Annotated in this window: 92 protein-coding genes and 1 pseudogene (2 of these 93 only partly in view); 48 read left to right on the top strand and 45 right to left on the bottom strand. The window is 55.1% G+C overall.

What is annotated here, in order from left to right:
• The 8 genes from FE788_RS02750 to paaX form a co-directional block, all read right to left on the bottom strand.
• Window positions 1-655 carry the beginning of a leucyl aminopeptidase family protein gene (locus tag FE788_RS02750; RefSeq protein WP_210414108.1) on the bottom strand. The gene continues 770 nt to the left of window position 1, outside the view, so 655 of the gene's 1425 nt are visible here — the first part of the coding sequence; the start codon lies at window positions 653-655; its stop codon lies off the left edge, out of view.
• 136 nt (window positions 656-791) lie between these two features.
• Window positions 792-1493 carry a hypothetical protein gene (locus tag FE788_RS02755; protein ID WP_138379199.1) on the bottom strand — a complete coding sequence of 234 codons (702 nt, stop codon included), beginning with the start codon at window positions 1491-1493 and terminating at the stop codon, window positions 792-794.
• 260 nt (window positions 1494-1753) lie between these two features.
• A complete protein-coding gene (gene paaE / locus FE788_RS02760; protein WP_138379200.1) occupies window positions 1754-2836 on the bottom strand; it encodes a 1,2-phenylacetyl-CoA epoxidase subunit PaaE in 1083 nt (360 codons plus the stop codon).
• Between the two features lie 96 nt (window positions 2837-2932).
• Window positions 2933-3451: a 1,2-phenylacetyl-CoA epoxidase subunit PaaD gene (gene paaD, locus FE788_RS02765; RefSeq protein ID WP_138379201.1), complete on the bottom strand. Its 519-nt coding sequence runs from the start codon at window positions 3449-3451 to the stop codon at window positions 2933-2935.
• Between the two features lie 5 nt (window positions 3452-3456).
• Window positions 3457-4221 (bottom strand): 1,2-phenylacetyl-CoA epoxidase subunit PaaC, encoded by a 765-nt coding sequence (paaC, locus tag FE788_RS02770; RefSeq protein WP_138379202.1) that lies wholly within the window; start codon window positions 4219-4221, stop codon window positions 3457-3459.
• A gap of 47 nt (window positions 4222-4268) precedes the next feature.
• Window positions 4269-4574, bottom strand: a complete 306-nt coding sequence (gene paaB / locus FE788_RS02775; RefSeq protein WP_138379203.1) for a 1,2-phenylacetyl-CoA epoxidase subunit PaaB — start codon at window positions 4572-4574, stop codon at window positions 4269-4271.
• Between the two features lie 109 nt (window positions 4575-4683).
• Entirely contained in the window at window positions 4684-5679 is a 996-nt protein-coding gene (paaA, locus tag FE788_RS02780; RefSeq protein WP_138379204.1) for a 1,2-phenylacetyl-CoA epoxidase subunit PaaA, read from the bottom strand.
• Window positions 5680-5816: 137 nt separating this feature from the next.
• The gene (gene paaX / locus FE788_RS02785) at window positions 5817-6737 is read right to left on the bottom strand and encodes a phenylacetic acid degradation operon negative regulatory protein PaaX (RefSeq protein ID WP_138379205.1); all 921 of its coding nucleotides are present in this window, start codon (window positions 6735-6737) and stop codon (window positions 5817-5819) included.
• 181 nt (window positions 6738-6918) lie between these two features.
• On the opposite strand from paaX, the gene paaI reads away from it, so the two are divergent.
• A complete protein-coding gene (paaI, locus tag FE788_RS02790; RefSeq protein ID WP_138381268.1) occupies window positions 6919-7383 on the top strand; it encodes a hydroxyphenylacetyl-CoA thioesterase PaaI in 465 nt (154 codons plus the stop codon).
• Between the two features lie 78 nt (window positions 7384-7461).
• A complete protein-coding gene (locus tag FE788_RS02795; RefSeq protein ID WP_138379206.1) occupies window positions 7462-8445 on the top strand; it encodes an amidoligase family protein in 984 nt (327 codons plus the stop codon).
• 6 nt (window positions 8446-8451) lie between these two features.
• Here the strand turns inward: FE788_RS02795 and FE788_RS02800 are convergent, their stop codons facing one another.
• Window positions 8452-10026 (bottom strand): TerC family protein, encoded by a 1575-nt coding sequence (locus tag FE788_RS02800; protein ID WP_138379207.1) that lies wholly within the window; start codon window positions 10024-10026, stop codon window positions 8452-8454.
• A 598-nt stretch (window positions 10027-10624) separates the two neighbouring features.
• On the opposite strand from FE788_RS02800, the gene FE788_RS02805 reads away from it, so the two are divergent.
• The 9 genes from FE788_RS02805 (at window position 10625) to FE788_RS02845 (ending at window position 29335) form a co-directional block, all read left to right on the top strand.
• Window positions 10625-12328, top strand: a complete 1704-nt coding sequence (locus FE788_RS02805) for an autotransporter assembly complex protein TamA (RefSeq protein ID WP_168190232.1) — start codon at window positions 10625-10627, stop codon at window positions 12326-12328.
• Entirely contained in the window at window positions 12328-16731 is a 4404-nt protein-coding gene (locus FE788_RS02810; protein WP_138379209.1) for a translocation/assembly module TamB domain-containing protein, read from the top strand. Before FE788_RS02805 ends, FE788_RS02810 begins: the two co-directional genes overlap by 1 nt.
• Before the next feature lie 150 nt (window positions 16732-16881).
• Window positions 16882-19686: a winged helix-turn-helix domain-containing protein gene (locus FE788_RS02815; RefSeq protein ID WP_138379210.1), complete on the top strand. Its 2805-nt coding sequence runs from the start codon at window positions 16882-16884 to the stop codon at window positions 19684-19686.
• A 162-nt stretch (window positions 19687-19848) separates the two neighbouring features.
• On the top strand, window positions 19849-21294 hold the full coding sequence (locus tag FE788_RS02820; protein ID WP_138379211.1) for an amidase: 1446 nt from the start codon (window positions 19849-19851) through the stop codon (window positions 21292-21294).
• Complete coding sequence (locus tag FE788_RS02825) at window positions 21295-22401, top strand: class II histone deacetylase (RefSeq protein WP_138379212.1); 1107 nt, start codon at window positions 21295-21297, stop codon at window positions 22399-22401.
• A 255-nt stretch (window positions 22402-22656) separates the two neighbouring features.
• Window positions 22657-25005: a TonB-dependent receptor gene (locus FE788_RS02830; RefSeq protein WP_138379213.1), complete on the top strand. Its 2349-nt coding sequence runs from the start codon at window positions 22657-22659 to the stop codon at window positions 25003-25005.
• Window positions 25006-25071: 66 nt separating this feature from the next.
• On the top strand, window positions 25072-26826 hold the full coding sequence (locus FE788_RS02835) for an amidohydrolase (protein ID WP_168190233.1): 1755 nt from the start codon (window positions 25072-25074) through the stop codon (window positions 26824-26826).
• Window positions 26827-26897: 71 nt separating this feature from the next.
• Window positions 26898-27542 carry a GntR family transcriptional regulator gene (locus tag FE788_RS02840; protein WP_138379215.1) on the top strand — a complete coding sequence of 215 codons (645 nt, stop codon included), beginning with the start codon at window positions 26898-26900 and terminating at the stop codon, window positions 27540-27542.
• A 98-nt stretch (window positions 27543-27640) separates the two neighbouring features.
• Entirely contained in the window at window positions 27641-29335 is a 1695-nt protein-coding gene (locus FE788_RS02845) for an AMP-binding protein (protein WP_138379216.1), read from the top strand.
• 133 nt (window positions 29336-29468) lie between these two features.
• Here FE788_RS02845 and FE788_RS02850 read toward each other — a convergent pair whose 3' ends face one another.
• Window positions 29469-30602 (bottom strand): acyl-CoA dehydrogenase family protein, encoded by a 1134-nt coding sequence (locus FE788_RS02850; RefSeq protein WP_138381269.1) that lies wholly within the window; start codon window positions 30600-30602, stop codon window positions 29469-29471.
• A 346-nt stretch (window positions 30603-30948) separates the two neighbouring features.
• Between FE788_RS02850 and FE788_RS02855 the strand changes: the two genes are divergently transcribed.
• The 4 genes from FE788_RS02855 to FE788_RS02870 all read left to right on the top strand — a co-directional run bounded on the left by FE788_RS02855 (window position 30949) and on the right by FE788_RS02870 (window position 35055).
• Entirely contained in the window at window positions 30949-31719 is a 771-nt protein-coding gene (locus FE788_RS02855; RefSeq protein WP_138379217.1) for a LuxR family transcriptional regulator, read from the top strand.
• Between the two features lie 489 nt (window positions 31720-32208).
• Entirely contained in the window at window positions 32209-32442 is a 234-nt protein-coding gene (locus FE788_RS02860; protein WP_138379218.1) for a hypothetical protein, read from the top strand.
• Between the two features lie 105 nt (window positions 32443-32547).
• A complete protein-coding gene (locus tag FE788_RS02865) occupies window positions 32548-33216 on the top strand; it encodes a lasso peptide biosynthesis B2 protein (protein WP_168190234.1) in 669 nt (222 codons plus the stop codon).
• Between the two features lie 12 nt (window positions 33217-33228).
• Entirely contained in the window at window positions 33229-35055 is a 1827-nt protein-coding gene (locus FE788_RS02870; protein ID WP_138379220.1) for an asparagine synthase-related protein, read from the top strand.
• Here the strand turns inward: FE788_RS02870 and FE788_RS02875 are convergent.
• The 7 genes from FE788_RS02875 to FE788_RS02905 all read right to left on the bottom strand — a co-directional run bounded on the left by FE788_RS02875 (window position 35010) and on the right by FE788_RS02905 (window position 45157).
• Window positions 35010-36050: an alpha/beta hydrolase family protein gene (locus FE788_RS02875; RefSeq protein WP_138379221.1), complete on the bottom strand. Its 1041-nt coding sequence runs from the start codon at window positions 36048-36050 to the stop codon at window positions 35010-35012. The two genes, FE788_RS02870 and FE788_RS02875, sit on opposite strands and share 46 nt — an antisense overlap.
• A gap of 107 nt (window positions 36051-36157) precedes the next feature.
• The gene (locus FE788_RS02880; protein ID WP_210414110.1) at window positions 36158-36781 is read right to left on the bottom strand and encodes a TolB family protein; all 624 of its coding nucleotides are present in this window, start codon (window positions 36779-36781) and stop codon (window positions 36158-36160) included.
• A 37-nt stretch (window positions 36782-36818) separates the two neighbouring features.
• Complete coding sequence (locus FE788_RS02885) at window positions 36819-38996, bottom strand: Atxe2 family lasso peptide isopeptidase (protein WP_138379223.1); 2178 nt, start codon at window positions 38994-38996, stop codon at window positions 36819-36821.
• A gap of 129 nt (window positions 38997-39125) precedes the next feature.
• On the bottom strand, window positions 39126-41870 hold the full coding sequence (locus tag FE788_RS02890; protein WP_168190235.1) for a TonB-dependent receptor: 2745 nt from the start codon (window positions 41868-41870) through the stop codon (window positions 39126-39128).
• A gap of 334 nt (window positions 41871-42204) precedes the next feature.
• Window positions 42205-43227 (bottom strand): FecR family protein, encoded by a 1023-nt coding sequence (locus FE788_RS02895; RefSeq protein ID WP_168190443.1) that lies wholly within the window; start codon window positions 43225-43227, stop codon window positions 42205-42207.
• Window positions 43228-43310: 83 nt separating this feature from the next.
• Window positions 43311-43883, bottom strand: a complete 573-nt coding sequence (locus tag FE788_RS02900) for an RNA polymerase sigma factor (protein WP_168190236.1) — start codon at window positions 43881-43883, stop codon at window positions 43311-43313.
• A 575-nt stretch (window positions 43884-44458) separates the two neighbouring features.
• Window positions 44459-45157 carry a LuxR family transcriptional regulator gene (locus tag FE788_RS02905; protein ID WP_138379227.1) on the bottom strand — a complete coding sequence of 233 codons (699 nt, stop codon included), beginning with the start codon at window positions 45155-45157 and terminating at the stop codon, window positions 44459-44461.
• Between the two features lie 446 nt (window positions 45158-45603).
• Between FE788_RS02905 and FE788_RS02910 the strand changes: the two genes are divergently transcribed.
• From FE788_RS02910 to FE788_RS02965, 12 genes and pseudogenes are all read left to right on the top strand, one after another.
• Window positions 45604-47106 (top strand): alkaline phosphatase family protein, encoded by a 1503-nt coding sequence (locus FE788_RS02910; protein ID WP_138379228.1) that lies wholly within the window; start codon window positions 45604-45606, stop codon window positions 47104-47106.
• Window positions 47107-47432: 326 nt separating this feature from the next.
• Window positions 47433-48350, top strand: a pseudogene (gene cysD, locus FE788_RS02915) (sulfate adenylyltransferase subunit CysD); the annotation flags it as partial.
• Entirely contained in the window at window positions 48350-50284 is a 1935-nt protein-coding gene (gene cysN, locus FE788_RS02920; protein ID WP_138379230.1) for a sulfate adenylyltransferase subunit CysN, read from the top strand. The pseudogene cysD and the gene cysN, both read left to right, overlap by 1 nt.
• A gap of 214 nt (window positions 50285-50498) precedes the next feature.
• Window positions 50499-50993: a flavin reductase family protein gene (locus FE788_RS02925; protein WP_138379231.1), complete on the top strand. Its 495-nt coding sequence runs from the start codon at window positions 50499-50501 to the stop codon at window positions 50991-50993.
• A 47-nt stretch (window positions 50994-51040) separates the two neighbouring features.
• Window positions 51041-51655 carry a glutathione S-transferase family protein gene (locus FE788_RS02930; RefSeq protein ID WP_168190237.1) on the top strand — a complete coding sequence of 205 codons (615 nt, stop codon included), beginning with the start codon at window positions 51041-51043 and terminating at the stop codon, window positions 51653-51655.
• Between the two features lie 36 nt (window positions 51656-51691).
• Complete coding sequence (locus tag FE788_RS02935; RefSeq protein WP_138379233.1) at window positions 51692-52948, top strand: MgtC/SapB family protein; 1257 nt, start codon at window positions 51692-51694, stop codon at window positions 52946-52948.
• 59 nt (window positions 52949-53007) lie between these two features.
• Window positions 53008-53667 carry a Crp/Fnr family transcriptional regulator gene (locus FE788_RS02940; protein WP_138379234.1) on the top strand — a complete coding sequence of 220 codons (660 nt, stop codon included), beginning with the start codon at window positions 53008-53010 and terminating at the stop codon, window positions 53665-53667.
• A 293-nt stretch (window positions 53668-53960) separates the two neighbouring features.
• The gene (locus FE788_RS02945) at window positions 53961-54173 is read left to right on the top strand and encodes a YgaP family membrane protein (protein WP_138379235.1); all 213 of its coding nucleotides are present in this window, start codon (window positions 53961-53963) and stop codon (window positions 54171-54173) included.
• A gap of 1 nt (window position 54174) precedes the next feature.
• A complete protein-coding gene (locus FE788_RS02950) occupies window positions 54175-54378 on the top strand; it encodes a YgaP family membrane protein (RefSeq protein WP_138379236.1) in 204 nt (67 codons plus the stop codon).
• Window positions 54379-54413: 35 nt separating this feature from the next.
• Entirely contained in the window at window positions 54414-57056 is a 2643-nt protein-coding gene (locus tag FE788_RS02955; RefSeq protein WP_138379237.1) for an efflux RND transporter permease subunit, read from the top strand.
• A complete protein-coding gene (locus FE788_RS02960; RefSeq protein ID WP_138379238.1) occupies window positions 57053-57850 on the top strand; it encodes an outer membrane lipoprotein-sorting protein in 798 nt (265 codons plus the stop codon). Before FE788_RS02955 ends, FE788_RS02960 begins: the two co-directional genes overlap by 4 nt.
• 47 nt (window positions 57851-57897) lie before the next feature.
• Window positions 57898-59310, top strand: a complete 1413-nt coding sequence (locus tag FE788_RS02965) for a hypothetical protein (RefSeq protein WP_138379239.1) — start codon at window positions 57898-57900, stop codon at window positions 59308-59310.
• 333 nt (window positions 59311-59643) lie between these two features.
• Here the strand turns inward: FE788_RS02965 and FE788_RS02970 are convergent, their stop codons facing one another.
• Both FE788_RS02970 and FE788_RS02975 read right to left on the bottom strand, forming a co-directional pair.
• On the bottom strand, window positions 59644-60210 hold the full coding sequence (locus FE788_RS02970) for a cob(I)yrinic acid a,c-diamide adenosyltransferase (RefSeq protein WP_138379240.1): 567 nt from the start codon (window positions 60208-60210) through the stop codon (window positions 59644-59646).
• 89 nt (window positions 60211-60299) lie between these two features.
• Complete coding sequence (locus FE788_RS02975; RefSeq protein ID WP_138379241.1) at window positions 60300-60491, bottom strand: twin transmembrane helix small protein; 192 nt, start codon at window positions 60489-60491, stop codon at window positions 60300-60302.
• 1175 nt (window positions 60492-61666) lie between these two features.
• Here FE788_RS02975 and FE788_RS02980 point away from each other — a divergent pair.
• Both FE788_RS02980 and FE788_RS02985 read left to right on the top strand, forming a co-directional pair.
• Window positions 61667-62785, top strand: a complete 1119-nt coding sequence (locus FE788_RS02980; RefSeq protein WP_138379242.1) for a saccharopine dehydrogenase — start codon at window positions 61667-61669, stop codon at window positions 62783-62785.
• 36 nt (window positions 62786-62821) lie between these two features.
• Window positions 62822-63997: a saccharopine dehydrogenase family protein gene (locus FE788_RS02985; RefSeq protein ID WP_138379243.1), complete on the top strand. Its 1176-nt coding sequence runs from the start codon at window positions 62822-62824 to the stop codon at window positions 63995-63997.
• A gap of 254 nt (window positions 63998-64251) precedes the next feature.
• Here the strand turns inward: FE788_RS02985 and FE788_RS02990 are convergent, their stop codons facing one another.
• Complete coding sequence (locus FE788_RS02990) at window positions 64252-65895, bottom strand: acyl-CoA dehydrogenase family protein (RefSeq protein WP_138379244.1); 1644 nt, start codon at window positions 65893-65895, stop codon at window positions 64252-64254.
• A 12-nt stretch (window positions 65896-65907) separates the two neighbouring features.
• Window positions 65908-67218 (bottom strand): crotonyl-CoA carboxylase/reductase, encoded by a 1311-nt coding sequence (gene ccrA / locus FE788_RS02995; RefSeq protein WP_138379245.1) that lies wholly within the window; start codon window positions 67216-67218, stop codon window positions 65908-65910.
• A 319-nt stretch (window positions 67219-67537) separates the two neighbouring features.
• Here ccrA and FE788_RS03000 point away from each other — a divergent pair, with 319 nt between their 5' ends.
• The 4 genes from FE788_RS03000 to FE788_RS03015 all read left to right on the top strand — a co-directional run bounded on the left by FE788_RS03000 (window position 67538) and on the right by FE788_RS03015 (window position 71463).
• Window positions 67538-69520, top strand: coding sequence for a protein meaA (locus tag FE788_RS03000; protein ID WP_138379246.1), 1983 nt, complete (start codon window positions 67538-67540; stop codon window positions 69518-69520).
• A 44-nt stretch (window positions 69521-69564) separates the two neighbouring features.
• Window positions 69565-69957 (top strand): MbcA/ParS/Xre antitoxin family protein, encoded by a 393-nt coding sequence (locus tag FE788_RS03005; protein WP_138379247.1) that lies wholly within the window; start codon window positions 69565-69567, stop codon window positions 69955-69957.
• Window positions 69929-70645, top strand: a complete 717-nt coding sequence (locus FE788_RS03010; RefSeq protein ID WP_138379248.1) for an RES family NAD+ phosphorylase — start codon at window positions 69929-69931, stop codon at window positions 70643-70645. Before FE788_RS03005 ends, FE788_RS03010 begins: the two co-directional genes overlap by 29 nt.
• Window positions 70646-70716: 71 nt before the next feature.
• Window positions 70717-71463 carry an alanyl-tRNA editing protein gene (locus FE788_RS03015; RefSeq protein ID WP_138379249.1) on the top strand — a complete coding sequence of 249 codons (747 nt, stop codon included), beginning with the start codon at window positions 70717-70719 and terminating at the stop codon, window positions 71461-71463.
• Between the two features lie 122 nt (window positions 71464-71585).
• On the opposite strand, the gene FE788_RS03020 is transcribed toward FE788_RS03015, so the two are convergent.
• The gene (locus FE788_RS03020) at window positions 71586-72062 is read right to left on the bottom strand and encodes an aminoacyl-tRNA deacylase (protein ID WP_138379250.1); all 477 of its coding nucleotides are present in this window, start codon (window positions 72060-72062) and stop codon (window positions 71586-71588) included.
• 457 nt (window positions 72063-72519) lie between these two features.
• Between FE788_RS03020 and FE788_RS03025 the strand changes: the two genes are divergently transcribed.
• Complete coding sequence (locus FE788_RS03025; protein ID WP_138379251.1) at window positions 72520-73719, top strand: CDC27 family protein; 1200 nt, start codon at window positions 72520-72522, stop codon at window positions 73717-73719.
• 74 nt (window positions 73720-73793) lie between these two features.
• A complete protein-coding gene (locus tag FE788_RS03030; RefSeq protein ID WP_138379252.1) occupies window positions 73794-74210 on the top strand; it encodes a hypothetical protein in 417 nt (138 codons plus the stop codon).
• A gap of 96 nt (window positions 74211-74306) precedes the next feature.
• On the opposite strand, the gene acs is transcribed toward FE788_RS03030, so the two are convergent.
• The 4 genes from acs to mnmC2 all read right to left on the bottom strand — a co-directional run bounded on the left by acs (window position 74307) and on the right by mnmC2 (window position 79011).
• Entirely contained in the window at window positions 74307-76250 is a 1944-nt protein-coding gene (gene acs, locus FE788_RS03035; RefSeq protein WP_138379253.1) for an acetate--CoA ligase, read from the bottom strand.
• Window positions 76251-76353: 103 nt separating this feature from the next.
• A complete protein-coding gene (mnmC1, locus tag FE788_RS03040) occupies window positions 76354-77637 on the bottom strand; it encodes an FAD-dependent 5-carboxymethylaminomethyl-2-thiouridine(34) oxidoreductase MnmC1 (protein WP_138379254.1) in 1284 nt (427 codons plus the stop codon).
• Window positions 77622-78110: a GNAT family N-acetyltransferase gene (locus FE788_RS03045; RefSeq protein ID WP_138381270.1), complete on the bottom strand. Its 489-nt coding sequence runs from the start codon at window positions 78108-78110 to the stop codon at window positions 77622-77624. The genes mnmC1 and FE788_RS03045 overlap by 16 nt, the downstream gene beginning before the upstream one ends.
• Before the next feature lie 157 nt (window positions 78111-78267).
• Window positions 78268-79011 (bottom strand): tRNA (5-methylaminomethyl-2-thiouridine)(34)-methyltransferase MnmC2, encoded by a 744-nt coding sequence (gene mnmC2, locus FE788_RS03050; RefSeq protein WP_138379255.1) that lies wholly within the window; start codon window positions 79009-79011, stop codon window positions 78268-78270.
• A gap of 215 nt (window positions 79012-79226) precedes the next feature.
• Here mnmC2 and FE788_RS03055 point away from each other — a divergent pair, with 215 nt between their 5' ends.
• From FE788_RS03055 to FE788_RS03070, 4 genes are all read left to right on the top strand, one after another.
• Complete coding sequence (locus tag FE788_RS03055) at window positions 79227-80735, top strand: aldehyde dehydrogenase family protein (RefSeq protein ID WP_138379256.1); 1509 nt, start codon at window positions 79227-79229, stop codon at window positions 80733-80735.
• 165 nt (window positions 80736-80900) lie between these two features.
• A complete protein-coding gene (locus tag FE788_RS03060) occupies window positions 80901-81485 on the top strand; it encodes a hypothetical protein (RefSeq protein WP_138379257.1) in 585 nt (194 codons plus the stop codon).
• A gap of 142 nt (window positions 81486-81627) precedes the next feature.
• Complete coding sequence (locus tag FE788_RS03065) at window positions 81628-83946, top strand: S8 family peptidase (RefSeq protein WP_138379258.1); 2319 nt, start codon at window positions 81628-81630, stop codon at window positions 83944-83946.
• A gap of 52 nt (window positions 83947-83998) precedes the next feature.
• Entirely contained in the window at window positions 83999-84265 is a 267-nt protein-coding gene (locus FE788_RS03070; protein ID WP_138379259.1) for a hypothetical protein, read from the top strand.
• 17 nt (window positions 84266-84282) lie between these two features.
• Here the strand turns inward: FE788_RS03070 and FE788_RS03075 are convergent, their stop codons facing one another.
• Complete coding sequence (locus FE788_RS03075; RefSeq protein WP_138379260.1) at window positions 84283-86517, bottom strand: EAL domain-containing protein; 2235 nt, start codon at window positions 86515-86517, stop codon at window positions 84283-84285.
• 132 nt (window positions 86518-86649) lie between these two features.
• On the opposite strand from FE788_RS03075, the gene FE788_RS03080 reads away from it, so the two are divergent.
• From FE788_RS03080 to FE788_RS03100, 5 genes are read left to right on the top strand one after another with little or no spacing between them, the layout of a single operon-like run.
• Window positions 86650-86904 (top strand): sulfurtransferase TusA family protein, encoded by a 255-nt coding sequence (locus FE788_RS03080; RefSeq protein ID WP_138379261.1) that lies wholly within the window; start codon window positions 86650-86652, stop codon window positions 86902-86904.
• A gap of 18 nt (window positions 86905-86922) precedes the next feature.
• Window positions 86923-87330, top strand: coding sequence for a SufE family protein (locus FE788_RS03085; protein WP_138379262.1), 408 nt, complete (start codon window positions 86923-86925; stop codon window positions 87328-87330).
• A 32-nt stretch (window positions 87331-87362) separates the two neighbouring features.
• Window positions 87363-87794 (top strand): group III truncated hemoglobin, encoded by a 432-nt coding sequence (locus FE788_RS03090; RefSeq protein ID WP_138379263.1) that lies wholly within the window; start codon window positions 87363-87365, stop codon window positions 87792-87794.
• A 23-nt stretch (window positions 87795-87817) separates the two neighbouring features.
• The gene (locus FE788_RS03095; RefSeq protein WP_138379264.1) at window positions 87818-88303 is read left to right on the top strand and encodes a PaaI family thioesterase; all 486 of its coding nucleotides are present in this window, start codon (window positions 87818-87820) and stop codon (window positions 88301-88303) included.
• The gene (locus FE788_RS03100) at window positions 88300-88743 is read left to right on the top strand and encodes a PaaI family thioesterase (protein ID WP_138379265.1); all 444 of its coding nucleotides are present in this window, start codon (window positions 88300-88302) and stop codon (window positions 88741-88743) included. The genes FE788_RS03095 and FE788_RS03100 overlap by 4 nt, the downstream gene beginning before the upstream one ends.
• On the opposite strand, the gene FE788_RS03105 is transcribed toward FE788_RS03100, so the two are convergent.
• Complete coding sequence (locus FE788_RS03105; RefSeq protein WP_168190238.1) at window positions 88733-90823, bottom strand: ATP-binding protein; 2091 nt, start codon at window positions 90821-90823, stop codon at window positions 88733-88735. The two genes, FE788_RS03100 and FE788_RS03105, sit on opposite strands and share 11 nt — an antisense overlap.
• A 202-nt stretch (window positions 90824-91025) precedes the next feature.
• Complete coding sequence (locus tag FE788_RS03110) at window positions 91026-92036, bottom strand: ChaN family lipoprotein (RefSeq protein WP_138379267.1); 1011 nt, start codon at window positions 92034-92036, stop codon at window positions 91026-91028.
• Window positions 92037-92155: 119 nt separating this feature from the next.
• Here FE788_RS03110 and FE788_RS03115 point away from each other — a divergent pair, with 119 nt between their 5' ends.
• Both FE788_RS03115 and FE788_RS03120 read left to right on the top strand, forming a co-directional pair.
• On the top strand, window positions 92156-93163 hold the full coding sequence (locus FE788_RS03115) for an NADP-dependent oxidoreductase (RefSeq protein ID WP_138379268.1): 1008 nt from the start codon (window positions 92156-92158) through the stop codon (window positions 93161-93163).
• A gap of 66 nt (window positions 93164-93229) precedes the next feature.
• Window positions 93230-94135 (top strand): HlyD family secretion protein, encoded by a 906-nt coding sequence (locus FE788_RS03120; protein ID WP_168190239.1) that lies wholly within the window; start codon window positions 93230-93232, stop codon window positions 94133-94135.
• A 7-nt stretch (window positions 94136-94142) separates the two neighbouring features.
• On the opposite strand, the gene FE788_RS03125 is transcribed toward FE788_RS03120, so the two are convergent.
• Together FE788_RS03125 and FE788_RS03130 are read right to left on the bottom strand one after the other, a co-directional pair.
• Window positions 94143-95405, bottom strand: a complete 1263-nt coding sequence (locus FE788_RS03125) for a BaiN/RdsA family NAD(P)/FAD-dependent oxidoreductase (RefSeq protein ID WP_138379270.1) — start codon at window positions 95403-95405, stop codon at window positions 94143-94145.
• Window positions 95341-96756 carry a DEAD/DEAH box helicase gene (locus FE788_RS03130; protein ID WP_168190240.1) on the bottom strand — a complete coding sequence of 472 codons (1416 nt, stop codon included), beginning with the start codon at window positions 96754-96756 and terminating at the stop codon, window positions 95341-95343. The genes FE788_RS03125 and FE788_RS03130 overlap by 65 nt, the downstream gene beginning before the upstream one ends.
• 246 nt (window positions 96757-97002) lie before the next feature.
• On the opposite strand from FE788_RS03130, the gene FE788_RS03135 reads away from it, so the two are divergent.
• Window positions 97003-97356, top strand: coding sequence for an MmcQ/YjbR family DNA-binding protein (locus FE788_RS03135; RefSeq protein ID WP_138379272.1), 354 nt, complete (start codon window positions 97003-97005; stop codon window positions 97354-97356).
• A 133-nt stretch (window positions 97357-97489) separates the two neighbouring features.
• Here the strand turns inward: FE788_RS03135 and FE788_RS03140 are convergent, their stop codons facing one another.
• Window positions 97490-99274, bottom strand: coding sequence for a DUF885 domain-containing protein (locus FE788_RS03140; protein WP_210414112.1), 1785 nt, complete (start codon window positions 99272-99274; stop codon window positions 97490-97492).
• 91 nt (window positions 99275-99365) lie between these two features.
• Window positions 99366-101129, bottom strand: a complete 1764-nt coding sequence (locus FE788_RS03145) for a DUF885 domain-containing protein (protein WP_138379273.1) — start codon at window positions 101127-101129, stop codon at window positions 99366-99368.
• A gap of 233 nt (window positions 101130-101362) precedes the next feature.
• On the opposite strand from FE788_RS03145, the gene scpA reads away from it, so the two are divergent.
• Window positions 101363-103504 (top strand): methylmalonyl-CoA mutase, encoded by a 2142-nt coding sequence (gene scpA / locus FE788_RS03150; RefSeq protein WP_138379274.1) that lies wholly within the window; start codon window positions 101363-101365, stop codon window positions 103502-103504.
• Window positions 103505-103969: 465 nt separating this feature from the next.
• On the opposite strand, the gene FE788_RS03155 is transcribed toward scpA, so the two are convergent.
• The 12 genes from FE788_RS03155 to FE788_RS03210 form a co-directional block, all read right to left on the bottom strand.
• The gene (locus FE788_RS03155; RefSeq protein WP_138379275.1) at window positions 103970-104269 is read right to left on the bottom strand and encodes an SCP2 sterol-binding domain-containing protein; all 300 of its coding nucleotides are present in this window, start codon (window positions 104267-104269) and stop codon (window positions 103970-103972) included.
• A gap of 75 nt (window positions 104270-104344) precedes the next feature.
• Window positions 104345-105136 carry a hydroxyacylglutathione hydrolase gene (locus FE788_RS03160; RefSeq protein ID WP_138379276.1) on the bottom strand — a complete coding sequence of 264 codons (792 nt, stop codon included), beginning with the start codon at window positions 105134-105136 and terminating at the stop codon, window positions 104345-104347.
• Between the two features lie 51 nt (window positions 105137-105187).
• A complete protein-coding gene (locus tag FE788_RS03165) occupies window positions 105188-105475 on the bottom strand; it encodes a DUF2849 domain-containing protein (protein ID WP_138379277.1) in 288 nt (95 codons plus the stop codon).
• 160 nt (window positions 105476-105635) lie between these two features.
• Complete coding sequence (locus tag FE788_RS03170; protein ID WP_168190241.1) at window positions 105636-106778, bottom strand: PAS domain-containing sensor histidine kinase; 1143 nt, start codon at window positions 106776-106778, stop codon at window positions 105636-105638.
• A gap of 385 nt (window positions 106779-107163) precedes the next feature.
• On the bottom strand, window positions 107164-107769 hold the full coding sequence (locus FE788_RS03175; RefSeq protein WP_138379279.1) for a TadE/TadG family type IV pilus assembly protein: 606 nt from the start codon (window positions 107767-107769) through the stop codon (window positions 107164-107166).
• An 11-nt stretch (window positions 107770-107780) separates the two neighbouring features.
• Entirely contained in the window at window positions 107781-108425 is a 645-nt protein-coding gene (locus FE788_RS03180; protein ID WP_138379280.1) for a TadE/TadG family type IV pilus assembly protein, read from the bottom strand.
• 72 nt (window positions 108426-108497) lie between these two features.
• The gene (locus tag FE788_RS03185) at window positions 108498-109469 is read right to left on the bottom strand and encodes a type II secretion system F family protein (RefSeq protein WP_138379281.1); all 972 of its coding nucleotides are present in this window, start codon (window positions 109467-109469) and stop codon (window positions 108498-108500) included.
• A 2-nt stretch (window positions 109470-109471) separates the two neighbouring features.
• Window positions 109472-110452 carry a type II secretion system F family protein gene (locus FE788_RS03190; protein ID WP_138379282.1) on the bottom strand — a complete coding sequence of 327 codons (981 nt, stop codon included), beginning with the start codon at window positions 110450-110452 and terminating at the stop codon, window positions 109472-109474.
• Window positions 110453-110505: 53 nt separating this feature from the next.
• Window positions 110506-112233, bottom strand: a complete 1728-nt coding sequence (locus tag FE788_RS03195) for a TadA family conjugal transfer-associated ATPase (protein WP_210414114.1) — start codon at window positions 112231-112233, stop codon at window positions 110506-110508.
• 6 nt (window positions 112234-112239) lie between these two features.
• The gene (locus FE788_RS03200; RefSeq protein ID WP_168190242.1) at window positions 112240-113496 is read right to left on the bottom strand and encodes a CpaE/TadZ family protein; all 1257 of its coding nucleotides are present in this window, start codon (window positions 113494-113496) and stop codon (window positions 112240-112242) included.
• Between the two features lie 10 nt (window positions 113497-113506).
• Entirely contained in the window at window positions 113507-114127 is a 621-nt protein-coding gene (locus FE788_RS03205; RefSeq protein ID WP_138379284.1) for a CpaD family pilus assembly protein, read from the bottom strand.
• 12 nt (window positions 114128-114139) lie between these two features.
• A protein-coding gene (locus FE788_RS03210) for a type II and III secretion system protein family protein (RefSeq protein WP_168190243.1) crosses the window boundary here: on the bottom strand, window positions 114140-115343 show its 3' portion. The gene runs 251 nt beyond the window's last position; the window shows 1204 of its 1455 coding nt (coding positions 252-1455); its start codon lies beyond the right edge, outside the window; its stop codon occupies window positions 114140-114142.

The following is a 115343-nucleotide window of genomic DNA, read 5'->3' on the forward strand; positions in this document are numbered from 1 at the left end:
TCTCCGCTGCCCGCCCCACGGTGTGGATGGCGTTATAGCCCTTGTTCAGCAATGCTTCTCCGACCGTTACGTCATAAGCCGCCCCGAACCGTCCGGCGATTTCTTCGGCCACGGCCGCCAGGTCGTCCGGTCCCATATCACAAGTGGGGGTGTTGACCAGATCCCGGACCAGAAAGGTGCCGCGCACCACACTGGCGATCCGCCCTGTATCGGTAGCCTCCGGAAGCACAAGGCGTACACTTTCGGCGGGTTTTTCCGGCAGATAACGGTTAAATTGATACCGTCCCAGGGCCCAGCCGAGGGCGGCATGATACAGGGCATGTTCATCAGGCGCTTGGTTGAGGTGGGACGCCAGATGATAATCCCCCGCCGGCAGGGCAGCGGACAGGGCGCCAAAGGCCCAGGGGTCGGCGCTTTCTTTTCCTTCGCCCAGTCCCAGGACAACCCCGTCGATACGGCCGTCCGGCCCGGCAAATTTTAGGACCGCATAGCGGCTGGCAGTAAAGTCGTTGGCGGTGACCCAGTTCTGCCGCTCTGCCGGCAGGGCGGCAAACCACGCCTTGAAGGTGCTTTTGCTGACGGTGGTGATGGGAATGCTTTTCCCGGTGGCCTGGGTGAACAAGGAGGATAACTCTTCTAGATGCGCGTTGACCACGACAGTGACCTCATTTTGTTTTAGCTGAAGGAATAAGTGTCGTCATGTTTTTCGTATTTAGGAGTGAATTGCGTCGATCTCATCACAATTCACTCTATCACCACAACTTACTCTACAACTTACTCTGGCTCTTCGCTCACTTTACATCACAAACCAGCAATGACACGTCGGCGAAGCTGCGGCGGCCTTCGATAATGCTGAACCGGTATTCCTTGTCTCCGAGCACCAGGCTGTGAAAAATCGGCAGCACGCCGCTGGCGTCTTGGCTTTCTCCGCCGGGCAGGGTAAAGGTTACGGTCACCGGTTTTGTGGGATCATACCAGGCTTCCGGGTTTCCGTCTTCATTGAGGGTCGGGCTGCCGCTGCCGTTAATGGTGATCAGGCCGCGTTCAAAGCTGATGCTGCTGGCGTCTGCGGGACTGACAATGGTGCCGATGCGAAAGCGTTTGGCTTCGGATTGCGTGCCGCAACTTTGTTTTGCGGTGAGGCCGCCGATGAGACGTGCCATGCGGGCCACGTCCACCCCATCTGCGGATTTCTGATTGACCACTTCGAGAAGGTCCCGCACGTCCTGGTCGGGAATCAGATCTTGCAATTGTTGCAGCATGGCAGTGGTTGTGCCCAGTTGTTTGCGCAGGTCTTCATTTTCTGCCAGCACCTGGTCATGTTTGGACTGAAGAAAATGGAAATTCTGTGCCGCTATTTCCTGCCCCGTGTCAAAAGAAAGATACCCTACGCCACTGATCACGGCAATGAACAGAACCAGTTTGATCATCGCCCACATGCGGGCGGCGCGTCGTTTTTGCAGTTCTTTTTTGCGGGCCAGACCTAAAGACATTTTGATGGTATGCTCCGGTTTTCTTGAAAATGTGCCCTAATGTGAAAAAACTGACCGGGGGATGCAAGTTTTTTTATGAGGGGCAAAGATTTTTAAGCTCCTAATAAAGCTTTTTAAGCTCTTAATAGAGAAAATAACGGGAAAGAGGGGTAGAAATGTCATTGCGAGACGCGTCCGCGACGAAGCAGGCTACCCTGAATGAAAACCTAGAGTGAATTGGGCCACCCTATGCGCAATTCACTCTAAAGTATAAGTATCGTTTAGCGGTGATCGAAATCCACCACCACCTTGTCGGTCAGCGGATGGGACTGGCAGGTCAGAATGAACCCAGCTTCCAGTTCGTCTTCCTCCAGGGAATAGTTCACATCCATATTGACCTTGCCTTCGACCAGTTTGGCCCGGCAGGTACAGCACACCCCGCCCTTGCAGGCATAAGGCAGGTCCGCGCCCTGTTCAAGGGCGGCATCCAGGATGTTGGTTCCGTCCATCTCCAGTTCAAATTCGGTGCTGTCCCCATCGAGAATGATGGTGACCTGGGCTTTTTGCCCGGACAGATCCTCCGCCCCTTCTTCATGGGCTTTCTGGGTGCCTTTCTTGACGGATGGCGAGGTGAACAGTTCGAAATGAATGTGTTTTTTGTCAACGCCCCGGCTTTGCAGCATGTCGGAAATCTCGTGGATCATGGTTTCGGGGCCACAGATATAATATTCATCCGCACCGCCGGCAGGGATCAGCTTGTCCATGATGGTGGCCGCCTTTTCCTTATCAATGCGGCCCTGGAACAGCTCGACTTCGCTGTCTTCGCGGCTGAGGATGTTGATCAGGTTAAAACGTCCGATATAGGTGTTTTTCAGGTCCACCAGGTCTTCACGGAAGATAATGTCCTTGCGGGTTTTGTTGCCATAAACCAGGGTAAAGGTGCTTTGGGGTTCATAGGCCAGGATGGTCCGGATGATGGACATCAGCGGCGTAATGCCGGAACCGGCTGCAAACCCCACATAATGGTTTTCATGTTCCGGATCCAGTTCCGTGTAGAAATTGCCCATGGGGGTCATGACGTCAATTTCGTCGCCTTCCTGCAGCGTTTCATTGGCGAAGCAGGAAAACATGCCGCCTTTGACTTTTTTAACTGCCACGCGCAGCTCGTTGTCAAATAGGCCGGAACAGATGGAATAGGAGCGGCGGACATCCTCGCCGTTGATCAGGGTCTTAAGTGTCAGATATTGGCCCTGGATATAACGATATTCTTCGCGAAGGTGTTCCGGCACGTCAAAGGCGATGGACACGGTGTCTTCGGTTTCCCGCCGGATATTGGCGATCTTGAGTTTATGAAATGTCGGCATAACAGAATCCCTGAGCTTGATGTTCAGACGTCAGTTCCGGCGCCGCCCATGGGCGCCGACGCATCCTTATACATTATGGCTTATACATTATGGGTTTTATATACATTTGAAATAATCGAACGGTTCCTTGCAGTCGAGACACCGGTACAGCGCCTTGCAGGCGGTGGAGCCGAACTCGCTGATCTGTTCGGTGTGATTTGATCCGCAATGAGGGCAGTCCACTTCCTTCTGGCCGCCGAACAGAACCTTTTTATTGCTGGTGCTTTTTTCTGGCGGGGCAATGCCAAACTGGCGCAGTTTTTCGCGGCCGCTTTCGGTCATCCAGTCGGTGGTCCAGGCGGGCGCAAGCACGGTCTTGATCCGGTGATTTTTCAGGCCATGATTGTTGAGTGTGGCGCGGATCTCTTCCTCCAGCATATACATGGCGGGGCAGCCGGAATAGGTGGGGGTGATGGTGACGACCAGTGTGCCGTCATCTTCAAAGCTCACCTCCCGGGCAATACCCAGATCAACAATGGATAATACCGGAATTTCCGGGTCCTTCACTTCTTCGAGAAGGGCCCAGATTTCCTTTTCCGTCTTCGGGGAACCGTGATGGGCTTGCGGGGTGGTCATGGCGTTTACCACTTGCACCCTGGATAGCGCCGCTGCATATATTGCAGTTCGCTGAGGATGTAGCCCATATATTCGCTGTGGCGGCCTTCTTTGCCCCCGGACTGCATCCAGTTGTTTTCTGGCCGTTTGAGCGTAGCTTCAGCGAGCACTTCGTCCACGATGTCATCCCAGTCCGCCTTGAGCGCCTCGGTGTCCACGGCCACGCCGCTTTCTAGCAAACGTTTTTCTACATCGGTCATGGTGAACATTTCACCGGTGAACATCCAGACATCATTCACGGCTTTCTGGGCCCGTTCATGGCTTTCTTCGGTGCCGTCGCCCAGTCGGATCAGCCATTCACTGCTGAACCGCAGATGATATTTGACTTCTTTCAGCGACTTGGCGCCGATGGCGGCCAGTGTTTCGTCACTGGACTCGCTGAGTTTTTCATAAAACAGCTTGGCGAAGGCGCTGTAGAAAAACAGTTTCGCCATGCTATAGCCCCAGTCTTTGTTGGGCATTTCGGTAATCAGCACATTGCGGTAGTCCATTTCATCGCGCAGGTAAGCCACATCGTCTTCGGTTTTCCCTTCACCTTCCACTTCGGCGGCATAGGTGAACAGCTCCCGGGCCTGGCCGATATAGTCCAGCGCGCAGTTGGACATGGCGACATCCAGTTCCAGGGTTGGCGCCTTGTAACACCATTCAGAAAGCCGGTGTCCCATAATTAGCGCATTATCCCCCAGATGGGTGGCGTATTTGACAAGATCTGTTTTGGCTGCTTCAGTCATTTCACTATCTCCCGATATATCCGCATCAAGGTTTATATTGTGCGGGCTCACATTTTGCCCACTTCCTTGGGGATGTCGTAAAAGGTCGGATGACGGTAAATTTTGTCGTCAGCCGGTTCAAACAGACTGTCCTTGTCTTCCGGTTTGGATGCCGTGATGGCCTTGGAAGGCACAACCCAGATGCTCACCCCTTCGTTACGACGGGTATAGACGTCGCGGGCGGCTTCGATGGCTGTTTCCGGGTCCGTCGCATGGATGCTGCCCACATGTTTGTGGTCCAGACCGGCCTTGCTGCGGATGAATACTTCATAAAGGGGCCATTCCTTGTCATGGGAATTCGGTTTTGTCGTCATGATCTTAGATCCTTAATCCTGTGTCAGTCTCGTTGCGCTTACTTGCCGCGATACCGGGCGTTACTGGGGCCCTTTCTCAGGCCCTTTCTCAGGCCCGTCTGAGGTATATTCAGGCGGCTTCGCGTTTCTTTTTCTGTTTTTCGGCATAGGCGAGGGCGGCTTCGCGCACCCAGGCGCCTTCTTCATGAGCGCGGATGTGGTTTTCCATGCGCTGTTTGTTACAGATGCCGTTGCCGTTGATCACATTCATAAATTCTTCCCAGTCAATCTCGCCGTGATCATAATGGCCGGTTTCTTCGTTCCATTTCAGGTCCGGATCCGGCAGGGTAATGCCCAGATATTCGGCCTGGGGCACGGTGGCGTCGATGAATTCCTGACGCAGCCGGTCATTGGATTTGCGTTTGATTTTCCATTTCATAGACTGGGCGGAATGTTGTGAATCCTTGTCGCTGGGGCCAAACATCATCAGGGCCGGCCACCAGAACCGGTTGACGGATTCCTGAACCATGGCTTTTTGTTCGTCGCTGCCGCGGACCAGGGACAGCAGAAGTTCATATCCCTGGCGCTGATGGAAACTTTCTTCCTTACAGATGCGGATCATGGCCCGGCTGTAGGGGCCATAGGAGCACCGGCTTAAGGAGACCTGGTTGGTGATGGCCGCGCCATCCACCAGCCAGCCGATGGTGCCTATATCGGCCCAGGTGAGCGCCGGATAGTTGAAGATGGAGGAATATTTGGCTTTGCCTTCATGCAGTTGCCGGATCATCTCGTCCCGCGAGATGCCAAGGGTTTCCGCCGCGCTATAGATATACAGACCGTGACCGCCTTCATCCTGAATTTTGGCCAGCAGAATCGCCTTGCGCCGCAAGGACGGGGCCCGGGTCAGCCAGTTGCCTTCCGGCTGCATGCCGATGACTTCGGAATGGGCATGCTGGGACATCTGCCGGATCAGGGTTTTCCGATAGGCTTCAGGCATCCAGTCCTGGGGTTCAATCTTGATGTCGTCGTCGATCTTTTTCTGAAACAGTTCCTCCAGTTTGGCTTCGTCCTCGCTGGTGGGGTCAGCCAGTTTGATCGGCTTCTGAATGGAAGTATCTCCGTACATTTTTGGTGGCCTCTCCATAAGAATTTAAACAATCCGGTGATCGGGGTGTCGGTGTTTAATATGTTACATAAAATTATAAAAATCAATACAAAATGTATCACTTTGACATATGATTGATTCTAAAAGGAAAATGTTTCCTATATGCCGCCAAAACGACGGAAAAACTCAGCCCCCGGGGCGGGAAGCGGGCCGTCGGCGGTTTCCAGAGTCGCAGAAAAATATTGTTCCGAGGCGCTCAGCAGCAGCCGGTAGATATTGCGGCACAGCTGATGGGCGGCGGTGCCTTCCCAGTGTGCCGGCAGCAGTTGCGTGGGCAGCAGCGGGTCTTTGAGCAGGATTTTCCGGTATTCGTGAATCATGAGGATCCTGAGCAGCGCGCATTCTTCATCCCGCGGCAGCGGTCCCTTGCGCAGGGCGTGATAGACGGGCCGGTAACGACTCAGAAAATCCTGATACAGCTGTCCCAGTTCCTCAAGGTCCCAGCATTCATGCACCAGGGTTTCCAGTGCCCGGCCGGACGTCATGTCATGCCGCGCCTTGGTCAGCAGAATCACGTCCTCATGAATATCGAGCAATTCGAGGGTCTGTTTCAGGGCCGGGAAATCCGGCAGGGGATGGGCCATCAGGCCGGAGGAGACAGTACCGAACCCCAGCCAGCCCAGTTCCTTGCGGGCCGCATCCCGCTTTTGTTTCAGGTGTTGGGGCAGGATCACCAGACACCAACTGCCGTCCCAGTCGATAAGCGGGCCGGCATAAATGCGCGGCGTGGCGTTCTGAAACCGGCGCCGGCCGCTGTCAGTTAGGCTGTAATAACTTTTTCGCCCGATCTGGGTGGCGCTGAGCCAGCTGTCCTTACTGAGGCGCGAGATGGTGGTTCGCACCAGTCGATCGCTGAGCCCCAGCGGCTCCAGGAAACTGATCAGGCTGCCCAGCCACACGGTGCCGCCACGAGGGGCGATGACATCTCCGTAAACCGTGATGATCAGTGATCCGGCGCGGATCGGTTGCTGGCGGTGAAAGTCATCAATCAGTTTTTTTAATTGCGGGTTGCCTGACATGTTTTTATTCTTATCTGGGTAAATATATACATTTATTTTTTTATGAAACGATATTTTGTATCACTTTGCGTGGGGGTGCACAATGGCGGAACAGAACACGGGGGCGGAACAGAACACGGGGGCGGAACAGAACACGGGGGCGGAACAGAACACGGGGGCGGAACAGAACACGGAAGCAACGATGAAAGAGGATGCACAGCCGACGCAGGATGCCTTGGCCTTTGCCCGGCAGGTGGCGGAGGCCATGTATGAAAAGGATATCGCCGCCCAGAAGATGGGCATCAAACTGACCAAAGTCGGTCCCGGTTACGCGGTCATGACCATGCCGATCCATGAGGATATGCTGAACGGCCACAGCATTTGCCATGGGGGGTATATCTTCTCCCTGGCGGACACGGCCTTCGCCTTTGCCTGCAATACATCCAATATTACGACCGTATCTTTGGGGTGCAATATTACGTTTCTGGCGCCGGCGCGGGCGGGGGATCTGCTGACCGCTGTGGCGGAAGTGCAGAGTCAGGCCGGGCGCACCGGAATCTGCGATGTGACCATCACCAATCAGGACGGCGAGCGGGTCGCCCTGTATCGCGGCAATAGTTACCGGGTGAACAGCAAGATTGTGGACGATCTGCCGGAAAGGCGATGATACAGGACCGGACGGAGGGAGCTTTCGCTGAATGTGTTTTCTTTGATCCTTGTTACCGATTTTGAAGGATAAAAACAGATGTTGCAGCCTCCCTGTACCACTAATTTTGAAAATAAACCACGGCGTATCGGGCTGGAGATTGAATATATCGGTCTTGACCTAGAGGAGTCCGCGGCTTTCATCCAGGACCTGTTTTCCGGCGAAATCAGAACGCGGCACAAAAATGCCCTTGAGGTGGATAGTGAGGCGCTGGGTGTTTTCAGGGTGGAGCTGGATGTGCAGCTGTTGCAGAAGCTGGCCGAAGCTTCCCGTAAAAATGAAGGCCGGGAGGGTCTTGACCTGGAAGGCCGCCTTGAAGAATTGATTTCCCCATTAATCAAGACCCTGGCCCCCAATGAGATTGTCACGCCGCCCTTGCCTCTGGATCGGCTTGAGGATATGGAACAGCTCATTACTGTGCTCCGGCAAAAGGGAGCCAAGGGCACAGGAGACTCCATCAGTTATGCCTTTGGGCTGCATCTCAATCCGGAGGTCTGTTCGTTTGAGGCGGAGTATATCCTTGCGCATTTGCAGGCTTTTGTTCTGCTTTATGATTGGCTCAAGGACCAGATCAGCATGGATTTCACGCGCCTGGCCAGCGCTTATGCCGGAGGCTTCCCTGCGGAATATGCCCGTCTGATTCTCTCGGAAAGATACGCCCCGGACCTGTCCCGGCTCATCGACGATTATCTCCAGTATAATCCCAGTCGTAACCGGGCCCTGGATATGTTGCCGCTGATGGCTTGTCTTGACGAGGCGCGCGTGCGCAAGGTGGTGAAAAGCGAGTTGGTGAAAAAGCGTCCGACCTTTCATTTTCGCATGCCCAATTGCAAGATCGAGGATCCGTCCTGGTCCATTACCGTGGAATGGAACCGTTGGGTCATGGTGGAGAAGCTGGCCGCCAATGAGGATCTCAGGCGAAAAATGGCTGATCACAGGATCCGGCTGATGGACAGATTCATTGACCCTGTGACCTCTGACTGGCTGGTGGCCGCCAAAAACTATGTCGAGGGGATGCGATAGACGATCCTACGGCGCTGTCAAATCGGCTTGTGGGGTAGTGGTGCGGATGCGGACCTTGTCGATATTGCGTTTGTCCATGGCTACCACTTCAAAAATCAGGCCGTTTGCCTCGATTGTCTCGCCTGGTTCCGGGAGATGGCCGATCTGCCATAATAGATAGCCGGCCAAAGTGGAATAGCGGTCGGCCCGGTCGGTGAGGTCGACCTCCAGCAGGCTGGATACCTTGCGGATGTCGATCCCGCCATCGACCAGCCAGGTCTTATCATCAATATGTTCCGCCACCATTTGTTCCTCGTGTTCATCGGGAAAGTCGCCGGCGATGGCTTCCAGAATATCTGTCGGAGTGACAATGCCCTCAATTGAGCCGTATTCATCAACCAGCAGGGCCAGTTGCAGCGGTGATCTCCGCAACTGTTCCATCAGCCGCAGCACATTGACACTTTCATGTACCACCAGCGGCTGGCGTATCGACCGTTCGGGATTGATCCGGCCTTCTTCCAGAAGGTCGCGCAATAGCTCCCGGGTGAAAGCTACCCCGAGAAGATTGTCGAGGCTGCCACGTGCCATGAGGAACCGGGAATGGCCAAGACCAAGAATTTTTCGGCGCAACGCCTCCTGGTCTTCGTCAAGATCGAGCCAGTCGATGTCCTTGCGCGGCGTCATGATGGAGCTGGCCGGCCGTTCGGCAAGTGTCAGGACCCCCTGAATCATTTCCTTTTCCTGCGGTGCAAAGACATCTTGCTCGGCGGCCTTTTCAGCCATCGCTTCTGCCGGGCCGCCCAGTCGCACTTCCAGGGGTCTGCCGCCCAGCAACCGCAGCACCGCCGTAGCTGTACGATTGCGCAAGTTGCCCCTGAGTGCCAGTTTCTCGCGGTTGCGCTGCCCGACCTGATTGAAGGTTTCGATCAGGATGGAAAAGCTGATGGCGGCATAAAGATAACCTTTGGGGATATGCAGGCCGAATCCCTCCACAACCAGCAGGAAGCCGATCATCAGCAAAAAGCCGAGACATAGAATGACTACCGTCGGGTGTCTGGAGACAAAGGTCATGAGCGGTTTCGAGGAAATAATCATCACGCCGATCGCGATGATCACGGCAATCATCATGATCGACAGTTCGTCGACCATGCCCACGGCGGTGATCACGCTGTCGAGTGAAAAAATGGCGTCAAAAATGACAATTTGGGCAATCACCTGCCAGAATACGGCATGCAGGGGCCGATCCGGGCCATGGGCGATCTGGCCCTCCAGCCGCTCATGCAGTTCCATGGTGCCCTTGAACAGCAAAAACAGCCCGCCAGAGATCAGGATCAGGTCGCGGCCGGAAAACTCAAGGTCCATGATTGTAAAAAGTGGCTGGGTCAGTGTCACAACCCAGGCAATCGACGCCAGCAGCACCAGCCGCATGGCCAAGGCCAGCAACAGCCCCACTAGGCGCGCCTTTTCCCGCTGATGTTCCGGCAGTCTGTTCGCAAGAATGGCGATAAAAACCAGATTGTCGATGCCCAAAACGATTTCCAGCACCACCAGGGTCGCCAGTCCCGCCCAGGCCGCCGGGTCGCTCATCCATTCAAAAATCATCGTTTAGCCTTCTCGTGAACAATAGCAAACAAGCAGGAGGAAACAAGTAAGAGGAAACAATCAGGGGCTTCGCAGACGGGCAGACAAGGCCGGACGGGAGTGTCGGAATCCTCGGAGACTCTGTAAAACATGGGATTGCTGCAGGAATGTGTTATCTCTCGACCATGATAGTGAAAATCCGGTATAGATATAATATTCATATAATATTCCGGCGCTTCCGGCAATTATTTCCGGCAGCAATTATTTCCGGAGGAGGAGTTCGTTATTGCAGGGGGACGGGCAGAGCGTATAAAGTCTGAACCGGATCGATGGACGGGGGCATTCTGGTGGGGCCAGCCATAGGGGGCGGGCCACATTAAGGTCACATATTCCCGCCAGATTGATACACAGCGGCGGGAAGTTCAGTCCATATGATTTCGTGCCGATAAGGGCCCGATGCGTGGTGAGTATAGTGAAGGTTTCAGCAGGAAAAATTCCGACAAGAATAATATTGCCAGTCCTCCGCCTGGTCTTGCTGGCGGGTTTTTTCCTGCTCCCTGGGGGGCAGGCTCTGGCAGCACCCCCGACGGGGGCCCCGGCGATACCCAGAACGATGGAAATGCGTTACAGCCTTGATGTTGCAGGATTTAATGCGGGAGTTCCGGACCGCGTGAAGGAGGATTTTGAGGCCCATTCCGTTCTGAAAAAACATCAGGGAGAACCGTTACTTTTGGTGGCGAATCTCAGGGCCCGTGTCAACCAGGATGTGGATCTGCTGCGCCGAATTCTGCGGGCGGAAGGGTATTATGATTCGGTCATCCGCCAGCGGATTTCCCGCCGCAACAACCGGTTCGAGGTGCAGATCCACTTTGATCCCGGCCCGCGATATGTTCTTGCGGACATCAGAATCGTTTATGAGGGGAAGGCCCCGCCGGCAGATGTTCACCGCAACGCCTATGATCGTCTGAACCTCTCACCGGGCGAGCCCCTGCGGGCAGAAGCGGTGAGTGCGGCCCAAACTTATCTGTATCTTGCTTATCCTGAACGAGGGTATCCTCAGGCTCGGGTCACCGATCGGGAAATCATTGTGGATCACGCCACCCGTCAGGCCACTGTGACCTACCGGGTCAACCCCGGTCCCCTGGTGCGGCTGGGACCAGCCCGGTTTCAAGGGGCCCCTCACGTGCGGGAAAATTATCTGTACCGCTTTGTCACCTGGAGCCGGGGCGATATTTATGACCAGAGGCAACTGGACCAGTTCCGGCGACGGCTGTATAAAACCGGACTGTTTCGGAGTATCCATATTGAACCTGATCCGCAGGCTATTGGTGAAGAACGCCCCGTTCTTGTCCGGCTTCAACAAGCGGAACATCGCACCCTGAGCGTGGCGGCCGGTTATGCTACAGACGAAGGGGCGAGCGGGGATCTCTCTTGGGAACATCGCAACTGGCGCGGCTGGGGAGAACGCCTGTTCTTTGGTGCTCATCTGGCGGAAATTGAACAGTCCCTGAAAGGGCGTCTGGAAAAGCCCAATCATCACCGGCTGGACCAGACTTTGTCGTTTGAGACAGAACTGGCGCGGGAAAACACCGATGCCTTTGAAGCGCACACCATCGAAGCACGGGCGGCGCTGGAACGGGTGCTCAATGATCGTATTGCGGTTTCCGCCGCGGCGGAGCTGCAATACAGCGATGTAACCGAGACGACAACGGACCGGAAATTCCTGCTGGCTTCGCTGCCGTTGGGGGTGCGTTGGGACAGCTCCAATGATCTGCTCAATCCGGTGAGGGGACTACGTGCGTCCCTCATTATAGCGCCCAGTCTGATCAGGAATGGCGGCACCTTTAGCTATCTGCGCAGTGAAGTTATGCTCAGCGGGTATTATCCTCTGGCCAGAGATGGCGGTTTGGTTCTGGCTGGTCGAGCCCGGCTGGGGGCGATTGTGGGCATTGACGAGTTGTCCCTGCCCGCCAATGAGCGGTTCTATACCGGCGGTGGCGGGTCCGTGCGGGGATATGGGTTTCAGGGGATCGGGCCCCAGGACAATGAAGGCGACCCTCTGGGCGGCCGCTCAGTGGCCGAATTGGGTGGGGAATTGCGCTGGCGTCTGTCCAGAACCATCGGCATTGTGCCGTTTCTCGAAGGCGGTAATGTTTATGAAGACAATCTGCCGCAGTTCAAGGGGTTCCGCTGGGGCGCGGGGCTGGGCTTGCGTTATTATACCGGGTTCGGGCCAATCCGGCTGGATGTGGCAACGCCGCTCGACCGTCGGGATGGGGAAAGCCGGATACAGCTTTATGTCAGTCTGGGGCAGGCATTTTAATGGCACAGGAGACACAGGATAAACAGAAACCGGCCCTGTGGAGGCGTTTGGCCCTTTGGGCGCTGATCGGGGGAACGGTCTTGTTTGGACTGGCGAGTGCGGCGGTGCTGTATCTTGACAGTGCGGCGGGGCAGCGTCGTCTGGTGGCCTGGATCGAGGCGGAGACGGCGGGCGGGCCGGCGGCCGTGCAGGTGTCCGGCCTCAAAGGATCCCTGTTGGGCCGGTTAAGGGTTGATAAGGTAACGGTTTCTGATGCGCGGGGGCTCTGGGCCGAGGCCCGGGATATCCGTGTTGCGTGGCGTCCCTGGGCCCTGATCCGAAAACGCCTTTCGGTCTCAGAGGTCACGGCAGGGGCCGTGCGGCTGCATCGTCTTCCTGAAACGGTTCCGGAACAAGCCGGCACGGCCCCCTCTGCTCCTTTGGCAGTGCCGGAACTGCCGGTGGATATTGTGCTGGATAGATTTCGTTTGGCAGAAATTGATCTGGGGGCGGCCCTGCTGGGGCGCGCGGAGCGATTTCACAGCGCAGGGCGGCTGAATATATTGCGAGAGCAGGATCTTGACGTGTCCTTTCTGTTGGGACGCCTGCAAGGGGACGGAGACCGTCTCAGTCTGGATATTGCCTATCAGGAAAATCGTCGCCATTTACATCTTGATGGCATCATGAAGGCGCCGCGCGGCGGTGTTTTTGCCAAAATTCTGGGCCGGGACGACCTGCCGGATCTGGAACTGCGCCTGCACGGCGATGGCCCCTTGCGGGACTGGAGCGGCACCCTCTTGGCCCAAACAGAAAATGATGTTTTGGGACAGGCGGATATTTTTTATAAAAACCGCGTTTTCTCCCTGACTTCTGGTTTTGATCTTGATCGTTTTCTGGGAACCGATCTGGCGCAAAAGACCGGTCACAGGCTGGATTTGGCCCTTGAACTGCGTCCATCAGAAGACGTCCAGGGCCGGGAACTGGAATTCCGCCTTGAAACAGACGTTCTGAACTTTAGGATTATGGGGCCTGTGCGCCGGACGGATTTGCTGCAATTCCACGATCTTCAGGTCCGGCTGGATCTCACGGAACGTTTTGTGTTGGGGCGCGGGTCTGAGGCACTGAGCATAAAACCGGCCCGTCTTTCGGGCCGTCTGACCGGCAGTCTCGAAACGCCCCGTTTCCGATTTAACATTCCGGCCCTTGACCTGACACAGGGCGAACAATTGTCTCTTGCCACATCCCTTTCCGGCACCCTTGCGGGAGAAGCAGCGCAGATTTCCTATGATTTATCGGGGGCAGTCACAACGGTCGGGGGCAAGGTTCTCGCTTCGCTAAAACCACTTTTGGGCCCGGCGGTAAACTGGCGCCTTGCGGGACGTTATGATCCGGCGCATTTGCGTCTTGCGGCGGAGATCATCCGACTTGACGGCAAGCTGCTGAACCTGCACGGGGGTGGTGATATGACGGGTGCGGGGGACATTTTCACCGGCAGGGTTGATCTGCGGCTGAACAATCTTCGCCCGCTTGTCCCGGCAGCAGCAGGGGCACTCAGGGCGGCAGTTGATATCTATCGTAATGGCGTGGATGAACCGGTGCGGCTTTCCCTGGAAGCCGCCAGTGAGAATCTGAATTTTGACGATGCTGTTCTCAGGCAGATTGTGGGGCCGGCGGTGACACTGAACTCACGCCTGACGGTATCTCCTGCGGGGGATGTAACTTTGGAAAACCTTGATCTCAATGCCCGTCACGTGACGGCGCAGGCGGAACTTGCGATAAAAGGGGAAGCGCAGGCCGTGCAGGGCACGTATCAGATTGCCCTGCGGGATCTGGAGCAGGCAAATCTTCCGGGCGGCCTTCGTTTTAAAGGCGGGCTTGCCATGTCAGGAACATTTGATGGCACGATTTTGGCGCCGGCGCTGTCAATGCGCAGTCGTCTTGGTGCCCTGGATCTTCAGGGGGTGAGTTTTGAAGATGTGGTGGTGGCCGCCAGGGCGGAAAGTCTTCTGAGTGTACCGCGTCTACGCCTTGACCTGTCGGGGGGGTCCGCTCTGGGCCCGCTCCGCGGACATCTTCAGATCGAGGGCGCCCCGAAAGGGGGAATGAAGGTGCCGGAGTTTATCGTCACAATGGGCATGTTTAGGGCAGAAGGACAGTTTGAGCGGCGTTCAGCCGCCGCCCCGGTTCTGGGTCGGCTCCGCCTCAACCTTGTAGAAGGAGGGGAAATTCCGGCGGACAGGCCGGTTCTTGACGCGGAACATTTGGAAATGACCGCGCTTTTTTCAGCGGCAGGAGCCGCCCGGACCGAGGATCAAAAGATTGATATAAGCGGCCAGATTGGCCGGTTGCGCCATGTCCTGCCCGGGGGCGATCTTTTCCTTCTGGAGCGGGGCATGCTGGAAGGCCGTATGGTGTTTGGCCCGTCAGGGCCGGCCATTACGGCGTCCGGGCGTCTGGAGAACCTGTCACATCCGCGCCTGGAGCTCAGCCGCTTGAGCCTCGAACTAAAACAGGAGCATCAGGCCATTCGCTATCACGTGTCGGCCCGGGGCACACCGGCATTGCCGATGGATCTTGTTCTGGATGGGCAGGTTGCCCCCGGGCTAGAAAACGAATGGCGGCTTATGGCGGAAATTTTCGGAACGCTCAATGAGCAACCGCTCCTGTTCCAGAACCCTCTGGTATTTTCCTGGAAGGGGGAGAATATGGCTTTACAGCCCCTGGCGGTACAATTTGGCAAGGGGCAGCTTATAACCGCCTTTACCAAAACGGCCCAACTTCTGGACACACGCCTTGAGGCCAAGGCATTGGACCTGCGGCCCCTGCACCGGTTTTTCCCCGACATGCCCCTAAGTGGCGTGATCAACGGGAGACTGGAATTTTCCGCCACCCCCGACAGGAGCACCGGACAGCTGAAGTTTCAGCTTCATGATCTGACCTCACCACAACATCTGTTTGCCGTCGATCCGGCGTTGCATCTTGATTTTGAGGGCCGTCTTAGGGACCGGCGGATCACCCTTGAGAGTCGTCTTGAGTTGCCTGAAACCTTTAGGACCACGCTGTCTGTCCGCCTTCCCGGCCTGTTTGACTTTACGCAGTTGAAACTGGACATTCCCGATGATCAGCCATTGCAGGGACGGGTGTCGCTGAGCGGCGATGTGGGGGCGGTTTGGCCGGTGTTGAATCTGTATCATCATGATGTATCGGGCAGGGTGGACGGCCAGTTCGCTCTGTCGGGCAGTCTGGACGAGCCGGAGGTGTCAGGCCGTGTGGAGATGAAGAAGGGGCGTTATGAAAACACCCAGATTGGTTTTGTGGCGCAGGACATCTCTTTGCAGGCCGAAATGCAGGACCGGCAACTGAGAATCAGGGATCTGAGGGCCACGGACGGCGCCGCGGGACGCATCAGGGCGGCGGGCACGGTGCAGATCCTTGAGGATTATCGCTATGACCTGGCTTTGGCGCTCAAGGCGGAACAGACCCGCATTGTTCGTCAACCCACCCTTGAGCTGATGGCATCGGCGGATCTGGCCCTGCGTAAGACGGGGCGGGATATCCGTCTTAACGGCGAGGTAACAGTGGATCGGGGAGATATCAGTCTGGCGCTTCGGGGTTCCAGCGATATCATCGAGGCGGATGTGATCGAAATTAACGGCACCGGGGAGGCACAGGCTCTGCAAGACGCCGGACGGCGGCGTCTCGGGCCGCTTCTGCTGGATGTTGATCTGAAGGCCCCGGGAAAGATTTTTATCCGGGGGCGGGGGCTGGACTCGGAGTGGCGCGGAGATCTGGATATCACCGGAACCTCGGACCGGCCAGTGGTGGAGGGGAGTATTTCCCTGGTGCGGGGATTTTTTGATTTTTCCGGGAAACGTTTTGCCCTCAGCCGCGGAGAGATTACTTTTCCGGGGGATGGCAGCAACGATCCCCGCCTGGATATCACGGCGGAACTGGCGCTGTCTGATCTTGTGGCCATGATTCACATTGGCGGGCGGGCCAGTCAGCCGGATCTGACGGTAACCTCCACCCCCGAGCTGCCGCAGGAAGAGGTATTGGCTCGCATTCTCTTCGGTACCAGTGTCACGGAGCTTTCCCCGCTGGAAGCCCTGCAACTGGCGTCCTCCATCCAGGCCCTGTCCGGGGACGGAGGGCCGGGGGTGGTGGATCAGTTGCGCGGCAGCATCGGCTTTGACCGTCTGATATTCGGGTCGGCAGGAACCGCAGACGATCGGGAGTACGGCACAACGGTGTCCGGCGGGAAATATCTGACCAACAATATTTATGTGGAAGTGACCACATCCCCGGCAACAGGGGCAATGGCGCAGAGTGTGGAGGTGGAGCTCAGCGACAACCTTTCCCTGATCACCCGTCGCGGTCTGGACCGGGAAAACAGTCTGGCGATCCGCTGGTCCTGGGATTATTAGAGTGAATTGTGAATAGGTTGACCCAATTCACGCTAAATCTGACAAGGTTGTGCGCCGTTTCAGTTCATTAATTCTTCTTGCGCCCGGCTGGAAACTCCGGTTATGTAAAAAAGAAAAACAGAAAAAGAACGGGGGGCTTGGGATGGGCGCATGGCAATGGACCTGATCATAACAAAATTATTCCCGCCGGTAAGCAAGCCTTCCCGGGTGGTCCGGCCACATCTTGAAAAACTTCTAAATAAAAATGCCCTGCGCCGGGTTACTCTGATTTCCGCCGGAGCGGGGTTTGGCAAATCCACACTGATGACCGAATGGTACCGCACCCTACAGGGCCAGGGGGTGGCGGTAGCATGGATTTCTTTGGACGTCCGGGATCAGGATCAGGGACAATTGCTGAGCTATCTCATCGAAGCCCTGAGAATGGCCGGGGCCGTAGAAGGCAAAACCGCTGAAAATTTGTTGCAGAACAAACGCGAAAACCGCTTTTTTTCGGTTCTGGGGGCATTAATTAACGAGATGGCCGCCTTACAGGGAACAGTGGTTCTGTTTCTGGATGATTATCATTTTGCCGATTGTGCAGAAACCAGCCGGATCATGGTAAACTTTATCAGTCTGGCCCCGCCCAACGTTCATTTTGTCATAGCCAGCCGCAGTCGACCGCAATTGCCGCTGGCGACCCTGAAGGTTCATGAGGACCTGATGGTTCTTTCGGAAAAGGAGTTGCGCTTTTCGGACCGGGAAGCGGCTGAATTTATGCAGGATCGCAGGGGGCTGAACATTTCCGAACACAGTCTGCGTCGCCTGATCCAGTCCACGGAAGGGTGGGTGGCAGGGTTGCAATTGATCTCGCTTGCGGTGCGGGACAAGCGAATGGATGAACATCTGCTTCGGCAGTTTTCCGGCAGCAGCCGGGATGTGGTGGACTTTCTGGCCCATAATGTTTTTTCCCATCAGCCGGAACATATACGGACGTTCATGATGCGCACTGCCGTGCCGGAACGGTTTAACGCGGAACTCTGCGAATGCCTGACCGGCGAGACAGACGCGCAGGATGCCCTGGAATATCTTGAGGATAATAATCTGTTTATTATTCCGCTGGATGAAGGCCGCGGCTGGTACAGATATCATCATTTGTACCGGGAGTTTCTGCTCACTCAGTTAAAACGTTATCACAAGGAAGAACTGGCTTCCCTCCAGCGTACCGCCAGCCAGTGGTTTGCCGATGCCGGCCTGATTGTGGAGGCCGTTTCCCTGGCCGATGAAAGCGGGGATTACGATTATCTGGCAACTCTTGTGGGACAGCATGCGGAAAACATTCTGATCCGCGGGCATATGCCGCTGCTGCTGGACTGGGTGAGGAAAATTCCCGAAAATATCGCCCGCACCAAACCGCTGATTTCGGTTTATGAGGGATACGCCTTGTTCCACATGCGCCGTCCGGTCGAAGCGGCCAGTGCGGGTTATCGGGCCGAGGAAATTATCCGGGAAGCGGAAAAAGCCGGCAGTATTCCTGTGGAAGAACTTGTGCGGCTCAAGCAGGAAGTCAAGGTGATCAAGGCCGGGGTGGCTATTGCCTCGGACGATGTGGAGCAGGCGAAAAAATATGCTTCCGTGCCGCTGCAGACCACGGTGGAAAAAAGCGGTTTCATGGTGGGGGCCATGAAAAATATGCTGGGATATGCCTGTGCGTCCCTGAACAAATTTGATGCGGCGCGCGAGGCCCTGCTTGAGGCACGAAAAGCACATGAACAGGTCAATTCGGTTTATGGCGTGGTATATGCGGACTGTTTTCTGGGAATGGCCGAGATGGCGATGGGACATCTGCAGGATGCCTATGAGCTGTTTTTGCATGCCGAGAAAGTTTCCCGCGGGGACAGGTTGCCCAATTCTCCGGCCATCGCTGTGAGCCGATTGTATCAGGGGCTGGTATGTTATGAATGGGGCGATCTGGGAAAAGCTCTCAATTTGATCACGGAAAATATCGAACTTGTGGATGAGTGCGGACAGGCAGAGGCGCCGATCACGGGCTATATCGTTCTGGCCCGTTTGTACCGGGCGTTGGGACAACCGGAAAAGGTGTATGAGCCGCTGGAGGCCGCATCCCGGATTTGCCGTGAGGATGAACTGCATCGCCTTCATGTGCTGACGGAATATGAATATATCCGCCAGCTTCTTGTGGATGGTTTTCTGCCCGAGGCGCAGGATCGGGCGCGGCTGGCTGGTGTAATGCCGGATGATATTGACGCGGACCTGAAAACGGCGGAATGGGACAGGGTTAAATGTGTCCGTTTCCTGATCAAATCCAGATTGTTGCTGGCGCTCGGGCGGGAAGATCAGGCCATTTCTTTGTTGCAGCATCTGAAAACGCTGGCCCTGGCGGTTCGTCGCCGTCGGCGCGCACTTGAGATCATGGCGCTGCTGGCCCGGGCCTATTTGCAGAAAGGCGAACGGGCAGAGGCGTTGAATATGCTGGATCACGCCCTGCGGTTGGCCCGTCCGGAGAAATATATCCGGCTGTTTGCGGATGAGGGACAGGAAATCGGCAGGCTGCTGGCTATGTGGCTGGCGGCGCCGACCTTGCGGGAGCCGGAGCTGCACGCCACTGGCGCGCAGATACTGGCGGCGTTTGAGGGAGAACATCCCAGGGGCCAGGGAACGGTCATATCCCCGCCCCAGCCCATAAAAACACAGCCCATAAAAACACAGCCCATAAAAACACTGCCTGGGAAAATACTGTCTGGAGAAACGGGGCATGTTCTGCTTGAGCCGCTGAGTGAGCGGGAAGTGCAGGTTCTGACCCTCTTATCCAAGGGATATTCCAACCAGAAAATCGGCCAAAGTCTGTCCATTGCCGAAAATACGGTCAAATGGCATATCCGGAATCTGTTTGAAAAACTGGGGGTCAAGAACCGCACCTCCGCCGTTCTGGCGGCCCAGAACCTCAACCTGATCTGAAATTCGATTCCCACACTTTCGGGTGGGGGGATTTTTTTTATCCTTCCCTACTTTTGTGTCGGGTGAACAAGGCCACGCCGGTTTACCTTTTCCACAAATTAATTCCACAACTTAAAGTTCCGGCGGACTTTGACGCCGGATGGTATAGGGAAAAGGGATCTGATGAAACTTACAGAATATGCCGAATATGACGGGCTGGGCCTGGCGGAACTGGTCAGAAGCGGTCAGGTTTCCGTTCGGGAACTGACGCAGACGGCCCTTGAGGCCATCCATGCCTTGAACCCTCAGCTGAATGCCGTGATTGAAACTTTTGACGAGAGTCCCGACAATCCGGACGGGCAAGGGAGCGGGCCGTTCCAGGGCGTACCTTTCCTGATCAAGGATGTGGTGCTGCATTGTGAAGGGCGCAAATGTGAAATGGGGTCGCGCCTGGCCAAGGGGCTGGTGGCGCCGCATGACACGGATCTGATGAAACGCTTTCGGGCGGCGGGGTTTGTCACTCTGGGGCGGACAGCGGTGCCGGAAATGGCTTTTAATGTGGCCACTGAATCCCTGCTGACGGGGCCGAGCCGCAACCCATGGGACACAACACGCATGACCGGTGGATCCAGTGGCGGGGCGGCGGCGGCCGTGGCGGCAGGCATGGTGCCGATCGCCCATGCCAATGATGGTGGGGGCTCGACCCGGATTCCGGCGGCCTGTTGTGGCCTTGTGGGGCTGAAACCCACCCGCGGGCGTACCCCTATTGGACCGGATGCGGCCGATGGTCTCAATGGCCTGGGCATTGAACATGTGGTCACGCGTAGCGTGCGGGATTGCGCGGCCGTGTTGGACGCCACGGAAGGGCCGGGGTGCGGGGATCCGTATCAAATCCCGCGTCCTCAGCGGCCGTATCAGGACGAAGTGGGTACGGCTAGGAATCCTCTGAAAATCGCTTATACCGCCACATCCTTTTCCGGGGACAAGGTAGACCCGGAGATGGCCGAAAGCCTGAAAAAGACCGCAGTGACCTGCGCGGCGCTGGGCCATCATGTGGAAGAGGCCCAGCCGGTCATCCACTATGACGCCTTTTTTGACGCCACCATGAAAATCTGGTGCGCCAATATCGCAAGCTGGATTGATCAGCTCGTGGCGCTGACCGGGCGGACGGCCTCCTCTGATTATCTCGAGAGTGCAACGCTCGCCTGTTACGATTATGGCAAGTCCCTAACGGCGGGGGATCTTCTGGAGGCGTTTGCCGTCATGAATCAGATAAGCCGCACGGTGGCGCCGTTTTTTGACCAATATGATTTGTTGCTCACCCCGACCACCGGTCTGTTAACACAGCCGATCGGGACGTATAACGCCAATGCCCCCGGCTGGACGGCGCAGGATTGGGGCGAAAAAATCTTTTCTTTCGGGGCTTTTACGCCGTTATTCAACATGACGGGACAGCCGGCCATTTCCCTGCCGTTACAGATGAGCGCTTCCGGTCTGCCGATCGGGCATCAGTTTGTGGCGCCCTTTGGACGGGAGGACTTGTTGTTCCGCCTGGCCGGACAGTTGGAGCAGGAATTGCCCTGGATTGGCCGGAAACCAGCCTGCGGCCTCTGGACTATGGAGGAATAAATGACACGAAAAACCGGAATTGTCTGGCAGGAAATTTATATGTGGCACGATACCGGTACCCATGCCGGGGTATTGCCGGCAGGATATCCGATACAACCGGGCACCCATGCGGAAAACCCTGAAACCAAACGGCGGTTCAAAAACCTTTTGGAAGTTAGCGGCCTGTATGAACAACTGGTGCAGATCAAGGCACGCAAAGCCACGGAAGAACAGATCCTGCGGGTGCATGTGCCGGACTACATTAATCGGCTGAAAGAGTTGAGCGCCACCACCGGTGGCGATGCCGGCATGCTGACCCCTTTCGGCCCCGGAGGTTATGATATTGCCAGACTGTCCGCCGGCGGAGTCATCGCGGCGATGGACGCGGTGCTGGCGGGCACGGTGGACAATGCCTATGCCCTGGTGCGGCCGCCGGGCCATCATGCGGAACCGGATATGGGCAAGGGGTTTTGCCTGCTGGCCAATGCCGCCATCGCTGGCCGCCATGCGCTTGAGGGGCATGGGCTGGAGCGTATCGCTTTTGTGGACTGGGACGTGCATCATGGCAACGGCACCGAACGCATTTTCTGGGAGGACCCTCGGGCGCTGACCATTTCCATCCATCAAGACCGTAACTTTCCCCCGGATACGGGCGACATGAGGGATATCGGCGAGGGGGCCGGGGAAGGATTTAATATCAATGTCCCGCTGCCGGCAGGCAGTGGAGTTGGCGCTTATGAAGCGGTGTATGACCGGGTGGTCCTGCCGGCGCTCAGGGCTTACAGACCTGATCTGATCATCGTGCCGTCCGGTTTTGATGCTGGGGCCCATGACCCGCTGGGGCGGATGATGATGCATAGTGACGGATATCGTTCCCTTACCCGAAAATTGCTGAGTGTCGCAGACGAGGTGTGTGCGGGACGCCTCGTTATGTGTCATGAGGGCGGTTACAACGCCCCGACCGTGCCATTCTATGGTCTCGCGGTCATGGAGGAACTCAGCGGGATCAGAACCGATGTGGACGATCCGTTCCTAGCGTTGTTTGCGGGCATGGCCGGACAGGAATTGCAGCCGCATCAGGACGAGGTGGTCCGCGCGGCCGAGCAACTTCTGGGGCAAATAAAGTAATCCTTGTATACACAAAATCCGAGTTTTCCATATGAAGGATAATGAAAAACTGACCAATATATATATCACTTAGGGATATTAAGAGAAAACCCTGTCGCTCTGTATCAAGTTTCAAGGCGTTAAAATACAAGAAATGTATACATATAATGATATATATGTATACATAAAATAATCCATAATTTCCTGCCTGAGAGCCGGAAAACAAATATCGAAAAATAAAGGAATGGTTCACGAGAAAGGGACAAAGACATGATCATGCCAAAAACAAAAAGATTGCGGGGTCGTTGGGCCCTGCTGCTGTCCACGGCTTTTTGTGCCGGGACGCTGGTTCAGACAGGGCCGGCGGCGGCGCAGATGATGCTGGAGGAAATCACAGTTACGGCTCAGAAGCGCGAACAGGGCATTAATGATGTGGGCATCACGGTAAATGCGTTCACTGCCGACATGCTGGATAATATGGGGGTCAATTCCGCAGAAGACATGGCGCTGATGACCCCGGGCCTGACCATCACCAATACGGCGGCCACCGGGGTGCCGATCTACACCATTCGCGGGGTCGGGTTTTCGGATTATTCCACCGCCGCGTCCAGCACCGTCGGGCTGTATTTTGACGAGGTGGCGATTCCTTATGCGGTGATGAGCCGGGGCGTGTTGTTTGATGTGGAGCGGGTCGAGGTGCTGAAAGGGCCGCAGGGGGATCTTTATGGCCGCAACACCACGGCGGGGCAGATCAATTTCATCAGCCGCAAACCGACCGAAGAATTCGAGGCCGGCATGACGGTGGAATTCAGCCGTTTCAACTTGCTGGATGTGGAAGGGTATGTGAGCGGCCCGGTGGCGGATACGGTGCAGGCACGACTGGCGACCAAGGTGGTGCAGTCCAATCAGGGCTGGCAGCAAAGCCTGACCCGGGATTGGGATACGCTGGGGCGCAAGGACGAAGTAGCGGTGCGCGGGCTGGTCAATATGGATATGAGCGAGCAGGCGTCCCTGCTGCTAAATTTACACTGGATTCGGGATAAATCCGACAATGTGGCGCCTACGGCCTATGACGGCCGGGATGTGGGCTTTGAGACTGCGCAGCAGCGGCCTACTCTGGGTGAGGTGATCTATTCCCTGGGCGATAACCGTCTGGCGGACTGGACCACGGGGGAATTCCGCCCGCGGCGCGATAATGAACTGAAGGGCGTGTCCGCCAAACTGGACTGGGATTTTGACGGGATCAGCCTGACAGCCATCAGCGCTTATGACAAGTTCGAGCGGGAAGAGGCCAACGACTGGGACGGCGCCGCGATCCGGGATTCCAACAACATCAACGTGACGGACATCGAGGTATTTTCCCAGGAAATCCGCCTGTCGTCCAACAATGATTCCAATTTCAGCTGGATTGCCGGAGTGTATTATTCCTGGGACGAAATGAGTGAAGACTATAATTATTTCATGAATGATTCCTTCTTTGCCCTGGCGCTCGGTATTACCGAACTGGATACCCGGTATGACCAGACTACGGAATCCATGGCGGCTTTCGGGCATGTGGAATGGCAGTTCGCGGAACAGTTCCGCCTGACCGTGGGGGCCCGGTATACGGAAGAGGACCGGGAATGGTCCGGCTGTACCTATGACCGCAATGGCACGCTGGCGGCGGCGGGAAATAATATCCTCACTCCTTTCCTGATCATTCCGGCCGGTCTGCCGGCACCTGACCCGGTCGCCCCGGGGGATTGTGTGGTGTATAACGACATACCGGGCAGCGAGAATTTTGGCCAATATGCAGTCTTCAGTGACGCTATTTCCACCAATAAATGGATGTGGAAAGCCACGCTGGATTACACCCCGACCGATGATCTTCTGGTGTACGGCACGGTCTCCAAAGGGTTTAAGTCCGGTGGTTTTAACGGCGCCAATGCCAATACCCACAGCCAGCTGGTGCCGTATGGTCCGGAAGATCTGCTGTCCTTCGAACTGGGGGTGAAGTCCACCCTTGATGAAGGCCGCATGCAGCTGAATGCCGCGCTGTTCTATTATGATTATGAAGACAAACAGGAACAGGGCACAGCGGTGACCTTTGTGGGCAATATTTCCGGCCTGACCAATGTGCCGCAATCCAAAATCAAGGGCGGCGAGGTTGAAATGCGCTGGTTGGTGGCGGATGGCCTGACCCTTGATTTCGGGGCGGCCTATCTGGATACGGAAATCACCGAATGGGAAGCGGTCAGCACCGACAGTGTGTTTCCCGACGTCATCACCTTTGATGCGTCCGGGCTGGAGCTGGCCAATGCCCCCGAATGGCAGTTTAACGGGACGGCCACCTATGAATGGACGCTCAATGACAATTTGCTGATGATGATTGCCGCCGATCTGATCTATAAGGATAAAACCAGCGGCGGGGCCCGCGGGGAACCTTATGCCACGGAGGACTATCTCCTGGCCAATGCCCGGATCGGGATCAGTAATATGAACCGGGACTGGAGTGTCAAGCTCTGGGGACGGAATATTTTCGATAAATATTATTATCCGGCGGCCTTTATCGGCGGCAACGGCCCCTTTGTTCGCATGGTTGGCCTGCCGGCCACCTATGGCATTACCATTTCCTATAATTTCTAGAACCTCTCTGGATGACCTGGGCCATGCCATTATGTCATGGCCCTTTTTTCTTTACGGGATAAGAACATGATCACATCATTCACGAAATCATTGGGCCTGAAATTATTGCAATTGGGCGGCCTGGCGCTGGTTTTCGGGGCAAACGGGATGAATTTGGCGGTTGCCGGGGATGACCTCCGAACTGCCGACAAGATCCTGTATAACGGCCAGATCTATACCATGGAAACGGACCAGCCCCAGGTCGAGGCGGTGGCCATTCGGGACGGGAAGTTTCTGGCGCTCGGCGCAACGGAAGAGATGCAGAAACTTGCCGGGGCCAACACCGTGTTGATTGACCTGAAAGGGCGTATGGCCTTACCGGGACTCAATGACGGCCACAGTCATCCGACCGACGGGGCCATCGCTGATCTGTTCAGCTGCAAATTCGAATTCTCGGCCACGCCGAAAGAGATCGCCCGGAGTCTCACCGACTGTGTGAAGAAAAATCCTGAAAGCGACTGGATCATCGGCGGGCGCTGGGACAGCAATTTCTTTGAAAATCACGACATTGCCTCGCCCCGGGAATGGCTGGATCAGTATTCAGGGGACAAGGCGGTCTATTTCAGTGACGATTCCGGCCATAACGGCTGGGCCAATACAAAAGCCTTGGAACTGGTGGGCATCACGGCCGACACCCCGGACCCGACAGGGGGCAAGATTGTTCGTGATCCCGAAACAGGGATGCCCAATGGGCTTTTGCTGGAAGAAGCCCAGACCCTGATGGAAAGCCGCCTGCCGGACTGGACGGATGCCCAATATCAGGCCGCTGTGCGGGAAATGGTGCGCCTGGCCAACAGGTATGGCATCACCGGCATTAAGGACGCCAACGCCCGGGATCCGATCCTCAAGGCGTATCAGGCGGTGGATCAGGCCGGGGACCTGAGCCTGCATGTGGCCGCCTCTATTTCCACGCCTTACGGTCATCGGGAGGTGCCGCTGGATTATGACCGGATTGAAACATTGCGGGATCAATATGCTTCGGATCATGTGGATACGCGGTTTGTCAAGATTTTTGACGATGGGGTGCCCACCGCGTCCCGCACCGCGGCCATGCTGGCCCCCTATTTGCCGCATGATCATTTCCCGGACGATTTCAGGGGGCTGTTGCATGTGGATGAAGCGACCCTGGCACAGGATCTGACCGAACTGGAAAAGCGTGGATTTACCGTCAAGATCCATACCGCCGGCGATCGGTCGGTGCGGGTAGCACTGAACGCCATTGAAAAGGCACATCACGCCACGGGACGGTTCGACCTGCGACATGAATTGGCCCATGCGGGTTATATAGACCCCGCCGATATCCCCCGTTTCAGGGAACTGAATGCGGTGGCGGACCTGTCGCCTTATCTCTGGCATCCCTCGCCGATTATTCAGTCGGTATTGGATGCTGTGGGCGAGCGCGGCAAGTATTATTGGCCGATCCGCGACCTGCTGGCGGCGGGTGCGCCGGTGCTTGCAGGATCGGACTGGCCGGCGGCGGTGCCGTCGCTTAATCCTTGGATCGGGATTGAGGCCATGGTGACCCGCCGGGACCCTTATGGCAAAACCCCGGGAGCGTTATGGCCGGAACAGGCTATTTCCCTGGATCAGGCCCTGCGGATTTTCACGGTTGAAGGCGCTAAAGCCCTGCGCCGTGAGACACTTACCGGATCCATCAGGGTCGGCAAATCCGCCGATATGATTGTGCTGGACCGCAATCTTTATGCCATCAGTCCTGAGGATATTGCCGAAACGACGGTCGAAATGACCCTGTTTGCTGGGGAAGTCGTACATCAGCAATAGGGGCCTTAAAAAAGTTGTCGCTGTGGGTTTCAGGCGATAAGTTAGACCTGTCGGCAGCGAAAAGGACAAAAATGAGACAGGCCACCAGACTGAAACAGACCCTTGAACGGCAAATTGTTACGGGCGAGATCCGCCCCGGCGAACGGCTGGAGGAACTGGATATTGCCCAGCGTTTCGGAGTATCCCGTACCCCGGTGCGGGAGGCGCTGATGATGCTGGAAGCCATAGGTCTGGTGGATCGTCGTCCTCGTCAGGGAGCAGTGGTTCGGGGGATGACCTTGAAAACCCTGGTGCAGATGCTGGAATATTTTGCGGCACTGGAAGGTTTTGCCGGACGGTTGGCGGCAAAACGTCTGAGGGATCCGGAAGCAGAAGGGTTAAGGGCCGCACAGGACGCCTGCCGCCAGGCCGCCGCCACTGGTGATGCGGACGACTATTACAACCGTAACATCGCCTTCCATCGGGCGATTTATGCGGCAAGTTACAATCAGGTGCTGATAGATCAACTGGAACATTTTGGGCAGCGGCTGGAACCTTTCCTGCGCTCACAGCACCATCAGCCGGGATGGATTGAAAAATCCGTTGCTGAACATGACGGGATTGCCATGGCAATCCTTTCGGGGGATGGGGAAACGGCGGACCGGCTTTTGCGGCAGCATGTGAACTTTGACAGCCAGCTTTTTGCCGAATTTGCCTCGCAAGCTGCGGCGGGTTGAGCCGGATAAGGATCCATCTGGGAACAGACTTTGGTATAATTGCCAAAAAGAGCCTATCCCGCCAAGATGAAATGATAAGGACCATACGGGAGGCCAGGATGCAGAAACTGTCGAAAAGTTATGTGAACGGGGTGTCGGACACCCCTTTGAGGTATCAGACCATTGGAGAGGCGCTGGAAGAGGCCGTGGCCCGGTATGGGGACCGCGAAGCGCTGGTGGTGCGACATCAGGATATTCGCTGGACTTATGCGGAATTTGCCGAACAGGTGGAGGCTTTCGCCGCCGGGCTGGTGGCGCTGGGGCTTGAACCCGGGGAGCGGGTCGGGGTCTGGGCGCCCAATTGTGTGGAATGGGTGATCGCCCAATTCGCCACCGCTAGGGCGGGGCTTATTCAGGTGAACGTCAATCCGGCCTATCGGCGGGCGGAACTGGACTACGCCCTGAACAAGGTGGGATGCCGGGCGTTGATCACGGCGGATCGTTTTAAGTCCAGCGATTATATTTCCATGCTGCGGGATCTGGCGCCAGAATTGGACCGTTGCGCGCCGGGAGCCTTGCGGTCTGAACGTCTGCCGGATCTGGAAATTGTGATCCGGCTGGGCCAAGAAAAAACCCACGGATTTTATAACTTCTCTGACATTCCCGCTCTGGCCCGGGACAAGGATTTTGCCCGGCTCAAGGAAGTGCAGGCCGGTCTGTCGCCGGATGACGCCATTAATATCCAGTTTACCAGCGGTACCACGGGGTCTCCCAAGGGGGCGACACTGACCCATTTCAATATTCTCAATAATGGGTTCTTCGTGGGACAAGCCATGAATTTCACCGAACAGGACCGGTTGTGCATTCCCGTGCCGCTCTATCACTGTTTCGGTATGGTCATGAGCAATCTGGCCTGTATCACCCACGGAGCCTGTATGGTCTTTCCGGGTGACAGCTTTGACCCGCTGGCCACCCTCCAGACGGTGGAAGAGGAAAACTGCACGGCCTTGCAGGGGGTGCCGACCATGTTTATTGCCGAATTGGACCATCCGGAATTTGATCGGTTTGACCTCAGTAGCCTGCGGACCGGGATCATGGCGGGGGCGGCCTGTCCCATCGAGGTGATGAAAAAGGTTGTTTCCAAAATGCATATGGATGAGGTGACCATCGCCTATGGCATGACCGAAACCAGTCCGGTCAGCTTTCAGAGCAACCCTTCGGACAGTCTGGAAAAAAGGGTGTCCACAGTGGGTCGCATTCATCCCCATGTGGAGGTTAAAATTGTGGACGAGACCGGACGGGTTGTGCCGATAGGTGAGAAAGGCGAACTGTGCACCCGGGGCTATTCGGTGATGAAAGGCTATTGGGGGGATGCGGAAAAGACCGCCGAAGCCATCGACGAAGCAGGCTGGATGCATACCGGCGATCTGGCAATTTTGGACGAAGACGGGTTTTGCAACATTGTCGGGCGGGTCAAGGATATGCTGATCCGCGGCGGGGAGAATATTTATCCGCGTGAAATCGAGGAATTTCTGTACCGCTATGAAAAAATCATGGATGTGCAGGTCTTCGGTGTCCCGGATGAAAAATATGGCGAGGAAATCTGTGCCTGGATCCGCCTGCACGAGGGCTGTGAGGCCAGCGCCGAGGAAATCCGGGATTTTTGCCGGGGCGAGATTGCCCATTATAAGATTCCCCGCCATATCCGCTTTGTCACGGACTACCCTATGACGGTCACCGGCAAGATCCAGAAATTCGTGATGCGGGAGCAGATGATCAAGGAACTGGGCCTGGAGGAGCAGGAAACCGCCTGAAATGGCCCCGCGTTCCATCACACAGGCCTTTGGAACTTGTGATGACGTTGTTTTTTGTCATGGCAAGCGAGAGCGGCGCCATCCAATACACCGAAAACGGACTCCTGATTTCCCTTCCCGGTTTCCGCCGGAATTATCCGGCGAGATCGCGGGCGATGATCATTTTCTGGATGTCCGAAGTGCCTTCGTAAATCTGGCAGACCCGTACGTCCCGGTAGATGCGTTCTACCGGGAAATCCTGCAAATAGCCATAGCCGCCGAGCGTCTGAATCGCGGCGGAACAGACCGCCTCTGCGGTCTCCGACGCAAACAGCTTCGCCATGCAGGCCTCCTTGAGGCAGGGGCGGCCGGCCTCGCGCAACGCCGCCGCATGCAGCACCAGCTGGCGGGCGGCTTCGAGCCGGGTTTCCATCTCCGCAAGCCGGAAGCCGACGGCCTGATGGCCGATGATCGTTTTGCCAAACGCCGTGCGCTCATTGGCATACTGGATGGCGTGGTCCAGCGCCGCCCGGGCCATACCCACTGACTGAGCGGCGATGCCAATGCGGCCCGCTTCCAGATTGGCAAGTGCCACCTTGTATCCTTCACCCACCCGGCCCAGGACCATATCGTCGCTGACCTGCATGTTGTCAAAATGCAAGGTGCAGGTATCAGATGCCTTCTGGCCGAGCTTCTTTTCCACGCTGGCGACAGTATATCCTGGCAGGTCGGTGGGTACGAGAAAGGCGGTGATGCCCTTCTTCCCGGCTTCCGGATCGGTGACGGCAAAAATAATGCAGGCCCCACCGATTTTGCCCGAGGTGATGAATTGTTTTGAGCCATTGATCAGCCAGCCCTGACCGTTTTTCACCGCCCGGGTTTTCAGCATGCTGGCGTCGGAGCCGGCCTGCGGTTCGGTCAGACCGAAGGCGCCGATGATTTCGCCTTGGGCCAGGGGTTTCAGGAATCGTTCTTTCTGGGCGTCCGTGCCCTCCTTGAGGATGGCGGCGCAGACCGGGGCGTTGTTCACGCTCATCACAGTGCTGACGGCGCCGTCCCCGGCGGCAATCTCCATCAGCGCCAGGGCGTAGGACACATAATCAGCGCCCGCCCCGCCCCATTCTTCGGGGACGGTCATGCCCATCAGACCTAATGCGCCCATCTGGCGCAGCACATCCAGGGGAATTTCTCCTGCCTTTTCCCATTCCGCGGCATGGGGGGCCAGTTCGTTTTGGGCAAAATCCCGGGCCATATCCCGGATCATGCGCTGTTCTTCGCTCAAAATCATGGCTTGTCTTCCTTTGTCGGCGGTCCGTCGCGGGCCTTTTTCGGCACATAGGGTCCAGGGCAGGATGTCCCAGACATATGTTTCGGCCATGACGGTTTTCTGGCCTGTTTTTCTGGGGATGGGAAAGGCGAACTCCACCGATCACCCGCCCAACGTTACTCATCGGTAACACTATACCAGCTGCGGACTTTGGTCAAGGTTTCTGATCGGCGGAATAGGTGCTGTCAACCCCTCAGAATAAAGTCTGTCGATCGGGGGATGGCTTTTCATAATAAGGGACAGATCTCCTCTTATGACATTTCACTTCATGTGAATCGCGGGACTACAGCGGGACCACATATATGATATGCCGATTTCTGAATTTATAGATCAAAGCCTGAAGGCCGTCACGATTTCTGAACTACTGTCTTTTTTCAGACAGGCGCTAGGCGAACTGGGATATCCCTATATCATGCTGGCCGCCTTGGGGGAAGGATGGCGGGATGCGGATATTTTTGCCCGGCAGGAGCGTTCCCTGCCGCCGCCTCTGCTGTGGAGCAGTTTTCCACGCCTTTGGCAGGATTATTATTACGGTCGTAACGCCCAGCATCATGACCCGGTGCTGTTGTACGGACCGAGGTGTGTCCGGCCGTTTTTCTGGCACGAATTGCCGGCAAAGTTTGCATTGACCCGACCGCAACAAACGATCCTCAGGGCGGCGGAAACCTACGGACTGCGCCAGGGTGTGGGGGTGCCTATTCATGGGCCGGGCCGTTCGGTTTTTCTGGTTTCTTGTGCCGGTAAAGGGGGGGAAGAAAAGGCGCAAGGGAGGAGCAGGGAGGCGCCGGAAGAGAGGGTGTTAAGTCGGCTGTATCTGCTGACGGTTCAGTTTCACCGGGTTTTGCGGATATTGCATCCGATCGAGCCGCCGCCGCAGCCGGTGCCTGATTTGACATCCCGGGAGCGGGAATGTCTGGAATGGATCGCGCGGGGCAAGTCCACATGGGGCATCGGGGTGGTGCTGGGCATCAGCGAACATACTGCCAAGTGCCATATCCGCAATGCCTTGCGCAAACTCGCCGCGACCAACCGCACGGAAGGGGTGATCAAGGCCCTGCATCTTGGCCTGTTGGAGTAAAGATATCAATTTAAAGTTGTTTATATATTATAAATATATACTTGTGATTGATTTTAAGGGAGTGTTAAATTTAAATACCGGAGAAATTCGGCAACATTCTTAAAAGGAGAACAATATGCTTAAGAAAATCGGTGCGGTTTCAGAAGAAACAAGGGGCTTTGACGGCAATTACCTGGAAATTCCCGCCAACCCTACCAATCTGCGTCGGACACCTATGTCGTCAGATGATTAAAAATTCCACATCAAAGGAGAGAGCAATGTTGAAAAAGCATGGGTTTGTTTCGAAGGAAACAAGGGGAATTGAAGGGAATTTCCTTGAAGTTCCCGCTAATCCGACCAATTTGCGCCGGACGCCTTTACCGCCGAACGATTAATCGGCGAAGCCCTCCTCGGCGTGCAGCAAATGCTGCACGCTGTTTTCATGTTTAGAGTGAATTGTGAATAGGTTGACCCATTCTGCCGGGCCGGTCTGGTTCAGGAGCCAGGGGTTTGGCGCAGGCCATACTGGCGGTACGGCCCAGCCAAACCCCGCCGGAACTGGACCAGATCGGCCCGGCCCTTCGGGTTGGCGGCTTGGGGCCGCTCACTTTGTCAGACGCCTGGGTCAGACGCCTGGGTCAGACGCCTGGCCCGATGCCCCGCATCGCCCGGCGCCGTCTTCCGCGTGAGGCGGGCCACAATCCGCCAACAGAATTGAGCCAACCTCTTCACAATTCACTCTAGGCAACGTGGCTCCCTATGACGGCTTTCAAGAGCCTGTGAGGTAACTGGATGACAGGGTATCGTTTAAACAGGGATGTTTATATGTGTCAGGTAGACGGACATGCAATGTTTCTGAACCTGCGCAACGACGAATATCTGTCCTTGCCGCCGGATCAGAGCCGGAAGCTCGCTATCTTCCTCAAGGGAGAATTATTACCTGCGGATGAAACGGGGGATAATACCGTGCAGGCCCTGCTTGCCGAGATGCAGGAAGCCGGTCTGCTGACCCGTCATCCGAAGGAGGGAAAAATGATAGCGCCTATGGAAATGAATCTGGCCGGTCGGGACCTTGGGGGATATCGACCGGGGGAAGAACCCCGGGTAAGGGTGGGGCATGTAGTGCATTTTTTTAGGGCGGCGTTTATCTCCCTGTGCCGGTTACGATGGGAACCGCTGCATCGGACGGTTCACCGGTTGCGCAAGCATAAACATAAATGGCTTGGGTTGCGAGTTTTATCCTCCCCCGGCCCGCAAGATTGCGAACTTGAACAAATTCGGGAGCTGGTGGAAATTTTTAATTTCCTGCAACCGCTGCTTTTCACGGGTCGGAATCGGTGCCTGTTTCAATCCCTGGCCCTGCTAGAGTTTCTGGCCGGTTACGGGATTTTTCCCGACTGGGTTTTCGGGGTCAAAATGAAACCTTTCGTTGCCCATTGCTGGCTGCAGACGCATGGGGTGGTTCTCAACGATACGGTGGATCATGTAAGCCTTTACACGCCCATCATGATCGTTTGAAAGGGGGAATTCATGTATAGATATGTTGCCTTGACTTGGGATCAGGAGAATGCCCAGGCAAGGGAAGCCGTGCGTGACCTGATCGCAGCAATGGAGGGGGAGGCCGAGGGCTGGCGGAAGGTTCTAGCGGTGGACGGTTTCATGGTCTGGCATGTCGGGGAAAGAGAGGGCCGGATGCAAACCTATCTGATCCGGAATGACGCTGGCCTGGCAGAAGGTGGCGTCGTTTTGGGAAAACTCTTCAAAAGAGCGACGGCCCAACATTTGGTTCCGACATGTCTGGACGGGCCGGAAAGCCATTCTATTATCCATACAAAGGGACGACATCTCACCACAAATTATTGGGGGCGCTATGTGGCCTTTATCCGGGATGAGAAAGGAGATGGGCTGAATATTTTGCGCGATCCCATCGGCTCCTTCCCCTGTTACTATATGCGCTACCGGATGGTGGAGATCTATTTTTCCTATATGCCGGATATCCGGAAAATTACAGGAATGTCTTTTTCCATAAACTGGGATCATGTGGCCCATTTTATGGCTTATGGTCCCCAGAAAACGGAACAGACCGGCCTCGGGGAAGTCTCGGAACTGTTACCCGGCCAATGTCTGGAAACGCCTTTTCCGGACAATGATCCGTCCTTTTACTGGTCTCCGGCGGATATTGCCCGGAACGATCCGTTAGAGGATATCGAGCAGGCAGCAAGGGAACTGCGGCAAACGACCCGCCATTGCGTGGCGGCCTGGGCGGCTTGTTATAACAATGTTTTTCACAACCTGTCCGGGGGGCTGGATTCCGCTATTGTGCTGAATTGCCTGAAACAGGCGGCTGTGCCGCCGCGCATCAGTTGCATAAATTACTTTACCGAGGAGCGACAGGGGGATGAACGCTGTTACGCCCGGCTTGCTGCGGAGCAGGCCAGTGTACCGCTTTATGAAACCTGCCTGAGCAGTGCAAATATCAGCCTGAGAAGGGTTCTGCGTCTCATAAAAGAAGCCAAGCCGGGCAATTATCTTTATGAGCGGGCCCGGGATCATTTTGAGCCCACTTGGATCAGGGAAATCGGGGCGGAGGCCTGTTTTTATGGTTCGGGCGGCGATAATGTATTTTTCCAACCGGAAACGCATCTCGGCGCCGTTGACTTTGTGCAGTCCCACGGGCTGAGGTCGCTTTTATGGCGGGTTGCGCTGGAAGCGGCCCGGCTGGACCGGCGCTCCGTCTGGTCAGTTCTCACCATCCTGTTGAAGCAATGTTTCCTGAAATCCTATGATCGCATGAAATACATACGCAATGGTTACAAGACATCCCTGATGGCCCCGGATCTTATAGAAACGCTTGATCCGTCAAGGGTTTTGCATCCCGTTTTACGAATGGAGGAGCATATCCCGCCCGGCAAGTTTTTTCATATTTTTATTGCCACGAGTTGTCCGGACTATTACGAACCGCTGGAACGGAAAGAAGATTTCCTGGAGCCGGTGTTGCCGCTGTTTTCACAGCCTCTTGTAGAGTTGTGCCTGAGAATCCCGACCTGGATCATGACCGCGGGCGGGCGCGAGCGCGGGCTGGCGCGTCGGGCGTTTTCCGATCATATTCCGCAGGAAATTGTCCGGCGGGAAGCAAAGGGCGGGGCGGACATTCTGTATCATGCCGTGCTCAAGAGGAATTTACCCTTTGTAAAGGAGATGCTGCTGGACGGGCTTCTCGTGCGGCAGGGTTTGTTACAGCGGAAAGGCCTTGAAAAAGTCCTGTCCGGGGATGATCATTCGGTTTCTGCGGAACTGGTCAAGATATTGTTTCATGTGGGCACGGAAGCCTGGGCGAGGGATTGGTACAAAGGATAAAATAACATTTCCCCGACGCATAGCCTCACGGCGCGCTCAGATATTTTTGCAAAAATGCGTATGATCCGCCGGGTGGCGTCCAAGGCGTTTTGGCGACGCCAGTTCTCGATCACATGGCCTTCGCCGTCATAGAGGGCCAGTTGCGCGGTGCGGCCCAGACGGTGCAGGGCGTTGAACATTTTCTCGCTTTCCTCGGGCAGGTGGTCTTCGGTGCCCTGCAGCAACAGCAGCGGCGTCCTGATCCGGTCCGCCAGGTCGTAGGGGGAGTTTTCCAGATATCGCCGGGGATCCTCCCAGGGGGAGGCACCCATGCGGCCCTGGCCGTCCTCGTAATAGGTTGCGCCGAACATCATGTCGTTCAAAAAGCGGCCATAGGTGCCCGCCGGATCATAAAGGCCGGAAATGGCCACGGCCGCCTTGAACAGGTTGGTGCGGGTCAGGACGCCGTCGGTGCTGTAGGCACCGTAAGACTGCCCCATCAGCGCCAGCCGCTCAAGATCCACATACCCCAGTTCGGCCGCCCGATAGATCTGCGGCAGCAGGGCGTCGGTAATGATTTTCAGGCTGTTGACGGCCTGGCCCGGCGGCGGCATCGGCACATGGGTCAGCACCACGGCGTATCCGCGACCGGTCAGGGCCCGGGCCGGCACCGTCGCCGGGAAGCCGCCGCCATACTGTGACGCATACCAGGTCAGGTCGCTTTGCGGATAAATTATGACGACTGCCGGCGGCGGGGCGTCCTTTTCGTCCTTTTGCGGGCCGGGGCGGGGCGGCATCAACACCGCGCTTGTGATCTTGACAATTCGTCCCCCCGGCATGGGGATTCTGCTGTCGAAATAGTGAACCTTGCCACTGGGCAGTTCATTCAGGCGGGGATCTATGGCGCTCAGCCGCTCTTTCCGGGAAAAATCCCCGGAAAACGGGTACAGGTCGGGAGGCGTGGCGTAATCTTCATAGGCCGCCAGGATAAAATCATGATGGCCGCCGCCAGTCATATGGCTGAACCGGCCTTTGCCCTGCCAGAGGACGCGAGGGGACTTCTCCCCGGGAGTGAGGCTCAGGATGGCCTGTTCGTCCGTGCGGACGTTGCGGGCCCGGATGATTAGGGCCCGCCCGTCCGGCTGCCGGGGCGAGTGTTTTCTGAAGGGGCATGAGGGGCGAATTTGGGCATCAGCGGCACATAAACCGTCCGGTTATCGGCCCCCCAATAGGGTCCGGAGGCGACAAAGGGGGTCATCCGGATCCTGGGCGTGGCGATCGGGCGGCACTTGTCGCCGGTCCGGTCATAGAGCCAAAGCTGCGGCGTTCCGCCAGCGTTTGAATAACCGGCGTCTGAATAAAAGGGCAGCCTCCGGCCATCGGGCGACCAGACGGGAAACCACTGCTGACCTGCGGGCGCACAAATCTGGCGCGCGGCGTCCCGGTTTTTGAAGGAGCGGACATAAATGCGGATGCCGACGACCGTGGTGGGAAGCCCGCCCGCAGTGTAATAACCGTCCCGGTTGATGTTGGCGGGCGGGGTCCGGACCACAAACGCCAGATGAGCGCCGTTTGCGGAGACGGCCACGGCGCCTTCTTCGGGAAACTGCCGCTGGTTGAAGACCAGTTCATCGACGACCTCGCGGGGGTGGTCGGCGGGACCGGCAGCGGCGGCAAGCACCGCGCCTATAAGGAAAATGAACCCCAGGCCCCCTTGCTTCAAAAGGCGGAATATCAAGGACGTCACGGCAATCTTTCCTGTATGGCAATCTTTCTTGTGCGGCTCACGATGGATCTTCCTTATTCCGGTGCTGCCGGCGTAATTTTTCCCAACGCTCATATTGCGCCGCCTTGGTGGGGTCTGGATCCTTCACGTCCCGCAGCCAGAAATTGAACCAGTCCACATTGCGCCGGTGGACGTTATAACGGTGCGCGGGATGCCATTTCACATGATGTTCATCGGGAAAGACGCGCATCTCAATGGGCTTTTTTGCGACATTCCAGGTGATCACCGTCTGGATGGCGTGCAGATATTCCCGGTCGGCGGCTTGGATAAGCAGCGGCACGTCAATTTTATCCGCATTCAGGGCCAGGGAGAATTGCGGCCAGTTTTTGCCCTGTTCCTTGTCGAACGGATTGCCGAAGCCCAGGGGATGGAAAAAACTCTCCCGGCTGAAGGCGGTGGAGCCGAAATAGCTGATCGGTTCCGAGCCGCCGCCGGAGGTGGCCGCCGCCGCAAAGGCCCGGGAATGGATCAGCGCATATTGCAAAATCTCCACCCCGGCGCTGAGCCCGGTAAGGCCGACCCGGCGCGGATCAATCACGCCCCGTTCGGCGAGCCGGTCGATGATGGCTTCGAGGGAAGACAGGCTTTGCTTGTGTTTGGCGAAGTCGCCATATTCCGCCCGCAGAATGGCGTGGGGATCGGCGAGGGTTCTGTAAATTTCCGGATCGACGCCGGTTTGGGAAAAACACAGCACGACGAAGCCGTTGGCGGCGAAGGCGTGGGTCGGAAATTCATTACCCGTGCCGCCGCGCAGGCATTCGTCCGGCGAATATTGCACAATGATCATGGGATAGCGTTTTGCGGGATCGAAAGCGGGCGGCTTGACGAGATAGGCCCAGGTTTTGCGGCCATACTCATTTTCCCAGATCAGGCGCTCCACCGGGCCGAGGCGGACCTGCCGGAATTCCGGATTGGGGTCCAGCACGACGGCCAGGTCGCCGCTTCTCAGATTCAGTGAAACGATCCGTCGCGGCACGGTGGGGGTTTCCACAAAACAGACCACCCGGTCCTGTGCCGGGGCACAGTCGGAAATCCAGTCGGTGGTGGCATAGATGGGACGTACCCTCGCCGCCCTTGGGGTCCAGCCGTAAAAGGCGCGCCTGCCGTATCCTTCCTGTTTCTGGAAGATCACCTCCTTTTCGTCAAGCCACCAGACATTAACGATGGCTCCCCTGCATTCCGGGGCCGGGCAGGCCGTGGCGGCCACATGATCGAGTGCCGCGCCGTCGGGGAATGAGGCGGCCATGAGCCGCAGCGGCGGCAGCGCGCCGGGATATTTTTCCGGATCCGCATTTTCCAGCCAGGCGGCGCTTGCGCCCTTGTCGGAGAAGACGACATTGCGGGCGGCCGGTCGGCCGGGAAGTGCGGTCGGACGGACCAGGTCTTCATAGGCGCCGCGGTCGGCGTCGCTCGCCTTTCGGACCTGTCCACTGGCAAGGTCTTGCCGCCAGAGCCGGGGCGTGCCGCCGGCAAAATGATAGGGCGGATAGAACGGCCGGGCTTCGTAAAAAGGATTGAACAGCGCGTCATCCACCAGATAGCCCTCCTCAGCGGCGCGCCGCTTTTCCGCATTGATCCGGGCCCGCGCCGCGCCGGTCGTAAAAAACAGGGACCGTCCCGCCGGGTCCAGCCGGAAACCGGTTACGTCGGCGGCGGAGGTGGTGACCTGCTGTTGTGCGCTGCCGTCCCGGCGGCTGCGCCAGACCTGGGTTGCGCCGTCGGTTCTGCGCCGGTAATAGATCCATTCGCCGTCTGCGGACCATTGCGCTTTCATGCTGGCCCAGCCGCCCTGGGGATTTTGGAACAGTAACGGATCCCCCGCATCCCCCACATTTATGGCTTGGGCGCCGGGCGTTATGGCCGCCACGAACCAGGCGACCCGGTAGCTGTTGCTGTCGATGTCGGCCTGATGGGCTTCAAAGGCCACATGCCGGCCGTCCGGCGACAGGCTCAGGCCCCGGCCGCCCATGCCGCCAATGGTGCGCAGCGTGACGATATCGGCGATGGTGACGGGGCGGGAGGGCCAGATCTCTTGCGGCGCGGCGGCTGGAATTTGAAACTCCCGGGAGTTTTGCGGACCGGGGTTTTCAGGCAGGCTTGAATAGGAGTTTTCGGGGTTGCTACAGGCGGCGAGGAAAAAACAGCTTGTCATCACCGCCATGAAGAATCGGATCATCGCAGGATCTCCGTATGAGAAATATTCAGGACGATATATCGGATGAAAATGTCCCGGGCGATGCGTCCTGGAGATTTTCAGGTCTTATCGCCCGGGGCAAAGGGTAAAAATTTTCCGCGTCAAGGGCCCTTACCAGTTTTTGGTGATCTGGAAAGAGATGAACCGGCCCAGCGCATTGGCGTTGTTGGGGTCGAAATTTGTTTCCTGCCCCCCGAAAGCGGCGGCCACGAAGGGCGGATCCTCGTCAAACAGATTCTGGACGCTGAACTGGAACTGCAAATTATTGAACAGGGAATTACTGAAACTATCCCTGGTGTTATAGGTCAGGGTCAGGTCAATCGTGGTCCAGGAATCGACCGGTGTTTCAGGGTCTGTCCGGTTGTCGGAATAACTGTCCACATAATTGATGAAAACATTTGTGGAAAACCCATTATGATTCCAACCGACAGTGCCCCGCAGTTTTAGGTCAACCGGATTATAAGGCGTATCCACCAGATCCACAGGATCGTCTGTCGGCAGGAGTTGTTCCTCCTGTTCAAACAGATAGGTGCCGCTGACGCCAAGGTTCCAGCTACCGAAGTTGCTGTCGAACCCGTAGGCAATGTTGAAATCAAGCCCACTGGTTTCCACCGTGGCGAAATTGCGTAGGCGGCCATCAAAAAAGGCTTCGGCAGTGAAAGGATCTGCGCCGCCACTGAAATCAAAAAAGTTACTGGGAGGCGTCGTGAGCTTGGTAATCAGAACCGGATCAGGGTCTAAGGTGATCAGAGAACTGAAACGGGGGTCAAGAAAGACATCAAAAAACGCAAATTCACTATCGATCCTGTCCTCGAACTTGATGTTGAAATAGGTCAACCCCAGGGTAAGCCCGGGAATGCCTTGCGGTTGGTAGTCAAGCCCGGCGGTCCAGGTGGTTGCTGTTTCCGCCGTAAGGTCGGCATTGTTGCCGAATCCGATCAGTGTCAGTGTGGTGCCAGTGGGCGAAGCGGGATTCGGCGCATTCAGCAGAATACTGGCGAGATTGATTTCCGCCAGTTCTGTCAGCAACGGCGCCCGGAAGGAGGTGCCGAAGGTGCCGCGCAGATTAAGGCCGCCGACCGGAGACCAGACAAGCCCGAATTTGGGATTGGTGGAAGAACCGAAGTCGCTGTATTCCTCGTGACGGACCGCGGCGCTGAACTCCAGACGTTCAAGGCCAGGCCGACGATTGTCTTGGCTGACAAACGGGAAAAACAGCTCCCCGAAGAAGGCCGTGACGGTCCGTTCCTGATCCAGGGGAACCCTGCCCTCCGCCATTGAGAGCGGATCTTCAAGAGTTTCTTTCCTGAATTGGGTGCCGATGGCGCCTTTCACATCTCCTCCGGAAAGGGTGAATAACGTGCCATCGGCTTTGGCGTCGATGGACCACAGGGCGTTGATCGACTGGTTTTCCCCGCTGTCGAAGGGCTCATCATCCGTATCCACCGGGAAAAAGAATCTTTCAAAGGCGCTGTCCAGTTCGGTGCGGCTGTAGGTGGCGGCCACTTCTGCCTGCCAACTCTGGCCAATATCTACGGTTGTTCCGAAGATGCCGCCATATTGCTTGGTGGTGCTGCTGCTGAACTGAATGTTGCTGCCGACATTGCTGCCAAATGATCTTTCGCTGTCCCGTTCGCTGTAAAAGGCGGTCGCGAACAATTCCACGCGTTCTTTGAGTTCCTGGCGGCCGGTGAAAAAGACGCTGTGACGTTCCTGCCGCGGGATCAAATCGGTAGGGTCTATGACGTCTTTTGTAAAGGAGCGGTCTTCGGAATCAAGCGGCGTGCGTTTGTAATATTCATAGCTGATCAGTGCATTGCCGCCTCGCCAGTTGGTGCCGAAAGTCTGGCCGACCTTATATTCTTCACTATCACCATCGGTGACGGTGCCGTAGCGGAGCCGGGTTTCCGCTCCCTCATAATCCTTGCGAAGTTGAAAATTGACCACTCCGCCCACGGCGTCGGAGCCGTAAATGGCGGAGGCCCCATCGGTCAGGACCTCGACCCGTTCAATGGCGCTTAAGGGAATCAGGGAAACGTCCACAAACTGACCGTTTCCAGAAGCGGATATCCGGTGGCCATTCAGCAGGATCAAAGAGGAATCACTGCCCTGACCGCGCAAATTAACGCCGGTGCCAAGCCCCAGATTGCTCTCATTGGGGCCTGCTGGGGCCAGTGTCGGGTTAAACTCTGCGATGCCGCCATTAAAGTTTTGCGGCATACGGCGAATAATGTCCTGAGGGGTGGCCAAGCCAGTTTTGTCGAAGTCCTCGCGATCAAAAGTAAAGACTGGGGATGCGGACCGGGCGCCCCGAATATGGGAACCGGTGACGATGATTTCCTCCAGAACCATGGCTTCTTCCTCTGTTTCAGCCATAGCTATTTGTTCTTCCCTGCCGGGTTGCTGTTGGCTCTGATCTGCCTGGTTTTGTTGAAGGCGGGCATGGGCGGCGTTTCCGGCAGAAGAGGAATTGAGGTGCAGTTGGCTGTCCTGGTCGGACGCGTTGCTGATAATGGTCACCGTACCATTACCGCTGATCCGGTAGCGCAGGCCGCTTCCAGCCAGAAGGCGGTCAAGCGCTTCTTCCGGTGATAAAATACCATTCACGTCAGGGGCCTGAAGATTGTTCACCAGATCGCCGGAGGTCACGACCACATAATTGGATTGTTCGGAAAAACTGATCAACGCGGTGGAGAGCGGCTGCGCCGGGATGGAAAACTTCTGGTCGGCGGCCTGGGCGGCAGTACCGCAAGTGAGTGCCAATAGCGTGGTGGCCGCCAAGGTTTTCAGAAGACTGGTTTTGCCGTTTTTACCTTCGGTTGCAAGGTGGTGGGGATGCTGCGTATTTTGGAACATTGTGTCCTGTGAATCCTTTAACATGTATGCCTCCCGGATATGATTTGTTTGTCTTTGGATTTTTGGGGTTGGGATTTTTGGGGTTGTCTGGTTATCCTTCATTAAGAAGAGTTAGGTATTCCCAAGGCAATGTGTCAGATATCCGCCTCGGCACGGGGCGGTTTTGGGCGATATGATCTGGTCATGCATTGGTAATACAGAAGACGTAAAATCCCTTCTCACAGGGACATTTTTTTATGTTTCGGTTTTATGTTTTGGGGTTTTATGTTTTGGCGATCAGGTCTGGCGTTCTGCCATGGGGCAGGCCAAAAGCAAAACAAAAGCAAGAAATGTGTTATTGAGGTTTTGTTGTGATTCGGACCTGCCTTCCAGGATCATGGATGACCTTGATGGGGAGGGCATCAGACAGGGCTTCGATCATCTGGTCAATCTGATCTGTGCGAAATGCGGCGGTCACTTTCAAGTCTCCCACGTCTTCAGGTTCAATCACAATGGGAATATGGGAGTATCTGTTGGCATCCGCAATGACTTCGCGTAGGGTGGCGTAGTTATAGACAAGATGTCCTTTCAACCAGGCGTCCGGCTTCCTGCGGGGCTGGGCGATAATTTTGCGAAGCGGCTTGTTGTATTCCGATTCCAGTTGCTGGCCGGCCTTGACCGGCTGAAACTCTGTGGCGGGAATGGACAGGGCCAGAGACTGTGATTCCGGTCGGGCCTTGACCGGCGTTTTGGGAAAGGTTTTGGCCACTTCAACCTTACCTTCAAGAACGGAGACAATGACTTTCCGGGGGGCGTGATGGACATTGAATTTGGTGCCGGTGACCCGGATGACAGTATCCTGGGCCAGCACCAGAAAAGGCCGTAGGGGATCCTTGCTGACGGAAAAGAAGGCTTCTCCCCTGTTGAGGATAACCCGGCGTTCTGTATCTGTGAATTCAAGAGTAATCTGGGAATTTGCGCCCAAGGTGACATTGCTGTTGTCCGGCAGAACCAGGTCGCGAATTTCGGCAATCTGCGTCTGATATTGGGTGGCCGGCGACAGCAATGTGGCAACCAAGGCGACACCGACAATCATAAACAGCGCGAACACCCCCGCGGCGATGGCACCGCTCCGGAGGGGGGGGCCTGGTTTAAGGATGTGCAGAATTTTGCGGCTTGCGCTGTTAGGTATCTCCTCATTGGACAGGTGACGCGGTTCAATGTGGTGGATTTCTTCAACCATGGCAGCTCCCTGCCAGACCGCTAAAATCTGGTTATAGGCGCGACGATGAACTGCTGAAAGGTCAAGCCATGCCTGAAAGGCTTGCCGGTCTTCATCGTTTGCCTGCCCAGATTCAAGATGGACAATCCATTTCATCGCTTGTTCCTGAACAGATTCCGCCGGAGAAGAGGAGTTAGGGCGAAATGGAGGATGTTTTCCTGGTTTTTTCATGGATGTTTCTATTTGCTGGATTTTGGCATTTCATCAGTTGGAGTGGAGGGGGCGCTGTTTTTATATATTTTTGCCATCTCTGTGGTGCATTTTTTCAGAGCCCGAAAGACATGCTTTTTGACATTTTCTTCCTTCAGTCCCATTTCTTCGGCGATTTCCCTGTAACTCAACCCATATACGCGGTTCAACACGAAGATGCGACGGGGCTTGGCGGGCAAGTTTTCTATGACTGTCTTCAAAACGGCCAGCCGTTCGCGATCCAGAGCAATATGTTCCGGAGAAATGCCATGACCGGGCTCGTGCCAGCTTTCCAGCGGCACTTCTTCCATATGTTTGGCTTTCACCTGCCGCCGGCGCGCTCTGTCGATAACAATATTCCGGGCGGTTGTGTATAAAAAAGCCCGGGGGTTACGTAGCGTCTGGGGGTCTGTGAGGGCGGCCAGTCGGGTGAAAGCCATTTGGGTAATGTCCTTGGCTTCCTGACTGCGCCCGTTGACCATACGTCGCAGGTAACGGTAAAGTTCATCACGATACCGCTGATAACTTTCTTTTAAAAAACTGTCGCGCCGTTTCAGCATCATGCAGTTCTGTGGTCCGTTCCCAGACAATCGAGTGTCAGAATGACTTTTCATTTTATCCCTATTTGGGATTTATTATAAGTGTATTTGCATGTTTTGGTTTTATGCGGGAACCTCATATTCGGAATTATTCCCTCCTTTATGGGGTATTGACCATTTGGGGTCGGGGGATCTGAAACTGTCGCGTGATGGCCGGTAAGCCGCTATTTGGATTAAAATGTTATCCTTTTGATGCTCATAAGACGCAAAAATCTATATTTAGGGGACATTTTTTGATCTTTTGGTTGGTAAATATCCTGGATAATGAATGGAATAAAGGCAGGCTGCGGTAAAGAAGGGCGGCGGGCATCCGGACCCGCGGCTGTCCGCCCAGTTGGCCGCCAGTCCTTCTCATTTGGGTCGTCCGGAGCCGGCGGTATCTTCCTACGGAGGAAAGATCTGTGCATTTTGGGGCCCCGCCCGGCCAATGCCGCTGTTGATAAGGGGCTCTTATCCTATAGACGTCTGAGCCCCCAAAAAGGGACAATTTTTATTTCAAGAAAAGGAAGGGAGAGGGGCATAAATGACGCTTCGGGGGATTATGGCGTCATCAATCCCCGCCGCAGGGCCGTCATCACGGCCATAGCGCGGGTGGACACATCGAGCTTTTGGTAGATGTCGCGGATATACCCATTAACGGTGTGTTCGCTAATGCCCAGAATTTTGCCGATTTCCCAGGAAGACTTGCCTTGAGCAACCCATTTCAGGCAGTCGATTTCCCGGGGAGTGAGGGGAGAAGAGGATGGCGGCACGGTGTTTAACGTCATCAGACAGATATGAAATTGCAGGGCCAGTAGCATCAACCGGTTATATATTGTTTTTCGGATTGCTCTTTTTTCCGGCCCAGCAAAAGACAGCAGGATGAGCCGCCCATAAGGGCCGAAAAGCGGGAGGGTCAGGCCCCGCTCCAGCCCGAATTGTTCAGCTTCTTGCATCAACTGCTTTTGGGGGGCGGTGAGGGTGTCGTCGTTTCGGAGTTTTTTCCATTCCAGCCCGAGCGGACATCGGGGACAATATTGCAGCACGGGGTCGATATTCTGATAATTCCGGGCCAGATAATGATTGATCCAATCCTGCGGATAGCTCACACCATATGTTTGGGTTTTTCCCGTTTCACTGAGGATGACGCAGGCCAGGTACGGGAATCCAAGATCGTGTGCTGCCTCACACAGCAGTTTAAATAGTTCCCTGGGGGTTTCGGCCTGTTGGCTTTCTTTAATGTAACGGGACAATTTCATCGCTGTTCCGTCCGGTGGCGTGCCCTGTGTGTTTTAGGCGTATCGAAATATATAAATTACGACTATAGATTGTGTTATTTCATTAAAATTGTAATAAAATCAAAGACTTTTTTAGGAATTTAAGATATCTTCTATATACTAACACACCAATAAGTTTATTTCAATTCGTTTTGCTCCGGGGCTGTGTGATCAGTGGTGGGTCAACCTATTCGCAATTCACTCTAGGGATGGTGATGCAGGGAATCAGTTTTTGCCTTCTGTGTGAAATATTTTAGGGGGTTTTAACATCAATGACATAAAGGTCGATCATATAGAAGGGCGATATTCTTGTGGCTCTGAGGGGCCCCTGAGAAAGAGCGGAATAGTGCATAATGATGAGGCCATCTTTTCACAATTCACTCTGGATCACGGGCCACAGGGCAATATAGAGCAAAAGGTAGAAAGGAATGTATATGAAGCCGATGGGCGTCGTTGGGGCGGTAATGTTGTTGTGGTGCACCCTGATTTTGGCGGGGTGCCACGAGGTGCAGACGGATATCCATTCTGAGACGGCGCCGCCTGAAAAATCTGGTTCTGAAGAATCCGGTCCTGAGAAAGCCAAGAATGTGATTTTGTTTATTGGTGACGGGATGGGGGTCAGCACGGTCACGGCAATCCGTATTCTGGACGGGCAAAGGAAAGGTCTTGCGGGGGAGGATAATGTTCTGTCCTGGGAGAAATTCCCGCATCTGGCCTTGGCCAAGACCTACAATACCAATCAGCAGGTGCCGGATTCCGCCGGCACAGCCACGGCCATGGTCACCGGGCACAAAACCAAGGCCGGTCTGATCAGTGTATCGGCACAGGTAACGCGCGGTGCGTGTGCGTCCGCAAAAGACCAGCGGCTTCAGACCCTTCTGGAGCGGGCGGAGCGGGCCGGTCTGTCAACCGGGGTTGTGACCACGGCACGTCTTACCCATGCCACCCCCGCCGCCCTTTATGCCCATGTCCCGGAACGGGACTGGGAAGCTGATTCTGACATGCCGGCGGAGGCGTTGGCACAGGGGTGTCGTGATATTGCCCGCCAGTTGATCGAATTTTCCGAAGGAGATGGCATTGAGGTGGCGCTGGGTGGCGGCCGGCGGGCTTTTTTTCCGCAGTATATGAAAGATCCGGAAACCGGCGCACCGGGCCGGCGCCGGGACGGGCGGAACCTGATTGAGGAATGGCTGGATAAACATAAAGGGGGACGTTATGTCTGGCGCGCCGAGGATTTTCGAGCTATTTCTCCCGAAGACACGGATCGGCTGCTGGGCTTATTTAATGCCAGTCATATGCAGTATGAAGCGCAACGGAGCCGGGATCAGGGCGGAGAACCCTCTCTGGCGGAGATGACGGAAAAGGCCATCAGGATCCTGGAAAAAAATGACGCCGGGTATTTCTTGATGGTTGAGGCCGGCCGGGTGGACCACGGCCATCATGCCGGCAGCGCCTATCTGGCGCTTCATGACGGTATCGCGCTGAATCAAGCTGTCGAACAGGCGGTGCGCATGACCAATCCGGACGATACTCTGATCATTGTTACCGCCGATCATTCCCATACCTTTGTGATGGCGGGTTATCCCACTCGCGGCAATCCGATTCTGGGAAAGGTGGTCGGCAATGATGACAGAGGTTCCCCGGAAACGGCCCCGGCGCTAGCCGCCGATGGGAAGCCTTATACAACCTTGGGATATTATATGACCCCCCAAGGGCTTCGGCAGGGAGAAGACCGAGCGGACCTTGGTCCTGTGGACACAGAAGCGCCTGAGTTTCGTCAACAGGCGCTGATCCCCGTTCGTACCGGCCATCATGCTGGTGAGGATGTGGCCATCTATGCGACCGGTCCGGGCGCCGCTAAAGTGCAGGGGGTGATGGAACAAAATAAAATTTTCGACGTGATGATAAAGGCGCTTAACTTGCCTCTGTAAGTTAGAGTGAATTGTGCAGAGGTTGGCTCAATTCTGTTGGCGGATCACGCCATGACTTGAGCTCCAGATATTTTGACAGGAAACTGCCCTTCTCGAATGGTGGGAAGGGCAGTTCTTTGATTATAATTAACACTTATAATGTGTAATTATTTGTAATATACACATATATTTTTCCAAAAACTTATAATTACCATTGTTTTTTTGTTAATGTGTCGTTATGTAAAGGGTCTGAGAATAAAACGGAAGAAAGAAGCGATGCTCTTTCATTAACCGGGAAATATGTTACGGAAAATATGGTATAAGCGGGTCTTCCGGATGAAGTTGGCGTTGAAAAGAGAAGAAATATGGACCTGACACATTTGAAAAGGCTGGAGGCCGAAAGCATTCACATCATCCGCGAAGTGGCGGCGGAATGTCAAAATCCGGTCATGCTGTATTCCATCGGCAAGGACAGCTCCGTAATGCTTCATCTGGCGATGAAAGCCTTTTATCCCTCCCGGCCGCCTTTTCCGATTTTGCATGTGGACACCACCTGGAAATTCCGCGAAATGATTGAGTTCCGGGACCGCATGGCGGCGGAGCTGGGCCTGGACCTGATCATCCATATCAATGAAGAAGGCGTGGCCCGGAATATCGGGCCCTTTACCCACGGGTCCGCCGTTCATACCGATGTGATGAAAACCCAGGCGCTAAAACAGGCGCTTGATAAATACGGCTTTGATGCGGCCTTTGGCGGCGCACGCCGGGATGAGGAAAAAAGTCGTGCTAAGGAACGGGTGTTTTCCTTCCGCTCCGCCCAGCATCGCTGGGACCCGAAAAATCAGCGACCTGAACTGTGGCGGCTTTATAACAGCCGCATCAATAAAGGGGAAAGCATCCGGGTATTCCCGTTGAGCAACTGGACGGAACTGGACATCTGGCAGTATATTTATCTGGAAAACATTCCCATCGTCCCACTTTATTATGCCAAGGAGCGCCCGGTGGTGGAACGGGATGGCATGCTGATCATGGTCGATGACGACCGTATGCCGCTCGAACCCGGCGAGACGCCGCAGATGAAAAAAGTACGTTTCCGCACCCTGGGCTGTTACCCGCTCACTGGCGCCATAGAATCCGAGGCTGATACCTTGCCAGCGATTATTCAGGAAATGCTGCTGACGCGGACCTCGGAACGGCAGGGCCGGGCCATTGACAAGGACACCAATGCTTCCATGGAACAGAAGAAACAGGAAGGATATTTCTGATGTCACATAAATCTGAGCTCATCGCCGGCGACATTCTGGAATATCTGAAAGCCCAGGAGAATAAGGGGCTTTTGCGGTTTATTACCTGTGGCAGCGTGGATGACGGGAAAAGCACCCTGATCGGGCGACTGCTGTATGATTCCAAGCTGATTTTCGAGGACCAGCTCAATGCCCTGGAAAATGACAGCCGCAAAATGGGCACCCAGGGCGGGGACATCGACTTTGCCTTGCTGGTGGATGGGCTTTCGGCGGAACGGGAGCAGGGCATCACCATCGACGTGGCCTACCGGTTTTTTTCCACCGACAAACGCAAATTTATTGTGGCGGACACGCCGGGTCATGAACAATATACCCGCAATATGGCAACGGGCGCTTCCACCGCCGATCTTGCGGTGATCCTGATTGATGCGCGCAAGGGGGTTCTGACCCAGACCCGTCGCCACAGCTATATTGTCTCGCTTCTGGGCATCAAACATGTGGTGCTGGCGGTCAATAAAATGGACCTGGTGGACTACTCCCGACAGTTTTTTGACGATATCGAACAGGAATATCGGGCTTTTGCGGCCGAAATCGGCCTTGAAGATATTACCTGTATTCCCATTTCTGCCCTCAAGGGAGACAATATTCTGGACCGCGGCGAGGCCCTTGAGTGGTATGAGGGGCCGACCCTTATGCATCTTCTGGAAACCATTGACGTGGCCTCCGATGAAACGTCGGCGCCGTTCCGGTTTCCGGTGCAGTGGGTGAACCGGCCCAACCTGGATTTTCGGGGATTTTCCGGCACCATCGTTAGCGGTCGTGTGGCCCAGGGAGACGAGATTGTTGTTCTGCCGTCGGCCCGGACCAGCCGCATCAAACGAATTGTCACCCATGACAGGGATCTGGAGCAGGCCGTGGCCGGGCAAGCGGTGACCCTGGTTCTGGAGGATGAGATTGATATTTCCCGAGGCGATGTGATCTGTCACACAGAGACCCGCGCCGAAATGTCGGACCAGTTCATGGCGCATATCCTGTGGATGGATGATGAACCGCTATTGCCGGGACGGCCTTATCTGATCAAGTCCGCAACCCGGACTTTGCCGGGCATGGTGACGGATCTGAAATACAAGGTGAATGTGAACTCCCTGGAACATGAAGCCGGCAAGAAGCTGGAACTCAATGAGGTGGGGGTTTGCAACCTGTCGCTCAGCGACCAGATCGCCTATGACCGTTATGCGGACAACCGGGATATGGGCGGGTTTATCATTATCAACCGCCTGACCAACAATACGGTCGGGGTCGGCATGATTGATTACGGCTTGCGCCGGGCGGAAAATATTCACTGGCAGGCGCTGGATGTGAATAAACAGGCCCGTTCCGACATGAAAGGACAGAAACCGGTGGTGTTGTGGTTTACCGGCCTGTCCGGTTCCGGAAAATCCACCATTGCCAATCTGGTGGAAAAGAAACTGCACGCCCGGGCCAAGCATACCTATGTGCTGGACGGGGACAATGTGCGTCACGGCCTGAACAAGGATCTGGGCTTTACCGATGCGGACCGGGTGGAAAATATCCGTCGGGTGGCCGAAACTGCCAAGCTGATGGTGGATGCGGGGCTAATTACCCTGGTTTCGTTCATTTCTCCGTTCCGGGCCGAGCGTCGGATGGCGCGGGAACTGATGGGGGACAAGGAATTCCTGGAAATCTATGTGAATACGCCGCTGGAGGTCTGTGAGGAACGTGATCCCAAGGGACTGTATAAGAAGGCCCGCCGGGGAGAGATCAAGAACTTCACAGGATTTGACAGTCCGTATGAAGCACCGGAACGCGCCGATATTACCTTGGATACCACCCGCCTTGATGCGGAACAGGCGGCGGACCAGGTGATTGCCTATCTGGAGGATAACGGGTATCTGCAGCCGCAAAGTCCTCCGGTGATTGGTGGGTTTTTCTGAAGCTTCGTAAAATATCATGTGAGCGGCCGTTTGGGCCGCTTGACGTGTTTTTGCCTGTCTCTCTCGAAAAATACGAGACATTTACAAACCGGATTGTTAAGTTTCCTCCCTCACCAGTAGGGCTTTGGATCATAAGGGGCCTTGACCTCTTATGATCCTTGGTCTGTAATTGAGGCTTTAAAAACAATATATAATATATAAAGGCATTTAAGAGATGACTAATCCCACTTCCCTTGCCGCGGCCATGCGGCGGTATGCTTCATCGGTTTCTGTGGTTTCCTGCCGGGACAGGGAAGGAAACCTGCACGCTATGACCGCGACCGCGGTATCGTCGGTGTCCTTTGACCCGCCTTCCATGTTGATTTGTGTGAACAAGCAGGCGCAGCTCAATGGCGCCATGGCGGGGGTTGATGCATTTGCCATTAATATTCTGAGCGAGGAACAGACCGACATCTCGAATATCTGCGCCGGTGGCAAGCCCGCCCTGGAAAGGGTTAATGACGAACACTGGATCGTCCAGGACCACAAGCCGCCGGTGCTCAAGGGGGCGCAGGCGATTATACACTGTATAAAAACCCAGTGTTTCAGTTATGGTAGTCATGACATCTTCATTGGTGACGTCACCGGGGTGAGCGTGGAAGGAAACGTCCGGCCATTGATTTATCTGGATGGAAAATATGGCACATTTGCGCCGTTTCAGGAGGCCTGATCCCCGAAGACGGACTCCGCAAGTCTCAAAAACAGGAGCAGATGGAGATGATTACCATATTTGGCAGCGCCCGAACCCGGGCTTCAGTCGTGTTGTGGCTGGTCGAAGAACTGGGGCTGGACTATCGCCATGAAAATTATGACGCTGTCAGTGATCCCACCCGAACGGAAGAATTTCGCCGGCTGAATCCTGCGGGAAAGTTGCCGGTTCTGATGGACGGGGATTTTGTGCTGACGGAAACCCTGGCCATATGTTTTTATCTGGCCAAAAAATATGGCCACAAATATGGCAATGGCCGGCTTCTGGGTGAGGGACTCGAAGAAGAAGCCCGGGTGATGAAATGGGCCTCTTTTGCCATGACCGAGCTGGATGCCTATGCCTTTCAGTTGCTGTTGGCCATCAAATTCAAACAACAGGATCCCCATTCGGAAATCTGCAGGGACTTTTTGGGCATGATTGACCGGTCTCTCAAGCTTTTAGAAGGGGATCTGAAGGGCCGTGACTGGCTTGTGGGGTCGGAATTCAGTCTGGCTGATATGCTGGTTTGTCACGGAGTGAATTTTGCCGCCATGATGGGCACAGATCTGTCCGCGTTTCCAGTGGTGAAGAACTGGCGCAAACAATGTTTGTCACGGCCGGCTTTTCAAAAAATCAGGACCTGATTCCGAACGCAAACGACAGCGGAGAAATGCACAGACATGGCGGATCTGGAAATCATCAAATTCCTGGGCATTGCTCTGGCTATTGGGCTGTTGATCGGACTTGAACGGGGATGGAGTGACAGGAATGAGGATGAAGGGCGCAGGATCGCCGGGGTGCGAACCTTTGGTCTGATCGGCCTGCTGGGCGGGATTGTGGCCTATCTTGCACAACCGGGAAATGTCTGGATTTTGGGGGTGGCATTTCTCGGACTCGCCGTGGTTCTGACCGCCGCCTATCTCATGCGGTTGCGGGTTCAGGAAGACATTGGCATCACCAGCCTGATTGCGGCGCTCCTGACCTTTTGTCTTGGGGCCCTGGCCGTGGCGGGGCATATTTATGTGGCAATATCGGCGGCGGTGGTCATCTCGCTGCTGTTGGGAATCAAGTCACAGCTGCATGATCTGGTCCACCGGCTTGAGCGGGTGGAGCTTTATGCCACATTAAAGCTGTTGCTGATTTCCGTTGTGCTGATTCCCCTGTTGCCGAACAGGGGATACGGGCCCTGGCAGATGATCAACCCCTTTGAAATCTGGTGGATGGTGGTGCTGGTCGCGGGAATCTCATATGTGGGATATTTCGCCATGAAGATTGGCGGGCTGCGGTACGGCATTCTGGCAACGGGCATTTTCGGCGGGCTTGCCTCGTCAACGGCGGTCACGCTGACGCTGTCGCGCATGGCCCGGGGAAATACGCGCTATCAGAACACATTGGCGGCCGGTATTCTGGCGGCCTGCGGGACAATGTATCCCCGGGTGCTTCTGGTCAGCGCCCTGATTAACCCGGCGGTGGCGCTGCGTTTGGCAGCGCCGTTGCTGGTGACGGCGGTTCTGACCTATGGGACAGCCCTGGTTTTATGGCAAAAACACAGTTCGAAGTCGGTGGAAGAAGGGGATCTGTTGGTCAAAAATCCGTTTCAGCTTTCCATGGCGCTGCAATTTGGACTGTTGCTGGCGATCATCATGCTGTTGAGTAAATTGTTGCAGGTTTATCTGGGAGAGGCGGGGGTTTATTTGCTGTCGGCTTTCTCGGGGTTGACGGATGTGGATGCCATTACCCTGTCCATGGCCCGGATGAGCGGCACGGATCTGACGATTGCGGTGGCCAGTCTGGCCATCTTTATCGCCGCAGCGACGAACAGTCTGGTCAAAGGCGGCCTGGCGCTTGGCGTGGGGCGGAAGGATTTCGGTCTCAAGGTGGCCGGCCCGCTCGTGATCAGCGTGATCGTGGGCGTTGGGGTATATTTTGTGCAGTAATGGTGCAGTAATAGTAATATTGTATTGTGGGCTTATCGGGCACAAGGAGAAAATCAGGAATGTTTGATCGGATTGTGGCATCTTTTCCGGAATTGGCCGAACTGGCTCCCGAAGCGCGGGATATTCTGGAAAAAAACGGTCAGCTTCGGCGCCTGCCTGCCGGGTCCGTCCTGTTTTCCGAAGGGGTACGGTGTGAAGGATATGTCCTGTTGCTGGACGGTAGCGTCAAGGTCAGAAAATTGTCCGAAGACGGTAGGGAACTGGTGCTATACCGGGTTGAAGCCGGGGAATCCTGTATCATGACTACCACCTGCCTGATGTCCGATGAAGGGTATCAGGCCGAAGGGATCGCGGAAACTGATGTGGTGATGGCTCTGATCCCGCCGAACAGTTTTACCCGGCTTCTGGAAATATCCGACCCATTCCGACGGTTTGTTTTCGGGGTTTTTTCCCGACGGCTGTCCATGTTGACCATGCTGGTGGACGAGGTGGTGTTCAAGAAACTGGACAAACGCCTGGCGCAGCTGTTGCTGGATTATGCCGATCGCAAGGGGCATGTCTTGTCCCTGACCCATCAGCATCTGGCCGGAGAGTTGGGATCTGTACGGGAAGTGGTCAGCCGCCAGCTCAAGCAATTTGAACGGGATGGTCTGGTGCGGCTGAGCCGGGGGGTGATTGAAATCCTGGACCGCGACGGGTTACAGGCCGTCACGCGCTAGTTCACCTCTTATTTCCAGTCTTATCCGCACAGCTTCAATGTCATTACGAGGCGCGACAGTAACGACGCAATCCACGAGCCTGTGACGTATAGAGTGAATTGTGAATAGGTTGGCACAATTCATCTAAAACATGTCAAAACCCAGAACGGGGCAGATGACATGTTTCTCAATTCATTCTGGGGGAGCCCTTCCCGCTTGTGGTTTATGTGACCTAGATCACAGACATTCATGGAAAAATATGATCTTCTTGGGCCTGAAGACTGTCATAGTGTGTCTGTATAAGGAGACATCAGATGAAGAAAAATGTGGGGTCACTGGATCGTATGATCCGCATCCTGGCCGGTCTTGTGCTAATTGGCCTGGAGGTTGCGGGAATTTTTTCGCCCTGGGGTTGGATCGGAATTGTGCCCCTGGCCACCGGACTTCTGAAATGGTGCCCGGCTTATAGCCTGTTGGGCCTGCGCACCTGTCCATTGGAGAACTTATCCCAGAAGAAAGGAAATTGACATGAGCATTGATCGTATGGTGCTGGCTTTTGCCGGTTTTATGGTGCTGATCAGCCTGACATTGGGGATTTGGGTGCATCCCTACTGGTTTGCCCTGACAGCGTTTGTCGGGCTTAACATGTTTCAGGCGGCTTTTACCCGGTTTTGCCCGCTGGCAATTTTTCTGAAAAAGCTGGGTGTGGCGCCGGGCAAAGCCTTTGATTGAGGTGCTGTTGATTAAGAAGCCAAGAGGAAAAGTCCATGATTTTATTGTCTGAGTCTGCGGCCCGGTCGCCGAAAAAATATTTCTGGATTTCCGGTTTGCTCAGTGTTTTGCTGATCCTGCTGGTTGCCCTGCCGACTCTGATGCCGGACAGGGTGCCCTTTCTGGCGCCACTGAAAATTGATACCGATCCGGAAAATATGTTGTCGGAAGAAGAACCGGTCCGGGTTTTCCATAATGCCCAGAAAAAGGACTTTTCCCTGTATGACATGGTGGTCGTGGGAGTTGTTAATGACCGTCACGATCAGGGTGTGTTCAATCCCCGGACCCTGGCCCATGTCTATGATCTGGCAAATTTTGCCAAAACGTTGAGTTGGACGGATGAAAACGGCACCCGGCAAGGGGTGATTTCCGTGGACCTGATGGCGCCCAATACGGTGGATAATATCGAACCGGGTGGACCGGGGGTGGTGAAATTCGACTATCTTATGCCCACGCCGCCCAAAACGGACGAAGAGGCGCTGGCGGTTCGCGACAAGGCCCGCAAGCTGCCTCTGCTGAACGGCACGCTGATCTCCGAAGGGGGAAATGCGCTGGCGCTTTATGTTCCGATTACGGCCAAGGATGTGAGCTATGACGTGGTTCAGCAGCTCAAGGGCCGCATTGCCGGATATGACGCTGAGGAACAATATTACATTACCGGCATGCCGGTGGCGCAGGACACTTTTGGGGTGGAAATGTTCAAACAGATGGCCATTTCCGCGCCGCTGGCCATGCTGCTGATTTTTCTGTTGATGTGGTATTTCTTCAAAAGGGTCACGCTGGTGATCTCGCCCATGATCGTGGCGATGGTGTCGGTGATCGTGACCATGGGGCTTCTGGTGATTACCGGGAACACCGTGCATATCATGAGCAGCATGATTCCAATCTTTATCATGCCCATCGCCGTGCTGGACTCGATCCATATCCTGTCGGATTTTTATGACACCTATCCGAAATATCGCGATCGCTATAAAACCCTCAGGCATGTGATGGAGGAGCTATCGCGGCCCATGCTGTATACCTCGCTGACCACGGCAGTGGGCTTCGGTTCCTTGGCGCTAACGCCCATCCCGCCGGTACAGGTGTTTGGTATTTTTGTGGCCATTGGGGTGTTGCTCGCCTGGTTTTTCACCATCACGCTGATCCCCGCCTATATCATGATGATGAGTGATGAAAAACTCGCCGGCTTTGGCATGGGCAGTGCGGACGCCACTGATCGCGATAACGCCACGCCGCTGGCCCGGCTGTTGAAACTCTGGGGCCGGGGCACCTATGCGGGAGCGAAGCTGATCCTGCTGGGTCTTGTGGTGCTGGGCGTGGGAGCCTGGTATGGCATTACTCAGATTGTGATCAACGACAACCCGGTGAAATGGTTTGACCCGGATCACGAAATCCGGATTGCCGACAAGGCGCTGAATGAGCGTTTTGCGGGGACCTATATGGCCTATCTGCTGTTGCAGGACAAAACCCCGCCGCTGCCCTATGACGCCTATGTCAAAGAACTTTCTGCCCGGCTGGCGGCCAAGGACGGCGCCCCCTATCAGGTGCTGGCGGCGGAACTTCCCGCTCTGGCGACGCAGGCCAGGGATCGGGACGGCCTGATTGATCTGTTGTCGGAAAAGGCGGAAGCCGGCTGGGACAATGCCCCCGATGCCGATTATGAGCAGTGGGAAGCAGCCTATGATTTTGTGGAAACCCTCAGAACCGAGGATGAAATCTTCAAGAAGCCGGAAGTGCTCAGATATATGAGCGCGTTGCAGGACTATCTGCTGGAAACCGGGCTGGTGGGCAAAAGCAACAGCCTTGCAGACATGGTCAAGACCGTGCACCGCGAGTTGCAGGGCGGGGAGGCGGATGGCTTCCGCATTCCGGACACGCCCGCAGCGGTGGCCCAGACCCTGCTGACTTTTCAGAATTCGCACCGGCCCGATGACCTATGGCATTTTGTCACCCCGGATTATCAGAAAAGCAGTCTCTGGCTACAGCTGAAAAGCGGGGATAACCGGGATATGAGCGCCCTGCACGAGGCGGTGGCGCGCTACATGGCCGCCCATCCGGCGCCCGAAGGGCTTGAGCATGACTGGTTCGGCCTCACCCATATCAACGTGATCTGGCAGCAGAAAATGGTGGCCGGCATGGCTGAAGCCTTTATCGGCAGTTTCATCATTGTGCTGATCATGATGGCGGTGTTGTTCCGTTCTCTCCTCTGGGCGGTGCTGGCGATGGTGCCATTGACTTTCACCATTGGCATGATCTACGGCATTATCGGCCTGATCGGCAAGGATTACGATATGCCGGTGGCGGTTCTGTCCTCCCTGAGCCTGGGGCTGGCGGTGGACTACGCTATTCACTTTCTGGCGCGCAGTCGGGAAATGCGCAAACGCTTTGCCAACTGGCGTGAGACCAGTACGGCGGTTTTTGGCGAACCCGCTCGGGCCATTGCGCGTAATGTGATTGTGGTGGGCATTGGCTTCCTGCCGTTGCTGGCGGCGCCGCTGGTGCCGTATCAGACGGTGGGTACCTTTATCTCCGCCATTCTGGTGCTGGCCGGGATTGCGACATTGACCATATTGCCGGCCCTGGTCCGGCTGCTGGAGCCATTCCTGTTTAAAAAACAAAAGGAAAGGGTTACGACATGAAACGCATGATCACGGTTTTGACGGTTCTGATCGCTCTGGCGGGGGGGGCAGCATCTCCCGCCGTCGCCGCCGAGGTGATGGATATTATCAAAAAAGCCAATCACATGGCCTATTATCAGGGCAAGGATGGGCGTGCTCGGGTGGTGATGGCCATCACCGATGCGCAAGGCCGCGCGCGCGAGCGGGAGTTTGTCATCCTGCGCCGGGATGATGACGGTGAGGAGGATGCCGGACAGAAATTTTATGTCTATTTCAACAAACCGGCGGATGTGAAGAAAACCGTATTCATGGTGCATAAGAACCTCGACCGGGATGATGATCGCTGGCTGTATCTACCGGCTCTGGATCTGGTAAAGCGTATTGCCGCCAGCGACGAACGCACCAGTTTTGTGGGGTCCCATTTCTTTTACGAGGATGTGTCAGGCCGGGGCATTTATGAGGACACCCATGAACTGGTTGAGGAAAATGACGCCGTTTATGTAATCAAAAGCACGCCAAAGGACCCCGCTGCGGTGGAGTTTGCCTATTATATAAACTGGATCCACAAAAAGACCTTCCTGCCAGTCAAAACCCTGTATTACGATTCCGAGGGAAAATTGTACAGAACCTATTCCGCGCTCAAGGTTAATCCGGTGGACGGGCATCCAACGGTCACCCGCGCCCAGATGGAAGATCATCGCAGCGGCGGCAAGACGGTCATGGAATATACCGATGTCAATTATGACACAGACCTGCCGGAAGATATCTTTTCCGAACGCTACCTCCGAAAACCGCCCAGAAAATATTTAAGGTAAGTGAATATAACTATTTAAGGTAAGTGAATGTTCGAGGTGGGCGTTGCATGAAAAATCTTTCTATAATATTGCTTGTTGCGGCTCTTTCTTTCGGGACTGTCGCATCGGCCCAGGAAATGACTGTCCAGGAAATGACTGTCCAGGAAACGACCGCCCCGGAGACACCACTGCCTGAATTGCCCGAAGGGCTGGAGGATCTGTTTTCCGATGAACCTCTGGCTGAGACCCCGGAAGAGCCGGCAAGAAGGGGGGGCGGCCTGCCTTTTGACCTCAGCGGTTTTGCAGAAGGGCGTTTCGGTCTGCGCCTGCAGGATGACCCGTTACAGAAGGATATCAGCCTCGGTGAGGCCCGCCTCCAGCTTGATGCGGAAAAATCCTGGGAGGGGTTTACGCTCAATCTGGTCAGTGATTTTATCCTTGATCCGGTGGCGGATGACTATGACATTGATCTGGAACGGGGGCGAGGCGCGGTGGACCTTCGGGAAGCCAATCTGGTGTTCAGCCCGCTGGACTTTGTGGACGTGAAGCTGGGGCGGCAGATCCTGACCTGGGGCACCGGCGATCTGGTGTTCATCAATGACCTGTTCCCCAAGGACTGGAACAGTTTTTTCATTGGTCGCGATACGGAATACCTGAAGGCGCCGTCGGACGCGCTGAAGGTGTCGTTGTTTTTTGACGCCTTTAATGTGAATGTGGTCTATACGCCGCGCTTCGACGCCGACCGCTTCATTGACGGGCATCGTGTGTCCTTTTTTGATGCCATGCGCGGCGGGACGCGCGGCCGGGAGGCACCGCTTCGGGACCTAAGGCCCGATGACTGGTTTTCCGATGATGAACTGGCGGTGCGGCTGTACCGGTCCTTCGGGGCCTATGAGACAGCGCTGTATTTTTACAGCGGCTACTGGAAAAGCCCCGGTGGACTTGATCCGGTGAGCGGGGCGGCGCTTTTCCCCCGCCTGGATGTGTATGGGGCCAGCATGCGGGGCCCTGTGGGCGCCGGTATCGGGGCCGTGGAACTGGGCTATTATGACAGTGCCGACGGGGCGGCCTCCAATCCTTTGATCAATAACAGCGAGTTCCGGTTTCTGGTGTCTTATGAGCAGGAAATCGGCACCGAATTTACAGCCGCGATCCAGTATTATCTGGAACGCAAGCTGGATTATGACGCCTATCTTGCGAGCCTGCCGGCAGGGCTGCGGGCGGAGGATGAAAACCGCCATCTGATTACGCTCAGGCTCACCAAGCTGCTGATGAACCAGGACCTGACCCTGAGCCTGTTTAATTTTTACAGCCCCTCGGACGAAGACGGCTACCTGCGGCTGAATGTCAGCTACAAGCTGCGCGACAATTTGCGCGTCGAAGCTGGCGGCAACCTGTTCTACGGCCGCTTTCCAGACAGCTTCTTTGGTCAGTTCGAGGACGCCAGTAACCTCTATACCGGCCTGAGATACGAATTTTAGAGTATATTGTGATGAGCCGGAACCGTCATTACGGGCGCGTGATGACGGTTTTCCCTTCCTTGCCGCTTCTCCTTCACCAATGCCGCTTCTCCTTCACCAATGCCGCCTCTCCTTCGTCCTTGCCGCGAAGGCGGCAATCCAGCTCCTCACCAATGCGGTCTGCAAGCTCTGGGCTCCCGCCTGCGCGGGAGCGACGGGACGGGGGTCGCGGGTTCGCGATGACGACTTTTCTTTCATCGTCATGGCGAGGGCGCATCAGGAAACGTGGCCATCCATCCGCGCCGCCAACCATGATTCGGATGGTTCTTGCTTATGTGTCCCGCTACGGGCCGTTCAGCTCCGGTTGGCGCCGGGCACCCATTTGACATCTTTTGCGCCATTGTCATTGAGATGCCGGCTCATCACAAACAGATGGTCGGACAGCCGGTTGAGATATTTCACGGTTTCCGGGTTGATGTTCGCTTCCTCCGCCAGGCGGGTCGTGAGTCGTTCGGCCCGACGGGTGATGGTGCGGGCCAGATGCAGATAGGCGGCCGCGGGCGTCCCCCCAGGAAGGACAAAACTGTCCAGAGGCGGAATGTCCCGATTCATTGTGTCGATTTCCTGTTCCAGCCGTGTCACCTGCTCGGCGGTGATGCGCAGCGGTTCCCATTTATAGCTGTCCGCCAGGGGCGTGGACAGATCCGCCCCCAGATCGAACAGGTCATTTTGAATGCGCCCGAGCATCGCGTCCGGCTCGCCCGTGGTATGCAGCCGTACGAGGCCCAGGGCAGCATTGGCTTCATCCACTGTGCCATAAGCCTCGATCCGCAGATCATGTTTCGGCAGGCGGGTGCCGTCGGCAAGCGAGGTTTGTCCCTTGTCGCCGCCGCGGGTATAGATTTTTGTCAGTTTGACCATAAACTGTTTTCCTTAATGATGTTGTGTCCCGGCGCGTTTGGGGGCGGGGGACAGACGATTGTTGGTTCCGAGATTAACAGGGAAGGCGCTTAAGCATACATCAGCAGATAAAGGACAATGAGCGCCAGGGTGACCCCTTGGGCGATGACCCGGGCCCGCATTAGTTTATTGCCGTGTTTTTTGTTGAAATCTCCCCCCCGGCTCATGCTGAGCACACCGCCCAGCATGATTCCTCCGGTCACCACAATACAGACAATGATGAGAATTTTGAGAAACAACATACTATATTTCTTTCTTTTTTCAGAATTTTAATAATTTTTTTTGAGCCTGAACAGAATAAAAAAACAGATTTTACTCTAACGTTAATTATCCCTTGGAATTTTTGCAGGATTATATACAGTTTTCACCTCAGTCGGACGAACGTTTAAGTGACTCCTTGCGGGTTATATAGACCATATCCACTGACAGAGAAATATATAAAGCCGGAAAGGCGGTGTCTTCTACGGAGCAAGATAAAAAAAGGGCTGCTCAGGTCAGCGAATGCTTCGTGAGCAGCCCCAGTTGGTATCTGTCAGAACCGCAGCCCGGATGCGTAATACCGGGATGATGGTCCTGATGGGGATATTTCAGACGCCGGGGTGCCCAGTACGGGGGATCCCGGCGAAACCTTTTGTGCTCAACCGCGCCTTGCCAAGGCGGTTTGCCCTCAGCCCGTCTCAGGACCACGTTGGGGCAGAGCCAGTCTACATCAACATAATTCTACCAGATGCCCAGCGGTTTCAGGAACCTATTTTTCCGCTTTGTTGGCCATGATTTCCTCATGGATCTCCCGGATGAATATTCCGGCGCATCTGTATCTTTTGTTTCTTGTGCTCCTCTTAACACAGGCGTGAGGGGTTGTTCAAGCGAATAACAGACGAAAACGGCGTTTTATTTGATTGATGTGACCATAAATAGAATAAAGTACTGATTTTGGTAGATAAAGTGAATATTATTCTGCATATGTGAGGTGTACAATCACTAGAGTGAATTGTGGATAGGTTGGCTCAATTCACTCTAACGCCTGTTTTGGGACGCGCCTCATGATATTTTGTCCAAGGGCTTTTTCTGGCGTCTTTGAATCCGGGAAAAAGCCGGGCGTCACTTTGACGGAGAAAATTTTTCTCAACCGTCATTCTAACGGATCTTTCCCCACTTTGTCAGGTTTGATCCGTCGTTTTCATGCACGAAAATATAAATACGTCATCAGAGACGAGCCAAATACCGTCCTTGACGGGGGAATGCACAGATTTGGCAACAGGCTGAGTTGATGGTCAAAAAAGCTAAATAACGCAAAAGGGTTGAATAACGTCAGGATATTACCCTGGACGAAGAACACAGCAAAGACCCAACCATAGAATAAACACCAAGATAAGTAAGCCAGAATAAGTAAGCCAGAATAAGTAAGGATGTAGGGATGTCAGAAGTTATTTTATGGTTACGCGATGAAAGTCGTCTGACGGAAAGCCGCACGCCGCTTTTGCCGCAAGGTGCGCGTGAGCTTATCGAAGCGGGCATGACGGTTGTTGTGGAACGCTCCCGGAAACGTGTTTTTGCGGATGAGGCTTATGAACAGGCCGGGTGTCGCATGGTTCCGGCAGGAAGCTGGGTCGATGCGCCGGCAGAGGCCGTGATTCTGGGATTGAAGGAATTGCCGAAAACCCCCCGCCTTTTGCGCCATAAGCACATCTTTTTTGCCCATGCCTTCAAGGAACAGAACGGCTGGGCAGATCTGCTGAGCCGTTTTGTGGAAGGGGGCGGTGAGGTGCTGGACATCGAGTATATGGTGGACGAGGCGGGCCGCCGTGTTGTCGCCTTTGGATACTGGGCGGGGTATATGGGTGCGGCGCTGGCGCTGATGCAGTGGTATGACCGTCAAAGCGGCTATGGGCCGGCAGATCAGGGATTTGGCGGTGGACGGCCCATTCTGGATGACGGGCTGGCCCCGTTTGAAAATGCAGCGGCGCTGGATGCGCGTATCCTGTCCCGCAACAAAACCGGTGTGAAACCGAAGGTTCTGGTGATCGGTGCGGGAGGGCGCAGCGGCAAGGGGGCCAGGGACCTGTTCCGCCGTCACGGAATCGAGGTGACGGGCTGGGGGCGGGCGGAAACCGCCAAGCTTGACCGGGCGGCGCTTCTGTCCCATGACATTGTGGTCAATTGTGTCTATGTGTCGGAAAAAATTGAACCGTTTATTCGTCCCGAAGATCTTGAAAAGGACAGGACACTCAAGGTCATCAGCGACGTGTCCTGCGATCCTTACGGAGAATATAACCCGCTGCCGCTTTATACGGCGCCGACTTCCTGGGACAAACCGTACCTTACCCTCGGCCATAACGGCAGCGCCGTGGACCTGATTGCCATTGACAATCTGCCGTCCCTGTTGCCACGGGAAGCCAGTGTCGAGTTTGCGGGTCTGCTTCTGCCCTATCTGAAAACCCTGCCCAAGCGGCATCAGGATCCGGTCTGGCAGGCGTCCGAACTGGCCTTTCACAAGGCCTGCCAGGCTTTAGAGCAGGCCTGTTCACATATATAACCCTATTATCAATCATCCATAAATCAGGGGTACCTTATGGTTTCTACAGTGACGCCCACGGCATCCATACATTGGGTCGGGGCCGGTTTGTCCTCCGGGCCCGGCATTGTTGATCTGGCGGACAGTTTCGGAAAAATCCATGTCTGGGACATGACGCCGGAAAGGGTTGATGCCTTGCGCGCCCATCTCAGCCCCGGGGCGGAGATTGATTTTCTCCGGCTGGACCTGGGAGATGAGCTGTCCGTGGCGCGGTTTCAAAACCGGGTTCAGGCCGGGGATGTGGTGGTATCCATGTTGCCGGCCGCCCTGCATGTGCAGCTGGCGCGGCTGGCGTTGGAAAAAGGTGCTCATCTGGTGACCTCCAGTTATCTTTCGGATGATATGCGGGCGCTCAACGACCTGGCCTGCCAACAAGGGGGCTGTGTGATCAATGAAGTGGGGTTGGATCCCGGACTGGATCATCTGTTTGCCCATGTGTTGGTGGATGAGGCGCGCCGCGCCGGTGTTCTGGGACAGGGCCGCGAGATCGACTTTGTGTCCTATTGCGGGGGGGTGCCGGTGGAAAAGTCGGACTTCACCTATAAATTCAGCTGGACGCCGCTTGGGGTGCTGACGGCCTTGAAAAATGAAGCCCGTCTGATCAGGGATCATGAGGAATACCGGGTCGCCAAGGCCTGGCAGGCCGTCTCTGAATTGCAGGTGGATGGGGAGACCTTCGAAGTCTACCCCAATCGCGACAGCATTCCTTATATTCGTGAATATGGGCTGGAGAAGGAAACAAATCTGAAAGGATTTGTGCGCGGCACTTTGCGGTTGGAAGGCTGGAAAGCGGCCTGGAAAGATATTTTTGCCCGGGTCGAGACGGCCGGTCCGGAGGAACTTAAGGAGTTGTCGGACAAATTATGGCGCGACTATGCCTATGCCGCGGGCGAACAGGATCGGGTGGTACTGCATGTAGCGCTCCGGGCGCTGGGCAAAGACGGTCAGGACTGGAACGCCTCGCTCACCCTTGATGAAGTGGGCAGCGGCTGGAAAAGCGCCATGGCATCCACTGTGTCGCTCACCGTAGCTCAGACGGTCAAGGCGGTGCTCGCTGGGCGTATGCCGCCGGGGGTGCAGGCGGGGCTGCATGACGTGGCGGAGGCCCGGCGCTGGCTGGATAATCTGCGCGAACGGGGCCTGAGTGTTCGGGCGCAAAATGTGACGTTATAGGGGGGGAGTAGAGTGAATTGAGCCAACCTATTCACAATTCACTCTAGCAATCGGAGAGGCCGCCTCGCAAGGCCGTAACCCGGGCGTGGCAATCCATAAGACAGTTTTCCGCCAAAGAAAAGACCGCCGAAGAAAAATCTTCAGGCGGCCCAGTTGGTTATGTCAGAACCGTCTGTTGCATGACATCAGGTTCTGAGGGGGATAACTTGTGTGTCAGATCCGGTCTGCAATATCTTGTGCCGTTGTCAGCGGCGTCAGCCCAGAAGCCGCCGGGCGATCACATCCGCCTGAATTTCCGCGGCCCCTTCAAAAATATTCAGGATTCGCGCATCACACAGCACCCGGCTGATGGGATATTCCAGGGCGTAGCCGTTGCCGCCATGAATTTGCAGGGCATTGTCGGCCGTGGACCAGGCGACGCGCGCGCCTAGAAGTTTGGCCATGCCGGCTTCAAGATCACAGCGCTTGTCTTCATCCTTTTGCCGGGCGGCATGATAGGTCAGCTGACGGGTCATCATGATTTCCACCACGGCGAGAGCGATCTTGCCGTGCACCCGGGGAAAATTGAAAATGGGCTGGCCGAACTGGATGCGTTCAAGAGCATAGCGCAACCCCAGTTCCAGGGCGTTCTGAGCCACACCCAGCGCGCGGGCCGCAGTCTGGATCCGGGCGCTTTCAAAGGTGGTCATGAGCTGCTTGAAGCCCTTGCCTTCTTCGCCACCCAGGAGGTTTTCAGCCTTGACCTCGAAATTATCAAAGCCCAGCTCGAATTCCTTCATGCCGCGATAGCCGAGGACCTCGATCTCCCCCCCGGTCATGCCTTCAGACGGGAAGGGGGTTTCGTCAGTACCGCGCTGTTTTTCGGCCAGAAACATGCTCAGCCCCTTATAGCCCGGTTCGTTCGGGTTGGTACGGGCCAGCAGGGTCATGACATCGGCGCGGGCCGCATGGGTGATCCAGGTTTTGTTGCCGGTGATCTTGTAAACATCGCCGTCACGCACGGCACGGGTTTTCAGCGATCCCAGATCGGAGCCCGTATTGGGTTCCGTAAAGACCGCGGTGGGCAGAATTTCCCCGGTGGCGATTTTCGGCAGCCAATATTTTTTCTGGTCTTCAGTGCCGCCGCCCATGATAAGTTCCGCGGCAATTTCCGAACGGGTGCCGAGCGAACCGACGCCGATATACCCGCGGCTGAGCTCTTCGGAGACGATACACATGCTGGTCTTGCCAAGGCCGGATCCGCCATATTCTTCGGGAATGGTCAGGCCAAAGACGCCCATTTCACTCATCTTTTCGATGATTTCCATGGGAATGTAATCGTCTTTTTCATGCCAGTGATGGGCATGGGGCATTACTTCCTCATTGGCAAAACGGCGGAACTGATCGCGGATCATCTCATACATATCATCCAGACCGAGATTGCCGAAGGCGCCACTGTCCAGGCTGTGTTCCACCAGCCGGGCGATTTTTTCCCGGTTTGCCGCCGTATTGCCTTCCCGGATCAGGGTTTGCACTTCCGTCGTGGCAAAGGCAGCAATCTTGTCTTCGGGAACCCACATGTCCCTGGGGCGGATAATCTCGCCCTGGCTCATGGGAATACCGCCCATGATTTGGGCCAGATATTCCCCGAACCCGACCCTGAGAATCAGTTCCTCAAGTTCCCCAAACTTGCCGTCGCGATCAAGAGTTCGGGCCCAGTTCAGCGTTTCGCGCAGGGTTTCCACATAGGTGGCGAGCCAGGAAAAGCCGTGGGCCTCGAATTGATATTGCTGCATCAGTTTGCGGTCCAGACGGCCGTCCTTGACCAGATGGGCCCGCAGAGCTTTCCGTGCCGCTTCAACCAGTGTACCGGCCGCGGCCAGGGCTGCGTCGCATTGGGTAAATAATAAACCGCTCATAGGTGACTGACCTTATCCGTTATTGCCGGCTTCAACGGCGTCTTCAAATGTGTGCAGCCCCGGCCGTTTGGCAGAGACCAGAACAGCCATATTGCCGGGTTTGTGCTGGTTTTTCCACATTTTGGTATGGGCCCGCGGGATATCTTCCCAAGAAAACACTTCGGACATGCAGGGGTCAATCCGCCGCTCAATCACCAGCTGGTTGGCCTGGGAGGCCTGTTTCAGATTGGCAAAATGGCTGCCCTGGATCCGTTTCTGACGCATCCACACGAAACGGGCGTCAAAGGTCAGGTTGTAACCGGTGGTGCCGGCGCAGAAGACGACCATGCCGCCGCGTTTGACCACAAAACAGGAGACGGGGAACGTGGCCTCGCCAGGATGCTCAAAGACAAAATCCACATCCTTGCCTTTGCCGGTGATGTCCCAGATGGCCTTGCCGAATTTACGCACCCGTTTCATATAATCGCCGTAAACCTGCTGGTCCGTTACCGGCGGCAATTGACCCCAGCAATCGAAATCCTTTCGGTTGATCACCCCCTTGGCGCCCAGCGACATGACAAAATCCCGCTTGTCCTCATCGGATATCACGCCGATGGCGTGCGCTCCGGCAGTAGCAATCAGTTGGATGGCCATGGACCCCAGGCCCCCGGAGGCGCCCCAGACCAGAACGTTATGGCCGGGCCGCAGGATATGCGGACGATGGCCGAACAGCATGCGATAGGCAGTGGCCAGGGTGAGCGTGTAACAGGCGCTTTCTTCCCAGGTCAGATGTTTGGGCCGGGGCATCAGCTGACGGGCCTGCACCTTGGCAAACTGGGCAAAGCTGCCGTCCGGGGTTTCGTACCCCCAGATCCGCTGGCTGGGGGAATACATGGGGTCGCCGCCGTTACATTCCTCATCATCACCGTCGTCCTGGTTACAATGGACCACAACTTCGTCGCCGACCTTGAAACGTTTTACCCGGCGGCCGACTTTATAAACAATACCCGAGGCGTCGGACCCGGCAATGTGATAATCCGCCCCGTGCACGTCAAAGACGGACATGGGCACGCCGAGGCCGGCCCAGACGCCGTTGTAATTCACGCCGGCGGCCATCACCAGAATCAGGACTTCATCGGCTTCCAGTTCGGGGACGTCGACGATCTCCTGCTGGAAGGCCTGTTCCGGCGGACCGTGCCGTTCGCGGCGAATCGTCCAGGCATACATTTTTTTCGGAACATGGCCGAGCGGGGGAATCTCCCCGACTTCGTACAGGTCCTTTTTTACGAACTTTCCTTCAAGCGTTTCGCGTTCTTGGATTTCTTCCTGTGTCAGCTGAGTCATCTTGGTCCCTCAATAAGCTACTGGTTAACAGTAATATTCCCACCCCGACATGCTATATGCGCTGCAGCATAATGAGTTTTCCGCCCGTGTCGTTTTCGCAGAAAAACCTTGCATATGGGGGACTTCTTTCGCCTTCTGTTCAGTACCGTCTTGTGTTATAGTTTGATGGTATTTTTTATTGCAATGCAACAATAATTATATTATTTCTTCCTCTGCGTCTAGAAAGAAATTTTATTTTATCGGTTTTTCCTTCGCGGAAACTAAAAATCAAACTAAACAAGTGTTTTAATGCTGCTATGCAGTATCAAGGGAGAATGACATGAGTGAGAAAGAGGTGCAGAGGGACCGGCCCTGGCTGTTTCGGACCTATTCCGGGCATTCCTCCGCCAAGGCGTCCAATGCGCTCTACCGGACCAACCTAGCCAAGGGACAGACCGGGTTGTCCGTGGCGTTCGATCTGCCAACCCAGACCGGATATGACAGCGATCATGTACTCTCCCGCGGAGAAGTGGGCAAGGTCGGGGTGCCGATCTGTCATCTGGGCGACATGCGCACTCTGTTTGAGGGTATTCCCCTTGAACAGATGAATACTTCCATGACCATCAATGCCACAGCGCCGTGGCTCCTGGCGCTCTATGTGGCGACGGCGGAGGAGCAGGGCGCCGACCGGGCCAAACTCAGCGGCACGGTGCAGAATGATCTGATCAAGGAATATTTGAGCCGTGGCACCTATATTTTCCCGCCGAAACCCAGCATGAAGCTGATTACTGATGTGATCAGTTTCACGTACCGGGAAATTCCCAAATGGAACCCCACCAATGTGTGTTCCTATCATCTACAGGAAGCGGGCGCGACGCCGGTGCAGGAACTGGCCTATGCGCTGGCGACGGCGATTGCGGTACTGGATGCCGTGCATGACAGCGGGCAGGTGCCGGCCGAGGATTTTCCGAAAGTGGTGGGCCGTATCAGTTTCTTTGTCAATGCGGGGCTGCGTTTTGTGACTGAAATCGCCAAGATGCGGGCTTTTGTGGAACTGTGGGATGAGATCACCCGTGAACGTTATGGGGTGGAAGAAGACAAATACCGCCGCTTTCGCTATGGCGTGCAGGTCAACTCCCTGGGCCTCACTGAACAGCAACCGGAAAATAATGTCTATCGTATTCTGCTGGAAATGCTGGCGGTGGTGCTCAGCAAGAAGGCCCGGGCCCGGGCGGTGCAACTTCCGGCCTGGAACGAGGCCTTGGGCCTGCCGCGGCCGTGGGATCAACAGTGGTCGCTGCGCCTGCAGCAGATCATGGCCTTTGAAACGGATCTTCTGGAATATGAGGACCTGTTTGACGGCTCCAGGGTGATGGAGGCCAAGGTGGCGGCCCTGAAAGAGGAGGCGCGCGCGGAACTGGCCCGTATCGAGGAGATGGGCGGTGCCATCGCCGCCGTGGAATCCAGCTATATGAAGCAGCGTCTGGTGGAAAGCAATACTGCCCGGCTCAAGGCCATTGAAAGCGGCGAACAGATTGTGGTTGGCGTGAACAAATATACGGAAACCGCTCCTTCGCCGCTGGTTAGTGACGAGGATGGCGGCATTATGACCGTGGATCCGGCCGCCGAGGCGGAGCAGATCGAACGGCTCAGGGGCTGGCGTGAGAGCCGGGATCAGAAGGCGGTGGACAAGGCGCTTGCGGCACTCAGGGACGCCGCGCAAGAAGGCCGCAACGTGATGGAACCGTCCATCGAAGCGGCCCGGGCCGGAGCCACTACCGGCGAATGGGCCCAGACCCTGCGCGAGGTGTTTGGTGAATACCGGGCTCCTACCGGGGTCGGCAAGGCGGCGCGGGGGGTTGCGGGCGATAGTTTGGAACAGGTGCGCCAGGCCGTGGAAGAGGTAAGTGAAAAACTGGGCCGTCGTCTGAAATTCCTGGTGGGGAAACCGGGGCTTGACGGGCATTCCAATGGCGCGGAACAGATCGCGGTCAAGGCGCGGGATGCGGGCATGGAAGTGGTCTATGAAGGCATCCGCCTGACCCCGGCGCAGATTGTCAATGCGGCATTGGAGGAGGGTGTTCATGCGGTGGGCCTGTCGATCCTGTCCGGTTCACATCTGCCGCTGGTGGAAGAGATCATGACCCGCATGAAAAAAGCAGGGCTTCAGGATATTCCGGTGATCGTCGGCGGCATCATTCCACCGGAGGATGAAAAACAGTTGCGCGCCATGGGGGTCGCCCGGGTCTATACCCCGAAGGATTATCACATGTCCGATATCATGGCTGATATCGTGGAGATTGTGGCGGCGGGAGTTAATTGATTTCTCTTGAAATTTATATTATATATAATTTCAGGAGAAATATTATGCCGACTGTCGGGGTACATTCCAGATCCGACCGGACCGAACCGGACAAGGACCGGGTTTTGAGCATGGCAGTGGCCCGGGCTGCGGGCTTTCTGGCGATTTCCAATAAGGAACTGGCGGGGATCCTCGGGCTATCGCAGGCTTCCGTGTCGCGCCTTATGAAGGGGCAATACCTGTTGCGCGAGGGCCGTAAGGAATATGAACTGGGGGTGCTCCTGGTGCGTTTGTTCCGTTCTCTGGATGCATTGACCGGCGGGGACGATCGTTCCAGCCGATCCTGGCTGCGGTCGGAAAATCTGGTGCTTGGAGGACGGCCCGTCGACCTGATCACCACCATCACCGGGCTCATGGGGGTTATCGCTTATGTGGACAGCCGGCGCGCTAAGCTCTGAGGCCCGTTCCTATAGTCACGATATCTGGCGGTTTGTCGAGTTTCAATACAAGACGGCGACCATGCGGCTTGTGGATCACGATCCGGGCGACCAGGCCGTGCTGGAGGATATTCTGGAGGACAGCAAGCCTGCGATTCCGGCTGGGGCCGAAGGTCTCCATTTCCTGCTGTTTACCCCATTCCGATATCAGGCTTATCCCACCGGGTCCCGTTTCCGTCGGGTCGGAGACCTGAGGGGCGTTTATTATGCATCTGAAACAGTTGAGACGGCGCTTGCGGAGGCGGCATGGCATACCCGGCTGTTTTTTCAAGAATCCCCTGAAACGCTCTTGCCGCAACAACCTTTGTTAAAAACGGCTTTTCCGGTGTTGTGCCGGACGGACAGATTTCTGAACCTGACTTTGCCGCCGCTGGACCGGGATCGCGCCTTATGGACCTCCGCTGAGGAATATGGCGCTTGTCAGGATCTGGCGGATCAGGCGCGTCTCGCGCAAATGGAGGCCATCGGCTATGAGTCTGTCCGGGATGCCGGAGGGGGATTGAATGTGGCGGCGTTGAGTCCTGAGATCTTTCGGGGCCGGCGCATTGATTCGCAAAGATCCATGACCTGGCATCTTCTGGTTCATGCTACTGGCGTCGAGGCCTGGTGTGACTTGCCCACCTTAAGGGTAAGTTTTGAGTTTCCCTAAGGCCGGGATTTCGCTACCGTAAGTTCGATCGGGCATGTGCCTGTTTTGCCACCAACCAGGGGGGATCCCTTATGACCATAGAACTGTTTCGTGAGGATGCGTATCTGAAAGAATGTGAGGCCACGGTCATGGCGGTGACCGAGCGGGGCGGTATTGTGCTGGACCAGACGGTGTTTTATCCCACCGGCGGCGGCCAGCCGGGGGACAGTGGCATCTTGATCCCCGCGGACGGGCGGCGCCTGCGCATTGCCAGCACGGTTTATGACCGGGACAGCGGCGCGATTGTGCATGTGCCGGACGATAGCGGCGAGGTTGGGCAGGATTTGCCCGCGGTGGGGACGGCTGTCAAAGCCGTTATCGACTGGGATCGGCGGTACCGGCATATGCGCATGCATACGGCATTGCATCTGTTGTGCGCGGTGGTGCCCTGCGGCGTGACGGGAGGGCAGATCGGCGTAGAAAAAAGCCGACTGGATTTCGATATCGGGGAGCAAACGCTGGATAAGGAGGAGATCACGGCGCAATTGAATGACCTGGTGGCGCGGGATATTTCGGTCAGCGCCAACTGGATCAGCGATGAGCAACTGGACCGGAATCCGGATCTGGTCCGGACCATGTCGGTGGCACCGCCACGTGGCGCCGGGCGGGTGCGGCTGATCAAGGTGGGCGAGGATGTGGATCTTCAGCCGTGCGGCGGTACCCATGTGAAGCGGACTTCGGAAATCGGCCCGCTGCGGGTCAGCAAGATCGAAAACAAAGGCAAACGCAACCGCCGGGTCAATATTGTTTTTGCCGACCAGGCCGGCCGTGACCAATAAGTTTGGGCCCATAGGCTTGAAAGATTTTCAGAACGATCAGCCTTGGGCCTTATCGGTCTAGAGTGAATTGTGTATAGGATGGCTCAATTCACTCTAGAGGATGTTGTATTTTGTGCCTCGGATCATTCATACATGGACTTGCTGAAATCACCATAGATGGCGCCTTGCATGATGCTGCGGAAATCAGACGCGGCAAGATGCAGCAGCGATTCATGATCGCCGCTTTCAAGGAACACATCTTCTTCATCGCAAAGGTCGTTATCCACCAGCACCATCAATCCGTAAGCTTGGCCAATGGGCGGAACGGCGCCAGGGTCGCAGTCGTTGAAAATCATTTCAACTTCTTCTTCCTTGGCCATTTCGGTTTTTTCATTGATGGTGCGTTCGATTTTGTGCAAATCCACCTTGTGATCCGCCGGCACCACCACCATCAGGTAGCCGCTTCCGGTGGCAAGTAAGACTCCTTTGGCCAGTTTGTTGTCGGGGATATGCGCTTCGGCGGCGATTATCGAGCTGCGTTCCGCATGAGGGTGGGTGATGATCTCATACGAGGTATCCATGCTGCTGAGATAATCTCTGAGCGAGATTGCCATACCCATGATCTTTCTCCTTTTGGAAGACTGGGGATAATGTCACAGGGACATTACGGAAAATATTTTACAATAATATCGCACATATTTCAGCTTTTTTGCAGATGCCGACGGTCGGGAGCCCTTTGACAACCGCCTCACGGGCGGAAAAGAAGCGCATTGGCCGTTTCCGGCGGCTTCAGGCTTATATTCCGCCGGGCAAAAGGCCCGAGTCGGGTTCCGCTACGGACCGTCTACTGGTGGTTTTTGAGGGGTCAGGAGTCCTGTTTATAGGGGGAGGTTTTCGGGAGAAACCCATCACCTGCCAATAAGTTAGGATAAAACCGTTCCGCAGGCCCCGGCCCTGGCATCACAGATCGGATCACAGGCCGGATTACAGGCCGGATCACAGGCCGGATCACAGGAATGTGTACGGGGTCCCCCCTGTAATGTGGTATACTTAACATCGGTAACAGGCAATTTAAGTATGACCCAGGCACTGTCCACGCCAGAACGGATCCCGCAACGGATCAAGGCCGCGGTACCCAATTCCGCGGAGCGGGGAGGTTTACGAACTGTTGCCGGAATAGTCCTTCTTATCCTTATCGGTTTTTTTGTTGGTGTCCTGTCGGGATGTAGCCGCAACCATCAGGCTTATTTCCCGGATCTTGCGCAACGGGACATCAGCCGGGAGGATCTTCTGAGCGGACGCAGCCTGTGGGGGGAGGCGGCCGAGGAACTTGTCCTGCCCGAAGACCACGTCATGCGGATGAGCCCCCAGATGCGGGCCTTTCTTGATCGTTATGTGCCGGGAAACTATGCTGACCCGATGAAAATCCGGGCCATACTGGAAGCCATTATTTCACCGGGGGCGCTGGGTATGGAATATGACAGAAGCCTGACTTTCACGGCTCGGGAATCTTTTCGCCGCGCCGAAGGCAACTGTCTGGGCTTCAGTTATGTATTTGTGCTTCTGGCCCGGGAGAGGGGGCTCAAGGCCTATTTTCAGGAGGTGGAAATTCCCCCGGACTGGACCCCGGCGGCGGAGCGACTGGTTTTTGTCAATCGCCACATCAATGTCCGGGTTGATACCCGTATTGGCCATGATATGGTCGTGGATATTGATCGGGCCAACGTCAAACCTTTCTATCCCGTCCGGCGCATTTCGGACAAGGAAGCCGAAGCCCATTATTATAGCAACAAGGGTGCCGAATATCTGGATCGCGGGAACATGAAAAATGCCTTCCGGTATTTTGTGAAAGCGGTGAGGCTGATGCCGAAAAGCAGCGCCTTTTGGTCTAATCTGGGGGTATTTTACCGGCTGAATAATCTGCCATGGCATGCCGAAAAGGCATATTTTATCGCCCTGAAATATAAACCGTCCAATTATTCCGTCATGACTAATCTGGCTATTTTATACGAAATTCAGGGGGAGGTGGAAAAGGCGGAATATTTTACCGGACTGGCAAAACGCTATCAGCAGAAAAATCCCTATTACCATTATTACCGGGCCCAGGAAGCTTATAACGACGGAGATTATCAGGCGACGCTCCGTCATCTCAGAGGGGTCATTCGCCAGAAAATCGAAGACTATCGTTTTTACGATCTCATGGCGGAAGCTTATATAAAACTCGGCAAGCAGGATGAAGCTGAGGAGGTCCTTGCCAAGGGAGCCGACTACCGATAGGGGATAGTGCTTTTTTTAAAGCAAAAAATAGTGTATTATATTTCGGCTTTATGCAACTAAAAAGGGGAAGGACAATGAATGTGACGCGTTTTGTTCTGGCCGTGATTGTCGCATATGTGGTCATGGCCGTTCTGGCAATTGGGTTAGAGGCTCTATTGGGGGACATGACGAGCAGCTTCAAGGCGCTACACCGCCCGGAAGAGGCGCTGGCGGAATATCAAATCTGGATGTATCTGGCGTATCTGCTGCAGACCGTTGTTTTTTGCTATATTTTTACCCTGAACTATGAAAACAAAGGCTGGATGGAAGGGCTGCGTTATGGGCTTCTGATCGGCCTGTTTATGTCGTTTGAGGTGATGGCTTGGTACGGCATGATGCCGATAGCGGGCATGGACACCGTGGTGACCATGATCATGACTGTGGTGATCTATATGGGCGGCGGCATTGCCACGGCGTTGGTCTATAAACCGGCTGCCCAGCCTATGGCATAGACGGGGGTGCCAGATAACGAAAAAATGAAAAGAGAGGGTCTTCTGGACCCTCTCTTCTTTTTTGGGGTTTGTTCAGAAACGCCAATCTTTGTGTGTTTACTGGTTCATGCGGTTTTCAATCAGGTCTTCCACCACGGAAGGATCAGCGAGCGTGGACGTATCACCAAGTGAGTTAAATTCATTGGCGGCGATCTTCCGGAGGATCCGGCGCATGATTTTGCCAGACCGGGTCTTGGGCAGATCGGGGGTGAACTGGATCAGATCGGGGCTGGCGATGGGGCCGATTTCCTTGCGCACCCACTGCACCAGTTCATCCCGCAGATCGTTGGAGCCCTCGATCCCGGCTTTGAGCGTGACATAGGCGTAGATGCCCTGTCCCTTGATGTCGTGGGGATAGCCGACCACTGCGGCTTCGGCCACCAGCTCATGAGCCACCAGCGCGCTTTCCACCTCGGCCGTACCCATACGGTGACCGGACACATTGATCACATCGTCCACGCGCCCAGTGATCCAGTAATACCCGTCTTCATCACGGCGGCAGCCGTCACCGGTGAAATATTTGCCGGGATAGGTGGAAAAATAGGTGTCGATAAAACGCTGATGGTCCCCGTAAACGGTACGCATCTGGCCGGGCCAGCTGTCTGCGATACAAAGATTGCCTTCCGCCGGCCCCTCCAGAACCGTTCCCTTGCTGTCCACCAGTTCCGGTTTGATGCCGAAAAACGGACGGGTGGCGGAGCCGGGTTTGAGTGGCGTGGCCCCCGGCAGCGGCGCAATCATGATGCCGCCGGTTTCCGTCTGCCACCAGGTGTCCACCACCGGGCAGCGGTCTTCGCCAACCACATGATAGTACCATTCCCAGGCTTCGGGATTGATGGGTTCGCCCACCGTGCCGAGGATGCGCAGGGAAGAGCGATCATGTTTTTTGACAAAATCATCGCCGGCCCCCATCAAGGCGCGAATGGCCGTGGGCGCGGTATAGAAGATATTGACCCGGTGTTTGGCGACTACCCGCCAGAACCGGCCGTGATCCGGGTAGCTGGGCACGCCTTCAAAAATTAGGCTGGTGGCACCATTGGCCAGCGGGCCATAGACCACATAGCTATGTCCCGTGACCCAGCCCACATCGGCGGTACACCAGTACACATCTCCTTCATGATAATCAAACACATATTGATGGGTCATAGACACATATGTCAGATACCCGCCAGAGGTATGCAACACGCCCTTGGGTTTGCCGGTGGAACCGGAGGTGTAAAGGATAAACAACGGGTCTTCCGCGCTCATTTCCTCTGGCGCGCAGTCGGTGGGGACCCCCTCGGCGGCGTCGTGATACCAGACGTCGCGGCCTTCGACCACATTGACCTTGCGGCCGCTGTGGCGGATCATGATAACGTGCTTCACATTAAGGTCCGGCTGCTCCAGCGCCTTGTCCACATTTCTTTTCAACTCAATGGTGCGGCCGCCGCGAATGCCGTGGTCAGCCGTGATCACCACATGGCTGTCGCAGTCACGAATACGCCCGGCAAGGGCATCGGGGGAAAAGCCGCCAAAAACCACGGAATGAATGGCGCCGATGCGGGCACAGGCCAGCATGGCAAAGGCCGCCTCCGGAATCATCGGCATATAAATGGTCACCCGGTCGCCTTTTTTGACCCCATGGTTTTTCAGCACATTGGCAAAACGGCAGACTTCCTCATACAGCTCGCGATAGGTGATGCGGCGGCGGGTGCCAAGGTCATCGCCCTCAAAAATAAAGGCGATCTGGTTGGCCCGATGCGGCAGATGCCGGTCTATGCAGTTGACACAGACATTCAGCGTGCCGTCTTCATACCAGCGGATATGCAGATCATCCTTATCATAGGACACATTTTTAACCCGGGTGTAGGGTTTGATCCATGTGAGACGTTTGCCCATTTCTCCCCAGAATCCTTCAGGATCATCAAGGGACCGCTGATACATTTCCCGGTACTGATCTTCATTAATGAAGGCGTTTTCGGCAATTTTCGGATGGACCGGATAGGTGTGGATTTCTGACATGATCTGTCCCCTAGAAGATGACTGTTTTGTTTATGTTATTTTCTGGCCCTGGCGCTGTCAAAGGCAGAGGATTAAAAATCCTGCTTTTTACATCTCCTGCCTGTTACCTGTTCTGTCTGTGGCGCTTCAGATTACGGATCAGAAAACGGGCTGGGTGCAGGGCCTCAATCACCGGACGCGGCACAGGTAGCGGCCGCCCCCCGATCAGCGCCGCCAGGTAATCGCTCAACAACGGGGCCGTAAGGAACCCCCGCGCGCCCAGTCCGCTGAAAATATAAAGATGGGAATGATAGGCGGCCGGGGGAAAGGAGCGGTGTCGGGGGCCGTGATGCAGACCCGCATAAGCCGCGCGGTATTGGTCGTCAACAGGGACCGGACCTACAAGCGGTAGACGGTCCGGTGTGAAATAACGAATCCCGGCCCGTCCGCCAAGAACCGGTTGGTTGGCAAGGTCAGGCAACAGCCTGGCGGCCGCTTTCCGGTTCTGGTCATGTTCCTGCATGGTGACTTTTTGCATGGTGACCTGCGATGTGATGTCAGCCTTGTCTGGTAGTCTCTCAAAGCTGGCTCCGGCAATGTGAACCGGACCGTCAATCTGGTCCGGGTCCAGAAACTCTTTTGGTAGAACGATCGGCGGCGTCAGATAACTTTGTGCGCTGATGACCCGGTTTGGGGCGTTCTGGGTAGCCGGGAAATAACTGATCTGCCCGCGCACCCTCTGTAGTGGCAGGCCCTGGCTTTGGGGCAGAAGACGCACCAGTTCGGGCGCCGTTAGCACAACGGCTGTTGCTGTAAAACGGACCTTGCCCGCCTGGTCCAGAAGATCCCATCCGCGAGAGTTCCGGATAAGGTGGTCTATATTTTCTTCGCCGTGAAATTCCAGCCGAGGCATGAGCGTCTCGCGCAGCCGGGCGGGATACAGATACCCGCAACTGGGGAAAATAAGGGTCCCGTCTTCTTTTTGGTCGATAAAGTCGTCTGGTAGCTGACCTGCCTGAAAAAAGGCGTCAAGGCGGTGTTTGTCTTTTGCATCGCTGGGGCGTCGCTCCAGGCCGCAGGGTATGAAAATATCCGGCTCCAGTGTTCTGTAGAACCGCAGGGCCTGAACCAGGGCCTGCTGATAAAAACGGCTGGCTGGGGTGTGGCCCCGGTTGATCACAGGCTCCAGAATGGCGGCGGGATTGCCGGAGGCTTCATTCATCGGGCTTTTCCGACGGTCGATCAGAGTTACCTTGAAACCGTCCCGATGCAACCGGTGTGCCATGAGCAGTCCGGCGAGCCCCGCGCCCAGCACTGCGATGTGTGCCCCGGCTGGCACCGCCCGGGGCAGGGCGTACCAGGGCGGAAGATATGAACCGGTCTGGTCCGGGGTCAGGGGAGAAGCCATTTATACATTACCAGCGCATCAATATAGCCTTTATCGGGATGGTTGAAAGCCTTGGGCAGACGGCCCACGGTTTCAAATCCCAGTTTGGTCCAGAGCCGGATGGCACCTTCGTTGCTGGAAATCACAAAATTGAACTGCATGGCTTTATAGCCCAGTTCGAGGGCAACCTTTTGGGAATGTTCACACATGGCCGTGGCAAGGCCTCTGCCTCGGGCGCTGGAGGAGACCATATAACCGCAGTTGCAGACATGGCTCGCCCGGCCGGGCTGGTTGGTTTTGATGTAATAAGTGCCAAGAATACGCCCTTTTTCCTCGGCCACAAAGGTTTTGCGCGGGGCTTTTATCCAGATGTCAAAAGCTTCTTCCCTGGTTGTCTCCTGCGGATAGGTATAAGTGTCTCCAGTCGAGACCACTTCATGGAAAATGGGCCAGATGGCGTCGAAATCTGTTTCTTTGGCTTCTCTGATATGCATGGCATTCCCCCGTTGATCACTAACTTTCATCACTACTCCCGCAGCATCCCGCAAAGAGTACAGCAAAAATAGAGTCCTCTTCCTGAAAAGTCCATGCTCAGACGATGACACATTTATAACTTCTCAGGTCCATGAGATAGAGCAGAATGGATCATATTCATGAGTTTACGATCAGGGGACCGGCATATCGCCCCCGCAGGCATTCGCGTTTTTGGCCAAAGCCCGGATGCTTGTGCATTTCGAAACCCACATCCTCTAGGCCCCGACGGACAAATCCGGCTGCGGTAAAGGTGGCAAGACGAGCATTTGGGGCGCTCAGCCGGCCGATTTCCTTAAACAACGCCGGCGACCACATGTCCGGATTACGTGACGGGGCAAAACCGTCCAGATACCAAGCGTCTACCAGGCCGCCTTCCACTTCGGCCAACATTTTTGCGGCATCGCCCACCAGCAGGAGAAGCCGCACCCGTCTGTCTGGCAATTCAAGGCTGTGATAGCCCGGTACGGGGCCGGGATAGGCTTCGCTCAATAAAGACAGTTCTGTATACAGGTCTGGCCAACGGGACAGGGCGCGGCGGATGTCATCTTTTTGCAGGGGGTATTTTTCAGCAGAAATATAGGTCAGCCGTGCCTCTGCGTCCGATGTCTCATGCCAAAGCCGCACCGTGTTGAGGAAATTCAGGCCGGTGCCAAAGCCGGTTTCGCCGATGCAGAAATGTCGCTGTCCACGCCAGATGTCTGGTGTGCCGATGCCGTCCAGAAACACATAACGGCTTTCTTCCAGACCGTCCTCGGGCGAAAAATAAATGTCACGGAACCGTCTGGAAGCGGGCGTGTCTTCTGCTTGCCATTCTAGATCCTGGGCCGGTTTATGGAGCTGTCCTTTGCTTTTCCTGTTCATCTGCGCTTTCCCGGTTTGTGTCGACTATAGGCCGTTCGCTCTGCTGTGTCACCACTTCATCTTGCCTGCGTCGCCCAGAGTCCCTTGTGTCGCCCAGAGTCTCCAGAGTCCCTTGTGTCGCCCAGAGTCTACTGTCAGGGCGCTCAGAAGCATGACAACGCCGATGCTTTTTGTCAGACTCGTGTCGTATACAAGAAAACTGGAGGCCCTTAACAATGACTGCACAATCCGCACAAATCAGCAAACTGGGCGCGGCAGCGCGCCGTTTTGTTTCCCAAACCCGTAACCTGTTGATAAACGGGGAACATGTTCCGGCCCGCAGCGGCAAGACCTTTGAAACGTTTGACCCGGCCGATAACGGGGTAATTTGCGCCGTGGCCGAAGCCGGCGCAGAAGACATTGACCTTGCGGTCCAAGCGGCCCGCCGTCAGTTTGATGGCGGCGAATGGTCAAAATTACGCCCGTCAGAGCGGGAAAGGCTGATTCTCCGCCTTGCCGATCTGGTGGAACAGCATGCGGATGAACTGGCCGAACTGGAAGCCATAGACAATGGCAAGCTGTTGCCCTATGCCCGGTTCGGGGATGTGAGCATGGCGGTGGATTTTCTGCGGTATATGGCGGGCTGGGCGACCAAGATTGAAGGCCGCACCATTCACCCGAGTGTGCCCTATGTGCAGGAAGCGCGGTTCTGGTCCTATACGCTGAAGGAACCCGTAGGGGTGGTGGGACAAATTATTCCCTGGAACTTTCCATTGGTGATGGCGGCCTGGAAAATCGGCCCGGCGCTGGCGACAGGTTGTACGGTGGTGCTGAAACCCGCAGAACAGACACCGCTTACCGCCTTGCGGCTTGGCGAGCTGTGTCTGGAAGCCGGCATTCCCGCCGGCGTGGTCAATGTGGTGCCCGGTTTCGGGCATACCGCAGGTGTTGCAATGGTGGAACATCCGGGCATTGACAAAATTGCCTTTACCGGCTCCACTGAAACAGGCAAGGCCATCGGCCGGGCCGCCGTGGACACCATGAAGCGGGTTTCGCTGGAACTGGGCGGCAAGTCCCCGATGATTGTCATGGCGGATGCCGACATGGATGTGGCGATCCCGGGCGCGGCCATGGGCATTTTCTTTAATCAGGGGCAGGTTTGTACGGCCGGCTCCCGGCTTTATGTGCAGAGGTCGGTGTTTGACAAGGTGACCGAAGGCATCGCTGAAATTGCCAAAAGCTTCAAGCTGGGCCCGGCCTTTGCCGAAGATGCCCAACTGGGGCCGCTGGTCAGCAAGGCGCAGCAGGAACGGGTGGGCAGTTATATCCAGAGCGGCCTTGACCAGGGGGCCGTGGCGCTGTCTGGTGGTCGGGTTGTTGAAGGACAGGGCTGTTTTGTGGAGCCCACGGTGTTTGTCAATGCCAACCGGGATATGAAAATCGTACAGGAAGAGATTTTCGGTCCCGTTATTGTGGCCCAGCCGATTGATGATCTGGATGACATTGCCGCTGTGGCCAATGACACGATTTATGGTCTGGGGGCCAGCATCTGGACCACAAACCTGAATACGGCACACGGGCTGGCGGCCAAAATCCGCGCCGGATCTGTGTGGATCAACAGCCATAATATTGTTGATCCGGCCGTACCTTTCGGCGGCTTTAAACAGTCCGGATACGGCCGTGAAATGGGACAGGAGGTCATTGATCTTTATACGGAAACCAAGGCTGTCACCATGATGGTCTGATCCGGAAAAAGGATCGACGGATTCTCTCCGTCAGATATTCTCCGGGCTTGTGTCACCTCACAGAATACCGGGGAATGCGATCTGAACTGAAGCCGCCAGATTTTTTCTGGCGGCTTTTTTTTTGCATGACATTGCGCTAAGACTGAACAAAACAGGAGGTCTGTCATGCGTTATCCCGTCCGTTTTCTTCTGCTGTGTATTCTGGCTGCGCTGGCCGCTTCGCGCCCGGCTTCTGCCGAGGATAAAAAGATTGTCATTCCCTGCGGACATCCCGTGTTCCGGGTGTTTGATTTTTGGGTGGGGGACTGGCAGGTTTTCCATCGGGACAGTGGAAAACTGGCGGGATTTGATCGGATTGGTCGCACACTGGGCGGCTGTGCCTTGCAGCAAAGCTGGATTTCCCTGGATGATCATTTTTCATCGCCTTATGTGCCGTTTCGCATGAATGGCAAGAGCCTTACGGCTTTTAACGGGACGGAATGGGTGCAGTTTTGGGTGGACAACCAGGCGGGTATGCAGCTCCTGCGAGGCGGTCCCGAGGAAGGGGCATTTGTCCTGCGGTCGCAGACACCGGTGGGCGGATATCTGTACCGGATCAGCTGGACGCCACAGGAGGACGGGACAATTCACAATATTTCCGAACGGCGTAAGGTGGATGACGGAACCTGGGAGACAGTGTTCGACTTTATCTATCGGCGCAACGGCAATGCCATGCCCTCCCCAGAAGAACCATCAGAAGAAAGTGAATAACGCCCAAGGGAGATGGCAGGCTGGGCTGGGAGACGGGATTGTGCTAATCTTTTTAAGAGATGTTAAGCTTCCAGTAAGTCCGCCGGCGTAGGCTTTTTCAGGGGGCGGGTATTCTGAAAAAGACAGCGGGATCAGCAGAGGTATGAAAATTGTTTTCCAGAAAGGCCTGATGGGGCTTGCCTTGTCGGTAATCGTGTCTGCCTGTGGCGGCGGGGGGGGCGGGATGCCGGGACTAAGTACACCGGTTGTGCCTCCGGATAATACCGGACCGACGGCTTCGCCGGACCCGGACATTGACTATGATACCGTCGAATACCGGGACAATTACGGACTTGATCAGATCGGCGCGATTTCGGCGTATGAAGCCGGGGCGACCGGCGAAGGAATTACCGTTGCCGTCATTGATAGCGGCATTGACCGGGATCATCCGCAAATCGCTGCCAATGTTCACCCGCAAAGCACCAATATAGTGACCGGCAATGTGGCCGACCTTGAGGATGTGGACGGGCACGGTACGGGGGTGGCCGGGGTGATTGCGGCAACACGGGATGATACCCGCATGCATGGCGTGGCGTTTGATGCTTCCATTCTGGCGCTGAATACGGCGGAAACGGGAAGCTGCGAAAGTGAAGACGGCTGCACCTTTCGGGATAATGACATTGCCAGTGCACTGGATTATGCCCGCACCCACGGGGCCAAGGTGGTGAATATCAGCCTGGGCGGCGATACACCCAACAATTTCCGGCTGAGATCGGCCCTGCAAAATGCGGTGGCAGCAGGTATGGTGATTGTGGTCTCCGCCGGCAATATTGACGAGGACACCCCTCCGGGGGCCGGAGACAGTCCCAATCCTTCCGCCTCTGATGCCTGGGCGGCCTGGGCCAATGGGCAGATCATCGTGGCCGGATCCGTGAATGAAAATGGCGAACTTTCCTCTTTCAGCCACCGGGCCGGGGAAGAGGCAAAAGATGTGTATCTGGTGGCAGCAGGGGAAAATATCCGCACCCTGTACAAAGACGGCGAGTTCGCACTGTTTGACGGTACCTCCTTTTCCGCCCCGCATATTGCCGGGGCGGCGGCGCTGCTATTTCAGGCGTTTCCCAACCTGACCGGTCCAGAGGTGGCGGAACTGCTCTATACCACGGCGACAGATCTGGGGGCAGAAGGTGTTGATGTGATTTATGGCCGGGGACTGGTCAACCTGGCTGCCGCCTTTGCGCCACAAGGCAGCACCAGCGTGGCGGTTCAAACCACTGAAGGGGCGGTGGTAACGTTTTCCACTGACCAGAGCCAGATTTATACCGGCGGGGCGTTCGGGGACCTGTCGGGCCTTGGCCGGGCCGTGGCGAACAGCATGATTCTGGACGGGTATAATCGTTCTTTTGTGATGGATCTGGGCACACAGGTTCATCGTGATGAGGGGAGCTTATCCCTGCAAAATGTGCTGGACAGCCGCAACCAGTCCCGTGAGGCTACGCTGTCATTGTCCCCACAGGCGTCGTTGAATTTTTATTGGCGCGAGCAGATCCGGTTTGCGGAAATCGACAGACGGTATTTTGCCCATTTCAACAGACCGGAACGGTCCGTGGCGGATCTGCGGTTTTCTTTGGCCTATCAACTCGGCAAAGGACAAAAATTGAGCGTGGCGCAGGGGTTGAGCCTGACGGAACTGACCGAAGACTACCGCTATGATGATTATCTTGCCCTAGGCAAGGGGGACTTTCTTTCTCTCATGCCGCGGGATGGCAGCAGGGCGGCCCTTTTTTCCCTGGGGCAGCCTGCCAAAACCCGATTGCAGATTGCCGCCGGACAAGGGCGGAAAGATTATGCAGAACTTAACCTTGAAACCCGTCATACCATACTTGCCGTGCGCCTGGATCGTGGTGTCACAAAAGGGGTGAGTGTGGGCTTTGATATGGGGGCTCTACAGGAGGAAGGCAGTGTGTTGGGCAGTCTGTCGGACGGGGCCCTGAAAATCGGGGACGGCGCCACGAGTGTGTTTGGCACGCTGCGTCTGGATGTGAGCCTGGGTGGGGGGGTGAGTTTGTATGGTCGCTATAGCGCGGGGCTTACGAATGTCGACAATGCCCCCGCCAGCCTGATCCGCGCCGGGGGCGCGCTTCGGGCCCAAAGTTTTGCGCTAGGCCTTCGCACGGGCGGGCTTTTGCAATCCGGGGACAGTCTTACCTTGGGGTTCCGTCAGCCGTTGCGGGTGGAAACCGGCTCGGCCGAGATCAGTTATGTGGCAAACCGGGATTATGAAAATGACGTCCTGAATTTTGCTACCCGCGCCGTGACACTTTCTCCGAGCGGGCGGGAGCGGGATATTGAGCTGGCTTACAGAATGCCGGCTTTCTGGGGGGCAGAGATGCAGATCAACCTGCTGCATCAGGTCAATCCGGGACATCAGGCCGGGACGGCGGCCAGTTCCGTGTTGTTGCGCTTGGGCTCGCGGTTTTAGAGTGAACTGTGCATGGGTTGACCCATTCACAATTCACTCTAGGGGACAAGGTATGAAAAAAACATTCACAATGCTGATGGGACTTGGGCTTTGTGCCTGTACTTATGGAGGTCCGGACAGTTCCCCCGACGGCTGGCCGCCGGGCACCATTGAACACCCCCAGGGAGTGTATTATGTGCCGGTGGGAAGAGACAACCAGGGTTGCCAGCGTTATCAGAAAAAGGTACCGGGGAAGATGACGGCTCAGGTCATTCAGTATCGCCGCAAGGATGGCAGCTTTACCGCCAACAAGGAAGACGCAGCGTGTCTCCCCAGATAAGAAACCCCGGGTAAGCTTTATCGACTGTTATATTGTTCTAACCAGACCTCGAAAGCCCGGGCGTCCAGGGGGCGGCTGAAATAATATCCTTGCATCACGTCACAACCTTTCTGGCGCAGAAGCTGGACATGTTCTTCGGTTTCCACGCCTTCGGCCACCACCGTAAGACCCAAGCTGTGGCCCAGCCGGATCACGGCGTCCGTGATGGCGGCATCGTCATGATCTTCGGTAATGTCACGAATGAAGGATTGGTCGATCTTGAGCTGGTGCACGGAAAACCTTTTGAGATAGGCGAGAGAGGAGTACCCGGTGCCGAAATCATCAATGGCCAGGGTCACGCCAAGAGACGCCAGTTTTTCCAGTTTGGTGATCACTTCTTCTTTGTCCGCAATCACCATACCTTCGGTAATTTCCAGTTCCAGCCAGCGGGCGTCAAGATTCGATTTTATCAGTGCCTCCTGAACATTTTCGCAGAAATTCTTCAACTGAAACTGTTTGGCGGAGATGTTGACACAGACCCGGAAAGGGGGAATGCCCCTGTCCTGCCATGCTTTGGCCTGTCGGCAGGCGGTTTCCAGAATCCATTGCCCCAGGGGAATGATAAGGCCGCTGTTTTCGGCAATAGCGATAAAGGAGTCGGGAGGGATGAATCCTTTTTTCGGGTGTTTCCAGCGGGCCAGGGCCTCGGCACCGACGACGCTGTTGTCGATGCTGTCGATTTGTGGCTGAAAATGCAGGAAAAGCTCGCCATTTTTAATGGCGTTGCTCAGTTCCATTTCGATTTCTTTTTCGGCCTTGGCGGAAGCGTCCATTTTCGGATCATAAATCCTGAAAATCCGCCGGCCATCATCCTTGGCCTGATAAAGGGCGACGTCGGCCATGCGGATCAGCTCATTGGGATCTTTGGAATCATGAGGGTAGAAGCTGATGCCCACACTGGTGCCTACGCTGAGAATTTTGTCATCCACCTCGATCGGCAGCTGGATATTGTCAATGATCCGTCGGGCGATTTTGGTGACATGGCTTTCATCGTCCAGATTGGTGAAGACGATGGCGAATTCATCTCCGCCAAGACGGGCGACGGTATCCACTTCGCGGGCGCATTTGCTCAACCTTTCGGCCACAATCTGTAAAAGTTTGTCCCCGGTGGCGTGGCCGTAAAGATCATTGACCGGCTTGAAAAGGTCCAGATCCAGAAACATGACGGCAACTTTTTTGCCCAGGCGTTTTGCCATTTTCAGGGCATCGTTCAGCCGTTGATGCAACAAATTCCGATTGGCCAGTCCGGTGAGGCTGTCATGCAAGGCCATTTTGCGAATCGTGGCTTCGGCCTCGTGACGTTCCGTGACGTCCCGGATGAGCACCGTAAACTGTTTCTGACCAATAAAATTGACTTCCCGTAAGCTGATTTCAATGGGAAATGTGCGGCCATCCTTTCGCCGTCCGGTTTCTTCGCGTTTATATTCCCGTTCGGTTTCAATGAGGGAATTAATGGAAGAAATCAGATCATTTTCCGTTTTGTATAATTGGGAATGCAGTAGCAACAGCAGGTTCTGGCCCAAAATTTCATTCTGGGCATATCCGAACATTTCTTCGACGGCGTGATTGGCGGTTTGAATGACGCCGTTTGTGTCCACAGTGACCAGACCATCAGCCATGGCATTCAGAATGGCCTGGATACGCCGAGCGGAATCTTCGGCTTCCTGCTGGGCAATAGCCAGATCTTCGGCCAGACGAACGGCTTCGGCCGCCTGTTCCTCCATGATTTTTCTGTGGCCATAGGTTTCGATCAACTGGTCCGTTATTGATTGTGAATTATGCTGTATGAAGTCTTCCACTTCCTTGCGGCTGGTAATATCGGCAAAAAGAAGGACATATCCCCCGTTGGGCAGGGGGTTGCCTTTGACTTCCAGCCATTTGTTGTTGACCAGACAATATTCATAGGACAACGGCCCCAGATCCCCGGCGCAAGGGGTGGTGCGCAGTTCGGAAAAAATCTGACCGGTCAGATCATGGTCGCCGGTACGGTTCTGGTTCCAGTTTAGACCAATAAAGTCCCTGAACTGGCACGGTTTGGCCAGAAACGTATCCGTCAGGCCAAGAAGGGTCGCAAAGGTCCGATTCCAGTCCGTCAGATACAGTTCTTTGTCAAAAAAGGCCACGCCAATCGGCAGCCCTTCCAACAGATTCTGTGGGTCGACGATGCCAAATTGTGATGAGATCGTCTTGATTTTTACCGCATTACCCTTCATAGGCTATGACTAATCCCCTTTAAGCGACAATAGAGGCATGCTATAGAACCAGGCTTAATTAGTGGTTAACAGTCCGGCATTATTTGAGGCTGCAAGTATTCCGTCGGAAAACGGCCGGGTAAAGGAAACAAGGTGGCGATCAGCAACACACAAGTTTACCATCTGGATGTCACAGGGCATAAATGTCCGATTCCCGTATTGCGCCTGAGAAAAATGCTGGAAATTGTGCCCGTGGGCACTTATATCAGCATTAAGGCCACGGACCCTATGACCCAGCTGGATATCCCGCATTTCTGTCATGAAAAGGGCTGTATGCTCGAAAAACAGTGGGAAGAAAACGGGATATATCATTATCTGGTCCGCCATGACGATGCGGATGAAAAGTAAAGCAGGTGTAACAGCAGAATGACTATTGATGAGGTCGTCGAAACCTTTGAATTCCTGGATGACTGGGAAGATCGTTACAAATATATCATTGATCTGGGGCGGGAGCTTCCCGAACTGGAAGACGCCGCGCGCACGGAAGAAAACCGGGTGCAGGGCTGCACCAGCCGGGTCTGGCTGGTTTATCAGGAACAAGACGGCAAAATTGTCTTCCGTGGCGATAGTGATGCCCATATTGTGCGGGGACTGGTGGCATTGATGCTGATGATTTTTTCTGGCAAAAGTCCGCAAGAGATCCTGGGAACGGATGCTAAAGGTATTCTGAACCGGCTGGGACTTGAAAAACACCTTTCCCCCATGCGCACCAATGGGCTGTATGCCATGGTGGAACGAATCAAGGCGATCGCCCGGTCTTTCTGTAACCGGTGAGGGTGGTTTTGTCGTCTTTGAAAAGGGAAAACATGAGCGGGAAACAGACGCGACCATATCGCGATATTACCGAAGACAGCATCAGGGATCTGGTGGACAGTTTTTATGCGCGTGTGCGGAAGGATGCTCTTCTGGGGCCGATTTTTGAAGAAAAAATCGGGGACAAGTGGGATGAGCATCTGCCCAAAATGTATGCTTTCTGGTCAAGCGTAATGTTGAAAACCGGCCGTTATCACGGTCGGCCGGTTCCGCGCCATGTGGGAATCAGGGGGTTGAACAAGAATCACTTTTCCCACTGGCTTGCAATGTTCCATGATACGGCGCGGGAGCTGTTTGTGCCGGAGTGCGCGGAAAAATTTGTTGAAAAAAGCAATCTGATTGCGGAAAGTTTGCAAATTGCCATTTTCAGGGTTCTGGGCATGGAAGGTGGGTTTGCCCCGAAACCCTGGACACCTGATGCCTAGATCCGGACAGGGTCCAGGCCGGAATGACACGACCCAAAGAAGGAGGGGAAACGATTTCGGCTCAAAACATTGAACTCACCCAGCTGATTCTGCATATCCCGCATGCCCGCAAACTGGGGCTTAAACTGGTGGATTGCGCTGAAGACAGTCTCATTGTCGAACTGCCCTACAGTTCCCAGATCGAAGCCCGCCCGGGAAGTGGCGTGATAGCCAATGGCGCGATTACCACATTGTTGGATACCGCCTTCGGGGCCGCCGTTTTCAATCAGTTTACCGAAATCCGCCAGTTGGCGACCCTTGACCTTCGCGTGGATTTTATGAGTGCCGCCAAACCCTTCTCCCCGGTGTTCGCCAAAGTCAGTTGTCGCCGGATTACCCGTGAAGTGGTGTTTGTGCGCGGTGATGCCTATTGCGATGACCCGGATATGCCCATTGCTCATGCCACAGGGGCGTTTTCCCACGCGGATCTTCCCCGGGAGATTCTGTCACATATGGGGCAGAACATATGATTATCGAAGAGCTTATCCCCTTAAAAGATCAGGAAGAGTTTACCTATGCCGTCACGGATGGCGGCTATGGGGAATTCCTGAATATCCATCTACAGCGCAAAAGGGGGGAACTGCTGACGCTGATGAAATTTGATCAGGACTTGATCGGTACGCCTTATCCGCCGGCTTTACATGGCGGGACTATTGCGGCGCTGCTGGAAATTGCTGCCTATTGCCAGCTGGCATGGGAAACACAAATGACGGTTCATCCCAAGACCGTGGATATCAATATTGATTATTTGCGAAGTGGCAAGCCCCTTGATACATGGGCCCGGGCCAAGGTCTTCCGCATGGGGCGGCGCTTTGCCAATCTACATGTAGAGGCCTGGCAGGACAATCCGGAAAAACCCATTGCCACCGCGCATTTGCATTTTCTGATTATTGACCCTGTCAAGGGCTGAAAGGGGACGCCTCCTTCCAGTTCTTAGTGGCGCTGGTATGTTCAAGAGAGGTCGCTTCGGAAGCGTCGGGTATGGGGGTGGGAAGGGGACAGGCTTCGGTGACGATGGGCAGGTCAATATAAAAAGTGGAACCCTCGCCAACCTTGCTCTCAAAACCAATGGTGCCCTGCATGGCTTCGACCAGGGCTTTGACAATGGACAGACCTGCACCGGTGCCTTCGATGCCGGAATCTTCCATACCGGCGCGGTTAAAAGGGATAAAAACATTATCAAACTGGTCTTCCGGGATGCCAATACCGTCATCCCTGACACTGATTCTGACCTTATCTAGAAAGACCTTGTCCACAGTTAGCCAGATATTCCCGCCCGAATGGCCATATTTCACGGCATTGGAAATGAGATTGAGCAGGACCTGTTCGAAACGCAGCTTGTCCACTTTTACTTTTTTTGCGGTCTCTGTGTTTATGTCCACATGTAAATGTATATTTTTCTGGGCCAGAAGATGTTCGGTCAGGGGAATGGTCTCTTCAACGACTTCTTCAATATCATAAATATCCAGGTCCAGTTTGATGGAACCGGATTCGATTTTTGACAGATGCAGCAGGTCGTTGATCAGTTTCAGAAGCAGTTTGCCACTTTCATGGATATGATTGACAAATTCCTTCTGTTTGGCCGTCAGTGGACCGAAAATGTCAAGTTTGAGGGTTTCGGAAAAGCCGATCACTGCATTGAGCGGCGTGCGCAGTTCATGGCTCATGAAAGACAGAAATTCCGATTTGGCGCGGTTGGCGTTTTCGGCGGCTGTCTTGGCTTTAAACAGTTCACGCTCCCTTTGCTTGGCGACTCTGGAGGCCTGGGATTTGATGCGCAGAATATACAACAGAACTCCCATTCCGATTAACAGTGAAAAGACCATGAGATAGCTGACATAACGCATGGTCTGGGAGTCTTTGAGCAGCAGCCTTTGAATCTCATTATCTCGTTGCAGCAAGGCGATTTCGCGCTGGCGTTCCTTCAACTGGAATTCTTCTTCGAGCAATGACAGGGCCTGAATGACTTTTTCATTGCTTATTTTGTTTTTGTAATACAGGTGTTGTTCCAGATTGGTCAGGGCGGCTTGGTAATTTTGGCGCTGTTTGGCCTGATGGGACAGCAGCTGGTAAAGATTGGCCAGGATCAGGGCGTCTTCGTTTTTTTGCGCCAGCGCCAGCGCTTCACGGGCATAGGCTTCGGACTGATCCAGCTGTCCCTGCGCCATTTTAGTCAGGCCCAGATAATACAGGGTTCCCACCTCCAGAGTTTCGGAATGATTTTCCCGGGCGCCTTTCAACCCGATTTGCAAATATTCTTCTGCTGTTTCGTATGCGCCGGTGTGATAATAGGCTTCCCCCGAATTTTCATAGGTATAGGCCAGGAGCAGCGGGTTGTTCAGATTGCGGGCGACTTCTCTGGCTTTTGCCAGATAGTCGAGAGCCTTTTCAGGCATGCCGTTATGGATATAGGCATAGCCAATATTATTCAGGGCCCGAGCCAATAGGAAATGTTCCTCCCCGTCCTCAAGAAGAGAGATGGCTTTACGATAGTTGGTGATGGCCTTGTCATGCAGTCCCACTTCAAGATAAAGCCCGGAAAAATCCATTAGCAGGGACGACATGCCTTTTTGGTCATTGGCTTTTTCATAAACCTGATAGGATTGCTGGTAATATTTCAGGGCCTCGGGAAAATGTCCCAGTCCTTCGTGGCCCCGGCCCGCAACATTGAGAATATAGGCCCGACGGGGCGCAGAGACTGAGGCATGTTCAGAGAGCGCCAGGGCTTTTTCGATATTCTGCAGGGCGGCGTTAAAGTTGCCCATGCGCAGCTGTGCTGCGGCTTTGAGGGCAAAAGCATAGGCTTCCTGTTCAGGGGAGAGGGCGTCGCCGAACCGCTCCAGAATGGTGGTGCTGATTTGTACCCCTTCGGGTGGTGAGGAATCAACCTTTGTCCTGGCCAAAGTAAACAGGGCATCCAGATTCTGGGTCTGTACGAACCACACCTTTTCTGCCGGTCCGTCAGAGGTTGTCGCTTCAGCCTTGCTCACGTTCAGACTGAACAAGCATAGAAAACATAAAAACGTAAATTTGTACATGACCTCCGCGGACCCAGAAATATTATATTTATGGTGGTTATATTTATGCCCAGGCTATTCTAGGGCCATAGGGTTAAGAAGCCCTTAACCGGATCGGGGCGCGTTGAAGGGCCAGCCGTCATCGAGGACCTGCTTGGTCTTTTTTGGGGACGTCTTATGGGGCAATGTTGGTTTCAGAGGTGTTTTTGAAGATCGCGCACGGGTCGGGGCGCGGCTGCTGTGCCGTGAACCAGATATAATCCCAGATATAATTATAGGGGAGATGGTTTTCTTCAGGGTTACCGGTATATTCTGCAAGGCTGTTTTTTTCGACATCGGCTTCCAGAAAGGCCAGGCTCAGTATTTTTCCTTCAGCCTTCATTCCCCTTAAATAATAGGGTACCCCCAGATCCTGCCGAACGTGACCATTGCCAGCGATCAGGATGGCCCCGTCGCGAGCAAATTCCTTTTCATGTTTCTGCAAGGCCCAAGCCATGAAGGCGTCACGGGTTCGCTGGATTTCCATGAAACGGGTCACTGCCGTTTCGGGGAGTGTGTTGCAGTGTCCCGTGACAATCGTTTGGCGTAGGCGGTTGTCTAACGCTGGCGGCAGCGTTTTTTTCAGATACGGCAGGAGTGGCGCCCTTAACTCCTCCGGTATCCCCTCAAGCCCCTGCTGATGCATCCGGCCAATCTCATGACGGGAAAGTCCGGCCGCCCCAAGCGCCAGCCCCTTCAGATAGGCGATATCGAACAGCGGTTTGTAAAAGGACCAGTCGGGCCAGCCGCTGTTGTCCCAATCCAGAAACAGGTTTAACCCTGTGGCATCATGGCGTTGAGGAGCCTGCTGTCCACGTCCGGGACGAAATCTTTGGGCAAACAAGGCGAAGGCGTTCTGCTTGTGGCGTTCCACCATTTCAAAAACCAGCGCAAAGCGACGATCCGTCTGGCTCAGCTTGTCAATGAGCCAGGCCTGGTGTTGATGATGGCGGATATTGTCATGCCTTTCTCCCAGCAGAATAAATCTGGCCGGGCGAAGTTTTTTGATCAGCTCTTCCCGGCTGATTTCCCGCCCCTCCCGGACGTCCCAGATGGTGTCCTCTAGTGGGGGGCTCTCTGCCGTCGCTCCGGGGGCGGACGACAGGACAAAGATCATAAGCAGCAGCAAAAGGCGTATCTGTGTCATCGGCTGTTTCTTTGTTATACTGCGATCTGGTGAGGGTACGGATTACAGCATTCCTGTCAATCCATGTTGCCCATATAGAAAAAATTATATATCTTGAAGATATATAAAAGGAGAAGGATATGTCCGAAAAAAATTATCAGATCCGCCTGAAAAGCCGCCCTAAAGGTTGGGTAAGCCCGGAAAATTTTGACTATGTCGAGGCGGAAATTCCCGACATCGGTGACGGGCAGGTCCTGATCCGCAATCTGTATCTGTCGGTAGACCCTTATATGCGCGGGCGGATGAATGACGCCCCGTCCTATATCCCGCCGTTTCAGATTGGAGAAGTACTGGAAGCCGGTGTTGTGGGACAGGTGATCAAGTCCAATAATCCAAAATTCGCCCAAGGAGACCATGTGGTCGGCATGTTGGGGTGGGAGCTTTATTCCCGTTCTGACGGGTCGGGGCTGATGAAGGTGGATCCGTCGCTTGCCCCGTTGTCTTATTATCTGGGCATATTGGGCATGCCGGGCATGACCGCCTATGTGGGGCTCACGGCCATCGGGGAGGCCAAAAAAGGCGAAACCCTGTTTGTTTCCGCCGCGTCCGGTGCAGTGGGCAGCGTGGTTGGCCAATTGGGCCGGATTTTCGGCTGTCATGTGGTGGGGTGCGCCGGGGCTGATGACAAGGTAGCCTACCTCACGCAAGAGCTCGGTTTTGACCGGGCGTTCAACTATAAGACCGCAGGGCAGGTGCACAAAAAACTTGCGGAACTGTGTCCTGCGGGCATTGATGTGAATTTTGAAAATGTGGGCGGGGAGATTCTGGAAGCGGCCTTGTGGAACATGAGCAATTTTGGTCGGATTGTCCTGTGTGGCCTGATTGCCCATTATAATGACGAAAAAATGGCGCCCGGGCCACGGGGCATGGGCCTGATCATCCAGCGTCGCCTGAAAGTGCAGGGATTTATCGTGTTTGATCATATGGATCTGGGCATGGAATATATCCAGAAAGCGGCCGGATGGCTGAAGGACGGGCAACTGAAATATCACGAAAGTGTCGCCGAAGGGCTTGACCAGGCCCCACAAGCCTTTATCGGCATGTTGAAGGGGGAAAATTTCGGCAAGCAGGTGGTGAAACTGGATTGATGGCTGTCTGGATTTGCGCGTCGGATTACCCGGGCGGGCAGGAGATATATGGCCGAAAGGAAACCCATGAGTGGGAAGAAGCTGAGCTTCCTCGGCCGGATCGAAGCGGACCAGGTGGATATTTCCAGCAAATATGGCGGCCGTATTGTGAGTATTCATGCCACGGAAGGCGACCTGGTGGAAAAAAGGCAGGTGCTGGCGGTCATGGATACGGCCGCAGACGAGGCCCTTCTGGCGGAGACCATGGCCGCAGTGGCCGAGGCCCGTGAAAGTATTGAGGAAGCCAAAGCCGCCATTCTCCAGCGGGAAAGTGAGCTGAAATTTGCCGAACAGGAACTGGCCCGGGCCCGTGCATTGGTGGAAAAGGGCCATATCTCGCAGCAGCAGGCGGATCAGAAACTAAGTGCCACTACCATCGCCCAGGCGGCGCTTGAGACGGCAAAGGCCCGCCTGGAGAGCGTGCGTCAGCGGGCGGCCTTACGACAGGCGGAAGTCCGCCGGATCGGGGTCAGAATTGGCGAAGCGACGTTGAACGCACCTGTCAAGGGCCGGGTTCTCTATCGTCTGGCGGAACCGGGTGAGGTTTTGCCGGCCGGGGGCAAGATCATGAGCCTGATTGATTTCAGTGACGTGTCCATGACCATTTTCCTGCCTTCGGAAGAAGCCGGGCGCACCAAAACAGGGGCCGAGGGACGCATCCGCATTGATGCGCTGCCGGATTTTGTACTGCCGGGGTGGGTGAGTTTTGTTTCTCCCGAGGCCCAGTTCACACCCGAACAGGTGGAAAGCCGCAGCGAGCGAGGCCGGCTGATGTTTCGCATCAAGGTGAAGATTCCCACCGACCTGGTTATGGGGAATCTTGAGAAGGTGAAAATTGGGAGCCGCGGGGTCGCATATGTGCGCTTGAATGAGGCTGCCGAATGGCCGGCACACCTGACAGTGAATCTGCCGCGGGACGCCGCTGGGCGATAAGAGGCTGTTAGACGGCCTGACCACAGGCATGGCCCGAAGCCCAGGCCCACTGGAAATTATACCCGCCCAGATGTCCAGTGACATCCACCACCTCACCGATAAAATAAAGCCCTTTGATTTTTTTGCATTCAAAAGTTCTGGACGATAGTTCATCAGTATCCACCCCGCCAAGCGTTACTTCCGCCGTCCGGTATCCTTCGGTGCCGTTGGGCAGGACTTGCCAGTCCTGTATCATTCGGGCCACATGGTCCAGCTTTTTGTGGCTGAGATCCGCAAGACGACCGCTGATGCCGCTTTCCTCACAGATGAACCGGGCCAGGCGTCGGGGCAGGTATTCGGCCAGTATCGTGGCCAGCTCCTGCCGGGGGTGGCTTTCCTTGGCCTCTCTCAGCATGGCGGTTATATCAGTGTCGGGCGCCATGTTGATCCGAATGGGCCGCCCTTCGCGCCAATAGCTGGAAATCTGCAATATAGCCGGCCCGCTGAGGCCCCGATGGGTAAACAGCAGGGCGTCCCGAAACACCGTTTTGCCGAACTGGACCTCGGCATTGACCGAAACGCCAGCCAGGGTTGCCAGTTTGTCTTTGAGCGGGCCGGAAAAGGTCAGGGGAACCAGCGCCGGCCGCGGCGGAATGACGTTCAGTCCGAATTGCTCGGCAATGCGGTAGCCAAAAGGACTCGCGCCCATTTTCGGAATGGACGGTCCACCGGTGGCGATCACCAGCGCAGGACTGGTAAAATCCCCCCGTGTGGTGGATAGGTGGAACAAACCGTCCCGTTTTTCAATATAATCGACCGTGGTTTCGGTTTGAAGGGTTACATCCGCAATGCGGCATTCCGTCAGCAGCATGTCAATAATCTGTTTTGAACTTTCATCGCAGAACAGTTGGCCCAGCGTTTTTTCGTGCCAAGCGATGCCATAACTGTCCACCAGAGCGATAAAATCCTCAGGCCTATACCGTTTCAGCGCTGAGATGCAAAACCGTGGGTTCTGCGACAGGTAGGGCATCATGCCCCCTTGGAAATCTGAGGCGTAAATATTGGTGAAATTACACCGTCCGCCACCGGATATTCGGATCTTTTCCCCTGGTTTCGCGGCCTGCTCCAGCAATAGAACCCTGCGGTCCCGCTTCCCGGCTTCCCGGGCACACATCAGGCCGGCGGCGCCGGCGCCGATGATGATCACGTCATAAGGTTCAGAAGACTCAGGCAGCCCGCCGTTTTGAAGATTCGGTAGTTTTTCGGTTCTGGACGACCTTGTTGTTGCCATGATGTATCCCGTTGGGTTTGGAGCCTGTGCGGGCCTTCAACGTCCCCTTGGGGCGGGTGTCGGATTTTGTTCCGGTGTTTTTCCGTGCGCTCTCTCTGCCCCCGAAGCCTTTGAAAGCCTTGGTGTTTTTGCTTCCTCTCTCTTTGCGAAAGGGACGTTTCTTGCCCTTGTAGCCGCGGGAGGTTTTGATTTCGCTCACCTCTACATGAAAATCATGGTCCAGGTCCACCTCAATTTTCTGCCCCATTTGTTTTTCGATCAGCCGCAACAGGCCCTTGTCGCGGGCCTCGCAAAAGGAAATGGCCTGCCCGCTTTCCCCGTTGCGGCCCGTTCTGCCGACCCGGTGCACATAATTTTCCGGTTCCATCGGCAGGTCATAATTGATCACATGAGAAATGCCGGGCACATCAATGCCGCGCGCCGCCACATCGGTGGCCACCAGAAAACGCAGCGTGCCGTTGCGGAATCGTTTCAGGATTTTTTCCCGTATCTGCTGATGCTTGTCACCATGAATCGCGGCGGTTTTGTGTCCTTCCTGTGCCAGGGATCGCGCCAGATTGTCGGAACCGGCCTTGGTTTTGGCAAAGATAATCGCCTGTCCGGGATTTTCCTTGTTCAGGATGTCCTTCAGCAGCGCGCGCTTATTCTGGCCTTCAAGAAACATGACTTTGTGGCTGATGGTATCGGCCACGGCGGTTTCCTGCGGCATCTCCACAAAGGCCGGATCCCGCAGGATCTGCTCGGTGAGTTTCTTAACGGTGGTGTTCATGGTGGCGGAAAACAGAATGGTCTGATGTTCGCTTTTGAGGCTCGCCGCGATTTCCTTCACATCGTGAATGAAGCCCATGTCCAGCATACGATCCGCTTCATCAAGAATGAAGACTTCCACATCGTCGAATTTGACGCTGCCGCGGCGCTTGTGGTCCAGAAGTCGGCCGGGTGTTGCGACCAGCAGGTCCACGCCCTGGCGCAGAAGGCCGATCTGTTTGCCCATGGGGGCGCCGCCGAATATGGCGGTCTGCTTCAGGCCCAGCCCGATGTTAAAGGGGGCAAGGCTGTCGGCAATCTGTTTGGCCAGTTCCCGTGTGGGGGCAAGAATGATGGCGCGCGGGCAATGGGGCCGCCGCCGGATTCGGGTTTCGGACAGGCGTTGCAATGTGGGCAGGCCAAAAGCCGCCGTTTTGCCGCCGCCGGTTTGTGCTAGGCCAATCAGGTCTTGCCCAGCCAGCAGCAGCGGAATGGCGCCTTGCTGGATGGGGGTCGGGGTCTCAAAGCCCTGACGGGAAATGTTTTTCAGCAGCGGGCCGTAAAGACCCAGTTCGGCAAAAGCCGAAGGGGTAGGTGATGTCACAGAGTTTCCTTTCGCGACTGTTACGTCAGTTGCCTGACAATTTTCCGCGATGATACCCAATAACTCTCTGACTGGTCTGGCCGGCCCGAAGGCCCGCTTTCACGGCGGATATAAAAAAGGCCGTGCCCAATGCACGGCGGATGAGCGCCACCTATGCGGCTTATGAGGGGGAATGTCAAGGGAAAACCACCTTGTGAAATTGTGACGGCTTATATATTTTTTTCAGGGAAATGGAAAGGGGCAGAGATGACCAGAGAAGAATTTGATAAATACTGTGCGGCGCTGCCTGCCGCCACCCATGTGATCCAGTGGGGCGGAGCCTCGGTCTGGAAAGTGGGGGGAAAAATTTTTGCTATCTGTTCCATCTGGGGGGAGGGAGAAGGAGAGAGAATCAGCTTTAAGTGCAGCGATATCGGCTATATGGCGCTGACCGAGCGGGACGGCATCATTCCGGCGCCTTACCTCGCGCGGGCCAAATGGGTGCAGGTGACAACGCCCGAAGCAATGAATGATGCGGAACTGAAAGAACATATCATGCACGCCTATGACATTGTCAAAAGCAAACTGACCCGTGCCCAGCGGGCAGAACTGGGTATATAGGGTGATTTGTTGAGGCGACGGGCTCGTCATTGCGAACGGGTGCCCATCCGCTTCTTGTTATACCATATCTCAAATACATAATTGCGAGTGAGCATTAAGCGAATGGGGCAACCTATTCACACTTCACGCTAAATCAGGATTTTTGCGCCTTGATCCAGCGGTCCATGTTTTCTTCGAGGATGGACAGTGGCAGGGCGCCGTGGCGCAGCAGCTCGTCATGAAAGGCGCGCAGGTCGAAATCCTTGCCCAGAGCGTCTTCTGCCCGCTGACGCAGTTCGCGAATTTTCAATTCGCCGGTTTTATAGGCCAGCGCCTGACCGGGCCAGGTGATATAGCGGTCCACCTCGGCGGTAATGTTGTGCAGGCTAAGTGCAGAATTTTCGGCCATGAAATCAATGGCTTGCTGACGCGTCCAGCCCAGATAATGCATGCCGGTATCGACCACCAGCCGGAGCGCCCGCCACATTTCATAACTTAAGCGGCCAAAATTGCTGTAGGGATCCTGATAAAAGCCCACTTCCAGCCCCAGTCGTTCGGCATAAAGCGCCCAGCCCTCCACAAACACCGTATAGCCACCATAACGCCGAAACGGTGGCAGGTCGGTTTCGCTGGCCAGCGCGATTTGCAGATGATGGCCGGGCACGGCCTCATGCAGGGTCAGCGCCTCCAGCGTATAGAGCGGGCGACTGTCCAGTTTTGAGGTGTTGATATAATAAAACCCGGCGCGGCTGCCGTCCGGCGCGCCGGGCATGTAATAGGCGGTGGTGGTTTTTTCTGCAATATCGGCAGGGACTTCCTTAACCCCGTAAGGCTGGCGCGGGAGATACCCGAACAGTTTGGGCAATTCGCCATCCATTTTCTTGGCAATGGTGCTGACATGGCGCACAAGTTCCTCGGGAGTTTTGGGATAGAACCTCGGGTCGGTGCGCAAGAAGCTGATAAAATCCTGAAGATCGCCGTCAAAACCGACGTCCTTAATAATCTTCATCATTTCACCGCGAATGCGTTTCACTTCCGCAAGGCCGCGCTCATGTACTTCGTGCGGCGTCATGTCGGTGGTGGTGTAGTTGCGGACCCGGTGTTCGTAATAGGCCTTGCCGTTTGGCCAGTGGCTGGCCCCCACTTTTTCCATACAATTGGGGGCGTATTCTTCGGTATACAGTTTGTAAAAGCTTTCATAGGCCGGCACGACCTGTTCCAAAATCGCCTTTCTGGCTTTGGTGCGCAGTTTGTCCTGTTCCGCCACAGGAATTGTTTTGGGCATGGTTTTGAAAGGGGCATAAAAGACGCTGTCTTCCGCTTTTTCCACAATATGGCTGGCTATGGAGCCTTCATATCCTTGCATCGGCGCGCAGGCATGGACAAATCCTTCCTTGATGGCGGTGCGCATCACTTCCATATTCTCGGCATTCAGGCGCGGGTAATCTTTCAGGCGGGAAATGTAATCCCGGTAATCCTGTGCTTTTTGGAAGGACAGCAGGCCGGGCAGGCGGGCAAAACTCATATGCCAGCCGCCGCGATTGGTGATGTTGAACAGATAACTTTTAAAAGCGTAAGACTCCCGGTCCATTTCCCGTTCGCGCCGGAACAGCCAATAATTGATCCGGTCATCTTCCGAAAGTTTTTCGGGATCAATGCGGTCCAGTCTTTTCAGGATTTCCTCATTATAGGCATTGCGCCGGGCATGATCCTTGAGCGACGCCCGGCCCAGCCGATCATTATATCGTCGATCCCCCAGATCGCTGGCCATGACCGGGTTTTCCCGGAGTGTAAATTCCCAGTGTTCCTTGAGAATTTTCTGGAATTCTTCCTGGTCATCGGCTGTGGCGGGAAGAGCCAGCAGCATCGTCAGCCCCAGGAACGTTATGCCCCTCAGAAACGTCGTTCCCAGAGAAAAAAACATCTTCCGTATGGTCATCTTCTGTTATCCCCTTGTGTTTTTTTGGGTTGTGTTTTTTTGGGTTGTGTTTTTTTGGGTTGTGTTTTTTGGCTGTGAGTTTCCGGATATATTATTTCCGGGACGTTTTTTGCGCCTTGATCCAGGCCATGACTTCTTCTTCCAGAAGGCTTAAGGGCATGGACGCATTTTCCAGAAGTTTGTCATGAAAGGCGCGAATGTCGAAGCCGGCTCCCAGTGCCTGTTCCGCACGACCGCGCAGTTCGCGGATTTTTAACTCCCCGATTTTATAAGACAGGGCCTGTGCCGGCCAGGTGATGTATCGGTCGATTTCGGCTGTGGCATCGTGCACGGAAATGCCAGAGTTTGACGTCATGAAGTCAATGGCCTGCTCACGGCTCCAGCCCAAGGCATGCATGCCGGTATCCACCACCAGCCGGCAGGCCCGAAACATTTCCGCACTCAAACGACCAAAATTGTTGTACGGGTCCTGATACAGCCCCGCATCCAGGCCCAGCCGTTCCGCATATAACCCCCAGCCTTCGGTAAAGGCGGAATGGTTAAGGATGCGGCGGAAGGGCGGCAGATCCTTTTCCTGCGCAATGGCGTTTTGCAGGTGATGGCCGGGCATGGCCTCATGATAGGTCAGCGCTTCCAGCGCATAAAGTGGCCGGCTGTCCAGTTTCGAGGTGTTCAGATAATATATGCCCGGCGTGGTGCCGTCACCGGAGGAGGGCACATAAAAGGCTGAGGCGCTGCCTTCTGCCACATCCTCGGGGATGGGGCGCAGGGTAAAGGGCTGTCGCGGCAGATAGCCGAACAGCTGCGGCAGCTTTCCGTCCATACGTTTGATCAGCAGTGCGACCTTTTCCAACAGGTCCTCACCGCTTTCGGCATAAAACCGTTTTTCCGTGCGCAGATATTGCAAAAATTCCGGCAAATTCCCCTTGAACTCTACGGAGCGAATGACGTCTTCCATTTCGGCCCGGATGCGTTTGACTTCATTTAATCCCAGTTTGTGAATTTCTTTCGGCGTCATGTCGGTAGTGGTGAAAAACCTTACCGCATACCGGTAATAATCGGCTCCGCCTGGCACCGAAGCGATGCTGATGTCCTTGCGACAGTTGGGGATGTAGGTCCGGGTGTAAAATTCGTAAAAAGCTTCATAGGCCGGTACCACCCGGTCGAGGATCAGCTTTCTGGCTCTGGTGCGCAGCTCGTCTTGCTCCGCGGCCGGGATGGTGGCGGGCATTTGCCGGAAAGGATCGAAAAATACACTGCTTTCGGCCTTGTCTACAATCTGCTGGCGGATGGTGGTCTCATAATTCTGCATGGCGACGCAGGGCTGGGTATAGCCCTTGTCCACGGCTTCCTGGAGAAGGTCCATATATTCCCGGTTATAGCGGAGATAATCGGCCAGGCTGATCAGATACTTTTCATAATCCTCGCGGGTGAGAAAGGACATGTTGCCCGGTGCATGGGCAAAATAGGTATGGTATCCGTAGATGCGGGCGATGGGAAAATATTTTTCCGGCGTGTCATAATATGCTTGTTCCAGTTGCCGTTCATAGTGGAAAATACGGTAGGACAGGTGGTCTTCCGCAGGCAGGGCGGCCGGATCGATTGCAGCCAGACGTTCCAGGGTTTGTTCGTTATATGCCTTGCGGCGGGCAAATCCAGCGGGGCTGACATCAGGAAGTTTGCCGTTCATGCGCCAGGCGTCGGGGTCCATATGGAAAAAAATCTGTTCCTGCTGAGACCTGTCCCAGTGTTCCTGGAGAAGCCGGTGAAAGGCCTTTGCATCATCGGCAAAAGCCGTGGTTGCGGTCACGCTGATGAAAATCAGAATAGATGATAAAAAGTGCCAAAGGCGCATTTAATATCCCCATGAGGTTAGGTATGTTTGAATTAAGCTATGCAGGTGGGGCAGGATACGGCATGAAATTTTTTTTGTATAGAATTTATCGGGCAGGTTTGCAGGAAGAAAAGCGCTATTGCCATTGAGGACCGAATGTTATAAATACCTTACTCGTGAGTAACATATGCCGTGTCGCCCTGCCACCTTACTGCGTCATGGCAAAAGCAAAGCCAACGGATCAGAGAAACAGCATGACCAAAGACACTTCCGCCAAAACCATTGCCGACTGGCAAAACCTTGTCGCGAAAGAATTGAAGGGAAAAACCGCTGAGGACCTTGTCTGGCAGACGCCGGAAGGCATCGCGGTGAAACCTTTATATACGGCGGAGGATGTGAAGGACATCCCGCATATGGACAATCTTCCGGGGTTTCCTCCTTATACCCGCGGGGTGCGGGCCAGCATGTATGCCGGGCGACCCTGGACGGTGCGGCAATATGCGGGGTTTTCCACGGCGGAAGAATCCAACGCCTTTTACCGGCGCAACCTGGCGGCGGGACAAAAGGGGCTGTCGGTGGCATTCGACCTCGCGACCCATCGGGGCTATGACAGCGATCATCCGCGGGTGGTGGGGGACGTGGGAAAGGCCGGGGTGGCCATTGACAGCGTCGAGGACATGAAAATCCTGTTTGATCAGATCCCGCTGGATCAGATGTCTGTCTCCATGACCATGAACGGCGCGGTGATCCCGTGTATGGCCTTTTACATCGTGGCAGCGGAAGAACAGGGGGTGAAACCCGAACAGCTCAGCGGCACCATCCAGAATGACATTCTCAAGGAATTTATGGTCCGCAACACCTATATCTACCCGCCTGAGCCCAGCATGCGTATCATTGGCGACATCATCGCCTATACCTCGAAAAACATGCCACGCTTTAATTCGATTTCCATTTCCGGCTATCATATGCAGGAAGCGGGCGCAACCCAATTGCAGGAACTGGCCTATACCCTGGCCGATGGCATGGAATATGTGCGCGCCGCAATGGCGGCGGGACTGGATATTGATTCCTTTGCCCCGCGGTTGAGTTTCTTTTTTGCCATTGGCATGAATTTCTTTATGGAGGTGGCGAAACTGCGTGCTGCGCGCACGCTTTGGGCTCGGATTATGGAGGATTTCGGCGCCAAGGATCCCCGAAGCCTGATGCTGCGCACCCATTGCCAGACGTCCGGCGTGTCACTGACCGAAAAGGATCCTTATAACAATGTGATCCGCACCACGGTGGAGGCGCTGGCGGCGGCGCTCGGCGGGACGCAGAGCCTGCATACCAATGCGCTCGATGAAGCGATCGCCCTGCCGACCGATTTTTCCGCCCGCATCGCCCGCAATACCCAGCTTGTGCTGCAGGAAGAAACCGGCATTTGTCATGTGGTGGATCCGCTGGGCGGTTCTTATTATGTCGAGAGTCTGACCAATGAGCTGGTGCAGGAGGCCTGGAAGATCATTACCGAGATTGAAGAGATGGGCGGCATGACCAAGGCGGTCGAAGCCGGTATTCCCAAACTGAAAATCGAGGAAGCCGCAGCTCGCAAACAGGCCCGTATCGATCGGGGCGAGGAAGTGGTGGTTGGTGTCAATAAATATCGTCCGCCCAAAGAGGAGCCCATCGACATTCTGGATGTGGATAACGCCGCCGTGCGAGAGGCCCAGATTGCCCGGCTTGAAAAAATCCGCAAAAGCCGCGATGAGGCCAGGTGCCAGGCGGCGCTGGATGCCTTGACAGAGGCCGCAAAAAGCGGCGACAATCTTCTGGAAAAAGCGGTGGAGGCCGCTCGGGCGCGAGCGTCACTGGGAGAGATATCTTACGCCATGGAAAAGGTTTTTGGCCGCCACAAGGCGGAAATCAAATCGGTCAGCGGCGTGTATGGCGCGGCCTATGAAGGTGATGACGGGTTCGCCGCCATCCAGAAACGCATCGACGATTTTGCCAAAAAAGAAGGTCGCCGGCCACGCATGCTGGTGGTCAAAATGGGCCAGGACGGCCATGATCGCGGTGCCAAGGTGATTGCCACCGCGTTTGCCGATCTGGGCTTTGATGTGGATGTGGGGCCGCTGTTCCAGACGCCTGAAGAAGCCGCCCGTCAGGCTATTGAAAATGACGTGCATGTGATCGGTGTCTCTTCACTCGCCGCGGGGCATAAGACGTTGGTGCCGGCGCTGATTTCCGAACTGAAAAAAGAAGGTGCGGATGATGTGCTGGTGGTCTGCGGCGGGGTGATCCCGGCCCAGGATTATGACGTGCTGTACAAGGCGGGGGCTGCCGCCATTTTCGGTCCTGGCACCAACATCCCCGAAGCAGCGGCAGAGGTGCTTGATAAACTGGAGAAGCGCTGCTAGAGTGAATTGTGAAGAAGTTGATCCATTCTGCCGGCCCTTCGGGTTGGCGGCTTGAGGCCGCTCACCTTGTCAGACGCCTAGCCCGATGCCCCGCATCGCCCGGCGCCGTCTTCCGCGTGAGGCCGGCCACAATCCGCCAACAGAATTGAGCCAACATCTTCACAATTCACTCTAGGCGAGCGGGAACGCATCACACAGTATAGTACGCTGGTTTTGCCTGTCACATCAGGGAGCGGGCGTCATTACGAACCCGCGTTAGCGGGTGCTGCGGGTCTTTGTTTAATGGATTGCTTCGTCGCCGGTGCTCATTCGCGATGACCTCACAAGAGGACAACGTTACCGGGAACCCTGCCCTGTATTTCAGGGGAGGACGCGGCGATCCATGATGACAGAATTGTCGTGATGATGATATCCCCCTCCCGATATTCGGAAGGGGGATGATGTCTCATAAAACAAGTATCTGGATCAGGAAAACAGGTCGCCGAGTTTGAGGGCGAGCGCCATGTCGCCTTCGATTTTCAACTTGCCCATCATGAAGGCCATCTGCGGATTGAGGGACCCGTCCATCAGGGCCTCGAAATTTTCTTCATTAATGATCAGGGTCACATCGGCCTCGCCGTCCGTATTGCTGACCCCCGGGGGGGTGCTGGTACCGTCAATAAAGATGATGCCTTCGCCTTCCAGGTCAATTTTGACCTTTTGGTCCAGCCCGTCGGCGGCAGCAACTTTTTCGCGGATCATGTTGGTATGGTCTTCGAGACTCATGAGGCTCCCTCTTCATAATAGTGATATAGTGCTTGGGTTACAGAATTTTTGAATTCTAACATACGTTTGATTTTATCACCAGCTATTCCGCAATTCTCGAAGCGCAAGAAAGACCTCTTTCGGGCCAGGGTTGCGGGACAGATGTGGAAACTTTTCCCGTAGTTTTTCAATAACCACCGGATTTTGCAGACGGAAAAAGGTGTTGATCCGTTTTTCCTCGCCCAGCGTGGTGACATAGGCATTGTGCGGGTCCTGATTTTCCAGTCGCGCCAGATACGCCTTGGCGGTTTCATTATCGGGCTCCCGGTCCAACGTAAAATGCAGATTGTTCACCATATAGTCATGACCGGGATAAACCAGGGTGTTTTCGGGCAGCGCGGCCAGTTGTCCGCTGAAAGTTTCGTAAAGGTCATGAGGATGCCCACCGTTTTTACAGTTCCCGGCGCCGGCATTGAACAGCGTATCTCCACAGAACAGGGCCGGATGATTTGAATTGGACAATAGGCAGACATGGCTCATGGTATGGCCGGGTGTGTCCAGCACCTTGAGGCTAACGCTGTTGCCGACCTGCACCGTATCTCCGGCCTTGAGCCCCTGATCCAGATGGGCGATTTTGTCCTCGGCGCCGTGGTGGGCCAGCACCCGCGCACCGGTTTTTTCGATCATTTCCTCATTGCCGCCGATATGGTCCCAATGTTCATGGGTGTTGAGGATCTGGGCAATTTTCACCCCCAGCTTTTGGGCCGCATTCAGGCAACGGTCCACATCAAGCGGGTCGATGACCAGGGCTTCCCGGGTTTCAGGACAGGCAATCAGGTAATGAAAATTCCGAATGGGGTTGTCGGCATAAAGCTGTTTGACGATCACGGCAGTCTCCCGAAAAAGGCCGGAAATAGTAAGGGCCCGGTAAGAACGCCCCTATGCTACGTCATGACCATATTTAATGGAAGGCCCCTTGGCGCGAATTTTTTCGCGGGCGGACTCGGGCAGTTTGCCAGAGTCAAGGGCGACGGCATAAACCCCCACCACCAGATTGTTCTGTTCGTCCTTCCGGGCTTCGGTCAGGGCGGTCTCTATCTGATCCGCGTCAAAAACGGTGGCCTGGGTGATGTCTTCGGGCCAACGCGTGTCTGCTTCCCGGGCAAAATAGACGATCCGTCCGTTGCGCAGGTTGTTGGCGGTTATAATCTGTTTGCTCTCGCTCATGCTGTTTCCCTAAATGTTGGGTTTGATGTCTTGAACTTCACTCTAGTTCTGATATGGAACAGCCCGGCGCAAAGATCAAGGTCCGGTGTGTTATCTTAGAGTGAATTGAAGCAACCTATTCATAATTCACTCTAGCGTTTTTCCATTAAGGGCGTGGTTCTCAGGAAGGGGACGAGATCCGGCTGGCCGGCAGATGCAGATAGACGGTGGTGCCTTCTCCGGTTGTGCTGGCAATGGAAACGGTGCCGTCATGCCGTTCGATCAGTTTCTTGACATAGGCCAGTCCGAATCCGATCCCGGTGGTAGGGTTGCTGTAGATATCCGCAAGGTGGGAATCATGGCTGAAGGCCTTGGCGACCTGTTGTGCTGTCATGCCGCTACCGTTATCGGTGCAGGTGATCAGACAGGAGCCATCGGCTTCCATTTCCGCCCCCAAAGTAATCCTGCCCCCGGGGGCCGTGAATTTCAGTGCGTTTTCCAGCAGACTGTAAATGACCTTGCTCAGTCTTTCCAGGTCTCCGAAAAAGTGCGGCAGAGAAACATCAATCGCACAAACCAGGGAAACCCCGGCCTTGCGGGCGTCTTCGGCCATACCGTCCAGGCAGGACTGAAGCAGGCTTGTTAAAGAGAATGTTTCTTCGCGCAGCTCAAATTCCGTGGTCTCCAGTTCCTTCAGGTCAAGCAGATTGTCAATCAGCATCAGGAGGTTCTGGCCGGCTTCATGAATATCCTTGGCATAATCCCGATAGGCGTCTTTGCCCACCGGACCCAGCATTTCCGTCATGATAATCTCGGAATACCCCAGAATGCCATTAAGGGGAGTTCTGAAATTATGATGCATAGCGGCCAGGAGTTTTTTCTTGATGTCCCGGGCGGCTTCGTCACGAAAGTTTTTTTCCGATCTGGATTCCCTGAGTACACAAAGAAAACGCGGCCGGTCCGCATCTCCGTGAAAGGGACGCAGGGTCATGTCAACATCCAGAAGATCGCCGCTGCGGCATTTCCAGTTGCAGAAGAAAATTGCCGCTTGTCCCTGGCGCAGCGCATCGGAAATGGAATTCCGCCGGCTTTCCAGAAGCCGGTCATCAAAATAGTCAAACAGATTAGTGTTTTTAATGGTATCCAGGGAATATCCGGTGATCAGTTCAAACTGGTGATTAACATCTTCGATGATCGGGTGGGGCGTATCGGTGGGCGTGGAAATAATCAGAATGGCGTCGCGCACTTCATGAAAAACGGAGTCAAACAGACCAAAATTGCGGTCATACCGTTTGTGATCCAACAGATCCGCTCTGGAGGCCATTTGTGTTCCTGGTGTATACAGCTTTCGCGGTGCTATTTTCATGGCGCTTTATATTGGTTCAGGCGTTATAGATTTCTGCTGTGTGGCCATATGCCTGAAAAATCAGTGCCTGATCCCTCCCTGTTAACTCCCTAGATTCATTTCAGGATTCCCGAAACTCCTCCTGGTTTTAAGAATCATCTCTTAAATGATTCGCCGAATCAACAAAAAAATTAACCATTTATTAACCCTGGAGGCGCTCTAGAGAGCTGAAGATCGGTGATGTCATTGGGAAGTAAACAGAAATTGCCGGGACCTTATCTGTAATATCAAGGGATTAGTCCTTCGGTCATCACCTGTGTTCCTGCCTTTCCTACAGAATGGGGCAACCTATTCACAATTCACTCTAGGGACAGCCTTCTGTGAAAGTGACGTCGCTGAAACGGGGACTGTGAACCGCCACATGATAAATATTGCGTTGTGTGAAGACCCCTCCGTCAAACAGGAAACTGGTGTCCAGAAAAAACGGGGTATAGGTAAAGAATATTTCCGCCACCACGATGATGTCCCCTTCTTCCAGGGTAAAATTCCCGGGCAGGGCAGAAACATCCGCGTCATTGCCTTCGCTGCCAAGTTTGCTGCTGAAGGTGGTGCCGGTGTTGGAGAGGCACTGGTTGGCGATGATCGGCTTATCGGCGGTGCCCCGAATTTTGGAGACAATAACCCGCCCGTTATTTTCGACCTGAAACGGTGCCATGATATTATCAACCGCGTTGAATGTGTCGGTGATCATCGCGCTGCTCAACAACTGGTTCTGAGCGATCAGGTTGGCGACAGAATTGATGGTCTGATTGGTTTTTCGTTCCATCATCAGGATTCGAAAGGTTTCAAAGCCGCCAATCAGCAACATCAGGATGATGGGCACTGTATAGGCAAACTCAATCAGAATGACGCCGTCTTCACGCCGGAAAAGCCGTGTCAGCAGGCGTGCAAGGGTCGTGACGATTTTCATGCCGTTCTCCCTTACACCTTGATTTCCGGAGTGCAGCTCGAACTGGCCGTCCCGTAGGGTTCGTTTTTGACCGCCGTGCTGCTCACCAGGCGGATCTTGCCGTCCTTGTCCGCCAGCGTCTTGGCGAAAAAGCCCGTGATAAAGCTTGCGTCATAGGTTGCGGTATAGACCACGACTGCGCCTGGTCCCCCAACGCCGTCTTCCCCCACATCCGCATCCCATGTGTTATTGCAATTGAGATCCGTATAGCTGTCCACGCCGTTGGTATAGGACCCATCCTGGTCCACATCCGTATAAGGTTCGGGTTCCGCGATGTCGCTGAAGCTGTCATAGACCTTGTTGGTGATGGTCAGGTTGTCCAGATCAATCATGCCGAAGGTCTGATCTTTCAGTAACTGAGTGATGTATTCCTCGCGGGTCATGCCGGAACTGGTATAACCGGTCATACCCATGCGGGCGGCGTCCGCAATAGCGCCTTCGATCAGGGTGTTGCTTAACATGACGGCGCCGATTTCAAAGGTTCCGATGGTCAGCACGGTCACAATCGGCAAAACAAAGGCGGCCTCGATTAGCGCTGATCCCCGTTCATGACGCCATAGGGAGCGGCGGATTGGTCGCCGAAACCAGCTTCTTATTACTGTTTTGTGTCCCTTCATTGTCAAGAGCTCCTCAAAATTTGACCATTGGTTTCATTGGTCGATGTGCCAAGCTCTCCTTGCATGGTTTATTTACACCAGGTTGTCGGCAAGTTTGCAGCTTGCCGGTCCCATCAATACAATAAACAGAGTGGGCAGAATGAACAGGATCAGCGGCACGGTCATTGTGGCCGGCAACCGGGCGGCTTTTTCCTCGGCTTTCATGATCCGTTCATTGCGGAATTCTCCGGACAGAACCTTCAGCGACTGAGATAATGGCGTACCGTAACGTTCAGACTGAATAAGTGTGGCGGTTACGGCCCGCACCGACGGCAGGGTGACCCGTTCAGCGAGATTAGTCAGAGCCTGCTTACGGTCCGGCAGGAAACCCAGCTCGATGGCAGTAAGACCCAGTTCGTCGGCCAGTTCCGGGCTGGAATGTCCCAGTTCGCGCACAACCCGTTGTAAGGCGGCATCCAGCGTCAGACCCGCTTCGGCGCAGATCACCAGAAGATCCAGGAAATCGGGCAACGCCTTTTGCATGGAAGCGTTGCGTTTGTCGGTTGTATTCTTGAGATAGATTTCCGGCAAATAGGATGCCACCAGAACGGCGCCGATGCAGGCGATGAATTTCATATTGGACGACAGATCGAACATCCCGAAGCCGAAAATCATGACCACTGCAATAGCCCCCACCAGCAGCGGCAGAATCAATTTGAAAAACATGAAAATGACCAGAGCATCCTTGGAGCGGAAGCCGGCATTAATGAGCTTTTTCTGATATTTGTCGGCCTGTTCGTTCTTCAGCAGATTCAGGCTGGATACCACCTGTGTCATCAGGTTCACATGTTTGGCAGACTTCACGGTTGCCCGTCGTTTGACCGGGGCGACATATCCGCGTTTGAGGTCCTGACGCCGGGCCTGAAGGGCCTTGATGCGGCCATGCATGGGATCCTTGACGAGGCCGGAACTCCAGATCGCGAGCACCACCAGAAAGGCGGACATGCCTGACAGAACTGTGACAATATCTTCTATGGATATGCCTTCTGGAAGAAACTGTTCCATCCCTAGACCTCAAAGTTAATCAGTTTTGAAATGATAAACAGGCCAATACCCATCCACACAAGCCCACCCAGCGCTGCGACCTGCCCGCGCGGGTCCGTAAACAGGATCGACATATAGTCATAATTCAGCATCAGCAACACACCACACATGATAAAGGGCAGGGAGCCAATGATATAGGCGCTGGCCTTACCTTCGGATGACATGGCCTTGACTTTCAATTTAAGTTGACTGCGGCTGCGCAGAATACCCGACAGATTGCCCAAGGTTTCGGTCAGGTTGCCCCCGGTTTCCTGCTGCACGGCCAGGCTGATGACAAAGAATTTAAACTCCGGCGTGTCCAGACGTTCCGCGGCTTTCCACAGGGCTTCATCCAGGGTTTTTCCCAAACGGACATCATCAATAATCCGGCGAAACTCTACGGCAATCGGGTCCTGCATTTCCCGGCTGACGGCGCCGATGGACTCGGTGACCGGCAGGCCGGCCTTGAGGCCGCGCACAATCAGGTCAATGGCCTCGGGAAACTGGGTTGTAAACTTCTCCAGGCGTTTTTTAATCAGGGCGGAGACCACCATATGCGGCAACGCCAGCCCCCCCAGTAAGCCCAGCATGAGAGACGGCACCAGACTCAGTCCCCCCGGGAAATGGGCGATCAGGGCAAACACCACCATCAGTATGAAACTGGCGCCCAGATATTTTGTAAAGTCAATATTGTACCCCGTTTTTTTCAGGCGTCTGCGCAGCTCTTGGGGGCGGGGAACAAACTGGTCAAAAAAAGATTTTTCCTGTTTGATGAACAGGGATTTTTTTTCGGGTTGAGGACCACCAGCCCCCTTAAGGTGTCGGGCCTTGACTTTTGAAAGTCTGGCGCTGAGAACCTTTTTCTGATTACCCAGAAGTCCTACGGCAAGCGCGATGGAAGCCAGGACCAGAAAGACCCCGAAAAAAATTCCGATCATGACAATAGTCGGGTTCGCAACAGCCATAATATATCGTTCCTAACTTTGACCTTTGTCGTCGGTCGTTTCATTCGCCGCCGTTATATGGCCTCCAACAAAGCCCGGTGCAGGCCATAATATTCGGCTTTTTCCGTGAAATGCGGACGGACGCCCGTAGAACGGAACCGTCCCAGCAGCTTCCCGTCCGCATCCTCTCCGGTAAACTCGTAAACAAACAGATCCTGGGTGGTGATCACATCCCCTTCCATGCCCACCACTTCGGTGATGGCACAGGTCCGTCTGCCGCCGTCGCGCATGCGGGAAACCTGAACAATCAGGTCCACCGCCGAGGCAATCTGTTCACGTACGGCTTTTGGGGGCAGTTTCAAATCGGCCATGCCGATCATGTTTTCCATACGGGTCAACGCTTCCCGCGGGTTGTTGGCGTGTAGTGTACACATGGAGCCGTCATGGCCGGTGTTCATGGCCTGTAACACGTCAAAGGCTTCGGCACCGCGCACCTCTCCCAGAATAATGCGGTCCGGACGCATCCTGAGGGCGTTCTTGACCAGATCGCGCATGCTGATTTCCCCCTTGCCTTCCAGGTTGGGCGGGCGGGTCTCAAGGCGCACCACGTGGGGCTGCTGCAACTGCAGTTCCGCGGTATCTTCAATGGTGACCACCCGTTCGCCTTCATCAATCATACGAGAGAGGGCATTAAGCATGGTGGTTTTCCCCGACCCCGTTCCCCCTGAGATCAAAATATTCAGACGGCAGGCAGAGGCGATTTTCAGCACCGTTCCCATCTGATGGGACAGGGAACCGAAATCAATCATTTTGTCCAGGGTAATTTTCTGTTTGGCGAATTTCCGGATGGAAATGGAGGCGCCATCAATGGCCAGCGGCGGAATGATGATGTTCACACGGCTGCCGTCGGCCAGACGCGCGTCACAGATGGGTGTGGTTTCGTCCACCCGCCGGCCCACCGCCGTCACGATGCGGGTACAAATGTTCATCAGATGCGCTTCGTCCCGGAAGGTCACATCCGACAGGGTCAGCTTGCCTTTTTTTTCGATATAGACCTGCTTTGGCCCGTTGACCATGATTTCGGTGATGGTTTCATCCTCAAGCAGCGGCTCCAGCGGTCCGAGCCCCAGCATGTCATGGAGCAGCATGTTCACCAGTTCGCGCTGTTCGCGCAGGTTCAGGTTGATTTTTTCCTGCGCCATAAGCTCATTGACGGCCTCACTGACCTGTTCTGCCAGCTCTGCCCGGTCCATTTCATTGGCGGCGGACGCGTCGATATATTCGAGCAACAACGGCTGCAGACGATCCTTGGCGGCCATGATGCTGTCATGACTGGCCTGTTGTTTTTGCTCGTTGCTTTGGACCTTTATTTCTTTTTGTTTGCGAACGACATTCTCTTCTTCCTCCTTTTTCTCTTTTTCGGTTTTGCTTTCGGAGGTCAGAAGATCATTCAGCAGAACTGTCAGCAGATCCCGCCGTTCCAGGTCATTAAGCTGCAATTTGTGACGGGACAGAAGTTCTTCGATCAGGCCTTCAATAATCCCGGTCACCTCGTTGCGTTCCATTTGCCGGGCTGCAGCGGGGTCAAGGCGTTCTTGCACAGCATCCTGGAGAAGATCAAAAGCTTTATCTACGATGCTGGCATCGGAAACGACCTTGTTTTCCACCGTTGGGACATGGTTTTTCTTTTGGGCAATATCCGCACTTTTGCCAAAGCCGCCCAGATGTGCAGCCCGGTTGGCAGGGAAGGCTGCCTTGGAACCCGGAGATATTTTACGTCCAAACGCTGGTTTCATGGCCATGACCGGTTATTTCTTTTTCTGTTCATTCTTTTTCGGCAAAGGCAGCTTTTTCCAGAAGGGAACGGTTTTGGCGTCCTCTTCCTGCCCGACAATTGTGTTGGCAATCTCTTTCAGGATCTTGACGGGTTTGCTGTGTTTTGCCGCTTGCGGCAGGTTCTTGCCGGACCGGGCCACCTGGATCATCAGCTTATTATCCAGGGGAATTTCCCAGTCCACCGCCCGTTCAATGGAGGCTTCAAAGTCCTTTTTATCCACTTCCACAAGGCCCGGGGATGCCACCTTGTTCAGCAAGACCCTGATGGCGGCATCGGGCGCTACAGACTTGCAGAACCCCAGAAAACGAATGGTGTCCCTTGTGGCGGACAGGGAAAGATCGGAAACAAGGATGATTTCCTGGGCCTCGGACAGCAACAACGGATAATCGGCCACCATATTCTTGGGAAGATCCAGAATGACATAATGGAAATTGTTTTTAAGTTCCAGCAACAGATGATTGAGCGCGGCTGGATCGGTATAGGTCGGATCATTCAGCGGGGCCTCGGCAGCCAGAATGGACAGCCGTTCGCTTTCCTTGATCATGGCCCTTTCGATGAACAGACCATCAACGCGGCTCGGATTTTCCAAGGCGTCACAGAGGCCGCGCCCCGGTTCCAGATCAAAGGCAAGCGCCCCGGTGCCGAAATAAATATCCATGTCCAGAAGCGCGGTTTGCCGTTTTATTTCATGGGCCAGAAGCCAGGCCAGACTGGTGGCCACTGTGCTGGTGCCGACACCGCCGCGTACACCAACAACCGCCACCAGTTTCTCGGTTTCGTTCTGGTTGCTTTTAGCCGCGGTATCTTCGGGGATGCGCAGGGCCTGTTCTGCCGCCAGCAGGGTATCGCGCAGCTGTTCCGTGGAGACCGGTTTGATCAGATAATCATGAACCCCATAAGCCAGAAGTTCGCGGTAAAGCTGGATATCATTGACATTGCCCAGGGTGATGACGATGGTGCCCGGTTCGACCACCTCTGCCAATGAGTTCAGGTCGTCCAGAGGGTCTGCGGACTTTGACAGGTCGACGATCAGAAATTGCGGCGAATTCATGGTCGAAAGCGTCCGAATAGCGCTTTCTATACCGCCTGTTTTGATGTCGGCCGGGTTCCAGCCCTTTTCCGTAACCACAGGAACCAGCGCGCGTGTGGTTTCATCGTCGCAGATAAAGGCGCCGAAAAGGTTTTCCGTATTGGCAGAATCTTTCTTTAACAAGCTCGCTAGACTCATGGTTATGCCCCTATTTCTTGCCGCCGCTGTTATAAGCGTTGACGGCTTTTGCAGCAGTTTCCGTGTTCGGTTTTGTCTGGGCATTGCCGGTGATCAGATCCCTTGGGTTGGCAACCATAAGGCCCAGATTGGCCTGGGTGCTGCAGCCGAAATTGCGCAATGGCGTGTTGTTGTAATTGGGTGAGGAGGGTTCGGACCAGTCTCCGCATTGGGGCGGTGTAACCACATAACGGGAGAGGAGAAGGCGGGCTGCCCCCTCTTCGGGTTCCACCCCGTAAGGTGTAATCTCACTGGCCAGATGAAGGCCGTGCCGTTTCAGAAATTCCGCCACATATGCGAAACGTTTTTGATCGAGTGCGGAAAGGCTGCCCTTATCCTCCAGCGGGAAATCCATACTCAGTTCATCCCCGTAGCCCACTTTCATTTTGTCAAGAAAGCTCATAAGCTGTCGGGTTTCCTCAGCAGAGAGCTTGGCACTATTAGGTGCAAATCTGATCTCATGGGGAATGCGGACCAATTGCACTTCGTTGCGCTTGTTCATGTCGATGCTGCTGCTGCTCTGCATACTGCTGCAGCCTGCCGTGACCAAAAGCAGAGACAGGATCAGTCCGTATTTTATCTTACTCCACATTATTGCTCTCCTTTAGTCCAGCATGAATCCGGCGGCATTATTCGTTTTTTCCGCTTCTTTACCTTGCAGGGCGGGGGGGGTGTCGGCAATTCTGGTATCAAAGGCATTGCCTTTCAGGAACAGGTCCACATCATTGGGCGCCCGGAAACCGTCTGTCGGCAGGGGCATGCTACTGCCGTTATGCGGTCGTACGATATAGGGGGTGACAATGATCACCAGTTCAGTTTCCTCGCGTTGAAATTTCGTGGACCGGAACAGGCTTCCCAGAATAGGCAGGTCGCCAAGCCAGGGAAATTTGGAAATGTCATTTTGCACGTTATTCTGTAACAGTCCGGCAATGGCAAAACTCTGACCGGATCCTACCTCAACCGTGGTCTCCGCCCGTCGGGTGGTGAGCGCTGGGATGCTAAAGCCGCTGAGGGTGACAGCGCCTGCGGAAGACAGCTGGCTGACTTCGGGTTTGATATACATATTGATTCTGCCGTCTTCGAGGACCGTTGGCTTAAAGGCAAGAGAAACCCCAAATTCCTTGTATTCCACATTTAGCTGGTTGTCATCGCCGATAATCGGAATGGGGAATTCTCCGCCGGCGAGGAAATTGGCGCTTTCCCCGGATTTGGTTGTCAGATTCGGTTCCGCCAGAACCGACAGAATGCCTTCGCTTTCCATGGCATCAATAATGAAATTGATGTCAAAATTACCGGACGTGAACCCGCCGGCCAGGCTGTTGATGCCGCGGCCCTGGGTGAGAAATTCTTTCATGGGGATGGGCACTTCCGGTTTGATTGGAAGTCCGCTGACCGGATCAATAATGGAAGCGAAAGGATTTTCCACCAGATTAAAGACATCTGACCCTTGGGCCATGCCCAGTACGGTGGAACCGCTGCTGAACATGTTCTCAAAATTGAATCCCAGCTGTTTCATGGTGTTCCGGCCCACCTCGGCAATTCGAACCCGAAGGTTGACCTGTACTGGCGTGGCGATTTCCAGCCGGTTGATGATGGTGCTGTCCTTGCCGATGAAATCTTCAGCCATGCGTCGGGCCTCTTCGGCCTGATCCGGGTTTTTCACATGCCCGGTCAGCACCAGAAGTCCTTCGTATGAGCGTACATTGATATGGGCGTCAGGCATGACGCTTTTGAGGGCGGCTTCCAGATTCCCCAGATTATGACTGACGGAGATCTCCCCCTGCAACAGGACTTCGTCATTATCCGAG

It is taken from the genome of Luteithermobacter gelatinilyticus (genome assembly GCF_005849285.1).
Lineage (GTDB): Bacteria > Pseudomonadota > Alphaproteobacteria > Sphingomonadales > Emcibacteraceae > Luteithermobacter > Luteithermobacter gelatinilyticus.

What these genes read in the sequence shown, in the direction of transcription:
- FE788_RS03100 (WP_138379265.1), top strand. Translation starts at nt 88,300, where the DNA reads ATGATTATCGAAGAGCTTATCCCCTTAAAAGATCAGGAAGAGTTTACC.
- FE788_RS03025 (WP_138379251.1), top strand. Translation starts at nt 72,520, where the DNA reads ATGACCCAGGCACTGTCCACGCCAGAACGGATCCCGCAACGGATCAAG.
- FE788_RS03030 (WP_138379252.1), top strand. Translation starts at nt 73,794, where the DNA reads ATGAATGTGACGCGTTTTGTTCTGGCCGTGATTGTCGCATATGTGGTC.
- FE788_RS02875 (WP_138379221.1), bottom strand. Translation starts at nt 36,050, where the DNA reads ATGACTGGCGGCGGCCATCATGATTTTATCCTGGCGGCCTATGAAGAT.
- FE788_RS03190 (WP_138379282.1), bottom strand. Translation starts at nt 110,452, where the DNA reads ATGGCTGTTGCGAACCCGACTATTGTCATGATCGGAATTTTTTTCGGG.
- FE788_RS02930 (WP_168190237.1), top strand. Translation starts at nt 51,041, where the DNA reads ATGATTACCATATTTGGCAGCGCCCGAACCCGGGCTTCAGTCGTGTTG.
- paaI (WP_138381268.1), top strand. Translation starts at nt 6,919, where the DNA reads ATGAAAGAGGATGCACAGCCGACGCAGGATGCCTTGGCCTTTGCCCGG.
- FE788_RS02955 (WP_138379237.1), top strand. Translation starts at nt 54,414, where the DNA reads ATGATTTTATTGTCTGAGTCTGCGGCCCGGTCGCCGAAAAAATATTTC.
- FE788_RS02865 (WP_168190234.1), top strand. Translation starts at nt 32,548, where the DNA reads ATGTTTCTGAACCTGCGCAACGACGAATATCTGTCCTTGCCGCCGGAT.
- FE788_RS03195 (WP_210414114.1), bottom strand. Translation starts at nt 112,233, where the DNA reads ATGGCCATGAAACCAGCGTTTGGACGTAAAATATCTCCGGGTTCCAAG.
- FE788_RS02830 (WP_138379213.1), top strand. Translation starts at nt 22,657, where the DNA reads ATGCCAAAAACAAAAAGATTGCGGGGTCGTTGGGCCCTGCTGCTGTCC.
- FE788_RS03015 (WP_138379249.1), top strand. Translation starts at nt 70,717, where the DNA reads ATGACCATAGAACTGTTTCGTGAGGATGCGTATCTGAAAGAATGTGAG.
- FE788_RS02845 (WP_138379216.1), top strand. Translation starts at nt 27,641, where the DNA reads ATGCAGAAACTGTCGAAAAGTTATGTGAACGGGGTGTCGGACACCCCT.
- FE788_RS02905 (WP_138379227.1), bottom strand. Translation starts at nt 45,157, where the DNA reads ATGAAATTGTCCCGTTACATTAAAGAAAGCCAACAGGCCGAAACCCCC.
- FE788_RS02890 (WP_168190235.1), bottom strand. Translation starts at nt 41,870, where the DNA reads ATGTTCCAAAATACGCAGCATCCCCACCACCTTGCAACCGAAGGTAAA.
- FE788_RS02840 (WP_138379215.1), top strand. Translation starts at nt 26,898, where the DNA reads ATGAGACAGGCCACCAGACTGAAACAGACCCTTGAACGGCAAATTGTT.
- FE788_RS03200 (WP_168190242.1), bottom strand. Translation starts at nt 113,496, where the DNA reads ATGAGTCTAGCGAGCTTGTTAAAGAAAGATTCTGCCAATACGGAAAAC.
- FE788_RS02805 (WP_168190232.1), top strand. Translation starts at nt 10,625, where the DNA reads ATGCGTTACAGCCTTGATGTTGCAGGATTTAATGCGGGAGTTCCGGAC.
- FE788_RS03170 (WP_168190241.1), bottom strand. Translation starts at nt 106,778, where the DNA reads ATGGCCTCCAGAGCGGATCTGTTGGATCACAAACGGTATGACCGCAAT.
- FE788_RS02855 (WP_138379217.1), top strand. Translation starts at nt 30,949, where the DNA reads ATGCCGATTTCTGAATTTATAGATCAAAGCCTGAAGGCCGTCACGATT.
- paaX (WP_138379205.1), bottom strand. Translation starts at nt 6,737, where the DNA reads ATGTCAGGCAACCCGCAATTAAAAAAACTGATTGATGACTTTCACCGC.
- FE788_RS02965 (WP_138379239.1), top strand. Translation starts at nt 57,898, where the DNA reads ATGAAAAATCTTTCTATAATATTGCTTGTTGCGGCTCTTTCTTTCGGG.
- FE788_RS02895 (WP_168190443.1), bottom strand. Translation starts at nt 43,227, where the DNA reads ATGAAATGGATTGTCCATCTTGAATCTGGGCAGGCAAACGATGAAGAC.
- FE788_RS02945 (WP_138379235.1), top strand. Translation starts at nt 53,961, where the DNA reads ATGAAGAAAAATGTGGGGTCACTGGATCGTATGATCCGCATCCTGGCC.
- FE788_RS03010 (WP_138379248.1), top strand. Translation starts at nt 69,929, where the DNA reads ATGTGGACAGCCGGCGCGCTAAGCTCTGAGGCCCGTTCCTATAGTCAC.
- paaE (WP_138379200.1), bottom strand. Translation starts at nt 2,836, where the DNA reads ATGCCGACATTTCATAAACTCAAGATCGCCAATATCCGGCGGGAAACC.
- FE788_RS03155 (WP_138379275.1), bottom strand. Translation starts at nt 104,269, where the DNA reads ATGAGTCTCGAAGACCATACCAACATGATCCGCGAAAAAGTTGCTGCC.
- FE788_RS03145 (WP_138379273.1), bottom strand. Translation starts at nt 101,129, where the DNA reads ATGCGCCTTTGGCACTTTTTATCATCTATTCTGATTTTCATCAGCGTG.
- FE788_RS03205 (WP_138379284.1), bottom strand. Translation starts at nt 114,127, where the DNA reads ATGTGGAGTAAGATAAAATACGGACTGATCCTGTCTCTGCTTTTGGTC.
- FE788_RS02755 (WP_138379199.1), bottom strand. Translation starts at nt 1,493, where the DNA reads ATGTCTTTAGGTCTGGCCCGCAAAAAAGAACTGCAAAAACGACGCGCC.
- FE788_RS03075 (WP_138379260.1), bottom strand. Translation starts at nt 86,517, where the DNA reads ATGAAGGGTAATGCGGTAAAAATCAAGACGATCTCATCACAATTTGGC.
- FE788_RS02900 (WP_168190236.1), bottom strand. Translation starts at nt 43,883, where the DNA reads ATGATGCTGAAACGGCGCGACAGTTTTTTAAAAGAAAGTTATCAGCGG.
- FE788_RS03000 (WP_138379246.1), top strand. Translation starts at nt 67,538, where the DNA reads ATGAGTGAGAAAGAGGTGCAGAGGGACCGGCCCTGGCTGTTTCGGACC.
- FE788_RS03045 (WP_138381270.1), bottom strand. Translation starts at nt 78,110, where the DNA reads ATGCATATCAGAGAAGCCAAAGAAACAGATTTCGACGCCATCTGGCCC.
- FE788_RS02960 (WP_138379238.1), top strand. Translation starts at nt 57,053, where the DNA reads ATGAAACGCATGATCACGGTTTTGACGGTTCTGATCGCTCTGGCGGGG.
- FE788_RS02825 (WP_138379212.1), top strand. Translation starts at nt 21,295, where the DNA reads ATGACACGAAAAACCGGAATTGTCTGGCAGGAAATTTATATGTGGCAC.
- FE788_RS03125 (WP_138379270.1), bottom strand. Translation starts at nt 95,405, where the DNA reads ATGGCAACAACAAGGTCGTCCAGAACCGAAAAACTACCGAATCTTCAA.
- FE788_RS02910 (WP_138379228.1), top strand. Translation starts at nt 45,604, where the DNA reads ATGTATATGAAGCCGATGGGCGTCGTTGGGGCGGTAATGTTGTTGTGG.
- FE788_RS02815 (WP_138379210.1), top strand. Translation starts at nt 16,882, where the DNA reads ATGGCAATGGACCTGATCATAACAAAATTATTCCCGCCGGTAAGCAAG.
- FE788_RS02940 (WP_138379234.1), top strand. Translation starts at nt 53,008, where the DNA reads ATGTTTGATCGGATTGTGGCATCTTTTCCGGAATTGGCCGAACTGGCT.
- FE788_RS03140 (WP_210414112.1), bottom strand. Translation starts at nt 99,274, where the DNA reads ATGACCATACGGAAGATGTTTTTTTCTCTGGGAACGACGTTTCTGAGG.
- FE788_RS02990 (WP_138379244.1), bottom strand. Translation starts at nt 65,895, where the DNA reads ATGAGCGGTTTATTATTTACCCAATGCGACGCAGCCCTGGCCGCGGCC.
- FE788_RS03090 (WP_138379263.1), top strand. Translation starts at nt 87,363, where the DNA reads ATGAGCGGGAAACAGACGCGACCATATCGCGATATTACCGAAGACAGC.
- FE788_RS03135 (WP_138379272.1), top strand. Translation starts at nt 97,003, where the DNA reads ATGACCAGAGAAGAATTTGATAAATACTGTGCGGCGCTGCCTGCCGCC.
- FE788_RS03060 (WP_138379257.1), top strand. Translation starts at nt 80,901, where the DNA reads ATGCGTTATCCCGTCCGTTTTCTTCTGCTGTGTATTCTGGCTGCGCTG.
- FE788_RS02985 (WP_138379243.1), top strand. Translation starts at nt 62,822, where the DNA reads ATGGTTTCTACAGTGACGCCCACGGCATCCATACATTGGGTCGGGGCC.
- FE788_RS02935 (WP_138379233.1), top strand. Translation starts at nt 51,692, where the DNA reads ATGGCGGATCTGGAAATCATCAAATTCCTGGGCATTGCTCTGGCTATT.
- FE788_RS02970 (WP_138379240.1), bottom strand. Translation starts at nt 60,210, where the DNA reads ATGGTCAAACTGACAAAAATCTATACCCGCGGCGGCGACAAGGGACAA.
- FE788_RS03055 (WP_138379256.1), top strand. Translation starts at nt 79,227, where the DNA reads ATGACTGCACAATCCGCACAAATCAGCAAACTGGGCGCGGCAGCGCGC.
- paaC (WP_138379202.1), bottom strand. Translation starts at nt 4,221, where the DNA reads ATGACTGAAGCAGCCAAAACAGATCTTGTCAAATACGCCACCCATCTG.
- FE788_RS03020 (WP_138379250.1), bottom strand. Translation starts at nt 72,062, where the DNA reads ATGGGTATGGCAATCTCGCTCAGAGATTATCTCAGCAGCATGGATACC.
- scpA (WP_138379274.1), top strand. Translation starts at nt 101,363, where the DNA reads ATGACCAAAGACACTTCCGCCAAAACCATTGCCGACTGGCAAAACCTT.
- FE788_RS03185 (WP_138379281.1), bottom strand. Translation starts at nt 109,469, where the DNA reads ATGGAACAGTTTCTTCCAGAAGGCATATCCATAGAAGATATTGTCACA.
- FE788_RS02870 (WP_138379220.1), top strand. Translation starts at nt 33,229, where the DNA reads ATGTATAGATATGTTGCCTTGACTTGGGATCAGGAGAATGCCCAGGCA.
- FE788_RS03065 (WP_138379258.1), top strand. Translation starts at nt 81,628, where the DNA reads ATGAAAATTGTTTTCCAGAAAGGCCTGATGGGGCTTGCCTTGTCGGTA.
- paaD (WP_138379201.1), bottom strand. Translation starts at nt 3,451, where the DNA reads ATGACCACCCCGCAAGCCCATCACGGTTCCCCGAAGACGGAAAAGGAA.
- FE788_RS02925 (WP_138379231.1), top strand. Translation starts at nt 50,499, where the DNA reads ATGACTAATCCCACTTCCCTTGCCGCGGCCATGCGGCGGTATGCTTCA.
- FE788_RS03115 (WP_138379268.1), top strand. Translation starts at nt 92,156, where the DNA reads ATGTCCGAAAAAAATTATCAGATCCGCCTGAAAAGCCGCCCTAAAGGT.
- FE788_RS02835 (WP_168190233.1), top strand. Translation starts at nt 25,072, where the DNA reads ATGATCACATCATTCACGAAATCATTGGGCCTGAAATTATTGCAATTG.
- ccrA (WP_138379245.1), bottom strand. Translation starts at nt 67,218, where the DNA reads ATGACTCAGCTGACACAGGAAGAAATCCAAGAACGCGAAACGCTTGAA.
- FE788_RS03005 (WP_138379247.1), top strand. Translation starts at nt 69,565, where the DNA reads ATGCCGACTGTCGGGGTACATTCCAGATCCGACCGGACCGAACCGGAC.
- FE788_RS03180 (WP_138379280.1), bottom strand. Translation starts at nt 108,425, where the DNA reads ATGAAGGGACACAAAACAGTAATAAGAAGCTGGTTTCGGCGACCAATC.
- mnmC2 (WP_138379255.1), bottom strand. Translation starts at nt 79,011, where the DNA reads ATGAACAGGAAAAGCAAAGGACAGCTCCATAAACCGGCCCAGGATCTA.
- FE788_RS02885 (WP_138379223.1), bottom strand. Translation starts at nt 38,996, where the DNA reads ATGATCCGATTCTTCATGGCGGTGATGACAAGCTGTTTTTTCCTCGCC.
- FE788_RS02795 (WP_138379206.1), top strand. Translation starts at nt 7,462, where the DNA reads ATGTTGCAGCCTCCCTGTACCACTAATTTTGAAAATAAACCACGGCGT.
- FE788_RS02975 (WP_138379241.1), bottom strand. Translation starts at nt 60,491, where the DNA reads ATGTTGTTTCTCAAAATTCTCATCATTGTCTGTATTGTGGTGACCGGA.
- paaB (WP_138379203.1), bottom strand. Translation starts at nt 4,574, where the DNA reads ATGACGACAAAACCGAATTCCCATGACAAGGAATGGCCCCTTTATGAA.
- FE788_RS02810 (WP_138379209.1), top strand. Translation starts at nt 12,328, where the DNA reads ATGGCACAGGAGACACAGGATAAACAGAAACCGGCCCTGTGGAGGCGT.
- FE788_RS02850 (WP_138381269.1), bottom strand. Translation starts at nt 30,602, where the DNA reads ATGATTTTGAGCGAAGAACAGCGCATGATCCGGGATATGGCCCGGGAT.
- FE788_RS03095 (WP_138379264.1), top strand. Translation starts at nt 87,818, where the DNA reads ATGACACGACCCAAAGAAGGAGGGGAAACGATTTCGGCTCAAAACATT.
- acs (WP_138379253.1), bottom strand. Translation starts at nt 76,250, where the DNA reads ATGTCAGAAATCCACACCTATCCGGTCCATCCGAAAATTGCCGAAAAC.
- FE788_RS02800 (WP_138379207.1), bottom strand. Translation starts at nt 10,026, where the DNA reads ATGATTTTTGAATGGATGAGCGACCCGGCGGCCTGGGCGGGACTGGCG.
- FE788_RS03165 (WP_138379277.1), bottom strand. Translation starts at nt 105,475, where the DNA reads ATGAGCGAGAGCAAACAGATTATAACCGCCAACAACCTGCGCAACGGA.
- FE788_RS02950 (WP_138379236.1), top strand. Translation starts at nt 54,175, where the DNA reads ATGAGCATTGATCGTATGGTGCTGGCTTTTGCCGGTTTTATGGTGCTG.
- FE788_RS02980 (WP_138379242.1), top strand. Translation starts at nt 61,667, where the DNA reads ATGTCAGAAGTTATTTTATGGTTACGCGATGAAAGTCGTCTGACGGAA.
- FE788_RS03070 (WP_138379259.1), top strand. Translation starts at nt 83,999, where the DNA reads ATGAAAAAAACATTCACAATGCTGATGGGACTTGGGCTTTGTGCCTGT.
- FE788_RS02820 (WP_138379211.1), top strand. Translation starts at nt 19,849, where the DNA reads ATGAAACTTACAGAATATGCCGAATATGACGGGCTGGGCCTGGCGGAA.
- mnmC1 (WP_138379254.1), bottom strand. Translation starts at nt 77,637, where the DNA reads ATGGCTTCTCCCCTGACCCCGGACCAGACCGGTTCATATCTTCCGCCC.
- FE788_RS03085 (WP_138379262.1), top strand. Translation starts at nt 86,923, where the DNA reads ATGACTATTGATGAGGTCGTCGAAACCTTTGAATTCCTGGATGACTGG.
- FE788_RS03175 (WP_138379279.1), bottom strand. Translation starts at nt 107,769, where the DNA reads ATGAAAATCGTCACGACCCTTGCACGCCTGCTGACACGGCTTTTCCGG.
- FE788_RS03110 (WP_138379267.1), bottom strand. Translation starts at nt 92,036, where the DNA reads ATGACACAGATACGCCTTTTGCTGCTGCTTATGATCTTTGTCCTGTCG.
- paaA (WP_138379204.1), bottom strand. Translation starts at nt 5,679, where the DNA reads ATGTACGGAGATACTTCCATTCAGAAGCCGATCAAACTGGCTGACCCC.
- cysN (WP_138379230.1), top strand. Translation starts at nt 48,350, where the DNA reads ATGTCACATAAATCTGAGCTCATCGCCGGCGACATTCTGGAATATCTG.
- FE788_RS03120 (WP_168190239.1), top strand. Translation starts at nt 93,230, where the DNA reads ATGAGTGGGAAGAAGCTGAGCTTCCTCGGCCGGATCGAAGCGGACCAG.